This is a genomic window from Advenella mandrilli, assembly GCF_016595155.1.
Taxonomy (GTDB): Bacteria; Pseudomonadota; Gammaproteobacteria; order Burkholderiales; family Burkholderiaceae_B; genus Advenella; species Advenella mandrilli.
Window position 1 is genome coordinate 1 of sequence record NZ_JAENGP010000009.1, and the last position, 115,343, is coordinate 115,343.

At 49.8% G+C, this 115,343-nt stretch carries 102 protein-coding genes (1 of these 102 running past the window's edge); 34 read left to right on the forward strand and 68 right to left on the reverse strand.

Features of this window, described 5'->3' with window-relative positions; genetic code table 11:
• Nucleotides 1-73 precede the first annotated feature (73 nt).
• Nucleotides 74-1,282: an RNA-guided endonuclease InsQ/TnpB family protein gene (locus JHL22_RS08510; protein WP_200235983.1), complete on the forward strand. Its 1,209-nt coding sequence runs from the start codon at nucleotides 74-76 to the stop codon at nucleotides 1,280-1,282.
• A 65-nt stretch (nucleotides 1,283-1,347) separates the two neighbouring features.
• On the opposite strand, the gene JHL22_RS08515 is transcribed toward JHL22_RS08510, so the two are convergent.
• Nucleotides 1,348-1,710, reverse strand: a complete 363-nt coding sequence (locus JHL22_RS08515; RefSeq protein ID WP_200235985.1) for a GtrA family protein — start codon at nucleotides 1,708-1,710, stop codon at nucleotides 1,348-1,350.
• 4 nt (nucleotides 1,711-1,714) lie between these two features.
• A complete protein-coding gene (gene fmt / locus JHL22_RS08520; RefSeq protein WP_200235987.1) occupies nucleotides 1,715-2,650 on the reverse strand; it encodes a methionyl-tRNA formyltransferase in 936 nt (311 codons plus the stop codon).
• A gap of 174 nt (nucleotides 2,651-2,824) precedes the next feature.
• Between fmt and JHL22_RS08525 the strand changes: the two genes are divergently transcribed.
• Complete coding sequence (locus tag JHL22_RS08525; RefSeq protein WP_329610656.1) at nucleotides 2,825-3,781, forward strand: cation diffusion facilitator family transporter; 957 nt, start codon at nucleotides 2,825-2,827, stop codon at nucleotides 3,779-3,781.
• A gap of 66 nt (nucleotides 3,782-3,847) precedes the next feature.
• Here JHL22_RS08525 and JHL22_RS08530 read toward each other — a convergent pair whose 3' ends face one another.
• Nucleotides 3,848-4,765 (reverse strand): hydroxymethylglutaryl-CoA lyase, encoded by a 918-nt coding sequence (locus JHL22_RS08530; protein WP_200235989.1) that lies wholly within the window; start codon nucleotides 4,763-4,765, stop codon nucleotides 3,848-3,850.
• Between the two features lie 93 nt (nucleotides 4,766-4,858).
• Nucleotides 4,859-6,013 (reverse strand): DNA-processing protein DprA, encoded by a 1,155-nt coding sequence (dprA, locus tag JHL22_RS08535; RefSeq protein WP_200235992.1) that lies wholly within the window; start codon nucleotides 6,011-6,013, stop codon nucleotides 4,859-4,861.
• Nucleotides 6,014-6,394: 381 nt separating this feature from the next.
• On the opposite strand from dprA, the gene def reads away from it, so the two are divergent.
• Nucleotides 6,395-6,901, forward strand: a complete 507-nt coding sequence (def, locus tag JHL22_RS08540; RefSeq protein ID WP_200235994.1) for a peptide deformylase — start codon at nucleotides 6,395-6,397, stop codon at nucleotides 6,899-6,901.
• A 39-nt stretch (nucleotides 6,902-6,940) separates the two neighbouring features.
• Here the strand turns inward: def and JHL22_RS08545 are convergent, their stop codons facing one another.
• The 12 genes from JHL22_RS08545 to JHL22_RS08600 form a co-directional block, all read right to left on the reverse strand.
• Nucleotides 6,941-8,305, reverse strand: coding sequence for a trimethylamine monooxygenase (locus tag JHL22_RS08545; RefSeq protein WP_200235996.1), 1,365 nt, complete (start codon nucleotides 8,303-8,305; stop codon nucleotides 6,941-6,943).
• Nucleotides 8,306-8,653: 348 nt separating this feature from the next.
• Nucleotides 8,654-10,180, reverse strand: coding sequence for a TolC family protein (locus tag JHL22_RS08550; protein ID WP_200235998.1), 1,527 nt, complete (start codon nucleotides 10,178-10,180; stop codon nucleotides 8,654-8,656).
• A gap of 14 nt (nucleotides 10,181-10,194) precedes the next feature.
• A complete protein-coding gene (locus JHL22_RS08555; RefSeq protein WP_200236000.1) occupies nucleotides 10,195-11,997 on the reverse strand; it encodes an FUSC family protein in 1,803 nt (600 codons plus the stop codon).
• Nucleotides 11,981-13,027, reverse strand: a complete 1,047-nt coding sequence (gene mdtN / locus JHL22_RS08560) for a multidrug transporter subunit MdtN (protein ID WP_200236002.1) — start codon at nucleotides 13,025-13,027, stop codon at nucleotides 11,981-11,983. The genes JHL22_RS08555 and mdtN overlap by 17 nt, the downstream gene beginning before the upstream one ends.
• A 3-nt stretch (nucleotides 13,028-13,030) precedes the next feature.
• Entirely contained in the window at nucleotides 13,031-13,288 is a 258-nt protein-coding gene (locus JHL22_RS08565) for a YtcA family lipoprotein (RefSeq protein ID WP_200236004.1), read from the reverse strand.
• Nucleotides 13,289-13,528: 240 nt separating this feature from the next.
• The gene (locus JHL22_RS08570; protein ID WP_200236006.1) at nucleotides 13,529-14,818 is read right to left on the reverse strand and encodes a phenylacetate--CoA ligase family protein; all 1,290 of its coding nucleotides are present in this window, start codon (nucleotides 14,816-14,818) and stop codon (nucleotides 13,529-13,531) included.
• Nucleotides 14,819-14,826: 8 nt separating this feature from the next.
• Nucleotides 14,827-15,651, reverse strand: coding sequence for an ABC transporter ATP-binding protein (locus tag JHL22_RS08575; protein WP_200236008.1), 825 nt, complete (start codon nucleotides 15,649-15,651; stop codon nucleotides 14,827-14,829).
• Between the two features lie 106 nt (nucleotides 15,652-15,757).
• Nucleotides 15,758-17,086 carry an ABC transporter substrate-binding protein gene (locus tag JHL22_RS08580; protein ID WP_200236010.1) on the reverse strand — a complete coding sequence of 443 codons (1,329 nt, stop codon included), beginning with the start codon at nucleotides 17,084-17,086 and terminating at the stop codon, nucleotides 15,758-15,760.
• A 72-nt stretch (nucleotides 17,087-17,158) separates the two neighbouring features.
• The gene (locus JHL22_RS08585; RefSeq protein WP_200236012.1) at nucleotides 17,159-18,223 is read right to left on the reverse strand and encodes a branched-chain amino acid ABC transporter permease; all 1,065 of its coding nucleotides are present in this window, start codon (nucleotides 18,221-18,223) and stop codon (nucleotides 17,159-17,161) included.
• A gap of 25 nt (nucleotides 18,224-18,248) precedes the next feature.
• Nucleotides 18,249-19,178, reverse strand: a complete 930-nt coding sequence (locus tag JHL22_RS08590) for a branched-chain amino acid ABC transporter permease (protein WP_200236015.1) — start codon at nucleotides 19,176-19,178, stop codon at nucleotides 18,249-18,251.
• 7 nt (nucleotides 19,179-19,185) lie between these two features.
• The gene (locus JHL22_RS08595; RefSeq protein WP_200236016.1) at nucleotides 19,186-19,980 is read right to left on the reverse strand and encodes an ABC transporter ATP-binding protein; all 795 of its coding nucleotides are present in this window, start codon (nucleotides 19,978-19,980) and stop codon (nucleotides 19,186-19,188) included.
• Between the two features lie 2 nt (nucleotides 19,981-19,982).
• Nucleotides 19,983-21,956 (reverse strand): AMP-dependent synthetase/ligase, encoded by a 1,974-nt coding sequence (locus JHL22_RS08600; protein WP_200236017.1) that lies wholly within the window; start codon nucleotides 21,954-21,956, stop codon nucleotides 19,983-19,985.
• 198 nt (nucleotides 21,957-22,154) lie between these two features.
• Here JHL22_RS08600 and JHL22_RS08605 point away from each other — a divergent pair, with 198 nt between their 5' ends.
• Nucleotides 22,155-22,823, forward strand: a complete 669-nt coding sequence (locus tag JHL22_RS08605) for a Crp/Fnr family transcriptional regulator (RefSeq protein WP_200236018.1) — start codon at nucleotides 22,155-22,157, stop codon at nucleotides 22,821-22,823.
• Between the two features lie 6 nt (nucleotides 22,824-22,829).
• Here JHL22_RS08605 and JHL22_RS08610 read toward each other — a convergent pair whose 3' ends face one another.
• On the reverse strand, nucleotides 22,830-23,516 hold the full coding sequence (locus JHL22_RS08610; RefSeq protein ID WP_200236020.1) for a YggS family pyridoxal phosphate-dependent enzyme: 687 nt from the start codon (nucleotides 23,514-23,516) through the stop codon (nucleotides 22,830-22,832).
• A 131-nt stretch (nucleotides 23,517-23,647) separates the two neighbouring features.
• On the opposite strand from JHL22_RS08610, the gene JHL22_RS08615 reads away from it, so the two are divergent.
• Complete coding sequence (locus JHL22_RS08615; protein ID WP_200236022.1) at nucleotides 23,648-24,133, forward strand: acyl-CoA thioesterase; 486 nt, start codon at nucleotides 23,648-23,650, stop codon at nucleotides 24,131-24,133.
• Between the two features lie 52 nt (nucleotides 24,134-24,185).
• On the opposite strand, the gene JHL22_RS08620 is transcribed toward JHL22_RS08615, so the two are convergent.
• Nucleotides 24,186-25,184 (reverse strand): tripartite tricarboxylate transporter substrate-binding protein, encoded by a 999-nt coding sequence (locus JHL22_RS08620; RefSeq protein WP_234041211.1) that lies wholly within the window; start codon nucleotides 25,182-25,184, stop codon nucleotides 24,186-24,188.
• Nucleotides 25,185-25,545: 361 nt separating this feature from the next.
• Between JHL22_RS08620 and JHL22_RS08625 the strand changes: the two genes are divergently transcribed.
• The 5 genes from JHL22_RS08625 to JHL22_RS08645 all read left to right on the forward strand — a co-directional run bounded on the left by JHL22_RS08625 (nucleotide 25,546) and on the right by JHL22_RS08645 (nucleotide 31,047).
• Entirely contained in the window at nucleotides 25,546-26,421 is an 876-nt protein-coding gene (locus JHL22_RS08625) for an acyl-CoA thioesterase (protein ID WP_200236026.1), read from the forward strand.
• Nucleotides 26,422-26,616: 195 nt separating this feature from the next.
• On the forward strand, nucleotides 26,617-27,945 hold the full coding sequence (locus JHL22_RS08630) for a hemolysin family protein (RefSeq protein ID WP_200236028.1): 1,329 nt from the start codon (nucleotides 26,617-26,619) through the stop codon (nucleotides 27,943-27,945).
• A 295-nt stretch (nucleotides 27,946-28,240) separates the two neighbouring features.
• Nucleotides 28,241-29,371 (forward strand): glycosyltransferase family 4 protein, encoded by a 1,131-nt coding sequence (locus JHL22_RS08635; protein ID WP_200236030.1) that lies wholly within the window; start codon nucleotides 28,241-28,243, stop codon nucleotides 29,369-29,371.
• A complete protein-coding gene (locus tag JHL22_RS08640) occupies nucleotides 29,368-30,105 on the forward strand; it encodes a polysaccharide deacetylase family protein (protein ID WP_234041213.1) in 738 nt (245 codons plus the stop codon). Before JHL22_RS08635 ends, JHL22_RS08640 begins: the two co-directional genes overlap by 4 nt.
• A gap of 180 nt (nucleotides 30,106-30,285) precedes the next feature.
• Nucleotides 30,286-31,047 (forward strand): glycosyltransferase family 25 protein, encoded by a 762-nt coding sequence (locus tag JHL22_RS08645; protein ID WP_200236032.1) that lies wholly within the window; start codon nucleotides 30,286-30,288, stop codon nucleotides 31,045-31,047.
• A 95-nt stretch (nucleotides 31,048-31,142) separates the two neighbouring features.
• Here the strand turns inward: JHL22_RS08645 and rfbC are convergent, their stop codons facing one another.
• Nucleotides 31,143-31,688: a dTDP-4-dehydrorhamnose 3,5-epimerase gene (rfbC, locus tag JHL22_RS08650; RefSeq protein WP_200236034.1), complete on the reverse strand. Its 546-nt coding sequence runs from the start codon at nucleotides 31,686-31,688 to the stop codon at nucleotides 31,143-31,145.
• Nucleotides 31,689-32,069: 381 nt separating this feature from the next.
• Here rfbC and JHL22_RS08655 point away from each other — a divergent pair, with 381 nt between their 5' ends.
• A complete protein-coding gene (locus tag JHL22_RS08655) occupies nucleotides 32,070-33,350 on the forward strand; it encodes an exopolysaccharide biosynthesis polyprenyl glycosylphosphotransferase (RefSeq protein WP_200236036.1) in 1,281 nt (426 codons plus the stop codon).
• Here the strand turns inward: JHL22_RS08655 and rfbA are convergent, their stop codons facing one another.
• Nucleotides 33,351-34,220, reverse strand: a complete 870-nt coding sequence (rfbA, locus tag JHL22_RS08660) for a glucose-1-phosphate thymidylyltransferase RfbA (RefSeq protein ID WP_200236038.1) — start codon at nucleotides 34,218-34,220, stop codon at nucleotides 33,351-33,353.
• 4 nt (nucleotides 34,221-34,224) lie between these two features.
• On the reverse strand, nucleotides 34,225-35,310 hold the full coding sequence (gene rfbB / locus JHL22_RS08665; RefSeq protein WP_200236040.1) for a dTDP-glucose 4,6-dehydratase: 1,086 nt from the start codon (nucleotides 35,308-35,310) through the stop codon (nucleotides 34,225-34,227).
• A 324-nt stretch (nucleotides 35,311-35,634) separates the two neighbouring features.
• On the opposite strand from rfbB, the gene JHL22_RS08670 reads away from it, so the two are divergent.
• The 7 genes from JHL22_RS08670 to JHL22_RS08700 all read left to right on the forward strand — a co-directional run bounded on the left by JHL22_RS08670 (nucleotide 35,635) and on the right by JHL22_RS08700 (nucleotide 42,895).
• Nucleotides 35,635-37,263: a hypothetical protein gene (locus JHL22_RS08670; RefSeq protein WP_200236042.1), complete on the forward strand. Its 1,629-nt coding sequence runs from the start codon at nucleotides 35,635-35,637 to the stop codon at nucleotides 37,261-37,263.
• A gap of 58 nt (nucleotides 37,264-37,321) precedes the next feature.
• Nucleotides 37,322-38,458: a dTDP-4-amino-4,6-dideoxygalactose transaminase gene (gene rffA / locus JHL22_RS08675; RefSeq protein ID WP_407926769.1), complete on the forward strand. Its 1,137-nt coding sequence runs from the start codon at nucleotides 37,322-37,324 to the stop codon at nucleotides 38,456-38,458.
• Between the two features lie 171 nt (nucleotides 38,459-38,629).
• Nucleotides 38,630-39,922, forward strand: coding sequence for an ATP-grasp domain-containing protein (locus tag JHL22_RS08680; RefSeq protein ID WP_200236047.1), 1,293 nt, complete (start codon nucleotides 38,630-38,632; stop codon nucleotides 39,920-39,922).
• Between the two features lies 1 nt (nucleotide 39,923).
• Complete coding sequence (locus tag JHL22_RS08685; protein ID WP_200236049.1) at nucleotides 39,924-40,883, forward strand: glycosyltransferase family 2 protein; 960 nt, start codon at nucleotides 39,924-39,926, stop codon at nucleotides 40,881-40,883.
• The gene (locus tag JHL22_RS08690; RefSeq protein WP_200236051.1) at nucleotides 40,876-41,529 is read left to right on the forward strand and encodes a class I SAM-dependent methyltransferase; all 654 of its coding nucleotides are present in this window, start codon (nucleotides 40,876-40,878) and stop codon (nucleotides 41,527-41,529) included. Before JHL22_RS08685 ends, JHL22_RS08690 begins: the two co-directional genes overlap by 8 nt.
• Nucleotides 41,526-42,473, forward strand: coding sequence for a polysaccharide deacetylase family protein (locus JHL22_RS08695; protein WP_200236053.1), 948 nt, complete (start codon nucleotides 41,526-41,528; stop codon nucleotides 42,471-42,473). The genes JHL22_RS08690 and JHL22_RS08695 overlap by 4 nt, the downstream gene beginning before the upstream one ends.
• Before the next feature lie 44 nt (nucleotides 42,474-42,517).
• Entirely contained in the window at nucleotides 42,518-42,895 is a 378-nt protein-coding gene (locus JHL22_RS08700; protein WP_200236055.1) for an EamA family transporter, read from the forward strand.
• A 31-nt stretch (nucleotides 42,896-42,926) separates the two neighbouring features.
• Here JHL22_RS08700 and JHL22_RS08705 read toward each other — a convergent pair whose 3' ends face one another.
• From JHL22_RS08705 to waaC, 23 genes are all read right to left on the reverse strand, one after another.
• A complete protein-coding gene (locus JHL22_RS08705) occupies nucleotides 42,927-44,954 on the reverse strand; it encodes a hypothetical protein (protein WP_200236057.1) in 2,028 nt (675 codons plus the stop codon).
• Between the two features lie 63 nt (nucleotides 44,955-45,017).
• On the reverse strand, nucleotides 45,018-46,151 hold the full coding sequence (locus JHL22_RS08710; RefSeq protein ID WP_200236059.1) for a glycosyltransferase family 4 protein: 1,134 nt from the start codon (nucleotides 46,149-46,151) through the stop codon (nucleotides 45,018-45,020).
• A gap of 9 nt (nucleotides 46,152-46,160) precedes the next feature.
• On the reverse strand, nucleotides 46,161-49,145 hold the full coding sequence (locus tag JHL22_RS08715; RefSeq protein ID WP_200236060.1) for a glycosyltransferase: 2,985 nt from the start codon (nucleotides 49,143-49,145) through the stop codon (nucleotides 46,161-46,163).
• Nucleotides 49,145-50,272 (reverse strand): FkbM family methyltransferase, encoded by a 1,128-nt coding sequence (locus JHL22_RS08720; RefSeq protein WP_234041214.1) that lies wholly within the window; start codon nucleotides 50,270-50,272, stop codon nucleotides 49,145-49,147. Before JHL22_RS08720 ends, JHL22_RS08715 begins: the two co-directional genes overlap by 1 nt.
• A gap of 53 nt (nucleotides 50,273-50,325) precedes the next feature.
• Nucleotides 50,326-51,546 (reverse strand): ABC transporter ATP-binding protein, encoded by a 1,221-nt coding sequence (locus tag JHL22_RS08725; RefSeq protein ID WP_200236064.1) that lies wholly within the window; start codon nucleotides 51,544-51,546, stop codon nucleotides 50,326-50,328.
• Entirely contained in the window at nucleotides 51,546-52,331 is a 786-nt protein-coding gene (locus JHL22_RS08730) for an ABC transporter permease (RefSeq protein WP_200236067.1), read from the reverse strand. Before JHL22_RS08730 ends, JHL22_RS08725 begins: the two co-directional genes overlap by 1 nt.
• Before the next feature lie 49 nt (nucleotides 52,332-52,380).
• Nucleotides 52,381-53,511 (reverse strand): glycosyltransferase family 4 protein, encoded by a 1,131-nt coding sequence (locus tag JHL22_RS08735; RefSeq protein WP_200236069.1) that lies wholly within the window; start codon nucleotides 53,509-53,511, stop codon nucleotides 52,381-52,383.
• Between the two features lie 10 nt (nucleotides 53,512-53,521).
• On the reverse strand, nucleotides 53,522-54,442 hold the full coding sequence (locus JHL22_RS08740; protein ID WP_200236071.1) for an NAD-dependent epimerase/dehydratase family protein: 921 nt from the start codon (nucleotides 54,440-54,442) through the stop codon (nucleotides 53,522-53,524).
• A gap of 7 nt (nucleotides 54,443-54,449) precedes the next feature.
• Nucleotides 54,450-55,484 (reverse strand): GDP-mannose 4,6-dehydratase, encoded by a 1,035-nt coding sequence (gene gmd / locus JHL22_RS08745; RefSeq protein ID WP_200236073.1) that lies wholly within the window; start codon nucleotides 55,482-55,484, stop codon nucleotides 54,450-54,452.
• Nucleotides 55,485-55,540: 56 nt separating this feature from the next.
• Nucleotides 55,541-56,968, reverse strand: a complete 1,428-nt coding sequence (locus JHL22_RS08750) for a mannose-1-phosphate guanylyltransferase/mannose-6-phosphate isomerase (RefSeq protein ID WP_200236075.1) — start codon at nucleotides 56,966-56,968, stop codon at nucleotides 55,541-55,543.
• 425 nt (nucleotides 56,969-57,393) lie between these two features.
• The gene (gene lipA / locus JHL22_RS08755; RefSeq protein WP_200236077.1) at nucleotides 57,394-58,374 is read right to left on the reverse strand and encodes a lipoyl synthase; all 981 of its coding nucleotides are present in this window, start codon (nucleotides 58,372-58,374) and stop codon (nucleotides 57,394-57,396) included.
• Nucleotides 58,375-58,507: 133 nt separating this feature from the next.
• Nucleotides 58,508-59,791, reverse strand: coding sequence for an O-antigen ligase family protein (locus tag JHL22_RS08760; protein ID WP_200236079.1), 1,284 nt, complete (start codon nucleotides 59,789-59,791; stop codon nucleotides 58,508-58,510).
• 124 nt (nucleotides 59,792-59,915) lie between these two features.
• On the reverse strand, nucleotides 59,916-61,532 hold the full coding sequence (locus tag JHL22_RS08765) for a Fic family protein (protein WP_200236081.1): 1,617 nt from the start codon (nucleotides 61,530-61,532) through the stop codon (nucleotides 59,916-59,918).
• Nucleotides 61,533-61,734: 202 nt separating this feature from the next.
• Nucleotides 61,735-62,358 (reverse strand): lipoyl(octanoyl) transferase LipB, encoded by a 624-nt coding sequence (lipB, locus tag JHL22_RS08770; RefSeq protein ID WP_200236083.1) that lies wholly within the window; start codon nucleotides 62,356-62,358, stop codon nucleotides 61,735-61,737.
• 4 nt (nucleotides 62,359-62,362) lie between these two features.
• Complete coding sequence (locus tag JHL22_RS08775; RefSeq protein ID WP_200236341.1) at nucleotides 62,363-62,638, reverse strand: DUF493 family protein; 276 nt, start codon at nucleotides 62,636-62,638, stop codon at nucleotides 62,363-62,365.
• Nucleotides 62,638-63,507: a D-amino acid aminotransferase gene (locus JHL22_RS08780; RefSeq protein ID WP_200236344.1), complete on the reverse strand. Its 870-nt coding sequence runs from the start codon at nucleotides 63,505-63,507 to the stop codon at nucleotides 62,638-62,640. The genes JHL22_RS08775 and JHL22_RS08780 overlap by 1 nt, the downstream gene beginning before the upstream one ends.
• A gap of 214 nt (nucleotides 63,508-63,721) precedes the next feature.
• Nucleotides 63,722-65,011, reverse strand: a complete 1,290-nt coding sequence (locus JHL22_RS08785; RefSeq protein ID WP_200236085.1) for a D-alanyl-D-alanine carboxypeptidase family protein — start codon at nucleotides 65,009-65,011, stop codon at nucleotides 63,722-63,724.
• 110 nt (nucleotides 65,012-65,121) lie between these two features.
• Nucleotides 65,122-65,772, reverse strand: coding sequence for an alpha/beta hydrolase (locus tag JHL22_RS08790; RefSeq protein ID WP_200236088.1), 651 nt, complete (start codon nucleotides 65,770-65,772; stop codon nucleotides 65,122-65,124).
• 5 nt (nucleotides 65,773-65,777) lie between these two features.
• Nucleotides 65,778-65,942 (reverse strand): hypothetical protein, encoded by a 165-nt coding sequence (locus tag JHL22_RS08795; protein ID WP_200236090.1) that lies wholly within the window; start codon nucleotides 65,940-65,942, stop codon nucleotides 65,778-65,780.
• 2 nt (nucleotides 65,943-65,944) lie between these two features.
• Entirely contained in the window at nucleotides 65,945-66,751 is an 807-nt protein-coding gene (locus JHL22_RS08800; RefSeq protein WP_200236093.1) for a type III pantothenate kinase, read from the reverse strand.
• 9 nt (nucleotides 66,752-66,760) lie between these two features.
• Entirely contained in the window at nucleotides 66,761-67,624 is an 864-nt protein-coding gene (locus JHL22_RS08805; RefSeq protein ID WP_200236095.1) for a biotin--[acetyl-CoA-carboxylase] ligase, read from the reverse strand.
• A 29-nt stretch (nucleotides 67,625-67,653) separates the two neighbouring features.
• The gene (locus JHL22_RS08810) at nucleotides 67,654-69,018 is read right to left on the reverse strand and encodes a 3-deoxy-D-manno-octulosonic acid transferase (protein WP_200236097.1); all 1,365 of its coding nucleotides are present in this window, start codon (nucleotides 69,016-69,018) and stop codon (nucleotides 67,654-67,656) included.
• Between the two features lie 2 nt (nucleotides 69,019-69,020).
• The gene (gene waaC / locus JHL22_RS08815; protein WP_200236099.1) at nucleotides 69,021-69,974 is read right to left on the reverse strand and encodes a lipopolysaccharide heptosyltransferase I; all 954 of its coding nucleotides are present in this window, start codon (nucleotides 69,972-69,974) and stop codon (nucleotides 69,021-69,023) included.
• A gap of 244 nt (nucleotides 69,975-70,218) precedes the next feature.
• Between waaC and JHL22_RS08820 the strand changes: the two genes are divergently transcribed.
• Together JHL22_RS08820 and JHL22_RS08825 are read left to right on the forward strand one after the other, a co-directional pair.
• The gene (locus JHL22_RS08820; protein ID WP_200236101.1) at nucleotides 70,219-71,538 is read left to right on the forward strand and encodes an aspartate aminotransferase family protein; all 1,320 of its coding nucleotides are present in this window, start codon (nucleotides 70,219-70,221) and stop codon (nucleotides 71,536-71,538) included.
• A 118-nt stretch (nucleotides 71,539-71,656) separates the two neighbouring features.
• Nucleotides 71,657-72,181 carry a carboxymuconolactone decarboxylase family protein gene (locus tag JHL22_RS08825; RefSeq protein ID WP_200236103.1) on the forward strand — a complete coding sequence of 175 codons (525 nt, stop codon included), beginning with the start codon at nucleotides 71,657-71,659 and terminating at the stop codon, nucleotides 72,179-72,181.
• Nucleotides 72,182-72,522: 341 nt separating this feature from the next.
• On the opposite strand, the gene JHL22_RS08830 is transcribed toward JHL22_RS08825, so the two are convergent.
• Nucleotides 72,523-73,506 carry an endonuclease/exonuclease/phosphatase family protein gene (locus JHL22_RS08830; RefSeq protein WP_200236105.1) on the reverse strand — a complete coding sequence of 328 codons (984 nt, stop codon included), beginning with the start codon at nucleotides 73,504-73,506 and terminating at the stop codon, nucleotides 72,523-72,525.
• A gap of 15 nt (nucleotides 73,507-73,521) precedes the next feature.
• Entirely contained in the window at nucleotides 73,522-74,166 is a 645-nt protein-coding gene (locus tag JHL22_RS08835; RefSeq protein WP_200236107.1) for a site-2 protease family protein, read from the reverse strand.
• Nucleotides 74,167-74,461: 295 nt separating this feature from the next.
• Here JHL22_RS08835 and ypfJ point away from each other — a divergent pair, with 295 nt between their 5' ends.
• From ypfJ to maiA, 3 genes are all read left to right on the forward strand, one after another.
• Nucleotides 74,462-75,373 (forward strand): KPN_02809 family neutral zinc metallopeptidase, encoded by a 912-nt coding sequence (ypfJ, locus tag JHL22_RS08840; RefSeq protein WP_200236109.1) that lies wholly within the window; start codon nucleotides 74,462-74,464, stop codon nucleotides 75,371-75,373.
• A gap of 195 nt (nucleotides 75,374-75,568) precedes the next feature.
• Nucleotides 75,569-76,942: an MFS transporter gene (locus JHL22_RS08845; protein ID WP_200236111.1), complete on the forward strand. Its 1,374-nt coding sequence runs from the start codon at nucleotides 75,569-75,571 to the stop codon at nucleotides 76,940-76,942.
• A gap of 112 nt (nucleotides 76,943-77,054) precedes the next feature.
• Nucleotides 77,055-77,714, forward strand: a complete 660-nt coding sequence (gene maiA, locus JHL22_RS08850) for a maleylacetoacetate isomerase (protein WP_200236114.1) — start codon at nucleotides 77,055-77,057, stop codon at nucleotides 77,712-77,714.
• Nucleotides 77,715-77,934: 220 nt separating this feature from the next.
• On the opposite strand, the gene JHL22_RS08855 is transcribed toward maiA, so the two are convergent.
• From JHL22_RS08855 to JHL22_RS08875, 5 genes are all read right to left on the reverse strand, one after another.
• Entirely contained in the window at nucleotides 77,935-78,843 is a 909-nt protein-coding gene (locus JHL22_RS08855) for a LysR family transcriptional regulator (protein ID WP_200236117.1), read from the reverse strand.
• Between the two features lie 75 nt (nucleotides 78,844-78,918).
• Entirely contained in the window at nucleotides 78,919-79,377 is a 459-nt protein-coding gene (hpaR, locus tag JHL22_RS08860) for a homoprotocatechuate degradation operon regulator HpaR (RefSeq protein ID WP_200236119.1), read from the reverse strand.
• Nucleotides 79,374-80,549: a patatin-like phospholipase family protein gene (locus tag JHL22_RS08865; protein WP_200236121.1), complete on the reverse strand. Its 1,176-nt coding sequence runs from the start codon at nucleotides 80,547-80,549 to the stop codon at nucleotides 79,374-79,376. The genes hpaR and JHL22_RS08865 overlap by 4 nt, the downstream gene beginning before the upstream one ends.
• 40 nt (nucleotides 80,550-80,589) lie before the next feature.
• Nucleotides 80,590-81,390, reverse strand: coding sequence for a 3-hydroxybutyrate dehydrogenase (locus JHL22_RS08870; protein WP_200236123.1), 801 nt, complete (start codon nucleotides 81,388-81,390; stop codon nucleotides 80,590-80,592).
• 271 nt (nucleotides 81,391-81,661) lie between these two features.
• Nucleotides 81,662-82,549: a LysR family transcriptional regulator gene (locus tag JHL22_RS08875; RefSeq protein ID WP_200236125.1), complete on the reverse strand. Its 888-nt coding sequence runs from the start codon at nucleotides 82,547-82,549 to the stop codon at nucleotides 81,662-81,664.
• A 401-nt stretch (nucleotides 82,550-82,950) separates the two neighbouring features.
• On the opposite strand from JHL22_RS08875, the gene JHL22_RS08880 reads away from it, so the two are divergent.
• From JHL22_RS08880 to acs, 3 genes are all read left to right on the forward strand, one after another.
• The gene (locus tag JHL22_RS08880; RefSeq protein WP_329610657.1) at nucleotides 82,951-83,271 is read left to right on the forward strand and encodes a DUF485 domain-containing protein; all 321 of its coding nucleotides are present in this window, start codon (nucleotides 82,951-82,953) and stop codon (nucleotides 83,269-83,271) included.
• The gene (locus tag JHL22_RS08885; protein ID WP_200236128.1) at nucleotides 83,264-84,937 is read left to right on the forward strand and encodes a cation acetate symporter; all 1,674 of its coding nucleotides are present in this window, start codon (nucleotides 83,264-83,266) and stop codon (nucleotides 84,935-84,937) included. The genes JHL22_RS08880 and JHL22_RS08885 overlap by 8 nt, the downstream gene beginning before the upstream one ends.
• A 76-nt stretch (nucleotides 84,938-85,013) precedes the next feature.
• Complete coding sequence (gene acs / locus JHL22_RS08890; protein ID WP_200236130.1) at nucleotides 85,014-86,975, forward strand: acetate--CoA ligase; 1,962 nt, start codon at nucleotides 85,014-85,016, stop codon at nucleotides 86,973-86,975.
• Between the two features lie 129 nt (nucleotides 86,976-87,104).
• On the opposite strand, the gene aspS is transcribed toward acs, so the two are convergent.
• The 3 genes from aspS to JHL22_RS08905 all read right to left on the reverse strand — a co-directional run bounded on the left by aspS (nucleotide 87,105) and on the right by JHL22_RS08905 (nucleotide 90,655).
• Nucleotides 87,105-88,895 carry an aspartate--tRNA ligase gene (gene aspS / locus JHL22_RS08895; protein ID WP_200236132.1) on the reverse strand — a complete coding sequence of 597 codons (1,791 nt, stop codon included), beginning with the start codon at nucleotides 88,893-88,895 and terminating at the stop codon, nucleotides 87,105-87,107.
• A gap of 72 nt (nucleotides 88,896-88,967) precedes the next feature.
• A complete protein-coding gene (locus JHL22_RS08900; RefSeq protein ID WP_200236134.1) occupies nucleotides 88,968-89,249 on the reverse strand; it encodes an FmdB family zinc ribbon protein in 282 nt (93 codons plus the stop codon).
• Nucleotides 89,250-89,338: 89 nt separating this feature from the next.
• On the reverse strand, nucleotides 89,339-90,655 hold the full coding sequence (locus JHL22_RS08905; protein ID WP_200236136.1) for a putative Na+/H+ antiporter: 1,317 nt from the start codon (nucleotides 90,653-90,655) through the stop codon (nucleotides 89,339-89,341).
• A gap of 22 nt (nucleotides 90,656-90,677) precedes the next feature.
• On the opposite strand from JHL22_RS08905, the gene JHL22_RS08910 reads away from it, so the two are divergent.
• From JHL22_RS08910 to putA, 3 genes are all read left to right on the forward strand, one after another.
• Nucleotides 90,678-90,872 (forward strand): hypothetical protein, encoded by a 195-nt coding sequence (locus tag JHL22_RS08910; protein WP_200236138.1) that lies wholly within the window; start codon nucleotides 90,678-90,680, stop codon nucleotides 90,870-90,872.
• Nucleotides 90,873-90,933: 61 nt separating this feature from the next.
• Entirely contained in the window at nucleotides 90,934-91,860 is a 927-nt protein-coding gene (gene ubiA / locus JHL22_RS08915) for a 4-hydroxybenzoate octaprenyltransferase (protein ID WP_200236140.1), read from the forward strand.
• A 115-nt stretch (nucleotides 91,861-91,975) separates the two neighbouring features.
• Complete coding sequence (gene putA, locus JHL22_RS08920; RefSeq protein WP_200236142.1) at nucleotides 91,976-95,800, forward strand: trifunctional transcriptional regulator/proline dehydrogenase/L-glutamate gamma-semialdehyde dehydrogenase; 3,825 nt, start codon at nucleotides 91,976-91,978, stop codon at nucleotides 95,798-95,800.
• A gap of 150 nt (nucleotides 95,801-95,950) precedes the next feature.
• On the opposite strand, the gene JHL22_RS08925 is transcribed toward putA, so the two are convergent.
• Genes JHL22_RS08925 through JHL22_RS08935 form a run of 3 tightly spaced genes read right to left on the reverse strand, consistent with a single transcriptional unit; the run spans nucleotide 95,951 to nucleotide 98,867 of the window.
• Complete coding sequence (locus JHL22_RS08925; RefSeq protein WP_200236144.1) at nucleotides 95,951-96,988, reverse strand: DctP family TRAP transporter solute-binding subunit; 1,038 nt, start codon at nucleotides 96,986-96,988, stop codon at nucleotides 95,951-95,953.
• 38 nt (nucleotides 96,989-97,026) lie between these two features.
• Nucleotides 97,027-98,325: a TRAP transporter large permease gene (locus JHL22_RS08930; RefSeq protein ID WP_200236349.1), complete on the reverse strand. Its 1,299-nt coding sequence runs from the start codon at nucleotides 98,323-98,325 to the stop codon at nucleotides 97,027-97,029.
• A complete protein-coding gene (locus tag JHL22_RS08935; protein ID WP_200236146.1) occupies nucleotides 98,322-98,867 on the reverse strand; it encodes a TRAP transporter small permease in 546 nt (181 codons plus the stop codon). The genes JHL22_RS08930 and JHL22_RS08935 overlap by 4 nt, the downstream gene beginning before the upstream one ends.
• 351 nt (nucleotides 98,868-99,218) lie before the next feature.
• Here JHL22_RS08935 and putP point away from each other — a divergent pair, with 351 nt between their 5' ends.
• Nucleotides 99,219-100,715 carry a sodium/proline symporter PutP gene (gene putP, locus JHL22_RS08940; protein WP_200236148.1) on the forward strand — a complete coding sequence of 499 codons (1,497 nt, stop codon included), beginning with the start codon at nucleotides 99,219-99,221 and terminating at the stop codon, nucleotides 100,713-100,715.
• Between the two features lie 68 nt (nucleotides 100,716-100,783).
• On the opposite strand, the gene JHL22_RS08945 is transcribed toward putP, so the two are convergent.
• Genes JHL22_RS08945 through JHL22_RS08970 form a run of 6 tightly spaced genes read right to left on the reverse strand, consistent with a single transcriptional unit; the run spans nucleotide 100,784 to nucleotide 105,990 of the window.
• Nucleotides 100,784-101,371: a uracil-DNA glycosylase family protein gene (locus JHL22_RS08945; protein WP_200236150.1), complete on the reverse strand. Its 588-nt coding sequence runs from the start codon at nucleotides 101,369-101,371 to the stop codon at nucleotides 100,784-100,786.
• Nucleotides 101,372-101,414: 43 nt separating this feature from the next.
• A complete protein-coding gene (locus JHL22_RS08950; RefSeq protein WP_200236152.1) occupies nucleotides 101,415-102,131 on the reverse strand; it encodes an ABC transporter ATP-binding protein in 717 nt (238 codons plus the stop codon).
• The gene (locus JHL22_RS08955; RefSeq protein WP_200236154.1) at nucleotides 102,128-102,877 is read right to left on the reverse strand and encodes an ABC transporter ATP-binding protein; all 750 of its coding nucleotides are present in this window, start codon (nucleotides 102,875-102,877) and stop codon (nucleotides 102,128-102,130) included. The genes JHL22_RS08950 and JHL22_RS08955 overlap by 4 nt, the downstream gene beginning before the upstream one ends.
• A complete protein-coding gene (locus JHL22_RS08960; RefSeq protein ID WP_234041215.1) occupies nucleotides 102,874-103,869 on the reverse strand; it encodes a branched-chain amino acid ABC transporter permease in 996 nt (331 codons plus the stop codon). The genes JHL22_RS08955 and JHL22_RS08960 overlap by 4 nt, the downstream gene beginning before the upstream one ends.
• 3 nt (nucleotides 103,870-103,872) lie before the next feature.
• Nucleotides 103,873-104,793, reverse strand: a complete 921-nt coding sequence (locus tag JHL22_RS08965; RefSeq protein ID WP_200236155.1) for a branched-chain amino acid ABC transporter permease — start codon at nucleotides 104,791-104,793, stop codon at nucleotides 103,873-103,875.
• A 30-nt stretch (nucleotides 104,794-104,823) separates the two neighbouring features.
• The gene (locus tag JHL22_RS08970) at nucleotides 104,824-105,990 is read right to left on the reverse strand and encodes an ABC transporter substrate-binding protein (RefSeq protein ID WP_200236157.1); all 1,167 of its coding nucleotides are present in this window, start codon (nucleotides 105,988-105,990) and stop codon (nucleotides 104,824-104,826) included.
• 234 nt (nucleotides 105,991-106,224) lie between these two features.
• On the opposite strand from JHL22_RS08970, the gene JHL22_RS08975 reads away from it, so the two are divergent.
• Nucleotides 106,225-106,899, forward strand: a complete 675-nt coding sequence (locus JHL22_RS08975) for a prepilin peptidase (RefSeq protein ID WP_200236159.1) — start codon at nucleotides 106,225-106,227, stop codon at nucleotides 106,897-106,899.
• A 68-nt stretch (nucleotides 106,900-106,967) separates the two neighbouring features.
• On the opposite strand, the gene cysW is transcribed toward JHL22_RS08975, so the two are convergent.
• From cysW to JHL22_RS09000, 5 genes are all read right to left on the reverse strand, one after another.
• Nucleotides 106,968-107,819 (reverse strand): sulfate ABC transporter permease subunit CysW, encoded by an 852-nt coding sequence (gene cysW / locus JHL22_RS08980; protein WP_200236161.1) that lies wholly within the window; start codon nucleotides 107,817-107,819, stop codon nucleotides 106,968-106,970.
• Nucleotides 107,820-107,828: 9 nt separating this feature from the next.
• A complete protein-coding gene (gene cysT, locus JHL22_RS08985; protein WP_200236163.1) occupies nucleotides 107,829-108,674 on the reverse strand; it encodes a sulfate ABC transporter permease subunit CysT in 846 nt (281 codons plus the stop codon).
• Between the two features lie 13 nt (nucleotides 108,675-108,687).
• Entirely contained in the window at nucleotides 108,688-109,698 is a 1,011-nt protein-coding gene (cysP, locus tag JHL22_RS08990; RefSeq protein ID WP_200236166.1) for a thiosulfate ABC transporter substrate-binding protein CysP, read from the reverse strand.
• A 358-nt stretch (nucleotides 109,699-110,056) separates the two neighbouring features.
• Nucleotides 110,057-111,166: an S-(hydroxymethyl)glutathione dehydrogenase/class III alcohol dehydrogenase gene (locus JHL22_RS08995; protein ID WP_200236168.1), complete on the reverse strand. Its 1,110-nt coding sequence runs from the start codon at nucleotides 111,164-111,166 to the stop codon at nucleotides 110,057-110,059.
• Between the two features lie 89 nt (nucleotides 111,167-111,255).
• The gene (locus tag JHL22_RS09000) at nucleotides 111,256-112,050 is read right to left on the reverse strand and encodes a metallophosphoesterase (RefSeq protein WP_200236170.1); all 795 of its coding nucleotides are present in this window, start codon (nucleotides 112,048-112,050) and stop codon (nucleotides 111,256-111,258) included.
• Nucleotides 112,051-112,322: 272 nt separating this feature from the next.
• Between JHL22_RS09000 and JHL22_RS09005 the strand changes: the two genes are divergently transcribed.
• The 3 genes from JHL22_RS09005 to gadC form a co-directional block, all read left to right on the forward strand.
• Nucleotides 112,323-112,922: an FmdE family protein gene (locus tag JHL22_RS09005; RefSeq protein ID WP_200236172.1), complete on the forward strand. Its 600-nt coding sequence runs from the start codon at nucleotides 112,323-112,325 to the stop codon at nucleotides 112,920-112,922.
• Between the two features lie 273 nt (nucleotides 112,923-113,195).
• Nucleotides 113,196-114,593, forward strand: a complete 1,398-nt coding sequence (gene gad / locus JHL22_RS09010; RefSeq protein WP_200236174.1) for a glutamate decarboxylase — start codon at nucleotides 113,196-113,198, stop codon at nucleotides 114,591-114,593.
• Nucleotides 114,594-114,612: 19 nt separating this feature from the next.
• Nucleotides 114,613-115,343, forward strand: the start of a protein-coding gene (gene gadC / locus JHL22_RS09015) for a glutamate/gamma-aminobutyrate antiporter (RefSeq protein WP_200236176.1). 811 nt of this gene lie beyond the right edge of the window; the window shows 731 of its 1,542 coding nt (coding positions 1-731); the start codon lies at nucleotides 114,613-114,615; its stop codon lies beyond the right edge, outside the window.

Genomic DNA, 115,343 nt, shown 5'->3' on the forward strand with positions numbered 1-115,343 from the left:
TGGGGATGGATAGCACAGGGTCCGAAGGACACCATTTTCCTGCACTCTTTTCTGTTTCAATTATACTAAACCCATGCAACGTCTCCAAGCCTACCGATTTGAACTCATGCCCAATGGGCAGCAACAGCGCGCCATGCGCAGCTTTGCCGGTTCCTGTCGGTATGTGTATAACCAGGCATTGCACTTGCAGCAGGAAAGGTATAAAGCGGGTGAAAAGAAACTGGGTTATGCCGAGCTGTGCAAGGTACTGACTGCCTGGAAAAAACAAGCGGAAACCCATTGGTTGAATAACACCCCCAGCCAGGCTTTGCAACAGGCCTTGAAGGATCTGGAACGGGCCTACAAAAACTTCTTTGAAAAACGGGCTGATTTTCCCCGCTTCAAGAAAAAAGGCCGTGCTGACAGCTTCCGCTACCCGCAAGGCATTCAGCTGGAGCAAGGCAATAGCCGGGTATTTTTGCCCAAGTTGGGCTGGATACGTTATCGCAACAGCCAGAACGTTCAGGGCAAGGTCAAAAATGTCACCGTCAGCCAGTCAGCAGGTAAATGGTTTGTCAGCATCCAGACCGAGCGGGAAGTAGACCAGCCCCTGCCTAAAGCGACTACTACCATTGGCATTGATATGGGCATTGCCCGTTTTGCCACGTTAAGCGATGGCAGTTATATTGCACCGCTCAACCGTTTCAAGCAGTACCAGGTACGGCTTGCCCGCTATCAACGGGCCATGAGCCGTAAAGTGAAATTCAGCAGTAACTGGAAAAAGGCCAGGGCCAAAATTCAGAAGCTACATACCGGTATTGCTAATGCCCGCAAGGACTTTCTGCATAAGGCTTCAAGCCAGATCAGCCAAAACCACGCCATGATCGTGATTGAAGATTTGCAGATACGGAATATGTCCCGTTCAGCGTCCGGCACCCGCGAGCAGCCCGGTAACAACGTGAAAGCCAAATCGGGTTTGAACAAATCCATTCTGGATCAGGGCTGGGGAGAATTCAGACGACAGCTTGAATACAAGACGGCATGGAATGGTGGCTGGCTGATTGCCGTACCACCGCATCATACCAGCCAGACTTGCCCTTGTTGCGGTCATGTCTCCAAAGATAATCGCCAGACACAAGCCCAATTTCATTGCGTTGAGTGCGGATTTGAAAATCATGCCGATATAGTCGGTGCGATTAATGTTTTAAGGGCGGGACACGCCCGGTTCGCCTGTGAAGTGAGTGATGCAGTCAGGTCGCCAGCAGCAGGAACCCACCGAGGTGAGTTGGCCTCTGTGGGCTGAACACGGTAGGAATCCCCTTCCTTGGCCCCTTGGGGCCGAGCGTTAGCGAGAGGGAGGGGAGGATGTCAAGGCCTGAAAACAATGTATCTTGAGTACATGAACCCAAGCACCAGGCTGACACCTGAAAAAAACACCAGCGTGATAATGGGCAAGGCTCCCAGAGCATCAGCGCCCCATCCAACCAGAATGGAAAGCGCCCCCATGAATGACACAAACAATAAATAACGCCGTAAACTGGCATTGGACTTGAACGTAAACTTGGCATTAACAAAAAAACTGAAGGTTACGGCAATGCAAAAGGCCACAAAATTACTTACTGCCTGATTAGCGCCCAACACCGCATACACCAGGAAAAAGACACCCCAGTGAATTAGCGTATTCAACACACCAATCAAAAAATATTTTGAAAACAAAATACCGGTTTTCATGCGTTCAGGGTTTCCAGCCCGTTACAAACACCGCAACCGGCTGTCGCTTGCCCCCTGCCTTTTGCAACTCAAGCAAACGCAGCACACCCTGCCCGGTGGCAATATCCACCCCGTCGGCCGTGGCACGCAATACCGTGCCGGGTTCTGCGCTGGTAGCCTCATGTAACGCTACTGCCTGCCATACCTTAACCGGATCTTTCAGGCCTGGCAGCAGCAAGGTTGCCCCAGGCACCGGGTTAAAAGCCCGAATGCGGCGGGCAATGGTTTGGGCATCCTGGTTAATATTAATAGGCGCTTCGGACTTTTCCAGCTTGGCGGCATACGTCACCCCTGCTTCAGGCTGGGCCACGGGCTTCAGCTCACCCGTACCCAACTTGCCTAATACAGCGGTAATACATTCGGCGCCCATGGTGGCCAGCTGCTCATGCAACACGGCAGCGGTCTGATCAGTAATATCAACGCGTTTTTCAAGCAACACGTCACCGGTATCCAGCCCGGCATCCATTTGCATAATCGCCACCCCGGTTTGCGCATCGCCGGCTTCTATGGCGCGCTGAATAGGGGCTGCACCCCGCCAGCGCGGCAACAGGCTGGCATGAATATTAAGACAACCATATTTGGGCAAATCCAGTACCCATTGAGGCAAAATAAGCCCATAGGCCGCCACCACCATGACATCAGGGGCCAGCGCCTGCAACACCTGTTGCGTCTGCCTGGCTTCATCGGGGTATTTACCGTCAAGCCGCAGGCTTTGCGGCTGCAATACCTGCGCTCCTTGCGCCACGGCCTCTTGCTTAACCGGGCTGGGCGTTAATTTCAGCCCCCTGCCCGAAGGACGATCGGGTTGGGTCAGCACCAACGGGACATCGTGCCCCGCCTTAATAATCGCCTCATAGGCCAGGCGGGCAAACTCGGGGGTACCGGCAAATACAACTCGCATAATTTTTTATCTTCCTGCAAACAATCCTGAATGATAACGATTTTAACTCACGACATACGGTTAATCCGTTCCATCAACGCTTATACCCGACGGATTCGGGTAAAGTAAATAAATCAGCGCAACGGTCATTACCGTTGATACGCTCCGTCAATTTCAGCCATTGCATCAATTATTATGAGTCCATTACCCCATTCCGACCCCAAATACCGCGATTCGGCCGGCCACCACCACCCCACGGCAAAAAAGCCGGGCGCTACCATGGCCCAAAACAATGAACGTGTCAGGGTAGCCCGCGTTAGTACCTGGGTCAGTGTTACGGTTAACTTCAGCCTGTCGGTCTTGCAAATTATTATTGGCATTATCGCCCAGTCCCAGGCCTTAATTGCCGATGCGGTTCACACCCTGTCCGACCTGGTGTCTGATTTTGCCGTGCTGTTTGCCAATAAACACGCCAATAAAGGGCCCGATAAAAACCACCAATACGGGCACCAGCGTTTTGAAACCCTGGCTTCGCTGGGCATAGGGATTTTATTGTTGCTGGTGGGCGTTGAAATGATCTGGGCGGCAGGCAAAAGCGTGCAAAGCGGACAGTCTATTGCCCTGGTACACTATTCAGCCCTTATCATCGCCCTCGCCACCCTGGTAGGTAAAGAACTGCTTTTCAGGTATTTGCTTAAACAGGCCGAAAAAGTACGCTCTTCCATGCTGGTGGCCAATGCCTGGCATTCGCGCTCTGATGCCGCCTCATCCTTAATTGTGGCCATCGGCATTCTGGCCAACATGGCCGGTTTTACCTGGGCCGACCCGGTTGCCGCCCTTATTGTGGGTTTAATGATTTCCCGCATGGGCCTTAAATTCATCTGGTCTACCCTGAATGACCTGACAGACCGTTCGGTTGACGCCGAAACCTACCAGCGCATTCATGACAAGCTGGCGGGCACCCCTGGCCTGCTGGGGATTCATGACCTTAAAACCCGCAAAATGGGCGATATGATTTTAGTGGAAGTACACCTTGAACTGCCCGCCAACATGACCATTGCAGAGGGCCATGAGATTTCTGAAGAGGCCTGTCGACGGGCCATGGTGGATGAAGATATTTTAGATATTACCACCCACTTTGACCCGCATTAAATAGCCGGACAGACTTGCCGCCTGCCCGGCCTATGCCCCATCTTTTACAACAGGACACGCAGAGTATCAGGCACAAACAGCGGCACGTTTATTAACCAGGGCCTTGCCGGCACGACTGGCATTGGGGCGTTGCAGGTAATCGGAAATCCACTGGCCGGTTGTAATAACGTCATCCAGGTTAATACCGGTTTCAATGCCCATGCCCTGCAACATATACAGGACATCTTCGGTTGCCACGTTGCCCGTTGCCCCCTTGGCATAAGGGCAACCACCCAACCCGGCTACCGATGAATGGAAAATTGAAATGCCGGCCTGCAAAGAAGCATAAATATTAGCCAGCGCCTGCCCGTAGGTATCATGAAAATGCCCCGAAACCAACCGGGGATCAACCTTTTCGGTAACCGCCGACATCACCCGGTAAACCTGGGCGGCAGTGGCGACGCCAATCGTATCGGCCACATCAATTTCATCACAGCCCAGGGCAATCATGCGTTGGGCCACATGCACCACCGACTCAAGCGGCACCTCGCCCTGATAGGGGCAACCCAGCGCACAGCTGATACTGCCGCGCAGGCGGATACCGGCCTCTTTGGCCGCCCGGGCCACCGGCTCGAAACGGTCGATGGATTCATCAATGGAACAGTTAATGTTTTTTTGTGAAAAAGCCTCGCTGGCCGCACCAAAAATAACCACTTCATCGGCTTTGGCCGCCACGGCACCTTCAAAGCCACGCATATTGGGCGTCAGCACCGAATAAATCGTGCCTTCACGGCGCTTGATAGCTTCCATCACCTGGGTGCCATCGGCCATTTGCGGCACCCACTTGGGCGACACGAACGAAGTAGCCTCTATATTAAGAAAACCGGCATCGCTAAGCTGGTTAACCAACGCCACCTTGATGTCGGTAGGAACGAATTCTTTCTCATTTTGCAAACCATCGCGTGGGCCTACTTCTACAATTTTTACTTTACCGGGCAATGCCATGACTGTCTTCCTTCCTTTTGATTGCTAATTTTAAAAATAATAATCCAGGCCAATAAACGGCTATTTCCAACTTTTCATTATAGTCTGAACTGCCTAGCGCACACGCTGATATCGTCCATCCTTCAAACGCACAATACAGGACGCCAGCTCCAAGGCCAGCAACAGGCTACTTGCCTGGGACACATCAATATGCAAATCGTTAACCAGGGCATCCAGACTTAAGGGCTCAAACCCCATTCGCTCCAGTAAACGACGCTGTTCGGGATCGGGAACAAAGTCATTACCAGGCCCAGGCACCGCACCCGCTTTCATCGCGCCTCCCGTGCCAGCCTTTACCTTACTTCCTGGGGCACCCACCAGCTCTTCCTGTATATCCATAGCCGTTTCCACCAGTTTTGCGCCCTGGCGGATTAAGGCATGACAGCCCCGTGACAAGGGGGAATGAATCGACCCCGGAATCGCAAACACCTCGCGTCCCATTTCGCCGGCCAGGCGGGCGGTAATAAGCGACCCGCTTTGTTTGGCCGCTTCCACCACCAGCACCCCTTTGGACAAACCCGCCACAATCCGGTTGCGACGCGGAAACTGGTGCACCACGGCGGGGGTATCCAGCGGCAGCTCTGAAATAAGGGCCCCCTGGTCACGAATGCGCAGGGCCAGGTTCTTATTGGCTGCCGGATACAGCCGGTTGATGCCCGTGCCCATGACCGCAATCGTGCTACCGGTACCCGCAGGCGCCTGTAACGCGCCTTCATGAGCGGCGGTGTCTATGCCGTGGGCCAGCCCGCTAACCACGCACCAGCCCTGAGCCGCCAGATATTTGGCAAAGGCACGGGCATTGTCACTGCCTCCCAGGGTAGCATTACGCGCCCCCACCATGGCAATGGCAGGCAAGGCCAGCACGTCGGGATGACCATCCACATATAACAGGATGGGCGGATCGTGGGTGTCAAACAGCGCTTTGGGGTACAAAGGATCGGCCAGCGTTAAAATGTAATGGCCGGGCCGGGCCAGCCACTCGAAGGTTTTGTTCATTAACGCCTGAATTCCCGGTTCGGGTGCTCCCGCCAGTTGCAACGCCAATTTTTGTGGCAGGTATTTCATGAGCTGGCTAACCGAGGCGGCAAACACCTGATCTGGCAAACCAAAAACCGCCAGTAGCTGCCGGGCCGTTACCGGGCCCACGCCCGGCTCAAGGGTTAGCCTGAGCCAAGCCTGCAATTCTTCTTCAGAATTCATAAATGACATTTAAAAAACAAGGATGAAATAAGCATTATCTTACCGTGCCACTACACCGGGAAAGTCTGTCCCCAACAAGGGCTTGAAATATAACAGTGTGCCACTATTTAGTAATGAGCAGCAAAGAAAACGGACAATTTGGTCTGCCTGGCAATCACAAGGACATTTCCGGGCCATGACCGGGCATAAAGAAATCACCCGCTTAAGGCAGGGCTGATATTAGCAGCCCGCAAAATTTGCCTATAATATCGTTATTATCAGCGTGCCCGGATTCCCGTCCGCCACGTTTACCTGAACCAAATACCTTTTGACGCCTCTAAGCCCTTATACCGGCAAATACTTTTACCAACCGGCAAAGCGCGTCTTTTACTTGAACCAACATTTTATTTTATGGCATTACTACCTATTCTTCATTACCCCGATCCACGTTTGCACAAAGTGGCAAAGCCTGTTGAACAGGTGGACGACCGAATTCGCCAACTCGTCAAAGACATGGCCGAAACCATGTATGACGCACCCGGCGTAGGCCTGGCGGCCACCCAGGTTGATGTTCATGAGCGTATTGTGGTCATTGATATTTCAGAAGAAGGCAACGAACTTCGCGTACTGATCAACCCTGAAATTACCTGGAAAAGCGATGACACCCAGGTTTATGAAGAAGGCTGCCTGTCGGTGCCGGGCATTTACGACAAGGTGGAACGCGCGGCCGAAGTCAAGGTAAAGGCGTTAAATGAAAAAGGCGAAGAATACACATTTGATGCCGATGGCCTGCTGGCCGTTTGTGTGCAACACGAACTGGACCATTTAATGGGCAAAGTTTTTGTTGAACATCTTTCAAGCCTGAAACAAAATCGCATCAAGACCAAAATCAGGAAGCAGGCCAAAGAAAACGCCTGAAAAAAATAAGGTTGGCCATGGCCAACCTTATTTTATCAATCAGATAACTTTTTCAAACTTCAAAGACATAAAGCCCTCAAGGGAATCATCCTTGATGTCCAGCCAAGGCCTGGGCAGCTGTGCCCCCATGGTGCCAGTAATGGTTGAACGATAAATTTTATTGCGAAAACCCATGATATCGGCTTTTTTGTCTTCCTGCCATTGCTTGAACAGCTCGGCTTGCTGGTGCACAGGAAACTCCGGATAATCTGTGGCGCTAACCAGCTCATCGATATAACTGGCCTGGAAATCAATACATTGGCTATCTGTACTTGACTGTTCATAACGTTGCAGCCATGCGTCCATATTTTTACGACGGCTTGCCTCATCGGGCAATTGAATTTTCCCCAGGATCACATCACGTGCATACCACGCCTGGGCATCAAACATATTAAAAGTAAACCATTGATCTTGCATGCCCAGGTAGATCAGTTTGGGATTGCTTTGGAAAAAGATACCTTTATAAAGATTATCGGGATACAGGCAATTGTGCGTATCCAGACGCAATTCATCGGGCAGGAATGGAAAATGGAACAGATAACCCGTACACATAATAATGGCATCAAAAGCCTGTGTGCTGCCATCGGTAAAGTGAACCACATTACCATCGATATGATCAAGGCCGGGTTTTTCGCTCACATTTTCGGGCCAGTTGTAACCAAACGAACCACCGCGATGGCTAATCGTTACGGTTTTTGCGCCATATTTATAGCATTGAGAACCAATATCTTCGGCGGAATAACTGCCGCCCACCAGCAACACATCCTGCCCTTCAAATTCCAGCGCATCGCGGAAATCGTGCGCATGCAAGACACGCCCCGGATATTGCTCCATGCCCGGGTAGTAAGGCATATTGGGCGTCGAAAAGTGACCGGTGGCAACAACCACGTAATCAAACTCTTCGGTTTCCTGCTCTCCGGTTTTATGGTTCATGACGGTAACCGTGAACAGCTGGGTTTCTTCACTGAAAGTAACCCAGCGAACCGGGCACTCGAAACGGATATAATTAAAAATGGCCCGCTTGTCCAGACGCCCCATAATATAATCTTTAAGGACTTCACGTGGCGGGTATGAAGGAAGCGGCTGATTGAAGTGTTGATCAAAACTGTAGTCGGCAAACTCCAGGCACTCTTTCGGTCCGTTAGACCATAAATAACGGTACATACTGCCATGTACCGGTTCACCGTTTCTATCCAGGCCGGTGCGCCATGTGTAATTCCACATGCCACCAATATCGTTTTGTTTTTCGTAACAGACAATTTCAGGGAGATCCTTGACACCGGTTTTACGTAAAGCCTCGAAAGCACGCAATTGTGCCAAACCACTGGGACCTGCACCTAAAATAGCAATTTTTGTTTTAGCCAAAATAAAACTCCATGTAATAATAAGCGACGACAACACGCTATACGAGCTAGCGCATTTGTTTTTTTAATTATTATTATCGTCTTAAGAAAAGGCTGTTTTTTAAACGTGATTACAAATATTTAGGCTTTAAATATTTAACATTTAAATAAAACACCCTAGAGACAGCTGCCTGTTAGGCAAGCTAATGATGAGTACCAAAAAGGCACCATAACCGGCACCAAAGCAGCACCACACAGGTGCCAAAGAGGTACGATTATACCAGACTGCTTCCTGTTTGACCAATCCGCCACCCCGGCAGCAGGACGATCACGCTAACGCTGTCACCAAACCAACGCATGGCAACGCCCCCTATTCAATCCAGCTTTCGCGTGATGAAGTCATGTCACCCATCACAAATGCCAGGTTGGCAGCCGCTGCCTGGGATGCGGTTCTGGCATCCATGCGGGCCTGTTGGGCATCAAGAAAACCGGTATCGGCCATGGTAACCGCCGTCACGGTGCCCAAACCATGACGGTAGGCTTCCAGCGCGCCATCATACGTTGTCTTTGCGGTCCTGACCAGCTCGGAAGCCGCCTGATAGCTGGCCAACGCGGTACGCAACATATCAGACGCGGTAATCATTTCACGCATCGCCGCCTGCTGGGATTTCTGGAACACATCAGCCGCACTGGCCGCCTGGATACGGGCGTCTTGCAGGCGTGCCGAACGAAGGCCGCCATCAAATAGCGGTATTGTTACCCCCAGTATCACACTGGTTGAGCCGGTTTGCTGGCTCAGGCTCGGCAAACCACGTACATCAAAATTGGTACGATTGTGGGCGGCCACCGCACCCAGATAAACTTTGGGCAAGAACTCGGCCTTGGCGGCGGTAATGCCCTGTGCACTGGCTTTCATGGCCGCATAGCTGGCCAGTACATCAGGGCGCCGGGAAATCGCCATCCGGATGGCTTCATCGGTGAGTGTTGAATTGGTACCCGGCAAAGCATGTTTGGGCGGCGGGCTGACTTTAATATCCATGGTGGCGGGCAAACCCACAGCAGCCAGCAAGGCCTGATAGGCAATTTGCTGATTGCCTTGTGCCGTGACCTGCCGCAGCTTTGCCTGAGCCACTTGTTGATTGGCCTGGGCCGTCTCTAGCACCGTGGCAAGACCGGCTTTACGGCGCCCTTCCACCGCCTTGGCTATCTGGTGGGCGTTTTTCAGGGCCTGGGCGGCAACCACAGTTTGGGAATGTGCCCCGCCATATTGGTAATAAGCATGCGTCACATCATGAATGATTTTTTGGTGGGCACCATTAAACAGCACATTGGCTGCAAAAGAAGCCTGCCGCGCACCTTCGGCAATCGCCTTTCGTTGCCCGAAATCAAAAATCAGCCATTCCAGTGCCAATGCCGGCACCACACCATGCAATTCGGTATTGATGCTGCGGTTGCCAGGAAGCAGCGGAAGCGGTGTATGGGTTTTTTGCCAGCCACTAATCACGTTGGCAGACAATCGTGGCAAAAATGTTGTCTCGACCACACCAACCGCCAGGGCGGCTTGCCGGGCCCGGTTCCACGCCAGGCGGGTGTCGGGATTTTCCTGCTGGGCAATATCAATCAGTTCGGGAAGGCCATAAACCCGCCCTGGGTTAATAGCCGGTGCGGCAGGCAAAACCGATGCCTCGGGCACGGCAGGCACGCTAAAGCCCGGAGGCATGTCAAGCTTGCCAGACGTGTTGTCGGATGAGGCTGTATCTTGCGGGGCAGGTTTCCACGGTGTGTCTGGCGCAGCCGGTGCCAGGTTTAAGGCATCGCTGGCACAACCCGACAAAGCCGCCAATATGGCCAAAACAAGCAACCGGGAGAAAGAAAGCGGACGGGATCGGGTAGGCATGTAACGCTGTTTTATCATCCTTGGCTCTGGCTTAGTAATTGCTTCATTTGATTAATCTCATTAAGGGCGCGGGCAGACGTTGAAGAAGTGCCTGCTGGCTTGAAAGCAATAACGGGGCACAGCGCGTCGGCGCGCGCTATCAACGTTTTCAGACGCAAAATGGTTTCATCATCCTGCCGTAAGTTTCGCGGTTCAAACATTGACAGGCCAAGCGCTTCACGGGCCTGATGCAAAGTGGCAACCACTTTGGAGACCTGATCCATAGTGGCTGGCCGGGTGGAGTCTGCACCCAGAATTTGGGTAAGCCCATCAAGGGCATCGCTTAGCTTGTCATTCACCGTCGTGGCAATGGCAAGGGGCCAAACCCGGGTAAAAACCAGGTACATCACCAGATTGCCCAGCAAAATACCCACCACACGATCAGACGCGGCAGACATCTCAATGTCAGGGCCAAAACCCTGCAGTACGGTTAGCAAAAATGCCAAGCCAATCTGGATGCCTGCATAGGCAATCCGTTCGCTACCTGAAGACACCCATCCGGCCACCAAGATGCCGGCAAAAACCAGCGCCATTAACGAGCCAATACTGGTCATGTGAGGAATCAGAAACAGAATGGAAGCGACCCCCATGGCAGCACCGATCAAGCAGCCAATAATCCGCAGCGTTAGTTTGTGCACGGTTTCGGCAGTGGTCCCCAGCGCCGCCACATAACAGGTAATCATGGCCGTATGAATACCCTGCCAGTCGATCGCTTCATAGACCAGATAGCTAATAATGGCAGCCGCTGTGGTTTTCAGGGCGAATCGCACATAATTCGGATTGGTCAGTGCGTCTTTGAAGAAAAAGGACACTTTAGGGGCTTGCACTACCGGCAGGGCGCAACGGCCCAGCAGCGTATCCAGCGCCTGCCTGGCTGCTTCGGCAGGGCCCGTTCCATACGTATTGGTATATTCAGAAGGCGTACCGGGCGGGCACCCTTCTGCCACTGCCTGGGCTGCCAGACGACATTGCGCAGCCAGTTCGGCGCGCTGCTGTTCGGGTATACTGCCGGCCAGCGTTACAACGGCAAGCATCAAGCGATACGATTCATCAATCGCCACATTCAAATAGCGGGTTTGAGCGGTAGAGACCAAATGCAACAGCTTGATATTCCCTGCTCGTTTTTTCAGGGCTTCATTGCCTTCGTTCAGCAGCGCATGCAAATCATCAGCAGCCGTTGCCTGTTCAAGCACCCGCCCCACCATTTCAAGCCTTTGCCCCAGTTCTGATTTCAGCAAGCGTACCGCCGAGCGACCCAGAAACAGGTTGAAGAGCACAATAATGCCCATGGGTGTCACGGTCATCAACCAGGCATAAAGCAACGCACGCGTGGCGGCCTCGCCGAAAGGAACATCGCCCAGCAAGGTCATGGCAAAAGCCACTACCAAAGCAAGCACACTGCCAATTTCTCCCAATTGGCTGGCTGCACCAAGATACAGGAAGATAAAAGAACCAACGGCAATAACCACGATGCGCCACATGGGGTCATCAATCGTCCAGCGGACCAGATAAAGCAGCATTACCACCACCAGTGCCACCAACACCGTCAAACCAATCGCCATTAAGGTATTTTCGGCGCTATCGGGTTTCATCAAGAACAGGATTAAATAACACCCGATGGCCGCCAACGGGATGCCGTAAGTCATGAACACAAAGGCTGCCAGCGCGCATTGGGCGGCAACCCGCCAGGCCATGGCCAGACGCCCATCAAATGGACGCAGGTCATGCTTAGCGGTATTCAGAACGACCGGCCAGAAGCGTTTAGCAGTCGTCGTCATGCTTTTTTACTACCACCACGGCCGATGCGCCAACGCGCAACAGGTTTTCGGGGGCATTTTCAAGGCGTACCCGAACCGGGAAACGCTGCGCCACCCGCACCCAGTTAAGGGATTTTTGCACGATAGGCAGGGTACGGGGCAAATCAATCATATCCATAGAACTCACGCCCCAGCCGATGCTGTCAAGCTTGCCTTTAATAGTGACCGAGGGGTCGGCCAGCGCATAAACCAGCGCGCAGGCATTAGGCTTGAGTTCCATCAACTCGGTTTCGCGGAAAAAAGCGGTGGCATACCATTGTTCGGTATTAATCAAGGTAAACAGGGATTGATCGGGCGCGACGTACTCACCCGCTGACACCAACAGCCCCACCACAAGCCCATCGTGAGGCGCATATACTTGCGTATCGGCCAGCGCGCGCCGGGCAATGGCCAGGGCACTTTGACTCACCTGGACCAGGGCATCGGCCGCATCCAGGTTGCCAACCAGGCTTTCTGCCGCCTGGGCCTGGGCTTGTGCCTGCCTAAGACTAACCTGGGCATCGCGATGCAAGGTTCGTGCGTCATCAACCTGCTGAGTGGTCACATAACCCTTCTTGTTCAAGGGAATGAGTCTTTCCAGTGTTTTCTCGGTAAGGCTCAGGTTTGAAAGTGCCCGTTCAACCTGTTCGTTGGCAATAGCCAGGTTGGAACGCTCGGCTTCAATCGCGCGACGTTGGGTATCGCGGGCCGCCATGGCCACCTTAAGCTCGGCTTCGGCCTGTTCTACACGTAAACGGTAAACCGTTGGGTCCAGGGTAAATAAAAGATCACCACGCTTGACCTTGCCGTTTTCAGCCACATAAAACTTCTCGACACGACCCGCCACAGGCGTACTAATGTTAACCACATCGGCCTGCAACATGGCATCTTCCGACAATGGGCTGTTTTTTAATTGATAAAAGAGGACCAACGCAACGGCAGCCAGAATGATGATAACCGCAACCAATCTGGCCACAGTTTTATACTTGTTGGGAGAAGTGGGGTGACTCATGGATCAGGTAGAGAAAAATGCCAGCGAGGTAGCGATGGCAATGATGAGGGCCACACAAATGTAGACCAGAAGGCGAAGCGGCAAGGCGTCGTCGAGCTGCAGTCGAATAAAAACCACGCGAACCACCACAGCCCCAATAATGCCAATAAAGGCACAAAGCAGCCACGAAGGAAAATACGACCCGAACGCATAAACGGATGGTGCGTTGGCACAGCCAGCAAGCATTACGGTAACCAGCCAAAGCATAACAATACGTGGCATGGTTACAGACCTTCTGGTGGCGAACTTGAGAAACGGAAATTTTTTTGTTTTAGAGGCATCAGGCGAGATAATCGTCAATGTAACACTTTATCGCGTAATACTCCCATACCGAACAACAACTGTCAATCCAGTTATCTGTATTAACGTAATGATCACACCTGAATGATCGCCACCCCGGCCCGTTTTTAATTGCAAAACCGGCACCCTGTGCTTAAGGTGCCGGTTTGGGCACATTACCCATTACTCGTAAGACCGGACATCATCAATCACCTTGCCATCATTAGGCAATTGGCCGGGCTGCTCAAACACGATTTCCGCCCGCAGCTTGGTGACATCGCGCACGGTATCCACCAATGATTTCTTCAAGTCTTCAGACACGGCACCGGGCGCCACTTCAACCCAAAGGCTCATCTGGTCATGCCCCACTGCCCCGCTAATTACCAGCCGCGCCCGCTGAACCTGCGAAAAACGGTTGGCCACCTGCGCCACCTGTTTAGGGTGCACGAACATGCCCCGCACCTTGGTGGTCTGGTCAGCCCTGCCCATCCAGCCCTTGATACGCTTATTGGTACGGCCACATGCCGAAGGGCCGGCAATAATCGCCGACAGGTCACCGGTACCAAAACGCACCAGCGGATAATCGGGGTTAAGCGTAGTCACCACCACTTCACCCACCTCGCCCTCGGGTACTGGCTCATTGGTACCCGGACGCACGATTTCCAGAATAATATCTTCGGCCACCACCAGGCCCTCACGCGCAGGCGTCTCGTAGGCAATCAGGCCCAGGTCGGCAGTACCATAAGCCTGGTACCCTTCAATGCCGTGCTCGGCAAACCATTTCTGCAAGGACGGTGGAAACGCCTCGCCAGAAAACAGGGCGCGTTTCAAGGACGGCAGAACCACTCCCATGGCATCGGCCTTTTCCAGGATCATGCGCAGGAAACTGGGCGTTCCGGTATAGCCATCGGGCGCCAGGTCGCGGATGTTTTGCACCTGCATCTCGGTCTGCCCGATACCCCCGGGGAAAACCGTACATCCCAGGGCATGGGCACCGGTTTCAAACATAGAGCCCGCTGGCGTAAAGTGATAGGAAAAACAGTTATAAACCAGCATGCCCTTACGAAAACCAGCCGCAAACAGGGCTCGCCCAAAACGCCAGTAATCGCCACGGGCACTTTCGGGTTCAAAAATAGGTCCGGGCGAAGCAAACACCCGCAGGGCCTGCCCCCAGCCAATGGTAGAAAAACCACCAAAAACACGATTTATTTCATCACCCGGCTGTTTGGCAACACCCAACAGACTGTTGCGTCTAGCCAATTGCTGCTCTAGCAGCTCTGTCTTGCGAATCACCGGCAAACCGGCCAGGGCAACCCGGTTATGCACCCCGCTCACTTCAATGCCCTGCAACTGTTCGGCAATCGCGGGGGCCCGTTCCATTGCCGTTTTCAGGGCTTGGGGCAAGGCGGTAAACAGGGCCTGTTCACGTGCATCGGCATCGCGATGCTCCAATACATCAAAAAACTCACTCATCATAGCTCCTAGGCCAACCAGCGTTTGCGACGACGATAAAACTTGGTATCCCTAAAATTTTTGCGATCACCACTTTCAATGCCCAGATAAAACTCTTTGACATCTTCATTGTTGGCCAGCTCATCGGCCTTACCATCCATCATCACCCGGCCACTTTCCAGGATATAACCATAATCGGCATAACGCAGGGCAATATTGGTGTTTTGCTCGGCCAGCAGGAAGCTAACGCCTTCGCGGGTATTCAGGTCACGCACGATCTCAAAAATCTCCTCAACAATTTGCGGCGCCAGCCCCATCGAGGGCTCATCAAGCAGAATCATTTTGGGATCTGCCATTAAGGCGCGGCCAATGGCAGCCATTTGCTGCTCGCCCCCCGAGGTATAACCGGCCTGGCTGGTGCGGCGTTGTTTCAGACGCGGAAAATACTGGTACACCATATCCAGCGAAGCGGCAATTTCCCCCTTGCTCGCGGTTCGGGTGTAAGCACCGGTCAACAGGTTTTCTTCGATGCTAAGGTGCCCGAAACAATGCCGTCCCTCCATAACCTGAATAACCCCGCGCTTGACCAGGTCGGCAGGCGTCAGGCTATCAATCCGCTCTCCTTTGTAATGGATATTTCCCTTGGTCACATCACCACGCTCGCTTTTGAGCAAATTGGAAATGGCACGCAAGGTGGTGGTTTTACCGGCGCCGTTAGCACCTAGCAAGGCAACAATCTTGCCCTCGGGAACCACCAGCGATACCCCTCGCAACACCAGAATAACGTGGTTATAAATAACCTCGATACCATTCACATCTAATAAGGCCTTTGGTGCCTCTTGTTTCGTTTCCATACAAATTTCCTGAAGTCAGGTGGGAAGCTGCACTCACAAACGCCGGCTACCGTATATGCACAATACGGCAACCGGGCATACAACTTCCCGAAGCACTACGATTTACTTACGACTCGGCAGCACAATCACGCGGTGTGATTTTTTTCTCGCTGGCATATTTTTCGGCTTCGGATTTTACAAGTGGATCAACATACTGCTTGTCAGACTGATACCAGTCGGACACCACATTGAACTTGTTACCATCCCACTGCACGATACGGGCCCAGTCATCCCCCATATGATCCTGGCAGGTAGTTTTTACCGGACGCAACATTTCGTCAAAACCAATTTCCTTCAGGCGGTCTTCGGTCAGATCCAGGTTCTCGAAGCCCCAACGCACCTGCTCGGGCGTCATATGCTGGCCCTTGCCAAATTTTTCCTGGGCAGCGCGAATGGCCTCTACCTGCAACATGGAAATCACCATGCCACGGTTATAGGCCAGTGAACCCTTGGTATCTTTACCAGACTCCAGCCCCTTGTCATACAGATGGGTTTTCAGGTCATCGTAAATTTTGCCTTTGCTTTCACCGGTGTTATGGATGGTGATGGCGTTATAGCCCTTGGCAACCTGCCCCAGGTCTTTCACGTCACCTTCTGAACCGGCCCACCAAATGGCATAGATCTTGTCACGTGCATAACCGGTAGACTGAGCTTCTCGAATAGAGGTTGGGGTCATGATGCCGGCACTCCAGAGCAGCACGTAATCAGGTCGTTTCTGGCGGATTTGCAACCAGGTTGACTTTTGCTCTACCCCGGGAGCCGTTACCGGATACAGTTGCAGTTCAAAGCCATTGGCTTCGGCACGGGCCTTCAGCAATGGAATAGGCTCTTTGCCATAAGGGGAATCGTGATAAACCAGGGCAATTTTTTTGCCTTTGAGCTTATCTTCACCGCCCAGTTTCTTGGCAATATCCTGAATCATCACATCGGCTGCGGTCCAGTAAGTACCCAACAGCGGGAAGTTCCACTTGAATACACTGCCATTGGCCGATTGCGACAGACCATAACCCACGGTTTCAATCGCCACCTTATCAATAGGCGCCTTGTCGGACACCGCAAACGTAATCCCGGTGGATTGCGGGTCAAACCCGGAAGCGCCACCCTTGGCGTTTTTCAGGCGCTCATAACACTCGACACCACGGTCGGTGGCATAAGCGGTTTCGCACTCTTCAAAAGCCAGCTTGACACCATTAATACCCCCGTCACGTTCATTAACCAGTTTCAGGTAATCAATTTTGCCATCAGCCCATGGAATACCAAGGGGAGCAAATGAGCCCGTACGATAGGTAAACAAAGGAACAAACTGCTCATCTGCCGCCTGCACCTGCAAGGGAATAGTCGCCAATACGCCACTAACTGCCAGGGCTGCCGTGATGGATTTAAAGCTTAATTTCATATCGGTCTCCTCCGAAGAAATTGATACATGCTATTTTTTATGAATGACAATTTAAGTTAACCTTAAACTGTTTTAGTGTGGGAAAGGCCATATCCGCAACTTCTCTTTGGCAATACTCCACAACCTTGCCAGGCCATGCGGTTCTGCAATCAGGAAAAAAACAATTAATGCGCCAAATACCATATGCTCAATGTGCGCAGCGGTATCTACCGCAATGGGAATACCCATCATGGCGGGAATCCGGTTAAGTAAAATGGGCAGCAGCACAATAAAAGCCGCCCCATAAAAACTGCCAACAATAGAACCCAAGCCACCAATAATGACCATAAACAAAAGCTGAAAAGAACGGTTCAGGTCAAACGCCAGCGGCTCCCATGAGCCCAGATGCATATAACCCCACAACACACCCGATACTCCAATAATGAACGAGCTGACGGCAAAGGCACTCAGCTTGGCATACATGGGGCGAATACCAATGACCGAAGCGGCCACGTCCATATCGCGGATCGCCATCCATTCACGGCCAATCGCACTGCGCACCAGGTTTTTGGCCAACAGGGCAATCACTACCACCAACAAAAGGATGAACAGATATTTTTGTACCGGTGTTTGCACGTCAAGGCCAAAAAATGTCAGTGGTGGCACCGACACACTGCCTGAAGAGGAATAGTTCGTAAAGAACGGAATCCGCAGGAAAGTCCAGTCTACAAAGAACTGGGCCGCCAGGGTGGCAACCGCCAGATACAGGCCCCGGATACGCAGGCTGGGAATACCGAAAACGATACCCACCAACATGGAAAAGAAGCCGCCCAGCAGAATTTGCACCAGCAGCGGCATCTCGGGAAAACGCACCCCGAAATTCCAAGCGGCATAGGCACCCACCGCCATGAAGGCACCGCTTCCCAGTGAAATCTGGCCACAATAGCCCACCAGAATATTCAGGCCGATCGCTGCCAGCGACAGGATCAGAAAAGGAATGACAACGCCACTTAACAAATACTCACTGGCCAGGGCCGGCACCGCCAGAAAGGCAAATGCCAGCAACAAAACCATTAAGACCCGGTCCTGCCGAATGGGAAAGATCTGCTGATCGGCCCGGTAACTTGTCTTGAACTGCCCATTTTCACGATATAACATGATGTACTTCCTTTACGCTTGCCCGCTATACGCGGTCGATAATCTTTTCGCCAAACAAACCTTGCGGACGGAACAGCAGGAATGTGAGCGCCAATACATAGGCAAACCAGATTTCAATGCCGCCCCCCAGATAAGGGCCCAGATAGGCTTCTGACACTTTTTCACCCACGCCAATAATAAGACCACCAATAATGGCACCGGGAATTGATGTCAGGCCACCCAGAATAACCACCGGCAAAGCCCGCAACGCTGCTGTTGACAGCGTAAACTGCACCCCGAACTTGGAGCCCCAGATAATGCCCGCGACCAAGGCCACGATACCGGCCACCACCCATACAATGACCCAGATACGGTTAAGGGGAATACCAATGGATTGTGCCGCCTGGTGATCATCGGCCACCGCCCGCAAAGCCCGTCCGGTAGACGTATACTGGAAAAAGAGGGCCAGTGCCGCCACCAGGGCCGCCGCAATCGCCGCCGCCGTCAGGTCTTCCAGGTTGATTAAAATGCCGCCCTCGAACAAACTATCCAGAATAAAAGCCGGGTCTTTGGGCATGCCGACATCAATGGTGTACACCGAGCTGCCGAACAAGGTCTGGCCAAATCCATCCAGAAAATAACTAATGCCCAGGGTAGCCATTAGCAGGGTAGTGGCCTCTTGATTAACCAAGTGACGTAATACCAGCCGCTCTACCAGCCAGGCAATAACCACCATTAACCCCGCACTGATGACAAAGGCCAGAATATTGGCCAGCCACATGCTTTCAAAACCCAGCCACTGAGGCAGCCAGCTTGAGAACCGTGCCATTGACAGGGCCGCCACCAGCACCATGGCACCCTGGGCAAAGTTAAATACCCCCGATGCCTTGAAAATAAGTACAAAACCCAGCCCAACCAGCGCATACAACATGCCGCTCATTAAGCCACCAAATAAAGTTTCCAAGAAATATCCCATATTGCCCTCAATGCTCTACGCCCAGATAGGCACGAATCACTTCTTCATTTGCACGAACCTCGGACGGTGTGCCATCACCAATTTTCTTGCCATAGTCCAGCACCACGACACGATCCGAAATATCCATCACAACCCCCATATCGTGCTCGATCAACACAATCGTGGTGCCGTATTCATCGTTCACATCCAGAATGAAACGGCTCATATCCTGTTTTTCCTCGATATTCATGCCTGCCATGGGTTCATCCAGCAGCAGCAGACGCGGCTCCATGGCCAGTGCCCGCCCCAGGTCGACCCTTTTTTGCAGGCCATAAGGCAAGCGCCCCACCGGCGTTTTTCTAAAAGCCTGAATTTCCAGGAAGTCGATAATGTTTTCCACAAACTCGCGATGCCTGATTTCCTCTTGTTCAGCACCAAAAACCCGAAATGCCTGTGACAGGATGCCGCTTTTCATGCGCAGGTTGCGGCCCGTCATGATGTTGTCCAGCACACTCATCCCCTTGAACAGGGCCAGGTTCTGGAAAGTTCGCGCAATACCCATTTCGGCAGCCCGGCGCGGCGTCATCCGGTTGAAATGATTGCCACTGAACTGTATGCCCCCCTCTTGCGGCACATAGACCCCGTTAATCACGTTTAGCATTGAACTTTTACCGGCACCGTTAGGGCCGATAATGGCGCGAATTTCATGCTCTTTAACATTAAACGAAATATTGGTTAGCGCCTTGACGCCCCCAAATGACAGGGAAATACCCTGCATATCCAATATCACGTCACCAATCTGCTTTTCTCTTTCGTTCATCATTCTCAGGCAGCCTTCTTCAACTTGACATCAACCACTTTGCCTTCGGCAATTTTCAGATCGGCAGAAATCCTTCCCGTCCGGCCATCCTCAAACTTGACTTCGGTCTCGATAAACTGATTTTTCTTACCCTCAAACAGGGCATCGATCAGGACCTTGTATTTCTCGGCAATAAAAGCCCGCCGCACTTTACGAGTACGTGTCAGCTCGCCATCATCAGGATCAAGCTCTTTATGCAAAATCAGAAAGCGGTGAATTTGCAATCCGGCCAGCATTTCATCACTAGCCACATCAATATTGACCTGGTTAATACAATCGGCAATCAGGTCATAAACCTCGGATTTTGCGGCCAGATCGGTATAACCGGCATAAGCCAGGCCACGTCGTTCGGCCCAGTTGGCCACCGCCTCAAGGTCTATATTCACAAAGGCACACACAAAATCCATGTTTGCCCCAAACGCCACCACCTCTTTGATATAAGGAAAAAACTTCAGTTTGTTTTCAACATATTTAGGGGCAAACATGCGGCCATCTCTTAACTTGCCCACATCCTTGGCCCGGTCAATAATCTTAAGCTGCCCGTTGGCATCAATCACCCCGGCGTCGCCCGTGTGATACCAGCCATCTTCGGTAAAAGACTCTTGGGTGGACTCGGGGTTTTTGTAATACTCTTTAAACAGGCCCGGGCTTTTGATTTGCACCTCGCCATTGTCGGCAATCCGCAGTTCTACCCCCTCTACGGGCGGCCCCACGGTATCGGCCTTAACATTGCCATCACTTTGCACACACACAAACACCGAGGTTTCGGTAGAACCGTACAATTGCTTTAAGTTAATACCAATAGAACGATAAAAAGAAAACAGGTCGGGGCCAATCGCCTCACCGGCCGTATACGCCACCCGCACCCGGCTCATGCCCAGCGCATTGCGCAATGGGCCATAAACCATGACGTCACCCAGCGCATACTTGAAGCGGTCCCACAGGCCTACCGGCTCTTTATCAAGGATACGGGTACCCACCCGTTTGGCCAATGCCATACATGACTTGTACATGGCCTTTTTAAGGCGACTCGCGTCTTCCATCCGGATCATGACCTGGGTTAGCAAGTCTTCAAGCACCCGGGGGGGAGAAAAATAATAGCTTGGCCCAATATCGTGCATATCGATAGACACGGTAGCAGGTGACTCGGGGTGATTCACGGTAAAACCGGTTACCAGCAACTGGGTGTACGAAAACATATTCTGGCCAATCCAGGCGGGTGGCAAGTAAGCCAGCACTTCTTCTTTATCGGTCAGGTTTTCAAGCTTCTGAATAACCCGGGCACGGTCGATAAGGGCATGATGGGTTAGCACCACCCCTTTAGGCTTGCCAGTGGTACCCGAGGTATAAAACATGGCGGCCGTATCATCGGGCGACAGGCTTTGCACCGTATTTATATAAAAGTCGGGACTGGCGTTTTCAAATTCCTGCCCCTTTTCCAGCAGATTTTCCCATGACAGCAGCAATTCGTCGGTGTAGTGGCGTAAGCCACGCGGATCATCGTAAACTACATGAGCCAGATCAGGCGCCTGCGGCTGGATCTCGATCATTTTGTCCACCTGTTCCTGGTTTTCAACCACCACCACCCGCACACCGGCGTCTTGCAGCACATAAACCATTTCCTGCGCCACGGCATCCTGGTACATGGGCACCGGAATCGCCCCCAGCGACTGGGCCGCCATCATGGCCATGTACAGGCGGGGACGGTTTTCACCCACCACCGCCACATGATCACCTTTTTTTACCCCCAATGCAGCCAGGCCGCAAGCCGTTTGCCGGACTTCGCTGGCCACCTGGGCCCAGCTTAAGGTTTGCCAAATTCCCAGATCTTTTTCACGCAATGCCGGCTTGTCAGCGCGAACTTTCGCGTGATGCAACAGCAAGGCAGGAAATGTGTCCAGACCCGCTTCTGAACCAGCACCATACACAGCGTTCGCCATGTTGTCTCCTTGAATATTATGTCTCTAGTACGACTTGTTCCGTTTTATTCCGTTTATTGCCAATATCTTTAAACTGAAAACAAATCGGATGAATCAATCTTGTTTAATTATTTTTTTAATGTATTGCAAAGTTAGCCTGTTGAATGTAATCTAACTGTCTCTATAGTGACATTTTAATCGCTTCTAGGGTAAGTCCTTATGACAGAATTTGCTCCTCATTTTTCAAGCTGGTTTCCGCTTCTGGCTCCCGAGCATCAAAAGCGGGTTAAGCAGGATATTAACGTTCATCACTATCCACCTGGCGCCATGATTGTGCGCAAAGGTGAGCTTTCCGGTCACTGGATTGGGGTGGTTGAAGGGTTAGTCCGCATCTCGGTGGGCAATGCCGATGGCAAGGTGGCGGCACTTATTGGCATTCCGTCAGGGGGCTGGGTAGGTGAAGGCAGCCTGCTTAAAAAAGAACAGCGCAAATATGACATTATTGCGCTGCGCCATTCCACCATTGCCAAAATGCCCGCCCATACCTTTGAATGGCTGCTGGACAATAGCATTCCCTTTAACCGCTATTTGCTGCACTTGCTTAACGAGCGGGTGGGGCACTTTGTGGGCAAGGCCGAACACGACCGCCTGTTAAATGCTGATGCCCGTGTTGCGCGCTGCCTGGCAGAACTGTGTAACTCGCGCCTGTATCCGGGCATTAGCAACCGAATGGAAATTACCCAGGAAGAACTGGGTTACCTGGCCCGGGTTTCGCGCCAGCGGGCCAACCAGGCCCTGAAAAAGCTGGAGGCAGACGGCCTGTTAAGCGTGCAATACGGGGCCATCTGCGTAAAAGACCTGAAAGGCCTGCAACACTACGGCAACTAGCCCGGGTCAGGCATAGTCGCGGTGGCCAAAAATGGCCGAGCCTATCCTGACTTCGGTAGAGCCTTCCTGGATGGCCCATTCAAAATCAGCGCTCATGCCCATGGAAAGCGTAGGCAGGGCCAGGCCCGTCTGGTCCTGGCATTGCTGCCTTAACTGACGCAGCGCCGCAAAACAGGCCCGCACTGTTGCTTCAGAATCGCTGTTTTCCGCAATCGTCATGAGCCCCACAGGACGAAGCGTTTGCATGGCTTTCAATTCCTGCAAAAAGGCGGGTACCACGTCGACCGGCATGCCGGTTTTGGTTTGTTCCGGGCTGGTTTTTACCTGCACCAGCACATCAAGCGTCCGGTTTTCTAGTTGCAGACGTTTATCAAGTGCCAGCGCCAGGTCCAGCCTATCCATTGACTGGACTTCAGACGCATAACGGGCAACCTCTTTAGCCTTGTTGGTTTGTAAATAACCAATAATGACCCAGTCAATGGGGTATTCTGAAAACACCTCGGCCTTTTGCTTCATTTCCTGCACTTTATTTTCACCAAAACGGCGCAGGCCGGCATTAATGGCTTCTTGCAGTACATTGGGCCCAAAGGTTTTGCTAACCGGCAATATCCGTACACTGTCGGGTTCACGACCGGCCTTTATACAAGCCTGTTCCACCCTGTTTTTAACTTCTTTGTAGCGTTGCGCCAGCATGAGCCCTTCTCCTGTTCATAAAACCAAGACCTATTTTAACCTAGCCCCCCTCTGGCCAATGTTTTAAGGACGGCAAGCTGCTTATATTCGGTATAATTCGATTTTCAAATACCTTCCCCTGCCCTATCACCATGAGCCACAACAAACCGCACCAACTTTCCATGACCATTCTTATGACACCCGACATGGCCAATTTTGCCGGCAATGTCCACGGTGGCACCATTTTAAAATATCTTGACCAGGTGGCCTTTGCCTGTGCCAGTCGTTATGCGGGCTCGTATGTGGTGACGCTGTCGGTAGACCAGGTGGTGTTCCGCCAGCCCATTCATGTGGGCGAACTGGTTAACTTTTACGCATCGGTTAACTACACGGGCAAAACGTCCATGGAAATTGGCATTAAAGTAGTTACGGAAAATATTCGCGAACAGTTCGTGCGCCACACCAACAGCTGCTATTTCACCATGATTGCCGTTGATGACAATGGCAAACCCACCGCCGTTCCCCAGCTTATGCCTTCAACAGAAGAAGAAAAACACCGTTTTATTGCCGCGCAGCAACGCCGTGAGCTGCGCCAGGAAATGGAAAAGCGTCACGCCGAAATCAGGGAAAACAACTAGGCTGGCCAGTTTTTAATCATTTTTATAGAAAACACAATGCCCGCTTTTGGCGCTAACGCGGTGTAAGTTTGCCCAGCATAATACGCTTACGCCAAAGCTCGGCATCGTGCCGGATGAATTTTTCAATATTCAGGCAAACCATATCCAGGGGCTTAAGTCCTGTTCTTTGCATGACATCTTTTATGTTGGCATCGGCCAATGCCTGGTTTAGCCAGGTACGCATTTGCGTAACCACTTCATCGGGCACCCGCTTGGGTGCCGCCACGCCAACCCACCCCTCAAGAAGGAACTCGGGGTGCAGTGTTGAAGTTAACGCTACCGTGCTCATATCAAGCACCGGGTTATCGCCGGTGGTGGCCAGCACACGAATTTTATTTTCTTTTAACAGGTCGGCCACAAAAATGCCGTCTATAAAGGCAAACTGTACGCCATTAATAGCCAGCTCATGCAATAGCAGCCCCCGGTTGTTATAGGGCATCATGTGTAGATTAAGACCGGCATAATGATTAAACAAACCGGCAGCCACCTGTGAAGTACTGTTGTAATAACCAATACGGTAATCTAGCGGGTTAAGGCGAACGGCATTCAGCAATTGCGAAAAAGTCTGGAATGGACTATTGGCCGGCACAACCAGCGCGGCAGGAGAAGTACCAATCATGCCTATATTGACAAGATCCTGTTCGGGTGAATAGGAAACGGTTTTTTGCAACATACTGTTAACGCTTTGGGTTGAATGCGTTGACAGCAAAAAGACACTGCCGTCATCGGCAGAATGGGTGACATAATCGGCACCAATCATGCCGCCTTCTCCGCCCATTTGCATAAATTGCACGTGACTACCCGTTTTCTCGTGAAGAAAATCAGCAAAAACTACTGCAAACTCGTTAAGGGTTTTGGAAAACTGGGTACCTGCCACGACTGAAACCACTGGCAACCTTTCGCCCAAATCCTGAATGTGATCTGCCCGGGCATAGCCCGCCAATAACAGAACACCTACCCCACACATAAGCAGCCAATGCATTACGCGCATAAACCGTTTATACATTATCATGTTACAAAAACCTGTGCCTATTAATAAGAACCTATTAATAACTAAGCAGCCAATACAAAAACCCGCATCTTGCTGACAAGGTACAGACAGACGTCGCTTAAAACGCGTCGCTGTTACTTTATTTATTAATTTTTAATCTGAATTAATTTTACTACATTTTACCAAAACTTACAGTATTCGTTACAACCCTCCCCTTTTATGATCAGCCTGCCCACATGAGCACCCTGCTTTTGCCCAGCCACACGTCTCTTAAGAAACCAGACATAATACATTGACAGGCGGTTTTCAATTCTTAACCGTCAACAGCTCTCCCTTTTAACTGGTAAACTGCCAGCATTTAACATTACGTTTCCTGCCCGCCATGAATCAAGCACTTACTTCCCTGACAGAACAACTCAAGCTGAACGCGCTTGATGATGACACTTTCCTTGGTCAAAGCATTGACCTTTTCGGCTCGGGACGCATATTTGGCGGCCAGGTACTGGGGCAATCCATCATGGCCGCTTCCAGAACCATTGCCAATCCCGACCGGGAGGCGCATTCCATGCATGCCTATTTCCTGTTGCCCGGCGACACCCATGAGCCTGTCCGCTACGAAGTGGAGCGCATACGCGATGGCGGCAGTTTTTCGGCACGCCGGGTGGTTGCCATCCAGCATGAGCGCCCTATTTTCTTCATGTCCGCCAGCTTTCAGGCTAACGAAGCTGGGTTTGAGCACCAGGCCACCATGCCAAGTGTTCCCTCGCCCACCGGCCTGCAAAGCGAAATGGAACTGTTCAGGGCCATTGCCAGTGAACTACCCCCAACACTGGCCAATCGCACCCGGCAAATACCGCCTATTGACATTCGTCCGGTTAACCCCATCAACCCGCTAAATCCGGGTGCCCATTTACCCTGTTCAAACTTCTGGTTCAAGGCCAACGGCACCCTGCCCGATGACCCGCTATTGCATAAATCCATGCTGGCCTACACCTCGGATTTTCATTTGCTATTTACCGCTTTGCTGCCACACGGGCAATCTCCCTTTAGCCCAGCCATGCAAATGGCCAGTATCGACCATGCCATGTGGTTTCATCGCCCGGTAAACATGAACGACTGGCTGCTGTATGCCATCGAGTCGCCCAGCGCCAGCAATGCCAGGGGCTTTTGCCGCGCCAACATTTTTAACCGTCGAGGCCTGCTGGTGGCCTCAAGTGCCCAGGAAGGGCTGATCAGGAAAAAACCGGCCACACTTTAAGCCATCTTTCATTGCCCCAAAAAGGCTGCCGCCAAAAAAAGCCCCCTTTCCTGAAGGCAGCCTGGTTGGCCATAACGAGCGTTGCAACAGCAAATAAATAGTTAAAACATTCCATCACCCACGAAACACGCCATGAAACCTGTAAAATAAATTTTTTAATTACAGGAGTTTAAAGCGGTACGCCGCCCACCCGTCATGGATATCCTTATCATATTAGGACTCATTCTAATCAATGGTCTTTTCGCAATGTCTGAAATTGCCATTGTTTCTTCCAAACGCATTCGCCTGCAAAACAAGGCCAATGCCGGCAGCAAAAGCGCAATAGCCGCCCTAAAACTGTCTGACAGCCCCAGCCGTTTTCTATCTACAGTACAAATTGGCATCACTCTTATCGGGATTTTCAACGGTGCCTTCGGTGAGGCCTCTATCGTCACCAGACTGGCCCCTGTGTTTCTTGAAATGCCCATGTTCAGCAACTATGCTTACGAGCTGGCCCTGGCCGTTGTGGTTATTGGCATTACCTATGCCTCATTAATTCTGGGTGAACTGGTCCCCAAGCGCATTGCCATGCAATACCCTGAAGCAGTTGCCATGTTTATTTCGGTACCCATGACCTGGTTGTCGCGCATCGTGTCACCCTTTGTGGCCGTTTTGTCATTTTCCACCGACTTCATCATGAAAATCCTGCGTCTGGACCAAAGCAAAAACAGTTCATTAACCGAAGAAGACATTAGCGGCATGCTAAAAGAAGGCGCTACCGCTGGCCTGTTTGAAAAAACCGAACATGACATTGTGGCCCGCGCCCTGCAGCTGGACGACAAACACATTAACACCATCATGACACCGCGCTCGGACATTCACTACATTGACCTGAATGCACCGCTGGAAGAAACCCTGCTGCGCATTGCCGACAGCCCCTATTCGCGCTTTCCCGTCAGCAATGGGGGACTAGACAATATTATTGGTATTGTGGATGCCGGCAGCCTGTTTGAACAGCAAATCAAGCTGCATAAAATTAACATCCGGGCCATTACCAAAGCCGCCCTGTATGTACCCGAAACCATTAGCGCCATGGACTTGCTGGAAGCCCTGCAAAAAAACCGTTCTGAAATTGCGGTGGTTATTAACGAGTACGGCGAAGTGGAAGGCGTGGTTACCCTGCGCGACATCCTGAAAGTACTGGTTGGCCACGACATTCCCATTAATGAAAACCAGGTTTCGGATGCGGTGCAGCGCAAAGATGGCTCATGGCTGCTGGACGGTGGCGTTTCACTGGACCGTTTCCGTGAAATTTTTGCTTCGGATGTGAAGTTTCCCGAAGAAGACAGCGAAGACTACCACACCATTGCCGGCTTCATCATGCACCAGTTAGGGCATATCCCTACTGAAGCCGAAAGCGTGGAATGGGAAAACTACAAACTTGAGGTGATGGACATGGACAAGCACCGGATTGACCGGGTACTGGTTTCTGAAATTGTGATAGAAAACAATGAAAGCGATAATGCCGCTTTGGATGGGGAGTAACTCCCCCGGAGGGGTGCGCCAACCTGGTACAGATAACCACCCCGGCGCTATGCGCCACCCCTCCACAGAGGGGAATTTTCCTTCTTATTGGAAACGCCTGCGTATGCATACCCCTCTGCAGCCTGCATATGAATTCCTTCTGCAGCCTGCATATGAATTCCTTCTGCAGCCTGCATATGAATTCCCCTCTGCGGAGGGGTGGCAGGCGAAGCCTGACGGGGTGGTGTCAACTCGTTCCCACGCTCAGCGACAACTCAAAACTCGTTCACACGCTCTGCGTGGGAACGCATAAACAATGAAAATCCTGTTTACCAATTTCCATAAACGCAACGGCGGCGGACATGCCACCTATATCATTAACCTGCTGGGCCAGCTGGCGCCAGAACATGAGTGCTTCGTGGCCACTCCCGGCACCAGCCGCTTGTACCGCTTTGCCCAGGCGGTTCCCAATGTACGGGTCATAGACCAGAGTTTCAACTCGCGCATTGGCAAACTCTTGCCCGAAATAAAGCGGCTAAGAAAGCGGATCAAACAAGAAAACTTTGACATTATTCACGTTAATGCCTCGGCCGACCACCGCCACGTCATGCTGGCCTGCCTGGGGCTGAAACACCGCCCTACCATCATCTTTACCAAACACAATGACCACCCCGTTAACAGTTTTGGGCACAAACTAAGGGCCAGACTGGCCACAGACCGCATCATTGCGGTTAGCCGCTTTGTAGCGGACATGTTCAAAAACTCGCCCTATGCGTCTATCCCGCTGGACATGATCCACCATGGCATAGACACCCAGTATTTTGCGCCTGCCAGTGCCCAGCACAAACAGCAATGCCGCCAGGCCTTGCTGGGTGAAGAAGCCGCTACTAACGGGCTGATTTTGCTGGGCAGCACCGGTGGCACCGATTATGAAAAAGGCTGGCTGGAAATGGTGCAGGCCGTATCGCAACTGCCCGCACACCTTAAAAACCGCTGCCGCATTATCATGGCTGGTGATCCGCCCAACGAAGAAAAAATGAACCGGGTCAAAGCCCTGGGCATGGAACAGCAACTGGTTTTCCCGGGCCTGGTTGACGATGTGCGAGATATTCTCGCGGCCTGTGACCTGGGCTTTGTCTTATCACACAAAGAGGCGCTGTCTTTTGCCTGCCGCGAAAGCATGGCCCTGGGCCTGCCCACTATTGCCAGCAACGCCGGGGGCCTGCCAGAAAACATCCAGCATGGCAAAGACGGTTGGATTGTACCGGCCAAAGACCCGCAAGCCCTGCAAACACTGCTGCAGGAAATTCTGGACAAGCCTGCCCTGCTTCATGAAGTTTCATCGGCCAGCCGCCAAACGGCTGAACAGCACTTTAACCTGGACACCTTTGCCCGCAAAACCCTGAACACTTACCGGCAGGCTTTGGTCCTGCCCATACAGCCATGATACCCATTCTGATGTACCACCAGATTGCCGACATGCCACCCAAAGGTACCCCCTATCGTGGCCTGTGCGTGCCGGCAAAAAAATTTGCGCAACAAATGCAATGGCTTAAACGGCTGGGTTACCGTGGCCTAAGCATGCAAGACCTGCTGCCCTACCTGGAAGGCAAAAAAAGCGGCAAAGTGTTTGGCATTACCTTTGATGACGGCTACACCAACGTGTACGACAACGCCCTGCCCGTTCTGAAAGCGCTGGGTTTTACCGCCACCACCTACTTTGTGGCCGGACACCCGGGCGGGCACAACCACTGGGATATAGAAAAAGGCATTCCCCGTTCCGGGCTGATGAACGAACAACAAATAAAAAACTGGGCCAAGGCCGGGCAGGAAATTGGCTCACATACCCTGGACCATGTTCATTTAACCCAGCTGCCGGAAGATGAGGCACGACGGCAAATTGAAGCCTCAAAACACGGATTAGAGGCCGTTTTTGGCGTACCGGTTACCGCCTTTTGCTACCCGTATGGAGATGAGTCTGCCGCGATAAGAGAAATGACCCGCCAGGCGGGCTACACCAATGCCACTTTAACGGTAAAAGGACTGGCACTGAAAGAAGACGATTTGTTTGGTTTGCCACGGGTAACCGTATCAGGCAATATTGGCCTGATCGCTTTTTTGATAAAATGCCTGACACAAAAAGAGCATAAGCGGCGGGTGAAGAAAGAAAGACAACATTGAGCCTGACTGAATAATGGACACCTAGTTAAGCACACTAGACGTGCATAAGTATTTTAATACCCGCATATCTTGCCACATATCCTGAATACAGGGTACTGCTGACTTTCAGCCAAACTCAGGTTACAATAATGTAACACCATCTTTCCAGCCAAAACGGCTTTCCGTCATCAATAAACGCTTATGTCTACTCCATTTATCCCCTGCTACGTTGTCAATCTGGCCACAGACCAAACCAGGCGCCAAATTATGGAAGCTTCATTGCAAGAAAAAGGGATTACACCCATTTTTTTTGACGCAGTAGATGGCCGTATCATGCCGGAAGACCAATTAAAACAACAGGTGAACTGGCCTCGTCTAAAACATGAGTATGGCACCCTAACCAAGGGCGAAATAGGATGCGCCTTAAGCCACTTGGGTATTTACCGCGATATTGTCCAGAAGGGCTACCGCTATGCCTTGATCCTGGAAGATGATGTCTGTTTAGCCGACGACCTACAAAGTTTACTGGACCCTGATTCACCAGAATACCTAGGGCAAATCCTGTCTACTAATAAGCCCGAAATGATTCAGTTAACCAAGGTGCATCGAGGCTTTCGTTTTAACAAAAAATCGTTTGGCAAACGGAACCGGGTTGCCGTGCGTCCCTATAGCGATGTGTGGCGAACCAGCGGATACGCCATCAATCTGGCAGCTGCCCGTAACTTAGCCAAAAACCTGCATCCTTTATGGACGGTAGGCGATCACTGGTCACGCTTCCAGGAAAAAGGGCTTGTTACCTTATGGGCTTTAACGCCAGTCGCCGTGTGGGAATCTGAACAAGCCCAGGCGTCCAATCTGGGCACAGATGGTAAACCGCGTCACAAAAACAAAAAAACTTTGGAACAACGATTACGTCGCATTGGGCACGATATTGTGCGCCCCCTGATTACCTATAAGCTTTAACACTAAGCGCTACAACATATTTATTTTCGGTGCCAGCAGCTTAGGCTGGCTTGGTACTGCCTAACAGAAGTCACTCATCTTACATCTATTTTCAATCATTCAAATACTTCCGCTTCCCTGAAACCCACACCCTTTTCATCTTTCACCGACAAAACAGGTGCCCCCTTCAACGGCCATGAAATAGCCAGATCCAGATCATTCCAGGTAATGCAGCGTTCATGTTCAGGGGCATAATAAGTACTGGTTTTATACTCCACCTCGGCCTCCTCGGACAGCACCAAAAACCCGTGCGCAAAGCCTTCGGGTACCCAAACCTGGCGTTTATTTTCAGCGCTTAACTCTTCGGCCACCCATTGCCCAAACGTGGGCGAAGCGCGACGTAAATCCACCACCACATCAAAAATACGGCCAAGCACCACCCGCACCAGCTTGGCCTGCGGTTGTTGAATTTGATAATGCAGGCCGCGCAACACATTGGCCTGGGAACGGGAATGGTTGTCTTGCACAAAACTTACCCGCCTACCCACCGCCTGCTCAAACTTCCTGGCATTAAAGCTTTCCATAAAAAAACCGCGTTCATCGGCAAATACATCGGGTTCAATCAGCAAGACATCGGGAAGGCGGGTTTTAATAACGTTCATGGTTCAACTGTCTTGAAGCAGACGCAATTAATGATCGCTCTTGGCTGATGCCGGCACAAATGAGCTTATCGATGTTCACGACGGGATCGCCAGATTGACCAAGCTCATCCAGGATGAAACTACGGCTAAAGAACCCGGAGCCGCCAGTTACGAAAATTGTCATAAAAAACTTTAAAATTGCCCAAAATCATACAAAAAACTTACAAATTATTATGTTTATGCAAGATTGTCATCTTTTCAGATGCCATTTACGGTTATATTACTAGTATTTTTATAATCAGCATAAGTCATATTATTTCAATAATTGAATATTTATATGCATGGCATTGTAATCTTACACTATGCACTAAAAATTAAAAATTTCGGTACAATCTTAACAATATGCGCTTAACATCCCAGTCACGTTTTCATAAGCTGTATGAAAAAATCCTGCTTTCCCGCTTTGTCTCAATGCTACTGGGCTTTATATTATGCGTATTATTGCCTTTTTACATCCATTACGGCTTCAAGAACTACTATATTGATCAAGGCCAGTTTAATGCCTTAATCATTAGTTCAATTGCCTTCATCCTTACCCACATCTGGTGCAACTATCTAACCAACTCTTATCCGGGTGGAAAGTCTGCAGCCTTGCTGGCGCCACAAATTCTTACCGTTTATGGTTTTTGCATTCTGGCAACTTTCCTGTTTTATTTTCCCGTTTCACGGCTGATTCTTGTAACCAGCGGTTTAACCACCCTGTTCTGGTTGCACATAGAATACATACTTACTTTTAGAATGCGCAAACCTAAACTGGCCGTCGCTAATCAAGCTAAAACGCAAGAATTGATCGCGCTAAATAAAAAAGGTCATGACATTCGTGTACTGGAAACACCCAACCTGAATAATGTCCGCTATGATGCCGTGGTTGCAGACTTTAAAAGCATCACGCCAGAGTGGGAACGCTTTCTGACTAAATGTGCCCTCAACCGTATTCCGGTTCTTAACTCGGAGCAAGTTTTTGAGTCTCTGACTGGTCGAGTCAGGATTAGGCATATGACAGAAAACAACATTGGGTCATTACTGCCCTCCCCTTTGTTTGAGTTTATTAAGACTAGTTTTGACTGGGTTGTCGTACTCCTGACACTTCCCCTCACCCTGCCACTGGTCCTGATTACTGCCTTGCTGGTAAAACTAGAATCTCCCGGACCTGCCATTTTCTGTCAAAACCGGGTTGGTAGAGGCAACAAGCCATTCCGGATGTATAAAATCAGAAGCATGCGCCATGATACTCAGACAGAATCCACCGAAGTGTTTGCCGAGGAGGATGATCCCAGAACGACCAGAGTTGGCAAAATCATAAGAAAATTGCGCATCGATGAACTGCCACAGTTTTTGAATATTCTGAAAGGCGAGATGAGTCTGATTGGCCCCCGACCTGAACAACCCAGTTTTGTAGAAGAATATGACAAAAAAATACCCTTTTACAGTTACCGTCATGTTGTAAAACCCGGCATTACTGGCTGGGCACAGGTACGATATGGATATACCTCAGATACTGAAGAGGCCCAGATCAAGATTGAACATGATTTCTTTTATATTAAACATTGTTCAATCTCACTGGATTTTTACATTACGTTATTAACTATAAAGACTATGCTGACTGGGTTTGGTGCCAGATAACTAAGCTTGATTCAGCAAACCCAATAAATATTGCCCATAACCTGTTTTTGCTAACGGTTTTATTTTTTCCATTAACTCTTCCTTAGACAACCATCCATTCCGGTAACCAATTTCTTCCAGACAAGCTATTTTTAAACCTTGCCTGTTCTCGATGGTTTGTACAAAATGCCCTGCCTCCATCAGGCTACCATGCGTTCCGGTATCAAGCCATGCAAAACCGCGTCCAAGCAATTCAACGTTTAACGTTCCCTGCTCCAAATATGTTTGGTTTATAGTGGTAATTTCCAATTCACCACGAGCTGATGGTTTAACATTTTTAGCGATATCAACAACATGATTATCATAAAAATACAAACCCGTCACTGCCCAATTTGATTTAGGTTGAAGCGGCTTTTCTTCAATAGTTAAAGCTTTAAAATTCTCATCAAATTCGACAACACCAAAGCGCTCCGGATCCTGAACATGATAGCCAAATACCGTAGCGCCTTCTTTACGCTCTACCGCTTGTTCAAGTTTATTACCAAAACCCTCACCAAAGAAAATATTGTCACCCAGCACCAGACAAACACTATCTTTCCCGATAAATTCTTCACCAATAATAAATGCCTGCGCTAAACCATCGGGACTGGGTTGTATGGCATAACTTAGATTAATACCATAATCAGAACCATTACCTAACAGACGCTTATACCCAAACATATCCTCTGGCGTACTTATGATTAAAATATCCCTGATGCCAGCCAGCATGAGCACTGACAAAGGGTAATACACCATAGGCTTATCATAAACAGGTAACAACTGCTTTGATACTCCTTTTGTTATAGGATATAACCTTGTTCCTGAACCACCTGCTAAAACAATTCCTTTCACCTTATTATTCTCCCAAGCCTAAACGTTGTTGATGATAGGTTCCCGCTTTAACACGTTGCCACCAATCCTCATTATCCAGATACCATTGAACCGTTTTACGTAAACCGGTTTCAAACGTTTCTTCAGGTTGCCAACCCAATTCTTTTTGAATTTTACTTGCGTCTATGGCATAACGTGCGTCATGACCGGGACGATCCTGCACATAAGTAATTAAATCCGTGTACGCTGCAATATGTTGTGTATGTGGATTATTGGCCACTGGCTTCAACTGTTCCAGTAAAGAACAAACCGCTTTCACTACATCGATGTTTTTCTTTTCATTATGACCACCAATATTATAAGTTTTGCCTACCGCTGCCTGAATCAATACGGTATAAAGAGCCTGTGCATGATCCTCAACATACAACCAATCCCGTATTTGCTCTCCTTTTCCATAAATGGGCAACGATTTGCCACTCAGGGCATTTAGAATGACCAGTGGAATCAGTTTTTCAGGAAAATGATAGGGACCATAATTATTTGAGCAATTGGTAATTAAAACAGGTAAACCAAAAGTCCGCCCCCACGCCCTTACCAGATGATCACTGGATGCCTTGGAGGCGGAATAAGGGCTACTGGGTGAATAGGGTGTATCTTCGACAAAAAGGTCTGTCGTACCATGCAAGTCGCCATACACCTCATCGGTAGAAATATGATGAAAGCGGAAGTTACTCTTAATCCCATCCGTCACACTAGACAAATATGAGCGAGTTGCCTCAAGTAAGGTGTAAGTTCCCATTATATTAGTCTGGATAAAAACACCCGGTCCGTCAATTGAACGGTCAACATGACTTTCAGCGGCCAAATGCATAATATGCGTTGGCTGATATTGTTTAAAAATGGCATTAATCTTTTCGGCATCACAAATATCAACCTGCTCAAAATGGTAGCGCGGATTGTTTTGTACCGCAGCAACCGAATCCAAATTACCAGCATAAGTCAGTTTATCAATATTAATGACGGTGTCGTTTGTGTTATTGATAATATGCCGTACAACCGCCGACCCAATGAATCCGGCACCACCAGTAACTAAGATTTTTCGATTTATCATAATACTCATAACTTACAGAACAGTGATTTGGATCAAGATGCGATGCTATCCCTGAATAAGCAACTTTGCTTTTTTATAAAATTCAAATCAGTTTTAAGGATAATCATTTAAAAAATTTCAACATGTGTCTTCTTGTATCTTATACCAAATGCAAGTAAGATGGGTATTGAATTATTCTGAATAAAAAAACACAAACCAAAAAACGTTTTGGTCTCTTCAGCTGCAAACTGATGAGCGCCATACTGTTTCATGTAATTGCTATGCTCAACCTGACAAAGAAATCTTTTATTTCACTAATTTTTTAAAAGGAATGGTCGTCTTCTCGTGGTCAATGCAAGCAGATTTCCTCTGTATCAAAAAAATCCTTGGTTTTTATGGGATTTCCTGATTTCCTTACTATTTGTATCTGCTCTTTGTTTTTTCTTTGAGCCATACTGGAATACCAACGATGATGTCGCCATGTCAATGGTGGCACACGGCTATGGGTTTGCCGCAGTCAGTTCACCAACTATAGTTTTTTCCAATGTTCTCTGGGGCCATCTGGTTCGCTCCATCCCTCAGATAAATGGGGTCTTAGGATATTCTATCGTCACTCTTGGCACACTGGTCGGAATAAGTACAGCTATATTATTCGTATTACGCCAACTTGGAATTGGCTTACTGCTATCTCTATTCATCCTATTATTTATACTTGTACGCCCTGTACTTTTACCTCAATTTACCATTAATGCCGGCCTGCTTGCCGTAGCAGCCATTGCATGTTGGTCCCTTTATGAGCAGCAGGAAAAAAAATATGCCTTGTTAGCAGGATGTATGCTTGCTTTCTGCAGCTATCTTGTCCGTAACCATGAGTTCTTACTGATCATCCTCATTGCCTCACCATTCCTGCCCTGGTCAAAATTACTTAAAGACCGGGCAGCACAAGCGGCTGCAATCGTTCTTATAATCGCCATCAGTATTGCCACCTTTATTGACTATCAAGCCTACCAAGGCAGTGAATGGCAGGCATTCACTGCCTTAGACCCTGCCCGTGCACCATTCACCGACTTTCGGGCCGACATTCAACTCAATCAGCATCCGGAAATCCTGTCGCGACATGGTTACAGCACGAATGATATTAATTTAATTACAGAATGGTTCTTTGTTGATCCTGCTATTGCAAACCCGACGGCATTAAATGCAATGCTAACTGAACTGGGTCCTCTCGCTGCCCAACCCAACTCGCTCATCAATGGTTGGGAGGGCATTCAGGCGCTTGCGCACCCTGTTTTGCTACCTAGTGTTGTGGCTGCCATATTGTTGCTTTTCATATTGCCAAGTCGAAAACTCTTCATAACTTGGGTACTGTGCCTTATGACCTTATTTACCTTAGGTCTGCTTGGTCGGCCGGGTGTACTGCGCGTTTATATTCCTGTGTTGGCTTTAATGTTAATTGCCCCATTCCTTGAACACTCTGCCCAGCACACACACAAGCGTTTATCCTGGCACCTGGCACAGGCAGTGATCATTGTCGCTGCAATCGTCAACACCCTACAGATTTTCTCTGATTCCAGGGCAACACAACAGTACTCAGAAGCAATCCGCAAGAATCTGTCTGGTTTCCCGAATGATACCGTTGTAGCATGGGGCTTGGTATTTCCTTATGAAAATGTTTATCCGGTTCTAAAACAATCAGAGTCTGCCATGAAATACCAGCATTACAGTCTGGGAACAGATATCCTTGCGCCATTTTCACGGGCATTTCTTGAGGAAAAGAACGGTACGGGTATGATTGCGCGACTGATTTCCAAGGATGGTGTTCCTATTATTGCTGACGCCCCCCTGTTTAACCTGCTCGCGATTTACTGCAAAGAACATTTTGACGGGGATTTGGAAGAACTTGCCAGTCAGCAATATGGCCACATTAATCTTAGTTGGCGCCGATGCAATACCCAAAAAACTCAATCAGAGTAAAGCCGGCTCAATGCAATGTCATGAACAATAATTAACGCAGATCACAAAAGGAAAAATGATGAGTCAGAAAGTTCCATTCAATTGGCCCCATATGACGGGTAAAGAACTTCATTACATCGCGGAGGCACACCTGAATGGCAGTCTTGCCGGTGATGGCCCCTTCACAAAACGCTGTCACGCCTGGTTAGAGCAAAAAAGCGGTACCGCCAAGGCATTGCTCACACACTCCTGCACGGCTGCTTTAGAAATGTCCGCCCTATTGCTGGATATTAAACCTGGTGATGAAATCATCATGCCATCATATACTTTTGTGTCAACAGCCAATGCCTTCGTGCTTCGCGGTGGTGTTCCGGTCTTCGTTGATATTCGAAACGACACCTTGAACATTGATGAAACCCTCATTGAGGCAGCGATCACCCCGCGTACACGAGCCATCGTCGCAGTACATTATGCCGGTGTTTCCTGCGAAATGGACACCATTATGGAAGTTGCCAAACGCCACCACCTTCGGGTAGTTGAAGATGCTGCCCAAGGCTTAATGTCGTACTACAAAGGACGGGCGCTAGGCAGTATTGGTGACCTGGGAACATACAGCTTTCATGAGACAAAAAATGTCATTTCCGGAGAGGGCGGTGCATTATTGGTCAATGATCCTGACTTGAAGCTGCGTGCAGAAATCATCCGTGAGAAAGGGACGGACCGCAGCCGTTTCTTTCGTGGAGAAATCGATAAATATACCTGGCAAGATATAGGTTCTTCATTTTTACCAGGAGAGTTGATCGCCGCTTTCTTATGGGCCCAGTTTGAAGAAGCCGAACGTATCACAACGCAACGGCTGGCAAGCTGGCAGCACTATCACGGTCAACTTGAAACGCTTGAGGCCAAGGGAGTACTGCGTCGGCCAATCGTACCAGAGTCCTGTCAACACAACGCACATATGTACTACGTACTGCTAGCACCGGAAATTAACAGGCAAGAAATTTTAGCCAAGTTGAAGCAACAAGGAATTTTGTCTGTATTCCACTACATCCCCTTGCACTCTTCACCTGCTGGCTTAAAGTACTGTAAGACTCATGGCGATCTCGAGGTAACGGTTCGTCAATCCGAACAATTGATTCGATTACCGCTTTGGGTAGGTCTTACTACCATGCTGCAAGACAAGATTGTTGAAGTTTTATGTGATGCCGTGAACTGATATTATCGCCATGAGCGTCAAAGTGCCCATATTCCCAAGACCGGTCTTGTCAATAAAAACCTGGAGCAAAGACAAGCTCAAAAATACGCTACAATCAGTAAAAAAAGTTACCTGTCAAAAATAAAATAATTCAATATCAAACACCCATGCAACTTTAGAGGGGAGCATTTCATGGAGAGGCACCGGTCAAAAATCACGGCTGACTCAGTGGTATCTGTATCAAGCGCGGTAGACAAATCTGGCTCATCACAAAACACCATATTATTTCTCGGTGCCAGTTCCCAACAACTGGCACCGATCAATTATGCACGGCAAGCCGGGTTTAAAATCATTACATGTGATAATCGACCTCACAATCCAGGCCACAAACTGGCAGATTGTTCTTACGATATAAGTACAACTGCTTTGCAAGACATTTGCGATAAGGCCGAAGAGCAGGAAGTTGATGCCGTTATTGCCTATGGTACCGATGTCGGTGCTCCCACCGCGGCCTGGGTCAGCGAACGTCTGGGCCTGAATGGCAACCCATACAATGCCGTCATCACCTTGACCGATAAAGGCAAATTCCGCCAATTTCAGAAAGAGAAAAAGCACTTCACTCCCAAGTTCTTGATTTTAAATCAGGAGCGCTTGAAAAATGAAGCCGACTTACCTGCAAAGATTCTTGAAGAACTGGATCTTCCCCTTATTATCAAGCCGGTTGATGCCAGTGGTAGCAGGGGTATTAACCGTGTCCATGAAAAGGAACAATTGCAAAATGCCCTGGCACTTGCCACTGAAAACTCAAGAAGTGGCGACATCATTATTGAAGAGATGATTCCCTATATAGGTTATCAAATCTGTGGTGAAGGTTTTTTGCATAATGGAAAAATTATCTTTCATGCATTTGCCGATGAACACTTTACACCTGGTATATCACCCCCCGTTGGTGAAACCTTCCCCAGTTCAGCAAGTGAAGCACAGGAGCAAAAAGCGGTTGGCGTCCTCCAGGACATTTTCAGTACATTAGGCATGCGCAAGGGGCCATTTAATTTCGATTTGTTTTACCTGCCCAATGGTGAAGTATTTGTTATTGAAATCGGTCCCCGTAACGGTGGCAACCGGATGCCGGAAGCCATTGCCAATGCTTACGGGGTCGATATGATCGCAGCAACCGTCGAGTCTGCTCTGGGTAACGATGTACAACTTGAAAGGCAATGGCTTCGTTATAGCGCAACCTATTCTGTCCATAGTAAAAAACCAGGCATATTTGAACGTGTTGAATACGATCCAAAAATCCAGCCACATATCGTCAATGAACAAATGTTTGTCAAACCCGGTGAAAAGGTACAAAGGTTTTCACAGGGCAGTGACATGCTCGGCTGTCTGATTCTGACATTCGACAGCCAGGATCAAATGATCTCAATGATGCAAGACATGGATCAGCTTATCCAGGTCTTGGTTAATGATGAGGATATCCACTGATATGACAGTACCTGAAATATCCATTGTTGCAACCATGTATAAATCACAGGACTACGTAGTTGAATTTTGTGAGCGTGTGAATGCAGCCATGAGCCTCTTGGGCAAATCCTTTGAAATCATTCTGGTCAATGATGGTTCCCCGGACCGTTCTGCAGAAATCGCCAGGGAATGCTGTGACAGATTCGGAAATGTTATTCTCGTCGACTTGTCGAGAAACTTCGGCCATCACCAGGCAATGATGGCGGGATTACGTCACGCAACAGGCAATTACATTTTCCTGATCGACTCCGATCTCGAAGAAGAACCGGAATGGATCCTACAGTTCTGGCCAAAACTGTTCGAAGATAACTGTGATGTCATTTACGGTGTACAAGCCTCACGTCGAGGCAATCTAATGTCCAAAATAAGCGGGCGACTTTATTACCAAGCCACCCGACTTCTCACGGGTCTGCCAATGCCTTTTGACCTGGTTACCGCACGTCTGATGACACGTAATTATGTCGATGCACTGCTTCAATTTAAGGAGCGTGAAATAGACATTGCTGCGCTTTGGGTATTGACGGGCTTCAAGCAGCAAGCCTTTCCCGTCACCAAGCACGACAACAGTCCGACCACATACACGCTAAGTAAAAAAATCGCCCTGCTAATAGACTCCATTACTTCCTATAGCAATCGCCCATTGCTTGGCATTTTTTATTTTGGCGCCATCATGGCCATGGTTTCCAGTGCCTTCGCGTTTTACCTTATCCTTAACCGTATTTTCTTTAATTCATCACTTGAAGGCTGGACTTCGGTCATGGTGTCTATCTGGCTGATTGGCGGCTTGATTATTTCTTTCATAGGAATAATCGGAATCTACCTGGCCAAGGTTTTCTCGGAAACCAAACAACGCCCACTCATGATCGTCAAAGAAATATATCCAGGTAAGCACTTGAGCAACCAAGGGAAGAACTATGATTAACGAGTACCTGAAACAGAACCGGTCTGTTATTCAACGTGCCCAAACCTTCAATAATGACCAGCTTGAACGTCACGCCATCTCCCCGCAGGGTGTTGGCTGGAACGGTGAAGAATCACAATCTATCCGCTATGAACAACTGCTTCGTATTTTACCGTCTGCGCCCGATACAGGCATTACGATCAACGATGTAGGCTGTGGTTATGGCTTCCTGTGGCACATGTTATCCGACAACAACAATATTGTTAAATATCGTGGCTATGATATTTCAGACAATGCGTTGGTCACATCTGCCCGAGCACAAATGAGCGCAGCCGATGACCGGGTTGAATTCCACCATTTATCGGATATTGAAATTGCCGATTACTCGGTCGCCAGCGGAATTTTCGGCATGCGGTTTGACTTCGAACCAACCGAGTGGCATGCATATATCCTTGATACACTTGATGTCCTGGATCAATACAGTCGTCATGGATTCGCATTCAATATGCTAACTTCCTACTCGGATCCAGACAAACTGAAGAATGATTTATACTATGCGGATCCCTGCCTCTACTTCGATATCTGCAAGCGCAAATACGCCAGAAATGTTGCATTACTGCATGATTATGGACTTTATGATTTCACCATTTTGGTAAGAAAAACGTGAGCATATCCACCCGGCTCAACTCTTCCCCTGAAGATCTGCCTGTTTACTTAACTATTGATGTTGGTCCCACTGATGCGGTAATGGGTCATGGTCATGCTGCAGCCCCTTCATGGGAAGTCACCTTCCAGGGTCTTGAATCCCTGTTCAAAACCATTCCCTTCCTTGAACAACAGATACAACGTGCTTTGCCAGTCACCTGGTTTGTCAGGGCTGATCGATTTATTCATCATCAGTTCGGTGATCGCCTCGCTATTATCAATCGTTTCCTGGATAACATGGGCAAACTGATCCATGATGATGGGCATGAATTGGGCTGGATGCCACAATTACCTTCCGGTCAGGCCAATGGGATCATGTATGAAGACCTGCTCAACACTTGCCAGGCTGTTAGAAGCATTGTGCCAACTCTGAACAGTGTCCGCATGGGGGATTGCTACCATGATAATACCAGCATGCAAGTGCTCAATCAGCTGGGCATTCGCTTTGATAGCTCTGCCCTGCCTGGCCGGGTGAAACATGATGCTGGCTGGTGCATGGATTGGCAAAAAACGCCACAATTTGCCTACCATCCTTGTCATGATGACTACCGTCTTGCCGGGCACCCCGCAATGGACATACTGGAAGTGCCACTGTCAGTCGCCCCCATTTTGGCTCCTTACGATTCAGTAGCCTTATTGCGTTACCTGAACCCCTGTTATGGTACTGATATCTGGTCTCAGGGATTCAATGAACTCATTGCAACAGCACCTTATATGGTGCTTATTTTGCATCCTGATGAACTGGTATCACGCAACACTCCGGGCCATCCACTTGTATCGTACTCACAAGAAACCCTCATCAACAATATCCTTAACATGATTGATAGAGCGTCCCTCCTGGGGCGAAAAATCTCTTTTCAAACCATCGGCCATTTTAACCCGGCAAACCAATTCACCATTTATTGAACTTCCTCCCCCACAAGCTTAACAAAATCCAAAGGATCAACCATATGCCATTTCGTTTCACTGACCACCTCTACATTTTTGCGACCATCGCCTTCACCGTCTATGGGCAGCTAATCCTTAAATGGCGAATGGTACAACTGGGTGAGATGCCTGTCGCATCTGCTGCGAAACTCAAGTTTCTCATCATGGCCGTATTTGACCCGGCTATCTTTTCAGGCTTTTTCGCCGCGTTCCTGGCTTCTCTGGCATGGATGGCGGCAATGACGAAATTTGAACTCAGTTATGCTTATCCTTTCATGAGCCTGAATTTCGTCATCGTTTTACTGCTCAGTGCATGGTTACTGCATGAACCAATCACCATGAATAAAACCATTGGAATGGTGCTAATTGTTGCAGGCACCATCATAGCAAGCCGAACATAACGCGATGGAAACACGTTAAGCCGGCAAGCTTTTATTGGGCATTGGCCGATGGCAGGCGTTCCAGAGTTATTCCTTTTAACACAAGACGCTCATTACCTAATGCCCATACCCGGAACTCCATTGTCTGTGGCTTATCAAGGGTGAAATAGAGGGGCTGAGGATGTTCACTGGATGTAAGCGTTGTCTCTGCATACATCTTACCTTCGTTGCCAACCACATCAAGCCTGACAACTCCGGCCGGATTATGGGCAGCCAAAATATCAAAACTCACCTTGTAATGCCCTGGATCAACCGTAATATAAGGCCCATAGTGTAAAGCGCCTGACTCTCCCTGCCCGGCCACGAGAACATGCGCCTCCTTCTCAAAATGCCCGATCTGCTTTGAAGCATGTTCGTTCATTTTGAATGTAAAAGGGGCCTCAAAGCTGGCATCCCACCCTGGCAAATGATTGGCCAGATTATCCTTGAAGACATAAATTTCGAAATCCTTAATTGCATAATGTCGGATGGGTTCCACATTATATTCCTCAAGGGCATCCCATTTAATATGCTTCGCCTCTTCATTGGTCAGCAATAAAAAGGTTTCTCCATGCCACGCTGAGGGCCGGTACCACCGGTTAGAAGACAAATGCCGCACGGGAACGGGAATCCCGTTTTTTATGGATATCTGGCGTACCAATGATTTCTCATCACTCAAAACGCTCACAACACCTGCATTCCAGTATGTGGCATAACCATACTCAAGCTTATTGGCAACAAGAAAATCCACAAGGTCTTGTAGCTGCGTATGGTATTGGCCTGGCTGCCCCCATGCCATCTCTACCCGCTCCTTCGGCGACGAGTGATAAACCAAATAACCATTCACAAGATAGAAAACAGTCATAAAGGCCATGCCGATTGCCGGAAGTGGTGATCTGACCCGGTCTATGGAACTCATTAATAACGTTATAAAGCCCAAAAACAGGGAAGGCACCAGATACCTTGCACTCTGAACCGGGTCACTCATATCTGCAAGGGTCGTCGTAATATATATAAAGAAAACCCCGGCAAACGCAATGACAGAAAAAACACCCAAGAATTTCATGCCATCGTCAGCATAACGAAAAGCCTTATAAACTGCCCATGGAACCAATAAAGTGATGATAACGGCAACCGCTAACCGTAAGGCTTCATAAACACCTGTGGGACTAACCATGGGTTTGCCTGGCGTTGGAAAACCACCAAAAATAGATAAAACACCCAGAGGCACCAGGCTGAGATTTTTCAGCATCAGCTTATAGGGAAGCCAAAGCGCATTTCCCACTGTCAGTATGTTTATGACGCCTGATAAAGTATAGAAATGCAACGAAGCACCAATGCCAATACCCATAAAGAATATGGCAAGCGCCTGCCAAAGCTTATGGCGACCAACAGCACTCCCCATCCAAAGCAACCAACAGACTGCCGCTAAAAAAGGAAGTCCGTAACTTATTGTGGCCCTCTGTGGATTTTCCCAATACACCAGCGTCACAAGAAGAAAGAAAACCACTCCCCATACAACCGCAAATTTTCCGTTGGATTTAAAAAATTTCCAAGCAAACACAATCAGATAGCAACAAACCGTCACATCAAAGCCATAACTGACCTGCCCATATAGATTTTCTGCCATAAAACTGGAGACACCCGCTGCAGCAACCGCCACAATAAAAATACGGCGTACGAGACTTAAATTTGTTATACCTGAAATAAACCAGATAGCACTTAATAGCAGTATGGAAAAAATCAAGCCGGAAATGGCATGGACGGTAAAACCGGCCGGCATGAACCCGAGCAGTGGAATAATGAATGTATGTCCAAAAAAAACAAAAAGATCATTATTTATATAATTCCAATCATTTGGAAAATAATCTTTGGTATCAAAAATCTCTCTTGCCAGTAAAACCTTAACCGCACTATCTGAATGAAACTCAGGTTGATATTCAATAAACAGATACCAAACAAGCAAACCGATATTGGTCACAAGAAATGCTACTGCCACGCCAAGTGCCAAATGATTCAATATTTTCTTATTCTTAATCACAACCCTTCCTCAAAATAAGCGCATCAACCAGACAGTTACAGAAAACGAAAGTTTATCAAGTACTTATAACTTCTGATAAACCGCAATGGTTTCCTGCGCACACCGCTCCCATGAAAAACCGGCTGATTGCTGCAATCCTTGTGTCACAGCCTGCGTTCTCCAGATGTTATCTTCCAATCCCTTGAGAAGATTCATGGCTAACGTTTCAACATCCATGGGTGCACACATTAACGCGGCAGAACCCACCACCTCTGGCAAAGAGGAACTGTCAGAACAGACAACAGGCACACCTGAACTCATTGCTTCCAGCACAGGCAATCCAAACCCTTCATATAGGGAAGGAAAAGCAAATAACCTTGCCCCCGCATATAAACCCGGTAAATCTTCTGCTGGCAAAAAGCCCAAATATCGGGCCCACCCTTGTCTTTCAGCGTCTTTAATCCGTGCATGAATGGCCTCACTTTGCCATCCTTTATAGCCTGTGAGAATCAAAGGCCATTGGCGCCTAACGCTGACAGGCAAACGCGCATAGGCATCCAATAATGTCACGATATTTTTACGTGGTTCTATCGTTCCTACAAAAAGACTATATCCCTGGTACTCAAGCTGATAGCGCTTTAACAAAGGTTGCAGATCAACCTCAGGATAAGGCTGAAACTCGGGTGCACTAGCCAATGGAACCGCATGTATCTTATCCATTGCCAGACCTGAAAACTCCGCCAACTCACAGCGCGTAAACTCTGAATCAGTGATTAAGCGATCCGCCCTGTTAAGTGTCGTACGAAGTTCTTTCTGCAAATAACGTACTTTTACCGGATCGTGACACTCAGACCAGGTAAACGGTGAAAGATCATGAAAAGTGGCCACTTTCCTTCCGGGAAACACAGGCAGAAAAAAGTTGGGGCTGTGATAGATATAATCGCCATGCTTGCGCAAGGCTTTGGAACGAAGCCAGGGCATCAATAAACGATATGCCTCCATGGCCAGATAGCTCTTTTGAACTATCCGTTTAAGCCCATGTACAGGATTATCTTTCAAGTCGGATTGCGGCAGTTCCTGCAAAAAACGAGTTGCTGAAAACAATTTCAGCTCATCAATACAGGAGGATGTGCGCAACGCTTTAGCCAGCTCATAAGTGTAACGACCAATCCCGGTTAATGGAAAACGTATAGGCTCGACATTAAGTATAACTTTCATGCTTAACCGTCAGAAAACGCGACCACCAAGAATTTCTTCAAGGAACAAAGTGGCATTCCCCCCAAAATTCTGAAGCCGTTGAACACCACTGGCATCATCAACCAGACATTGAATCATCACTCCCCGCACACGCAGTGTCTGGTAGAAGTCACTGTGCATTGTCTGTACAGATTGTGGTACGTCCAAAACAAAAAATATATCACCCACGGCAAACTCAATGGGCTCGTCCTGCAAACAATGCTCGGGACAACCCATCAGGCCCGCCGAAAAATGTCGTGCATACCGATACTCATTTTCACCTAAGGCATAAACGGGCTCGATCCGGTAGTTATCAGGAGGATTTATCAGCCACTCCCTGATCGTGTTTCGTATCACTGTGTGTTCACTATTCCCAATCAATCCACTCACATCAAGCAACAATTGTTTTTTTTGGGGCCGTAAAGGAAAACAATCCGCAAGATGGCTTGAAAGAGCGATTAATTCCGTATCTGGTTGAGCGGTTGCTGATTTTTTTGCAATAGCAGGCAAGAGACCTGGCAAACCATTTTGTGCTGACTTATAAAAGTTTTCAATGGCATCCTGGTATTGTCCCGCGCAATATCGGGGGTCATGATCCTCAAGGATGACTTCCCTTGCCCGTTTCCCCAGGGACTGCCGCTTATCGCCATCTTGCCAAAGTGTTTCCAATGCGGTGATAAGCTCTTCATCGGAAAATTCGTCTGACAACATCCAGACAGCCTGCTCGTTCAAATCCGCCATACTGCCATTAGCATTGACGATCGTCGCCAGACTGTGGCACATACAGTCAAGAACCGTCCCTGAGGTTTCCCCTCGTGACAAGGTGCGTAATTGAACTCCCATATCAGCGGCAGCAAGATAATTTCGGAAAAGATCCAGATCTGCCCATCCCGTGATACGAATGTTTTTTTCAGCACGATGGTTCCGAATGATCTCGAGCAACTCTACCCCATAAGTGCCAGGATGATTCTCACCGACAAAGACAAGATGACAATTTTTGTCTGCACCCAACCGTGAATTCAACCATGCTTCCAACAGGCGGTGATTTAATTTTGTGGGGCCAAGCATACCGAAGGAACACACAACGAAGTCATCCACTCCCAAACCCAATGCCTGACGAGCCAATACCCTGTCTTTATTGACATGAGGATCACGCATATGAGGAATCACTGCCCAGTTCTCACCGTTATCACCATACCACCGCTTGGCCAAACGCAACGAGTTCTGGGAATGGGCAATCACACCCAAACTGTTCTGCACCACACTCAGGCTGCACGGATACTTCCAGATAACATCCACTTCATCCTTGCTATGATATCTGTCATGAAATGCGGCATAACCATGCGCATGGTATAACTCTTTTGTCCAGAAAGCGGGTTCAATGGCATGCGCTTCCATGTAATGGGATATGCCCGACAAATAAAAATCATGAAGAACGACAACCCCCGGGTGAGTACCGAGCAATTCAAACATATGCTGATGAAAAGCCGAATTGCCAAACTGATACAACACCCGATCATAACTGCTGGCGTTGTCTCTAAAGTATTGAACCGTACGTATTGGACAATTGGCATTGATCCATTCATCCGTAACATTATCCTGTACAACCACAACCTCAATATCATAGTGCCTGGCCAACTCTGGCAACAGTTCAGCACTGTAATCGGCAATACCTGATCGCTCGGGAGGTAAGGGTGAAATGTAGGCCAGTTTAAGGCGGCGGTCTGGAACGCTATTCGTTGAATGGCTTTTCTGATGGGCAACAAGACGCTCCATCTGCACAATTGCACGGCGAGCACTCTCTGCCCATGAAAATTTCATTGCCTGATGCTTGCCATGCTTCACAAGTCGAGCGCGAAAATCCTCATCGTTCAGGGCCCGCTCCATCAGCCGGGCAAAATCATCATCTGAATGGGGGTCAAATAAAGCTTCTGGCAAGCCAATGACCTCTGGCAAGCTGGACGTATTGGCCCCAATGACCGGCGCACCACAACGCATGGCTTCCAAAGCCGGTAAGCCGAACCCCTCATGCCATGAAGGAAAGACAAAAAGATGACAAAGATTATAAAGCCTGACGAGGTCTTCTTCGGATACAAAACCGGTAAGGATCAGCTCATCTTCTTCAAGACCACATTTGCGGGCCAAAGCCTCAAGATTGCGTCTGTTTTCAGCCTGAATGCTGCAGACAATGGCCAATTGGTGCGATGCACGCAAATTTTGGGGTAATTTGGCATAAGAACGAATTAAACCTTCAATATTCTTGCGATGATCAATACCCCCGGTGTACATCACAAAAGGATGATACAAACCATATTTTTTCCGCAATTCACTTTCCGCTTCGGCAGAAACAGGCACCTTACGGAAATGCCCATCAGCATCTGTTGAAATATTGGCAGACCAATCCTTTGACAAGTCCAAATGGGAAATGCCCTCTTGGCGTGAGGATTCTGAAATGGCCAACCAGAGGTCAGCCTGACGCAAAAATTCAATTTTCTCGGAATAGTAGGCTTTTACGACAGGATTTTCAAGATAGATCTCATGATGGATGAGCGGAATCAGGTCATACAAAATCACAGCCGTCGGAAAATCACGTGTGAATTGAGCGATGCTGGTTACAGCATTATCCGTCAGCCCTTCAAACAGACTGGACACAAGCACCACATCAGGCTTCAGACTGGCCAGGAAAGCTTCCCTAAGAAGTTCACCGGCGTGTCGTCGCCAGTCATTGTCCGTTTCAGCCTTGGCTGTAGGCGTGACGGTATTCCAGATCTGAATATTTTCCGGTGGCAACAGCTTATCAAAAGCCGTGCGTATTGGCTCTATGGAGTCAGAGAAATAGCCATTTACGGCAAGAATAACTTCGTGATCCCCCCGATTACGTACAATCTCTTGCACCAATGCCATTGTGTAACGCCCGATCCCACGATGACGCGATCCCGTGGATTGAGCCCCTTGCATATCTATCACAATGCGCATTAATCGTTCCCCTTATTATTCTGTTCCATGGCAATTTTAAGGTCACGATAAATATGACGTGCCCGTGGTGTAAGTTGTATTAATTTTGTGGGTACATATTGAGCCGGAACCAGCATCATACCGATGGTGCCTGCCGTTAAACGGGATATTCGAGCCTTGAGTCCCGGACAACGATTCAGGATGTAAAGTGCCATTCGTTTGAGCCGGGGTCGCCTGAGAATATAATGCGCCGTTTTGCCCACAAAAATCTTGATCCTGTTCCGGATACTTTTTGATTTAAAGCGTTTTATCTGCTCACCCGTATAACGTAATGGTGCTGTTATTTTCCAGGAAGTACTCCCAAGTAAAGTCTGGACATAAGCCTCTTTCTCTGCGATCCTGTTTTCCAACTCTTTTGCCCTTGCCTCTGCCTTAATGACAGCTGCCTCTGCCTTAATCGCCCTCGATTCAATCTGCTTGCGCATTCCCAACACATTTTTGCATAAAAAATTGGAAGCGGTTCCACTCAAAACAGCCTGATCAAAAACATTAGGAGGCGCGCCAAAAGCCTCAAGCAGGTTTTCATGTGATTCATGCACATAAAAACGATTCAGCCCATCAAAATACGCAAATATATAGCCTTTCTTCAGTACTATGTCCTCCCAGTCCTGGAAATTAACCTCTGCTAAAGAAGGTCTTGTACTTTCAATAACTAAAATCCATGGGCGTGCCGGTGCATCTGCCCAGCTTTCAAGGACTTCCTTTTCCAGTCCTTCGACATCAATCTTAAGCCAATGAATTTCATGCTCATCATACTGCTCAAGAAGCGCACTTAAAGGTATGACGTCTACCCTCGTCTCTGTAAAAGAAAAGCCATCTTTTCTATGTTGCTCGGCAACCTCACGTTTTACCGTTGATAAACCCGTACCTTCAATTTCATAAAATATGATCGATCCGGACTGCATGCCGATAGCAACTTGTTCTACATGCTCATCAGGCCTTGAAGAACGTAATTTATCGGAATATTGCGGTGTTGGTTCAACATGAACCCCTCTCCAGCCATGCTCATAAAAAGCAAGACTGACAGAATCAACAACAGGGTCATTGGCGCCAATATCAATGTAAAACCCGTTTTCAATATGACGCAATGCCCGCCAAAGCATAACATCTTCAAAATTCTGTGCGTAAGACAAGATTCCCATTACACCACCACCTCAATTTCAGGCTCTATCCATGCAGAACCGGCAAAAAGTATTCGGGACGTATTTACCACATCAAATATCAGTGCCAAATCCCGCCACTCATAGTTCTGCTCCAGATGAGTTACGCCCCCCGTCAAGGCAAGCTGAACGGAATAAGTACCAGGTCCCAGATTCGCCGGGAATTTGATATTAAAAACACATTGTTTACCCGCTTCAAGATTTTCCAGGATTTGTTGGGTATGATGCGTGTTTGTTCCATACATGACCTGACCCAACCGGTCTTTAATACCATAACCCAACACCAACCTGGAAACCGGCTTATGAACTGTCGTCGTCACTTGCAAAACAACGTTCTGGCCTACTTCAATCGCTTCAACAGCCTGTCCCGCCTCGTTTAGCAACAGAACTTCCGTAACGGTAACCTCCCCGGTACCTGAGACGGTCTGAATTTTTCCATTTTTCTGGATTTTTTGCTCAACTTTAGTACCTTCTTTATCGGCAAGCAATGCATTGTAATAATCCATCACTGCCTCTGGCTTCCCTTCCATTGCCATTCGTCCCGCGTTTAAGAGTATCGCTTTATCACAAATACTCTGAATGGCCGCTTTATCATGACTGACAATCAGCAAGGTTGTGCCCTGCCCATTAAATTCACGAATCCGATCAAAACTCTTGTGCTGAAAGTAGGCATCCCCCACCGACAAGGCCTCATCAATAATCAAGATATCAGGTCGCTTCGCGGTAGCAACACTGAATGCCAGACGCATTTGCATGCCACTGCTGTAAACCCGAACCGGCATGTCAATATAATCACCAATCTCGGCAAAAGCCTCTATGGCCGGCATCAAACTGGAAATTTCCTCTACGGAATACCCGATTAATTGCCCGGCCATATATACATTTTGCCGTCCGGTAAAATCTGGATGAAACCCAATGCCAAGTTCCAGCAAAGCTGCCACACGCCCGGCAATATTAATACTGCCCGTAGTAGGTTGAGTGGTGCCGGTAATCATCTTTAGCAATGTACTTTTACCTGCACCGTTAATACCGATTATCCCAACCGCTTCACCCGCCCCAACATTAAAACTAATGTCTCGCAGCACCCATTTCAGGTCATGATATTTACGTTTTCCCGGCAGCACCCATTCTGCCAATCTGGACCAGCGCGTTTTATATTGTTTATAAGCCTTGCCAAGATTATTTACTGTGATTGTTCCCATTACAGTTCGTCCACCATGTCACCGGCGTGTTTACGGAATAAGTTCAATCCCATAAAACACAAAATCAACGCCTCAACTCCCACTAACCACAACGAACCCCAGTCAGGCCATTGAGCATGAACCAGGATTGTTTGAAAAGCTTGCACAATTGGCGTCATCGGGTTGAGTTGCAAATAATTCTGCGCCCACTGTGGCAAGATATTAGCGACATACACAATAGGTGTAAGCCAAAACCAGAACTGCAAAACAATTCCAAAGAACTGACCCACATCACGAAAGAAAACATTCAAGACACCAACCGTCATACCCAAGCCAATGGCAAATAGCACCAGCAGCATCAAAACAGGAAATACACCCAAAAAATAAATTCCCGGAAATTGTCCTGTAATCAGAAGAAAAGCCGTAAAAAGGGTGAACACGATAGTGAAGTTAAGCACAGCGTTCACAATCACAATAACCGGCAGGCATAACCTCGGAAAACTCAACTTTTTCAATAAACCCGCATTATCCAAAAATACATTTTGTGAACGGCTGACTATTTCAGAAAATAGTCCCCAGGTTAGGACACCTGCACATAAATAAATACTGTATGCATAAGGAAAATCCACGCCGGGCAAGCGGGCACGCATAATCTGGGAAAAGATGACGGTATAGACAATAATCATTGCCAGCGGATTCAATACCATCCATGCCGCACCTAAAAGTGAATTCCTGTATTTGGACTGGAATTCCCGTTTCACGCTCCCCTTGATGAAACCCCTGTAGTTCCATACGGCGTGTATCATTTGTGTAAAGACCACAATTAATTCCTTAGGTTATTCTCTATTTTGAATCTCAGAACGCGGCAAACCCTGCATCAAGACATTTTTTATATAGTTCAGCATAACGTTGCATCATGCGCTCTGCCGTATAATAGCGCTCATAACGCTGTTGCGCATGATGCCCATATTGCCTTGCCAACTCTGGTGCATTCCACAACTGCTCCATGGCACTTGCAAATGCATCAGGGTCTTGTGGCGGTACAACTATGCCAGTTTCTTTATCCTGATTGATATATGTAGTACCCGTACCAATTTCACAGGTAATCATGGGCTTGCCATACATAGAGGCCTCAACCAGTACGATGCCGTAAGCTTCGGTACGGGTAAAAGATGGAAAAACAAAGCAGTAACTCAAGTATAGCAAGGCATATTTGTCATTTTCAGAAACTGGCCCAACAAACATCACATTTGACAGCCCTTTCTTTTGCACTGCCTCTTTCAAGCGGGTTTCTTCTGAACCGGCGCCAGCGATAACGATCGGATAAGGAACCTTGGCAGCCGCTTCTATTAAGGTATCTAGCCCTTTGTAATAACGCAAGGCACCAATAAACAGGAAAAATGGTCCCGCAAGGAGATTGGTCCAGTGTTTTATTCTTTCCCGAATTTCCTCAGTAAGTGGTACCGGTGCAATCCCGATGGGAATAGTGGATAATTTACCGGGAAATTTCTTTAGCACTGCGCTGCTTTGTGCATAATTGGGAGAGGTTGCGACAATGGCTTGCACACTTTTCAAAAACTGCCGCTGAACGGGTTTATAGAGTTGCAACAGAAACTTCTGTTTAATAATGTCGGAATGATATGTCACTACAGACGGTTTTCCATGGCCCGCAGAAAAGTGCAGTAAATCCATGACTGGCCAGGGAAAATGATAGTGAATAAGATCAAAATCCCTGGCGATTTTACGGAAGTGCCTAAAGGCGGACATAGAGAACGTGGTTGATGCCAGTTCAAAATCCTGCTTGACCCGATGGACGCAATGACCATCGTAAATATCATCGCTGGACGCAGACACATTTTTACTTAATGTAAATACTTCGGCATGTATCCCATACTGTGCACTATGTGTAGCCAGTTGATAAATAACTTCCTCGATACCACCGTAAGTATCGGGATAATATGTTTTAAAAACATGAAGAACTTTCAATACAGGCTCACTATTCTTGTGATAATGCTGCATCACCCGCCAGCATCCAGGTCAGGGTGTGTTTTATATCTATTGGTTGCCAATCTGGAATTAAAGAATGTAATAGGCTGGAATTTCCGGTTAGCGTTTTGACTTCATTTTCCCGCACAAAGGCAGGATTAACTTTTACCGTTAAAGTGTGGCCTGTAATTGCCTCACAAATCCTAATAATATCGCCCAGCGAGATTGCTTTCCCTGTGCTGACATTTATTATTTTACCAATAGCAGACGGTACCTCAAGCAATTGCCTATATGCCCTTGCTACTGCCCGGACATCGCCAAAATCACGCCAGACTTCAGTATTTCCCAATTCAAGCTCAGCTTTGCGTTCACGAAAATGCGAAACAATTTTGGGAATCACAAAGTGTTGTTCCTGCCCTACTCCCGTATAGTTAAATGGGCGAGTGATGATAACTGGCAACTTGTTACGGTAAATTCTGGCCATGAATTCCATGGCCAGCTTGCTAACTGCATAATCATTAACCGGATCAGGAGTAGTCTGTTCAGACAGGCTACCTGAAGACGAATTCCCGTAAACATTTGCGCTACTGGCCAGCAACACGGATTTTAAATTTTGCCCCGGGGCACTAAGCGCCTGGAGCAAATACCGCGTTCCTAGCAAATTTACATCATAAAAAGCCTTGACATCACCATGCCCAACAAAGGCAACGGCGGCCAAGTGTATGACATGATCAGGCTTAATATCATTAATTGTCTTGCTTAACTGGTCATAATCAAGCAAATCAACCTGATAATAATTTTCTCGGCTAACGGGTCTGGAACCCAGTTCGATGACCTGATATCCCGCTGACTTCAGTTCACGAACAACGTATTGCCCGGTAAACCCTGAAGCTCCTGTTACTAAAACCTTATTCGGTTGAGATGATTTCATAATGTTATCAGAATGAAAAACCCTGCTCGTTACGGCGCATATCTTCTTTAACCATCATTTCACACAATGACTCAAGTGACGTTTTTGGCTCCCATCCCAATACCGTTTTAGCCTTGGAAGGATCGCCAATTAACAAATCCACCTCTGCCGGACGATAGAATTTCGGATTTACTTTCATCACTACTTTGCCATCTGCAACATTAACGGCTGTTTCGTTTTCGTCTTTACCAGAGAATTCAAGTTCAATACCCACTGCCTTGAACGCCAGACGAACAAAATCACGAACGGTTTCGGTTCGGTTTGTGGCTAATACAAATGTATCTGGCTGAGGGGCTTGCAAAATACGCCACATGCCTTCAGCATATTCCTTGGCATAACCCCAATCACGCTTGGCATCCAGATTGCCCAGCTCCAGGACATCCAGCTTGCCCAGCTTGATTTTTGCAACGCTATCGGTAATTTTACGGGTCACGAATTCACGTCCACGCAAGGGACTTTCATGATTGAAAAGAATGCCGCTACTACCAAAAATATCGTAACTTTCGCGGTAGTTAACCGTCATCCAATGAGCAAACAGCTTGGATACACCATAAGGGCTACGCGGATAGAATGGGGTATCTTCATTCTGAGGAATTGTCTGTACTTTCCCAAACATTTCAGACGTACTTGCCTGATAATACCGGATTTTAGTATTGATCAAACGAATGGCTTCGAGTAGATTCAATGCCCCCAATCCTGATATTTGAGCAGTGGTTGTGGGTTGATCAAAACTGACGCCTACAAAGCTTTGTGCTGCAAGATTATAGATTTCGTCTGGCTCACACTTTTGAACCAAAGAAATACTGGCACCCAAATCTGTAAGATCGTACTCAACAAGATGAAGATTTGGATGATTCTGAATTCCGAGCTCTTCTATACGCCAGAAATTAACAGAACTGGTTCTACGATAAGTACCATATACGGTGTAACCTTTTTCAAGCAGAATTTGACTTAAATAGGCACCATCCTGACCTGTAATACCCGTAATAATAGCTTTTTTCATTGTATTAATATTCCTTATAAATTTGATTTCACAACTACCAAGTATTTGTAAAAGAGTTATTGTTCAACGCGACCATATACATCCTGGAATCGGACAATATCGTCTTCTCCGAGATACTCTCCGCTTTGAACCTCAATTAAAACCAGGTTTATCACGCCGGGGTTTTCTAGACGGTGCCTGTGCCCAGCAGGAATATAAGTGGACTCATTCGTATTAACCAAGAGCTCCTGCTCACCATTTACTACCTTTGCCATACCACTAACAACAACCCAATGTTCGCTGCGATGATGGTGCATTTGCAGGCTCAGACGTCCACCCGGCTTAACCTCGAGTCGCTTGATTTTGAATCGCTCACTATCTTCCAAAACAGTATAACTTCCCCATGGACGGAAGACGGTACGGTGCCATTTATAAAGTTCATTGCCGTTCTGCTTTAAGGTTGTATATATTTTTTTTACATCTTGGCTATAGTTCTTATTGGCGACTAGTAGAGCATCGGGCGTATCCACAATAACCAGGTCTTCTAGGCCAATAGCACCCACAAAACGCTCTTCACTTTTGATATAGCAGTTTTTTACATTTTCCAGCAAAGCTTCGGCTTCAACCCGATTGCCATTTTCATCAGACTCTCCAACCGCACTTAAGGCCGCCCAAGAACCAATATCGCTCCAACCTATATCACAAGGCACAACAGATACTACGTTTGATTTTTCCATCACTGCATAGTCAATGGAAATATCCGGTACAAGACGGAATGTATCCGCATCAAGGCTAAGCTGCTTTTGCTTTTCTCCTGAGAGTTCTTTGGAGGCGGACAAACACATTTTTACTGACGTCACAACATCCGGACAATAAGTTTCAAGCTCTTGCAAGATAGTGTCAACACGGAAACAGAACATTCCGGAGTTCCAATAAAAACGTCCGGAATCCATATATTCCTGAGCCGTTTTAATCTCTGGTTTTTCAACGAAACGGACTACATCCGACCCATTGGCCTCTATATAACCATAGCCAGTTTCGGGATGAGTTGGCTTGATCCCAAAAGTCACTAAACGCCCACTTTCTGCTAACTTAACCGCTTTGTCTACTGCGGTATGAAACGCTTCTTTATTAGAAATAAGATGATCTGCTGCCAAAACCAGCAATATGGCATCATCCCCAAATTCCTTTCTAACGTACATGGCAGCACTTACGATAGCTGCAGCGGTATTGCGTCCAAAGGGTTCCAGAATATAGTTACTACGAATATTCTTCAGCTTTAACTCTGCTAATTCATCTTCTGTCTGAAAAAATAACTCTCGGTTTGTAACGGTAATAATGTCGTTGACACCATTTATTGAAAACCCACGAAGAAATGATTTTTGCAACAAACTTTGATTATCAGCCAAACGGATAAATGGTTTGGGATGCCCTTCCCGGGAAACAGGCCAAAGACGGGAGCCAGCACCACCACACAAAATCGTAGGTATTAATTTAGAGGTCATTACACTATTTCCATACTTTCAAGAGACCGAAACGAGAAACTTTACCACACTGTAACTGACACATTCCAGTTACATGGTTTTTAGATGTTTCCAACACACATCCCAAGATATTCAAATTTTATATACTGGGCAAATATAAGCTAAATTGATGACAATAAATATCATTAATGCTACACAATTAAATTGATTAACTTAATTTAACAATGAACTCTACGTCAAATTTCAGACACAAATGTCTGCATGACACGTATTATTTTCATACCCTTATCCTATTTATTTAAATATCTTGAAGGTGCAAAAATTCAAGCTTGCCACACTGTCAATACTTATCCTTTGCAAATAGGCATATTGGTTGGAAAAAGTACTCAAAAAAAATGCCCTACTTTTTAGCAGAGCATTTTATCTTTTTAAGTCAACTTAACTTCCTAAACCCCAGCCGCATGCGCCTGCTGATCCGCATGATAAGAAGACCTTACCATTGCCCCCACCGCTGCATGGGTAAAGCCCATTTTATAGGCTTCTTCTTCAAACATTTTGAAGGTGTCGGGGTGCACATAACGGGTTACGGGCAAGTGGTGCTCGGAAGGCTGCAAATACTGGCCAATGGTCAGCATTTCAATATCATGCTCACGCATGTCACGCATTACCTGCAGAATTTCTTCATCAGTTTCACCCAGGCCAACCATTAAGCCAGACTTGGTGGGTACATTCGGGTGGCTGGCCTTGAAGTCTTTTAGCAATTTTAACGAGTGCATGTAATCGGCCCCCGGGCGAGACTGCTTGTACAGGCGTGGCACTGTTTCCAGGTTATGGTTCATGACATCGGGTACACCTTGGGCAAAAATGTCCAAAGCTTTTTCCAGCCGACCACGAAAATCGGGTACCAGTACTTCAATCGTGGTTATGGGCGACCGTTCGCGCACTTCGTTAATGCATTCCACAAAGTGGCCGGCACCGCCATCCAGCAAGTCATCACGGTCTACCGATGTAATCACCACATATTTCAGTCGCATTTGCGCAATAGATTTAGCAAGGTTGGCAGGTTCATTCACATCTAGTGGGTCTGGGCGGCCATGGCCCACATCACAGAACGGGCAGCGACGGGTACATTTGTCACCCATAATCATGAAGGTGGCCGTACCCTTGCCAAAGCATTCACCAATATTCGGGCACGACGCTTCTTCACAAACCGTAAACATATCGTTTTCACGCAGAATCCGTTTGATTTCATTGAATTGCGAATTGGGTGCGGCGGCTTTGACACGAATCCAGTCCGGTTTTTTCAGACGCTCGGCAGGAATGATCTTGATGGGAATACGCGACGTTTTTTCAAATGATTTCTGTTTCTTAGTGGCGTCGTAATTGGCGTTTTTTAAAGCGGGTGTTACGGCTGAATCGGTACTCATGATATGTCTTACCTTGCTATTTATCTGGCGCGTGCCCGATTTTACCGGGCAGAATTGCCCATTTTAACGCTATTCAATCGGCAATACTTGAAAACCCTTGAATCCTTACGCGTTTGATTTATTAGGCTGAATTTTATTTACCTGACAATTGATTGCCTTTATGGGTGGCAGAAAGCAGCAAGAATACCGCTACCATGAAGGTATAAAAAGAAAGCGTTCGCATGCCACGGAACATGAGCTCGGTCATGCTGTATACCGCAAACCCCAGGCAAACGGCAGCCCCCATGGCCGCAAAACTGCGAATGGCCACTTGCTTGGATTGGATCAGGCGCTTTACAAATAGCCAGGCAGGGGCAAAATATAAAAACAGCAAGCCTAATACGCCCAATGGGCCAAAGCTGCTTAACGCCTGCAAGTAATCGTTATGCGGTTCCCCAAAATCATTGGCGGTGGTTTGCGAGGCCAGGCCTTTTGGCACGCTATGGTTTTGCAATTCTTTACTGAATTGCGCATTGCTGCCCGTGCCGGTTAAGGGGTTGCGCTTCCAGATATCAATGGCTGTGTTCCACAATTGCAAACGAATACAGATAGACTCGTCGGCAATAGGATTAACATGAATACATTGCAAAAATTCATTTTTAGCCAATTCCACCCGGTTTTGTACCATTGGAATGGAAAACAACAAGGCAAAGATGACGGCAATACTGGCCAAGTAGCCAATCACAATTTTTATGCGGGATTTGTCTTTCCAGGCTAACAAAATGCCCAGCAGCAAATACACCGGCAAAACCAGCAGGCCGGTTCGGGTTTGCGTTAACATGAAGCCAGCCATGCCAAGCAAGCCTACGATGATTTTGGCGGTTTTTTCCAAACGGGGTTTGCCGGTTAAGGGCACCCCAATGGAATATAAGGTAATGCTGCTTAACAACAGGGTAATCACCCCATAGCCCACTGCGTTGTAGACATCAGACGTATCTGGCCTGACAAAATCTGGCCAGGACAGATAAGCAACATAAGCAAACGCATACAGCACCGCTGCATAAACACCCCACAGGCAGTGTTTCAGTTTATCTACCGGAATGTATTTCATGCCCAGCATCAGCAGGGGCAACCCTACCGAAAACCGCGCGGCTTTTTCTATTTCAGAGCCCGAAAGATGCTGGTGCGCTATTTTGGATACCAGCACAGCCAGCAGGTTGACCGCGCACAAGATGAACAGGGTTTTGTATTGGTTTGAACAGGCAGCAGGGTCGTTTTGAATGTTTTTACGGTTGCTACCCCATATCACCAAAGATAAAGCGCACAGTACATAAAACACGGTACTGGGCATGTTCTGGTTACTAACCACCACCAAAAACATCAATGCGCTTATCAGCACAACGGTACTGTCCAGATAGGTTTGATATTTAGTTTTCATGGGGTGGGATTGGTCCTGTGTGGGATTGCAATTAAATTTGACTGCAATTGTAGTATGTTTTTATAGAATGGTTGCATTCCCACGCGGGAACCAATGCATGTTGACGCGAAAGGGCCGGGAACAGTTACTCTCCACCAGCCGGCCGCGATGGGTGATGCCGGTTAACAACATGCTGGTCAACCGGCAAATCCTCTTGAAAGGCTTGTGCGACCGCTTCAACAATCGCGTCCCATATACCTGGTGCCTGCAATATTGGCATTTGTTTGGCCAATACGTTGCTTAATGCACCCTGGTTTTGCTCAATGGAACGCAGCACGCGGTCTGCCTGCTGGTCGGGCATTTCAATTATTTCTTTAAGTGCCTGGCGTGCCCGTGCATGATTGCGTAAATAACGGGATTGCTCACGCATCTGTTCGGTTAACGTCCGCCTGATAATATTGGACAAATACATCACATGCGGTCCAAGATCAAGGTAACGCCATACATGACGGGCTTTTTCTACACCGCTGAATTCAAAATTGGATGTTACACCATCCGGGTAAGTGATGTCGGTGGCGCTAAACGAAACATCATCACTTAGCGTTCGCATCAAGGGTTTGGAAACCTCATCCAGTATCATGTCATAAGCCTGACGTTCTGCGGCATTGTCTGTAATAACCGCTGACACAGGCAAAATAACAGGGTCTGGCACAGCCCCGTCACGACGCAGCAGGTCATTAACCAGAAAGCGGTGTATGCGGCCATTGCCATCCGCCAATGGGTGAATATATACAAAACCAAAAGCGGTTACCGCACAACGCATGACCGGTGACTGCCCTTGGGTACGCTCCAGAAAAACGCGCAGGCCTTCCAGCATGGGCGGCACCTCTGCCGCTGGTGGTGCCACATAGTGAACCACATCCTGGTAATGGAAGGTTTCCCCCACAAATACCGGAGACTGACGCACACCAAAATGCGTAACCGTGGTGCGATCGCCCAGGATTTCACCCTGTAATTGTGCAAGTGCCTCGTTGCTTAAAGGTAAATCACCCTGCCCGGTCCGGCGCGCCATGACATCGGCAAACCGTTCAATGCGATTGGTGCGGTCCGCCTCCCTTTCTATGGCAAAACTGGCTTTGCTTTCCCGCAGTGTCATCCAGATGGCGGCACGTCTTAACAGGTCTTCACCAAATTCAGCAGCCAGGTTCTGGAATAAATGCGGCACATCCAGCTTCATGGCCAGCATAACAGCATCGGTTTTGACAATCATCGGACAGAAGTAGCGCGTTCCCGGCAAGTTATCATTAACACGCCAACGCGATGATTTTATGACTTGGTCTTTTGAAGAGGCCACCAGTTTACTGCTGTCGATGGCATCAACATAGTTGCCACCCAAGCGTTCTGGTAGCTGTAACGTAGCATTGCTGATCCATTCATATAAAAAAGCCGCCCGGCGCGCATATTGCCCTGTGGGTTCGGCATTGACCCAGGCCTGGATAAAATCACCCCCTGTTTTGGCAAAAAAACGGGATAAAAATTCCAGATGGGGAATTTCGTGACGCAAATGAAATTGCAAATGGGCTGCAGGCTCTGAAGCGGGCCGCATGGTTTCCGGATAGGTTTCCAGCCGGTCGCCATCTATAATTTGCGTAACCCGTCGGCCACCGATCTGACTTTGTACTGGCAAACGCCCTACCGGAGTGATTTGATACGTTTTGGCCAACCATGCCGCGCCAATGGGGTCAGCAAGAAGCGTGTTCATTAATAACTCCTATTGGGTTCAGCGATTGTGCACAAAATCGATTATATTGTTTTGAAAATGCATTTTTTCGATTACACATGCATAAAATCAATTATAAAACAGGGTTTTTGCTCAAAATTGATTATGCAAGTGTGCTCGGTCAGCTCTAGTTCACATGCTCTGCGTGGGAACGCAGACCCTTCCCTTAGCATCGCCAACTTACTTACGCAAATGCTTCCAGCAAGTACCCGCTTACTGTATCGGCCATTTCCTGCCAGCTGACCTTCGCGCCAACGGTTTTCATGTCAATGGTTTTTAATTGGGCATAGCCGCAGGGGTTGATGCCTTCAAACGGGCTTAAATCCATATCAACATTAATGGCCAGACCATGGTAGGTGCAGCCACGACTAACTTTCACGCCCAGGGCGGCAATTTTGGCCAGTTCGTTATTGTCCATGGGCACATACACGCCCGGCGCGCCCTCTTTTCGGCAGGCCTGGCTAATGCCATAGTCGTTAAGGGTCTGGATGATGGCGTCTTCCAGCGCGGTAACGTATTCTTTTACGAACATGTTGGCGCGGTGCAGGTTGATCAAGGGGTAAATCACCACCTGACCCGGGCCATGGTAGGTGACCTGTCCGCCCCGGTTGCAGCGAATCACCGGAATATTCCCGGCGTTCAGGATGTGTTCGGGCTTGCCGGCCTGCCCTAGGGTGTAAACAGGCGGATGCTCCACCTGCCAGATCTGGTTATCAGCGTCGGGCGGGCGGTTTTCGGTAAAGGTTTTCATGGCCTGCCAGGTACTTTCGTAGTCAGCCAGGCCTTCTAGCCGTTTAAGCTGCGTCATGTGTTTACAGCACCACCTTAACCAGCTCATGCCCGTGCAGGGTGCGGTAGATGTTGTCCAGCTGCTCACGGGAGGTGGCGCGCACGGTAAAGGTTAAGCCAATGTAGTTGCCGCCTTTGCTGGGACGCATTTCCACGGTGCTGGCATCAAAGTCGGGGTCGTATTGCAATACCAGTTCCAACAGCATTTGGGCCAGTTCGGGGTGATTAACGCCCATCACCTTAATGGGAAAGTCGCAAGGGTATTCAATTAAGGATTCTTCGGGGGGTATTTCTTTCATCATAAGTTTTCTATTTCCAAGTCGTAAGCGGCACGCAGCTTTTGGTAGATGGGGCCGGCAACGCCCTGGCCCACCGGCTGGCCATTGTATTCAAGAATAGGCAGCACTTCTTTGGTGGCCGAGGTAAACAGCAGCTCATCGGCCTGGGCGACCTGTTCTTCGCTAATGTTTTGTGCCCTAAACGGGATGCCACACTGGGCGGCCAGTTTTTCCATTAAGCCGTAGCGAATGCCTTCTAAAATAAGGTTGTTTTTAAGTGGCGCCAGCAGCGTACCATCTTTAACCACCCAGATGTTGGCCGAAGAGGCCTCGGTTAAGAAGCCGTCACGAAACTGGATGACGTCGTCTACGCCTTTGGCATGGGCATATTCTTTAGCCAGAATGTTGCCCAGCAGGGAAACGCTTTTAATGTCGCAGTGGTACCAGCGTTCGTCTGGCATGCTTACCACCCGGAAACCCTTGGTCCGCAGTTCTTCGGAAGGACGCTCAAACGGCGAGCTCATTAAGAAGATGGTGGGTGCAACCGGCGGGTTTGGGTAAGCATGATCACGTTTGGCCACGCCACGGGTAACCTGCAGGTACACAAAGGTGTTGTCGGTTTCCGCTTTGTTAACCATGTCGGTCATGAGCTGGATCCAGTCTTGGGTGGTTTTGCCGGTTTCCAGTTTAATCGCTTTAAGGCTGCGCTCTAACCGGGCCACATGTTCGTTCAGGCGGAATGGTTTGCGGTTATAGGCTGGCACCACTTCATAAATGCCGTCACCAAAAATAAACCCCCTGTCTAAAACCGAAATTTTTGCCTGGCTGAGTGGCAGGTATTCGCCATTCAGATAAACCAGGCTGTCACTGCTAATGCCTTGTATCACCATCAACCTCTATGCCGAGTAAATAAGGCCGGACTGAAGTTATTCAAGGCGGCCCGAAAATAAAAATGTGTTAGATGCCCGTTATCGGTTTCAACGCGGGAAAACCACCCCGGCGCTATGCGCCACCCCTCCGCAGGAGGGGAATTATCCGACTTGTTCCCTTGGGGGCCTGCTTTTTGGGGTCAGTTCACTCCTGCGTGGGAACTCGCATTTAATTTTAAAACATGCCTAGCAGTTTGTCCCACATGCGGCCAACAAAGCCGGCTTGGGCAACCGCTTCAGTCACCACCAGGGGTTCTTGTTTAAGAATTTTGCCATCAAGTACAAACTGTACATTGCCCACGGTTTGGCCTTTGGCCAGCGGGGCCACCAGTTTGCCGTTGTATTGGGTAACAACCTGGACGGCATTTTCCTGGCCACGGGGTACCGTAACGGTTACCGGATTAAGCGAGCCCAGGTTAACCTGTTTGGTTTCGCCTTCCCACACGCGTGGCTGCACCAGGGGTTTACCGGCTTCGGCAACGGTTTTGTCGCTAAAATTCTGGAAGCCCCAGTCAAGCAGGGTTTGGCTAACCTGCTCTCGGGCACGCACCGAATCGGCGCCCACCACAATCGTGATAATGCGGCGCCCATCGCGCTCGGCTGTGGAAATAAGACAATAACCGGCATCATCGGTATGGCCGGTTTTAAGGCCATCTACGCCAATATTGCGATACAGCAGGCCGTTACGGTTGGGTTGTTTGATTTTATTGAAGGTAAATTCAGGCTGGCTGAAATAATGATAATAGCTGGGATAGTCTTTAATAATATGCTGGGCCAATACCGACAGGTCACGCACGGTGGTGTAGGTGTCGGGCGACGGCAGGCCGGTAGGGTCGGCAAAATGGGTATCATTCATGCCAAAAGTTTTGGCTTCCTGGTTCATTTGCCCCACAAAAACGCCTTCGCTGCCGGCAACCACTTCGGCCAGCTGAATGGTGGCATCGTTGCCTGATTGCACAATCATGCCTTGCAACAAATCACCCACCGATACCTGTTTATTCACTTCAATAAACATGCGCGAACCACCGGTTTTCCAGGCTTTTTCAGAAACCGTTACCATTTGGTCCAGGCTGATGCGTTTGTCGTCAAGGGCAGCAAACACCAGGCTGGCCGTCATGAGCTTGGTGAGCGAAGCCGGAGCAAGTTTCATGTCGGGTTCGACATTGCCAATAATCTGGTTACTGGTGGCATCAAAAACCATCCAGGCCTTAACCGGTGGGCTAGGCGGCGCAACGCTGGCAAACTCGCTAACCACTGGGGTTTGTTCATTGGTAAGCGAGATGCTTGAACGGATTTCGGGCGTTTGTGCGGCCACCGCTGCGGGGTTATTAAGAACCGAGGTGACAACCGAGCCGTTTACTGTTGTTTCTGCCTGGGCAGGTGTTTTGTTTTTATCATAATAATAGTAGCCACCCCCAGCGAGTGCCACAACGATAAGACCAAGAAATAAACGACTGGAAGACATAAAAAAACAGTACCCGGTTAAAAGTGATTAAGTAAGGTAATGACATGGAAAACCATGCATTTGCCAATTATTATAAGCCCTGCTGCCGGTAAACCCACGCCAGCACAGGCTTATTTCAGGATTTGGTCCAACCTGATTTGTATCAATTTTTTCAATTGAAGCAGGAACCCATGAAAAAAATGGGTCGCTTCAGGCATAACAGTGACCGGAATCTGGAAGGGCCTGATCCAGTCAAAGACTTCCTGCAAAGGTACAACCTCATCTTTTTCACCATGTACGACCAGCAAGTCGGCCGGTAGTTCAATATCGCGATATTGAAACCGCCATACCGCAGGCCCCAGCAGCATCATGGCATCGGGCAGCTTATGCTGGGCTTGTTTTTGTTCAGCATAAAGTTGCGCCGCCACGGCCGTACCAAATGAAAATCCGGCCAGCACCCATTTCTTATGGCCTACGTCGGGATAAAACTGTTCTATTTGCTGTATAAGCATTTGCATGTCACGGGTTTCACCCTGGGCCCTGTCAAATTCGCCTTCAGACAAACCAACGCCCCTGAAGTTGGGACGCACCGCAACCAGGCCATTTTGGGCGCAGGTACGGGCCACGGTGGTCACAATTTTATTGTCACGCGTGCCTTCATGCAAAGGGTGCGGGTGCAATACCAGGGCCCAGCCCCTAATGGGGGTATCGGGCCAGTCGATGGCGCAATCTATATTGCCGGCCATGCCATTCAAGATAATTTTTTCTGTTTTAATTGCCATTACTATTACTGGCCCAACGGCCCTGTTTTAAGTGCATGTGATTTGAATTCTACCGGTGGTTTAACGACCACCCCCGGGCTTATTTCACTGGGTGGCGTGCCCAGCCAGCCCTGCCCCTGTGCATACACCAAACCATTGGCCAGCAAAATAACAAAAAACAAGGTTCGCATTATTAGTGATTCCATTCGTCCCGTGCATAAATACGCAAGCCGTCCAGCACGGGTGATTCAATTTCTTGTAAAGTGATTGTATCAAATCCTTTTACCCGGGCAATGTCGTTAAGCAGGCGAAGCAATTCTGGCAATACGCCATGTCGGGCACCGCCTGTGACAAATATTTTGGGTTGCTGTCCGGTTTTATCCAGCACGGCTTTCCATTGCCGCACAATTGCCCCCGCCTGGGCGGCAAGAATGCCACTTAAAATGGCCTGTTGGGTATTCTGTGGAAAGGCCGGTGGCACTTCTTTTTTACGCAAGTCGATGGCGGGCAGGTTAGCGGTGCCTTTATGCAGGCTGGCCCGCATTAGCATGACGCCCGGAAAGATCAGCCCCCCCATGAACATATTGTCGGCATCTAAGGCATCGACGGTCGTGGCGGTACCAAAGCTCACCAGCATGGCGGGCAGTTCGGGGTTTTGACGATGTTCGGAAAGCCCCAATAACCCCATCCAGCGGTCGGCCCCCAATTGTTCGGGAATTTTATAGCTGTTTTTCAGGTGCAGGGTTTTTGCCTGCGCGGCCAGCCATTGAAGCGTACAGGAAGCAGGCAGGGCCTGCTGGATTTTATGTGCAATGTCTTCACCGGCCACGTTAACACCAATGGCCCTTAGCGGGACTTCGGGCAAGGCATTGCACCACTCGTACAGTTTTTCCAGATGGTCGTGCTCCAGCACCAGAAGGTCTTCGGTTTGCCGGAACTGGTTAATAAGATAAGTGATTTTTACTCGGGTATTGCCCGAATCGATCAGTAACATGAGCATAGCGTGCTCCTAGGTTTGGGTACGGGCACGAATGCTGATATCACCGTTGGTGACAAGATGCCGGCCCTGCCCGTTTTCAACCACCAGGCATGCCTGGTCATTTAACCCCCGGGCGGTGCCTGTTAGTACAATTCTATCACCAGATAGCACATTTACCTCACAGGTTTTAAGCGCATCCAGGCTTTCATGACGTTGCCGGAACGGCGCGAAGCCTTCCTGTTCGTAAAGGGAAAAAGCCTCGGACCAGGCCCGGGCAATACGAGCAACCAGCAGGCCAATATGTTCAGCCTGCTCATCTTGCCGATTCAGGCTAATTAAGACGGATGTCCAGTCGGCCACTTTACGGTCCAGATCTTTGCTAAGGGCTTGTGCCTGGGAAAGGTTCATCCCCATGCCCACCACCACGACATGATGGCGCTCGCTAACCCGGCCATTACCTGGCCTGACCGATTCAACCAGCAGGCCCGAGAGCTTGCCATCATCAAACTGGATGTCATTGGGCCATTTCATGCTTAACCGGTCCTGGCCGGCAGGCCCCACCATTTTACGCAACTGTTCACAAGCCACAATACCCGCTACCGGTGCCAGCATGGGCAGTTGTGCCGGCGGCAGGAAAACATCGTACGCACAAGAAAACATTAAGGTGCCAGCTTTGCTGTTTACCCATTTGCGCCCGCCACGCCCTTTGCCCTGTTGCTGGTGATGCGCACCAATCAGGGCGGGCCGCCCCCACTGGCTTTGCGGGTTGCGGGCTTCTTGCATGAGAAAAGTATTGGTTGAATCAATTTGCTCAACCCAGGCAATGGAAGGAAAGTCAGGCAAAGCGGAAAACAGGGTTTTCTGCAGCGTGCCTGCACTGGGCAATAGGGTCATTATGGGTAACTCTGGTAATACTAACGAAACTAACGAAGATAGGGTTTCAGGGCACTCATGATCCGGTCGGTAGCGCCTTCATGCAATGATAACCATTGCTTGGCCGCCTTACTCATGCCAAGCCGCTGTTCTTCATTATTCAAAATTTTAAGTGCCAGTTTGATGGCTTCTTCCTCGTTCTGGGTACGCCGGGCGGCCCCTTCTGACAAGGCATCTTCCACCGATTGCTGGAAATTTTCAGTATGCGGACCAACAATGACCGGCACACCCACGGCACAGGCTTCTATGTGGTTTTGACCGCCATACTCGCCAAAACTGCCGGCGATTATCGCCAAATCTGACATGGCGTAGTAAAAGAACATGTCTCCAACACTATCACACAACAGGATATCAATGGTCTTCAGGTCGCTATTGACAGGATTTTGCGAGCGGCACTGGTAGTTAAGGCCGCTTTGCTGAATAAGTGTTTCTACTTCCCTAAAGCGCTGTGGATGACGGGGAATAATCATGAACAGGGGCAAAGGCGCCATGTTCTCCTGGTTTTGCACCTGCCGCTCACGATTTTTAACCAACGCCTTAATGGCTTTAAGAAAATATTCTTCTTCACCATCGCGGGTGCTGGCAATCGCCACCACCTGACGGTTAATAACCTGTCTCACCACCTTGCCGGTATGCACCTGGTTATAAGAAATATTAAGATCAAATTTCAGGTTGCCCACCACCTGCATGCGTTTAACGCCCAAGGCATCAAGCCGGGCAGAATCGGCACGGCTTTGGGTAAGCACCAGGTTTAGTCCGCCCAGGGCATTGCGCATGACGCTGCCCAGCCAATGAGCCTGTTTGTAGGCCGATTCAGAAAACCGGGCACTGGCCACAATCAGCGGCATTTTCTGGCGATTGGCCTCGGCCACCATATTGGGCCATATTTCACGCTCTATCAAAATGCCACAACGTGGCTTCCAATGATCTATAAAGCCGCTAACCGCCTCGGGAAAGTCGTAGGGTACCCAGGCCTGGCATAACATGCCCTGGCCTATCGCTTCGGCAAACATGCGGGCCCCTTGTGCCCTACCGGTAGCCGTCATGTGGGTTAACAAAACGGGATAGCCCTGGTCTAGCAGGGCCTGGATTAACGGATGTGCGGCCCGGGTTTCACCCAGGCTGACGGCATGCACCCAAACCGGCCGCCTGAACGTGAAAATGGTTTCGGCATAGCCTTCGTCATCGCCCGGGGCAATGTTGCTGCCCGCAGGCGCCGGATGGGGATAACGGCCAAACCGCTCATCGCTGCGAATATCCCATCTCCCCCCCGCCTTGCGGGCACGACGCTCTAGTAGCCACAGGGCAATGGGAGTAATAAGACGCAGCGTGCTGGTATAAAAGAATCGGTTCATGGTTAGCTTGCCAGTGCCTGTTTCAGTTTTGACAACACCATTTCTCGGGTGGGTGGAATACCCCGATCACCCAGGCTGGCCGTAAAGGCCGCACCTACCAAGGGCGTGCGCACCGGGGTAGAGGCGCTGTAAATGCCAATCGTGGGTCGGCCCAGCGCCGCAGACAAATGCGTCAGACCGCTATCAAGACCAATCATGATGCGGGCAGGTGCAATAACCCGGGCAACATCGGTTAAGGACATACGGGGCAAAATTTCCGCATCAGGAAAATCGCTCACCAACGCTTTGGCGCGTTCAGCTTCTTTTTCGTTGCCTGCCAGCAATTTTAAGCCCAGCCCGGCGGCATTCAGCTCACGAAACACAGCATGCCAGTCGGCTTCGGGCCACAGTTTATCTTCACGGCTGGCCGACGGCATGATAACCGCGTAATCCTGTATGGCAACGCCATGGGTAAATGTTTGCAGGCCAAAATCGGGCTCGCCTTCGTACTGGTAGTTAAACGTGGCCGCTGCCAGCATGCGTTGGCGGGTAACCGCTGGTTGCCAGAAAGCCACCGTATGGCGAACATCATAAAACAGGGAAGCCAGGGGCTCACGGGCGGATTTCCAGTCTAACCCGTGCTTGACCCCTTTGGCCTGACGGACGATCCAGGCGGACTTCATTAAGGCCTGCATGTCTAGCACGATGTCGTATTGGGTGCTGTGAAGTTTACGTTTAAGCGCGGCCCTTTCCTGTCTTGTTGGCGCCGACCACCAGGTTTTGCGCCAGCGCCGGTGCGCCACTTTAATGACGTCGTGCACGCTGGGATGCCAGGAAGGGATTTCGGCAAAGGCCTCTTCGGCCACCCAATCTATTTGGGCGTTGGGCACATGTTTGGCAATATCGGAAATGGCCGGCAGCATGTGCACCAGATCGCCCAGCGAAGAAGAGCGAACAATAAGAATTTTTGTTGTCATATTATTTTTTTGTCAAAGTAAACAGAACACCTTTGCTGGATTTTGCCATATTTTTGCCATATGTATGATTCTTGCATTTTACTTTAATATTGAGAGTTTTGAAATTTTCACTTCCGGTATAGAATAGTCGGACGTATTCATTGCTGTATCAAACTGGCAAATTCAAGCCACACGGCCCGTGTTTGCTCCCTTTGGCTTGCCCTGTCCCGCTATTATTGCAGGGATTTACCCGGAGTTTGGAAATATGACTCATGTTTTCCATCGTAACCCCAAAATATCCATGAAAACAGCCGTCAGCGGCAAAGGAATCCGTCTTTTTGATTCTGACGGAAAAAGCTATATAGATGCATGCGGCGGGGCGGCGGTTTCCTGCCTTGGTCACGGCCATCCGGCAGTGATTGAAGCCATCAAGCAGCAGCTTGACACGATTGCTTATGCGCACACGTCATTTTTCACCACCCAGGTGGCCGAAGACCTGGCCGATTTTCTGCAACAGAAAGCACCTGGCAGCCTGAACCATGTGTATTTTGTATCGGGTGGCTCCGAGGCGATAGAGACAGCCCTGAAACTGGCACGCCAGTATTTTGTGGAAATTGACCAAACCGAACGCAGGCATTTTATTGCCCGACGCCAAAGCTATCATGGCAATACGCTGGGTGCCCTGGCGATTGGTGGCAATGTCTGGCGGCGCCAGCCTTTCCTGCCTCTGCTTATAGAGTCGCATCACGTGTCTCCGTGCTATGCCTACCGCGACCAGCGCGAGAACGAGTCCGAAGAACAATACGCGTCCCGCCTGGCCCTGGAGCTGGAAGATAAAATCCTTGAGTTGGGACCTTCTACCGTGGCCGCTTTTGTGGCCGAAACCGTGGTGGGTGCCACCGCGGGTGCGGTACCGCCGGTAAAAACCTACCTGGAAAAAATTCGCGCGGTTTGCGACAAATACGGTGTTTTGCTTATTCTTGATGAAATTATGTCGGGTATGGGCCGCACCGGCCACTTGTTTGCCTGCGAAGAAGATGGCGTGGCACCCGATATTCTTACTATTGCCAAAGGCCTGGGGGCTGGTTACCAGCCCATTGGCGCCACCTTGTGCACCGATAAAATTTACGATGTGATTGTGAATGGCAGCGGTTATTTCCAGCACGGCCATACCTATATTGGGCACGCTACGGCCTGCGCAGCGGCACTGGCCGTGCAAAAAACCATTCAGGAACAAAACCTGCTGGCCAATGTACTGCAACGGGGTGAGCAATTACGCAGCGAATTGCGCCAGGCGTTTGCCAATAACCCGCATATTGGTGATATTCGCGGGCGCGGGCTTTTTGTAGGCCTAGAGCTGGTGCAAGACCGGGAAAGCAAAAAACCCCTTGACCCTGCCCATAAAATTCATGCAAAAATCAAGGCTCAGGCCAAGGAAAACGGTTTGCTGGTCTACCCATCGGGCGGCACCATAGACGGGCGCCTGGGCGACCACATTTTGCTGGCTCCCCCCTTTACTTGCACCCAGGAAGATATTAGCGATATTGTGAGCCGGCTAAGCGATACGGTGTCGCAGGTTTTATAGGCCCGAAAATGCCTGTTAAAACACTTATTTATTTTTTATGATTAACTGCATTACTTCCCCGTTTTCAGGCGGGGAAATTTACTTAACAAATTAACATGACAACAGGAGATATTATTTAATGGCGCGTTTACCTTATGCCGATTTAACCACCCCGCAAACCAAGCCCCTGGTTGACCAGATTGTGGCCGAGCGCGGCAGCGTGATTCATTTGTACCAAATGCTGCTACACAGCCCCGCCATTGCACAGGGCTGGCTAGACTACTTAACCGCCGTACGCCAGAAAAGCAGCCTGCCCGGTGATATCCGGGAGTTAATTATTATGCGGGTGGCGGTATTGAATGGCGCCCCCTATGAGGCCGACCAGCACGCCCCCATTGCCCTGCAAGAAGGCGTCACCCAGGCCCAGCTGGATGCCCTGGATAATTGGGAAAGCAGTGATTTGTTTGACAACAAAACCCGCGCCGTGTTGGCCTACACCGATTCCATGACCCGGCAGATTCAGGTTCCCAAGGAAGTTTTTGAAGCGGTGCGTAAGCATTATGACAACCCGCAACTGGTGGAATTAACCGCCACCATTGGTGCCTACAATATGGTGTCACGCTTTCTTGAAGCGCTGGATATCCATCAGGACGATCAGCGGTAACGGGTGGTTATGGCCCCAGCCTGTCAGAGGCTTCGTTTTGGAGTTGTGGCCTGTTATGTGACCTCTGTCAGGCTTCGCTTGGGGCTTTGACTTGTGACACAACCACCCCGTCAGGCTTCGCCTGCCACCCCTCCGCAGAGGGGAATTTTCCTTCTTCGTGGAAACGTTTGTGCTACACATTCCCCTCCGGTGGAGGGGTGGCGCAAAGCGCCGGGGTGGTCCTAACCCAACCAACCCACCCAGCGAAGCCTCAAATAATTCCCCTCTGCGGAGGGGTGGCGCGTAGCGACGGGGTGGTTACATAACAGGCACATTCTCAAGCGAAGCCCCGAACAGAATAGTTACGCACACAGCGTCGCTGAAGCATCAGCATCTGCTACACCAGCCTCTAAAACCTCAGCCTTGGCAACGTCCTGAGGCTTAACCAACGCCAGTTCCACACAAATAGGCGCATGGTCGGATATTTTATTCCAGGGCTTGCCTTTTAACACCTGGGCCGAGCGGATTTCAAAACCGCGCTGGTACATTCTGTCCAGCCTTAACCACGGGAAAGCTGCCGGGAACGTGCGCGGTGGTGGCAATTCGTTAGGGTCTTGCAAATGCTTAAGCACTTTAGGCAGGGTTTTCAGGGAAATTTCGGGCATTTTAATGCGCTGGTAACGCAGCATTTTTTCAGTTTCCATCAGTTTCCTGAAACTGAACGTGTCCCAAAGGCGCTTAAAGGAAACCTTCATTCGGGGCAGTTCATCATCCAGCCGCACCGGTGTATTGGCAAACACTTCATGCACACCCAGTTCTTTGGCAAAATAAGGGGCTAGCTTTTCATTCCAGTCGTTGAAGTCACCGGCAATAATCAAGGGCTCGTCTTCGGGGACCAAGCGCTTGATACGTTCGATAATGGCCGTTACCTGACGGATCCGGCTAACGTTGAACAGCCCCAGGTGCACCACAAAACAATGCACTCGCTGGTTTCCAACACTTACCTGGGCATGCAAAACACCACGCTGCTCCAGTTTGTGGTCGGAAATATCTTCATTTTCATGGTCAATAATTTCATACTTGGACAACAGGGCGTTGCCATGATCGGTTTTTTTCCTGACGGCATTGCACCCGTAGGCCACTTCCATGTGCAAATGCCCGGCCAATAAAGCGGGCTGGGCATGCTGATGGTGTTCTTTTTCGTTGCGCCCCTGAATTTCTTGCAGGAAAACCAGATCAGCCTTCAGGGCCAACAGACCAGCGCGAAGATCAAACAGTGAACTGCGACGCCCCAACGCCGTTTTCCCTTTGTGAATGTTATAACTGACAATTTTAAGTACTGTCATGTTTTTGCTTGTTCCTTAAAGAATGAACAGGGTAACCAGCCACTGAACCACCATTTGGATAATTGGAAAAATAATAGGGGTGATGATTCCGGTTACTATTAATCCTATGAGTATAAACATGCCATAAGGTTCAATTTTATTGTATTCCCAGGCCAGCTTTGACGGTAATAAACCCGACAGCACGCGCCCGCCATCCAGTGGCAGCAAAGGAAACAGGTTAAACACCATTAAAATAACGTTTACCTGTATGCCGGCAATGGCCATGAGCCACCAGAAACCACCAAAACCGCCAAATTCAAGCGCCACCCTGGCCATGATGGCCCAGAAAATAGCCATGCCCAGATTGGCACCGGGCCCGGCAGCAGCCACCCAGATCATGTCCTTTTTAGGGTTGCGCAAATTGTTGAAGTTAACCGGTACCGGCTTGGCCCAGCCAAAAATAAACCCGGTATTAAGCAGGGCCATGGCCAAAGGCACAATAATGGTGCCTACAGGATCAATATGTTTAACCGGGTTCAGGCTGATTCTTCCCAGCATAAATGCGGTGTGGTCACCAAATTTTTGAGCGACATAACCGTGGGCTGCCTCGTGCAGGGTGATTGCAAAAAGCAGGGGCAGCGCATACACACTAATTGATTGAACTATTTGACCAAAATCCACAAAAACAACTCCAGAAAATCTGTAAGGCCCCCAATGGGCAGGCAAAACACGCCATCACAGTGATTGCGCCAATTAATTTCATGATTAATGCAATGTCCTGTTTGGATTCCCATTTTAACAGCAAGTTGTTGGCAGGCTTGTTAAGTGAAAAAAAAGACGTCGTTGCAAGAACGCAAAACTTGCAGTTGTTTACACCCAAATTAAGGGACTTGCCCTGATTATGTTTAAAATGGGGCCAAAACATTTGTACAGCGGCACGCTGCGATACGGCAACCATGGTTTCAAGGAAAATAAAATGCGTTTGGATGGATCTGACGAAAGCAAAAACATAGAAGACCGTCGGGGCAACCGCACGGGAATGGGCGGTGGCATGTTTGGCCGCAGAGGTGGCGGTGGTGGTGGTGGTGGTGGCGGAAAAAAATTTGGTCTTGGCACCATCGTGCTTATCCTGGTTGCCATGTATTTTGGGGTTGACCCTAACATGCTGCTGCAAATGACCGGTTCCGACACGCCTTCGCAATATGAAGAAACCACCTATTCAACAAGTTCAACCCAGGGCTTAAGCGATGCCGAAAGCAAATTTGTGGCCAAGGTGCTTAAAACCACCGAAGATGCCTGGGGCAGGATATTCCAACAACAGGGATGGGGGGCTTACCCCGAGCCCAAGCTGGTTTTGTACAGCGGGTCTACGCGTAGCGCCTGTGGCCTGGGTCAGGCTGCGATGGGACCTTTTTATTGCCCGGCCGATGAAAAGGTTTATCTGGATTTAAGCTTTTTCAGGGAAATGGGGCAGCGCCTGGGTGCGCATGGCGACTTTGCCCAGGGTTATGTGATTGCCCACGAAATTGGCCATCATGTGCAAAACCGCCTGGGCATCCTGGAACAGGTAGACCAGATTCGTAACCGTGGCAACCAGCGCCAGGCCAATGCCATGTCAGTTCTGTCCGAGTTACAGGCCGATTGCCTGGCCGGCATTTGGGCCAATGAGTTACGCCGTCAGGGAGACATTATTGAACCTGGCGATATTGATGAGGCCATCAATGCGGCAGCCGCCGTGGGTGATGACCGCCTGCAAAAACAGCAGCAGGGTTATGTGGTGCCCGATTCGTTTACCCATGGCACCTCACAACAGCGCATGACCTGGTTTAAACGGGGTCTGGAAAGCGGCAATATCGCGCAATGCGATACCTTTGCCAGCGCCCGGTAAGCGTTTAAAACCTGGCAAATATCACCGCCTTGTTATAATCTAAAAGTTATAGCAAGGCTGTAAATATCATTTTATTTTCAATATCACATCAGGTTACATTGGCAACATACGTGAAAATGCATTGTTTTCACCAGACTGCCGGGAACCCTCTCACTCATTGTAAATGACCCGGCATTTCTTTCCGGAGACTTTCCAATGTCCAATATATCCCAATCATTAAGCGTCCAAAAAGCGCTTGATGATGCCCCTATTTCCCGTTACCAGTGGAAAACCATCCTGCTGTGCTTTTTAATTGTCGCCACCGATGGTCTTGATACAGCGGCTATCGGCTTTATTGCACCAGCCATTGTGGCCGATTGGGGTTTAAGCAAGCCCCAGCTAACCCCCCTGTTCATTTCCGGTCTTATTGGCCTAACCCTTGGTGCCATTGTTTTTGGCCCATTGGCAGACCGCCTGGGACGCAAGAAAATTCTGATATTTAGCGTTTTCTTTTTTGGCCTGATGAGCCTGCTGTCGGCCTTTTCTCCCGATATGGAAACCCTGGCTTTCCTGCGGTTTTTAACCGGCATCGGCCTGGGTGGTGCCATGCCTACCGCCATTACCATGACATCCGAGTTCCTGCCTACCCGTCGTCGCTCGGCCCTGGTTACTCTTATGTTTTGTGGGTTTACGCTGGGTTCGGCCCTGGGTGGGGTACTAACCGCACAATTGCTGCACCTGGTTAACTGGCACGGTATTTTGGTGCTGGGTGGTGTACTGCCGCTAACACTGGTGATTGCGCTTTACTTCTTTCTGGATGAATCGCCCCGTTATCGCGTTAGTAAAAACGAATCACCCGCCAGCATTGCCGCTTTCATGGGCAAAATTACCGGCAAAGCCTACCCCAATACGGTCTTCCATTTAGACGAGATCAAAACTGGCAAAAGTGCAGTTACCGCCCTGTTCCAGCCGGGCCTGATCATGGTAACGGCGGTATTATGGCTGGCTTTCTTCATGAGCTTCCTTATTATTTACCTGTTTTCCAGCTGGGTACCCACTTTGCTTGGCAGTATTGGCGTCGAACTGTCCAAAGCTTCCTGGATTACCGCTGCCTTCCAGATTGGCGGTACGCTGGGCGCCATTTACCTGGGCAGCTTGATGGACAAACGCAACCCCTATAAAGTGTTAATTACCAGTTATATATTGGGTGCTGGTTTCATTGCGCTTATTGGTTTTTCAACCAGTAATATTCCGCTGTTGGTGCTGGGCATTTTTGGTGCCGGTGTGGGTATTAGTGGCGCACAGGTTGGGTTCAACTCTTTGTCTGCCATTTTGTATCCCACCGAGTGCCGGGCAACCGGTGTTAGCTGGGCCAATGCGGCCGGACGTTGCGGTGCCATCTTTGGCGCGTTTGCCGGCGGCACCATGATTTCATGGGGTTATGAATTTACCACCATTTTCAAGTCACTGGCATTTCCCGCTTTAATTACCGCTTCGTGCATCTTGGTGCTGTATATGTTCTCGCTGGCTAAACAAAAGCGTGTCAGCCATGATGCCTCTATTAACGCAACACCCGCCAATGTATCGTAAAACCATTCTTTTTTATTCGTAATATTCAATTATAAAACGCGAAGATACCCCTCTGTTACAGGGGTATCTTCTGCATCAGCCAAACGGCATTAACCATCAAAAAAGATAAACAATGACTAAACTTTACAGCTTTTTCAATAGTTCCGCTTCTTATCGTGTCCGTATCGCCTTGGCCCTGAAAGGTGTCCCGTATGAAACCGAAGGCATTAATATTCGTGTTGGTGAACAGAACGAACCTGATTTTTGCAAACTGAACCCAATGGGCCTGGTTCCGGCTCTGGCCGATATTCCTGAAGGGTCTATTGGCCAGTCATTGGCGATTATTGATTATCTGGACCGGAAATACCCTGCCGTTGCCCCGCTTATTCCTGAGCCAGCGGCACAGCGAGCCCTGGTGCTGGAAATTGCCTATGGCATTGCTTGCGATATCCACCCCGTTAACAATATGCGTATCCTGAAGTACTTAAGCAAAGACCTTCAGCTTAGTGAAGAGCAAAAACAGGCCTGGTACGCGCACTGGATTGCAACGGGCCTGCAAAGCATAGAGGCCTTGCTTGAAAAAGCCGGCTCTGGCAACTTCTGCGTTGGCGATACACCTAGCCTGGCCGATTGCTGCCTGGTTCCACAACTGGCCAATGCCATTCGCATGAAATGCGATATGAGCGCCTATCCACGTTGCATGAAAGTGTATGAGCATTGCACGTCAATGCCTGCCTTCAAGGCAGCAGCACCAGAAAACCAACCCGATTACATCGCGCCAGCTACTGCTTGATGCGGCTTGATTAAAAATCCCGTTCCCTCGCTGGCGTGAACTGATCCCAATAAGTTGAATAGGTGTCCAACTTTTTGGGATCAGTTCATGAGCGTGGGAACCGGGATGAAGAAAGCACCACCCCGTCAGGCTTCGCCTGCCACCCCTCCACAGAGGGGAATTTTACTGCTTACACCCTGCGTGGGCACAGTTGGCGTAAGGAAAAGCAGGCTTCTTCTTATTACTGGGATGCTTCTACCAAGTGCCCCAAAAAGGCCTCTAGCGTATCTGATGGCGGTTCGTTCTGGCGCCAGAAAATACCTACACTGCCCTTTTGCTCAATTTTAGGCAAATCCAGAATAACCAGCTGCTGTTCAGTGGCAAAGCTTTCAGCCAGACGCTGCGACAAAATACCCACCATATCGCTAGCCTGCACCATGCGCACGGTGGCACTCATCGAGCCCGATTCAACATGATTGGCCGGCATCATCATGCCCAAGTCAACCAGCGCATGGTCAATACTGCTTCTGATGGGGGTGCCAGTAGGCCAGACAATCCAGTAATAATCGCTTAACTGTACCCAATCAATATTTTTCTGGGCTGCCAGGGGATGCCCCGGCCTGGCCACAAAACAGATGGGTTCGGTATAAAGCACTTTATAATTCAGGGGCAATTGCAGGGCATTGCCGCCCACCCGGCCAATAACAGCATCGATATGCCCCGAAACCAGTTGTTCCAGTAACGGCGTCATGACGTTTTCCAGGATGCGCACATGAACATTGGGATAGTCTTTAAGCAGGGCCAGCACCGCCTTTGAAACCACATCGGTGGCCACCGGCGAACTGCCAATCATGAGCGACCCCTGAATGCCTTGCTTGAAGAGCTCGACATCTTTGGTAGAGCGTTCCAGTTCATTAAGTAAACGGCGTGCATGCTTGACCACCAGCAAACCACCTGCTGTGGGCCGGATCCCTTTACTGTGCCGTTCAAACAGAGGCATGCCGATTTCCTCTTCCAGGCCCGACAGCCATTTTGACAGGGCTGGCTGGGTCATATTCATGAGTTCAGACACCCGAGTCAGGTTTTTCTGTTCGGCCAGCGCCACCAGAATTTTCAGGTGGTGCAGTTTGAGTTTAGCGCTCCAGCTCATGTTAAAAACCGATCGTCATATTAAAAAATGGCAAAAGCAAAAATACGGTTTTAAAACAGTATTTTTGCTTACGTATCATAAAGCGTCTTTTTTCCTGACAAGCGGTTCCTGTGGAATTTTTTCCTGCAGGCTGTCAAGATCTTTATAAATCCTGTCCATCAGCTCCTTGCCAATGCTTTCTTCCAGCGCATTATGCTGGTTTTCAATAAGTGGCTTGATCCGGGCCAGCAAAGCCTGCCCTTTTTCGGTCAGGTAAACTTCCTGCCGCCGCTGGTCCTGGCGCGAGCGACTACGGCTGATCAGGCCCGACTGCTCCATGCCCGTAAGCATTCGGGTCAGGCTGGGGCCCAGTAACATGCAAACACTGGAAAGCTGGTTAGGCTCAAGAGGCTCCTGTTCACCCAAGGCACGCAGTACCCGCCATTGCTGGTCGGTCAGGCCTTCTGCATGCAAAAGGGGCCGAAAATGCACCATTAGTGCTTCACGCACCGTTAGCAGCAAATAGGGCAGGCTGCGATAAGGCGATGAGCTCATGTAGACTGTGCCCCCTTGGGAACATACACTTCATCCCGGTGAACGTCATGTGACACAAAACCGATTTCATCGTCTGGCATGGCCAGGAATTCGGGCTTGACCAGGGTCTCACGGATATCAATCAGGCCCGATTGCCAATGATCTTTCATGCTGGCAAGACCAAACTGATAGTCTTTGTTATGGCTTTCGTAGGGGCGGTCACGATAAATCAACTGGATCACATTGTAATTGGGCCGGTCAGCCAGTTCTTTAAGCCGGTCCAGTGAACCATTTTTAGCCAGTTTTTCATGGGGCACCAGTTCAAGCAACTTACCAATGGCATGGCGCATTTCCTGAACCTGTTTCCAGTAATCGGTCAGCATACGGGTCCGGCTGGAATACTGGATTTCTTTTTGCCGGTCATTAACCTCTCCCATGTTTTTCGGAACATGTCCACGGGCACTCCACAGGTCAACCTGGAACACCAAGGTGTCCCGGCTTGGTTTTGCACCCAGCACGTAGGTTAAGGGCGTATTAGAAACGATACCCCCGTCCCAGTAGTAATCGCCATCAATTTCTACTGGGGCAAAGGCCGGAGGCAGTGCCCCCGAAGCCATGAAATGCTCGGCCCGCAGTGTGTGGCATTCATTGTCAAAATAAACAAAGTTGCCGGTACGGACATTCACCGCGCCCACCGACACATGAATATCGCATTTATTGCTGTTGATGCGGTCAAAATCACAGAATTTTTCAAGGGTATGCTTAAGGGCTGAAGCGTCGTAATAACTGGCCTGTTCAGGCGTACCATGCCCCATCATGGCCGGTGGCGGGATACGAGGTTTATAAAAGCCGTTCTGGCCATCAAGAATGGCACTTAACCCATACATATTGCCAAGACCGATCTTGTACCAGTCATGCATATTGAACAAACCCTGCTCAAAAAACGGCAACATGGACAGGCCCAGATTGGGCTGGCAGATGGTTTCCCAGAACTGATGCAGTTTTTCAACGCGATCCTCGGGCGGATTTCCGGCAATAATAGCGGTATTCAGGGCACCAATAGAGATGCCGGAAATATGATTGGGCTTGATACCCGCTTCATTCAGGCCCTGGTAGACCCCGGCCTGATAAGCACCCAGCGCCCCGCCACCCTGCAAGACCAGGGCGATGCGCTCATAATTTGGCAATTTCAATGATTTCTCCGGACTGGAATATTAATAAAAACAACACAACTTAGTGCATGTACCAGCCATGGCTGACGGTAATTGATTGGCCGGTTAATGCCTTGTTGGGGAATGCGGCCAGGAACAGGGCCGTTTGGGCAATATCGTCGGCAGTGGTGAACTCTCCGTCTACGGTACCGCCCAGCATGACATTTTTAATCACTTCTTCTTCGGAAATACCCAGTTCTTTGGCCTGTTCGGGAATTTGTTTTTCAACAATAGGGGTACGCACAAATCCAGGGCAAATAACATGCGAACGAACATTATGTTCGGCGCCTTCCTTGGCCAGCACACGTGCCAGGCCCAGCAAACCATGCTTGGCAGTTACGTAGGGAGCCTTCAGTTTGGAAGCCAGGTGTGAATGGACTGAACCCATGTAAATAACCACACCACCACGGCCTGCAGGATACATGTGGTTAAGTGCGGCCTTGGTGGTCAGGAAAGCACCGTCAAGATGAATCGCCAGCATCTGCTTCCATTTGGCGTAATCAAATTTATCAATGGATTCAATAGTTTGTATGCCTGCATTAGAAACCAGAATATCAATCGAACCGAACTCGGCCACAACGGCTTCTACGCCCTGGTTAACCTGCTCTTCGCTGGTCACGTCCATCACAACCCCAATGGCTTTGCCACCGGCATTAATAATTTCTTCAGCTACTTTATTGGCCCCATCAATATTCAGGTCGGCAATGCCGACCGCCGCACCGGCCTTGGCATAGGTCAGGGCAATTTCACGCCCCAAACCACTGGCCGCACCCGTTACCAACGCCACTTTCCCTTTCAATGAGGTTTGTACTTCTGTTGTCATGTTTAACTCCATTCCTGTTTGGTTTTATTATTAAGATAATCTTAATAGTATTAACTATCTTAATAGCATTTAGTGTACCTTTTTTGAATCCCTGATAAATTCGGGACATCTTTACAAAAATTCATGCTTAAAAAGCATAGCATAGGCTCATGCGTTTATGCCTGAAACAAGTTGGCAGGCCGTCTGTACCTCAAGACAGGATGCTGATATGGCAGATCAGGAAAAGTGATGTGGTTTATTTAGGATGACTTTTATTAATACCGTTTAAGGTTTACGGCGACACGCCCCAGGTATCACACACTGCCTGGCGGATAAGCTGGCTGTTTTTATCGGTTTCGTATTCGGCCGGATAAATATAACTAAGTCGTGCACGCATTTCATACCCCGGTACCAAGGCAATTTTTTTACCCGCCTTGATGGCCCGATACGCTTCACGCGAGGGAATCAGCGTGACAGCCAGGTTGCTGGCCACCAGCTCTATGCATAAATCAATATCATCACAAACCAGCACGGTTTGCGGCGACAGTTTTTGCTGGTGCCAGAAGCGGTTGCTAATTTTATCGCCGGCCGAAAAAGCCGGGCGTTCTATCCAGGTGGCGGAATTGAAAAATTCTTTAGGGCTTTCTATGGCTTGGGCCAGCCGCTGCACGGCCACCACCAGCACATAATGAATCTCATCAAGCTCTATGGCGTAAACCGTGCGGTAAGGGTTGTCACCCAGAAAAAAACCGGCATCAAGCTCTTTCTTGCGCACTTTGTTCAGGACTTCTCCGCTAAGGCTGTTTTCAATATGCAGGTATAAAGAGCTGTCCAGTTCAAGAGTACGGTTAACCAGGCGGCTTAACATCTGCCGGTCTACCGATTGGATAATGCCCAGTTTTGCCTGTTCCACATAGGTAGCTGAAAGGCTAAGGGCAAAAACATCAAGCTCGCGCATTTGCTGCAAAATAGATTCGGCCTTGGGCAAAAAGGCCTCGCCAGCCGGTGTGAGTTTCATGCCCTGGGTATTACGGTCAAACAAATTAACATCAAGGTTGCGCTCTATGGCCTTGATTTGTGCGGTCACGGCCGGTTGTGACAAATGCAGGGATTCAGCCGCCTGCGTTAAATGCCCGTAATGGGCCACTGCCACAAAACTTTTCAGTTGAGTCAGATCCATTTATCCTCCTGGATACTCCATTTAAATTTAAACTTTTTTAATAATTGTTTTTTAGGTTTTTTTAATTATTTCATGACGCTTTTTGATGGCGTTTTTTTTACCGCGTTTTTATTGTACGCCTGTGATATAAAAAATTTTCCGAAGAAAAGTATTTATCTTTTGATTTAGATCAAGGGTTTTATCATGGCCGTTTTTTACACTTTGCCTAACTTGCCCAAAACAACATCACAAGCCATTGATTTTATTGATTCTTTTAATCAATCATAATTTGAGCAAATACTATCAATCAAAAAATAAAATTAGAAATAGCGGTCTTGTCTCCTTTACATTACGCCAAGTCCAATAACAACAAAGCAGTCCCTTCTTTTTTAAAAACAGTTTTACTTTACCGGAGACATAAAGTGGATAAACTGACGCAAAGGGTATTGGATAACCCTGAGTTCCAAAAAATGGCACACCAGAAAAGTGTGCTCGGATGGAGTTTTTCCATCCTCATATTCAGCATCTATGTGGTTTATATCTTGTATATCGGGCTTAGCCCCGAATCCTTCGGGGTACCCGTAGGCACCGGCAGCATTACCACCTGGGGCATTTATATTGGCCTGTTCGTGATTTTGTTTGCGATTGCCATTACCGGCATTTATGTACATAAAGCCAATGGCGTATTCGAAGAAACCACCCAACGGGTGATTCGTGTGGTGCAGGAGCAAAACCATGAATAAATATTTACTGGCCCTGCTGGCTGGCCTGTTCAGCACCTCGGCCTGGGCCGACGCCCTGACCGGTGAAGTTGAAAAACAACCCCTGAACATTCCGGCCATTATCATGTTCTTCCTGTTCGTGGCCGCTACCCTGTACATTACCTACTGGGCCGCTCGTAAAAACACCACTACCAGCGATTTTTATACCGCCGGAGGGGGTATTTCCGGCTTTAAAAACGGTCTGGCGATTGCCGGCGATTATATGTCCGCCGCTTCATTCCTGGGCATTTCAGCCATGGTTTACACCACCGGCTACGATGGTCTTATTTATTCCACTGGCTTTCTGGTGGGATGGCCCATTGTGCTGTTCCTGATTGCCGAGCGTTTGCGCAATCTGGGCAAATTCACCTTTGCCGATGTGGCCGCCTACCGCCTCAAACAAACCCCCGTGCGTCTGTTTGCCGCTTCGGGTACCTTGCTGGTGGTAATGATTTACCTGATTGCACAGGTGGTTGGTGCAGGCAAGCTTATCCAGCTGCTGTTTGGCATGAACTATATCTGGGCCGTGCTTATTGTGGGTGTGTTAATGGTGCTGTACGTCCTGTTTGGCGGCATGCTGGCCACCACCTGGGTGCAAATCATCAAAGCCGTCCTGCTGCTGTCGGGGGCCACTTTCATGGCGTTCATGGTCTTGAAAATTGCCGATTTCAGTCCTGAAATCATGTTTAAGAAAGCCACCGAAGTTCATGAAAAAGGGACCTCTATCATGAGCCCGGGCGGGTTGGTGAAAAACCCGATTGATGCCCTTTCACTGGGTGTGGCCTTAATGTTTGGTACCGCAGGCCTGCCCCATATCCTGATGCGTTTTTTCACGGTAAAAGATGCCAAGCAGGCACGTAAATCCGTATTTGTGGCTACCGGCTTTATTGGTTACTTCTACATCCTGACCTTTATTATTGGTTTTGGCGCCATCATGCTACTAACCAAAGACCCACAGTTTTTTGAAACCACGATCAAAGATGGGGTTGAAATTACCCAAATTATTGGCGGCACCAATATGGCGGCCGTGCATTTGTCCAATGCCGTGGGTGGCAACATTTTCCTGGGCTTTATCTCTGCCGTTGCCTTTGCCACTATTCTGGCCGTGGTTGCCGGCCTAACCTTGTCCGGGGCCTCTGCCGTTAGCCATGATCTGTACGCATCAGTCATTATGAAAGGCAAAGCCCGTCCTCATGATGAAATGCGCATTTCCCGCTTAACCACATTGGTACTGGGTGTGCTGGCCATTATCCTGGGTATTGCTTTCGAGAACCAGAACGTGGCCTTCATGGTGGGCCTGGCCTTTGCGCTGGCTGCTTCCGCCAACTTCCCCATCCTGTTCCTGTCCATGTTCTGGAAGAACCTGACTACACGCGGTGCCGTGGTGGGTGGCTTCAGCGGTCTGATTGCCGCCACCGTCCTGATTGTACTGGGACCTACGGTATGGGTTAGCGTGCTGCATAACGACGCGCCTATTTTCCCGTACGGTAACCCTGCCCTGTTTACCATTCCCCTGACCTTTATCGTGGCCTGGCTGGTTTCTGTTACCGACACTTCTGAACGGGCCAAACTGGACAAGGCTGGATTCCAGGCACAATATGTGCGCTCAATGACCGGAATTGGTGCATCAGGAGCCGCACAACATTAAAATAAAATAATAGCCGGATAGTTGGCTATCATCTATCCGGCAACGATTAAATTTTAACTATATAAAGGGACAAATCATGTCAGCAATAGAATCAGTATTGAAAGAAAGCCGGGTTTTTCAACCCAATGAGGATTTTGTAAATAACGCCAATATCAGCAGCGATGCCTACAACGCGCTGTGCAACAAGGCAAACGAAGATTACGAGGGCTTTTGGGCAGATGCGGCCAGAGAGAACCTGACATGGAAGAAGCCCTTCACCCAGGTGCTTGATGAAAGCAACGCCCCCTTCTATAAATGGTTTGCCGATGGTGAACTGAATGCCTCCTATAACTGCATTGACCGCCATCTTATTGACAAAGCCGACAAAACCGCCATTATTTATGAAAAAGATGATGGCCAGAGCGAACACATTACTTACCAGCAGTTGCATGACCGTGTTTGCCAGTTTGCCAATGCCCTGAAAAGCCTGGGCGTAACCAAAGGCGATCGCGTGGTTATTTACATGCCCATGACCGCTGAAGCCGTTGTCGCCATGCAGGCTTGCGCCCGTATTGGTGCGATCCATTCGGTGGTTTTTGGCGGTTTCTCTTCAGGTGCCGTGCGTGATCGCGTTAAAGATGCCGAAGCCAAAATTATTATTACCGCTAACGAAAGCGTGCGGGGTGGCAAATTTACCCCGCTCAAGTCCACGGTTGACGAAGCACTGTCGCATCGCGACTGCACCAGCATTGAAAAAGTGATTGTCCTTAAACGCACCGACAGTGACACCCCATGGGACGATTCACGCGACCTCTGGTGGCACGATATTACCCAGGGCCAGTCCAGCCAGTGCGAACCCGAATGGATGAATGCCGAAGATCCTTTATTCATTCTTTATACTTCCGGCAGTACCGGCAAACCCAAAGGGGTTCAGCACAGTACCGGCGGTTATCTGCTGGGTGGCGTTTTATCCATGCGCTGGGTGTTTGATTACAAGTCCAATGATGTCTTCTGGTGCACCGCCGACGTGGGCTGGATTACCGGCCATACCTTTATTTGCTATGCCCCGTTGGCCGTTGGCGCTACCCAGATCGTATTCGAAGGTGTACCCACCTACCCCGATGCATCCCGCTTCTGGCAGATGATTGAAAAACACAAGGTTACTACCTTCTATACCGCCCCCACCGCTATCCGTTCTCTCATCAAACTGGGCCCCGATTTGCCTGGCAAGTTTGACCTGTCTTCCCTGCGCCTGCTGGGTTCGGTGGGCGAACCCATCAACCCCGAAGCCTGGATGTGGTATTACGAAACCGTTGGCCAAAGCCGCTGCCCCATTGTGGACACCTGGTGGCAAACCGAAACCGGTGCGCACATGATTGCCCCCATTCCTGGTGCTTTCTCTATCAAGCCCGGTTCATGCACCCTGCCATTACCCGGCATTATGACTGATATTGTTGACGAATCAGGTGCCTCGGTAGAGCAAGGCAAAGGCGGTTCCCTGGTGATTAAACGACCATTCCCGTCGCTGCTGCGTACCATCTGGCGTGATGACGAACGTTTTACCGCCACTTATTTCCCCGATGAGTTTGGCGGCAAAACCTATCTGGCGGGTGACTCCGCCCACCGCGATGCACAGGGTTATATCTGGATCATGGGTCGTATTGACGATGTGCTGAATGTATCCGGACACCGTTTGGGCACGATGGAAATTGAATCGGCCCTGGTGGCCAACCCCCTGGTGGCGGAAGCCGCCGTGGTTGGCAAGCCGCACGATCTCAAAGGCGAAGCCGTAGTGGCTTTTGTGGTGTTAAAAGGTGATCGCCCCGAAGGTGAAGAGGCCAAAAAAATGGCTGCCGAGCTGAAGAGCTGGGTCGCCCATGAAATTGGCAAAATTGCCCAGCCTGATGACATTCGCTTTGGTGAAAACCTGCCCAAAACCCGTTCAGGCAAAATCATGCGCCGCCTGCTAAGAACCCTGGCCAAGGGTGAAACAGTTACCCAGGATATTTCTACCCTGGAGAACCCACAGGTCATGGAGCAGTTAAGCGAAAGCATTTAAACATTCCCCTCCCGCGGAGGGGTGTCGCAAAGCGACGGGGTGGTTCCACGCAAACTGTTACTTGTTCCCATGCAGGAGCGTCGGAACAAGTAAAAAGGGGGCATTGCCCCCTTTTTACTAAACTGAAGTTTATTTAACCTCAATATTCCGCAAACGGATATGCAACTCACGCAATTGCTTCTCGTCTACCTCAGAAGGTGCCTGGGTTAGCAGGCATTGTGCACGCTGTGTTTTCGGGAAAGCAATCACGTCACGGATAGAGTCGGCACCGGCCATTAACGTAACCAGGCGGTCAAGACCGAATGCCAGGCCACCGTGCGGCGGCGCACCGTACTGCAGGGCATCAAGCAGGAAGCCGAATTTCTCACGGGCTTCTTCTTCGTTGATATTTAAGGCACGGAATACCTTGCTCTGGACTTCTTCACGGTGAATACGAACCGATCCACCCCCAATTTCCCAACCGTTCAGCACCAGATCATAGGCCTTGGCATACGCTTTGGACGGATCGGTTTCAAGATAGTTTTCGTGACCATCTTTAGGGCTGGTAAAGGGATGGTGTGCAGCGGTGTAACGCCCTTCTTCCTCGTCGTATTCAAACATCGGGAAGTCAACAATCCACAAGGGTTTCCAGGTTTTTTCAAACAGGCCGTGCTCTTTGGCAAAATCGCTGTGACCCAGCTTGACGCGCAAGGCACCAATGGCATCGTTAACCACTTTGGCCTTATCGGCACCAAAGAACAGGATATCGCCATCCTGGGCACCGGTGCGTTTGATGATTTCAGCCAGAGCGGCATCGTGAATGTTTTTCACAATGGGTGACTGCAGGCCATCACGGCCCTTGGCCACTTCATTAACCTTGATCCAGGCCAGACCCTTGGCACCGTAAATAGCCACAAATTGGGTGTAGTCGTCTATTTCTTTGCGTGACAGCGCAGCACCCTGAGGCACGCGCAAGGCAACCACCCGGCCACCTGCCTGGTTGGCAGCGCCCGAGAAAACCTTGAAATCAACGTCTTTCATGACGTCGGTTAATTCAGTGAACTCCAGTTTCACACGCATGTCGGGTTTGTCTGAGCCAAAGCGTTTCATCGCTTCGTCCCAGGACATGATCGGGAAGGGATCATCAAGATCTACACTGTGCACCACCTTGAAGATATGACGCAGCATGCCTTCAAAGATCTCGCGAATCTGCTCTTCGTTCAGGAAAGAGGTTTCGCAGTCGATCTGGGTAAATTCAGGCTGGCGATCGGCGCGCAAGTCTTCGTCACGGAAGCATTTGGTGATTTGGTAATAACGGTCGAAACCCGATACCATTAACATTTGCTTGAACAGCTGCGGAGACTGCGGCAGGGCAAAGAACTGGCCATCATGAACACGGGAAGGCACCAGGTAATCACGGGCGCCTTCGGGCGTGCTCTTGGTAAGCATGGGGGTTTCAATATCGATAAAGCCCAGGTTATCCAGGTATTTACGCACTTCGATGGAAACCCGGTAACGCAACATGAGGTTGCGCTGCATTTGCGGACGACGCAAGTCCAGAACACGATGGGTAAGGCGGGTGGTTTCAGACAGGTTGTCATCATCCAGCTGGAAGGGTGGCGTCACCGATGCATTCAGGACTTCAACTTCACGGCACAGGATTTCCACCTCGCCAGATTTCAGGTCTGGGTTAACCGTGCCTTCAGGGCGGTGACGCACCAGCCCGGTAATACGAATACAATATTCGTTGCGAAGATTTTCGGCAATTTCAAATGCGGCTTCATTGTCGGGATCAAACACAATTTGGGCAAGCCCTTCACGATCGCGCAAGTCGATAAAAATAACGCCACCATGATCGCGACGACGATGCACCCAACCAAATAATGTAACGGTTTGATCCAGGTGATCAAGACAAACCTGACCGGTATAGCAGGTACGCATAATTGAAATGCTCCGAAAAATCTGTAAACAATGGCATTACTGATGCAATGCCGATGATATTCTAGTTAAAAATCAAGCTGAAGTCGTGCTGCTTCCGGAAGAGGGAGCGGTACTGTCCCCTGGGGAGGAAGAGGTACCGGAACTGGCTGCTGCCCCGCCCGAAGACGGGTTTGAACCACGGAAATCAGTCACATACCACCCCGTACCCTTTAATTGAAAGCCCGCAGCGGTAACCTGTTTGGTGTAGGTTTCCTGCTTGCACTCGGGGCAAACGGTAAGGGGATCATCAGACATTTTTTGCAGCACATCCTGCTCATGACCGCAAGCGCTGCATTTATATGCATAAATTGGCACAGCTTAACTCACAAAAAAAGTAAACATGGCTAGGCTAAATACACCTTACCCAATGTAAAATCCAATAAAACCGTTTATTTTAACGTGTTTTACAAACCTGTACTTCCAAGAATCTGTACTGGCAATAAAAACATGATGGCCGCCATGAGCGTTGGCAACAATGCCGACACCAGCAACCATTTTGGCGAAATCGAACCATGGGGAAAACAGCCCCGCAAAATAGAAAATCCGGCCGGGTTGGGCGCATTGGCAATTACGGTTAAACCGCCCCCGGTTACCGCCCCCGCCACCAGCATATAACGCCAGATTTCGTTAGTGCCTTCTACCAGGGAACCCAGATAGGTTAGCGCCGCATTATCGGTAACCGCCGTTAACACCATGGCACCCCAGTACAGGACAGTAGGCGACATGCCACCCAGCAGGTCTTGCAGCCACCATTGCTGCAACCCACCCAGAATCACCAGACCGGCCAGGAAGAAACCCACCATTAAGCCTTCACGAATCATGAGACGGTCTTGATGATGCTTATAGGCTTCGCAATAACCAATGAAAAGCATTAACAGGCCCAGAAAAATGGCCGCATGATGGGCAAACAAAACAATACCCACCAGGAATAACAAATGCACCAGAATAACGCTAACCGGCACGCGAGGGCGTACTTTTTCAGTACTTTGGGTTTTGGGAGCATTAATACCACGACCGGTACCCACCAAACGGGACTCGATATCCTTGCGGCAAATCAGGGTAATAATTAACGCATTGGCAATCACGGCCACAGCCGCTTTCCAGCCAAAATGGGTGGCCATGTAAACGCTATCCCAGCCAAATTTTTGCGCCACCATCAGCACCGGCGGCGCGGCATAGGCAGTTAGCACCCCACCAATAGAGATATTGACAAACAGGACCCCCAAGGCCAGGTACTTGAACCGCACATTACCGCTGCGGGTAAAAAAGCCTTCTTTTAGCATAAGAGCGGCCAGGGTCATGGCGGCGGGCTCGGTAATGAAAGAACCAGCCAGGGGCACCAGTGACAAGGTAATGAAAAACGTGGCCACTTCGGTTTGCACCGGTGCCACCCTGGCAATAAAGCGAACCACATCACTAACCAGTTGAAGAATCGGCCGGCTGGCCGCTACCACCATAATGGCAAACACAAACAGGGGCTCGGTAAAGTTGCGGCTTTCCATGTATTCAACCGCGGGGTCCAGGCCCCCAGCCAATGCCATGACCACAATAAGAATGGCAGCCCAAACACCAAATACACCCTCTACTTCAGACAGCAAATGCCACATGCCTGCATGGGGACCGTTCCGGTGCGCCAGTTTGGCAAAATAAGAAACCGAAAAAGTATGAATAATGGCAATTGCAAACAAGACTGTTGCAAGTATCTCTATATAGCTGGGCATATAAAATAAACCTGAAAACAAAATGACCCGTGAAATAAAAGGTGGCAGAAAGCCAGCGGATTGTGTCGGGTCTGTGTTACCAAAAGAAATTATTGTATATGAACAAACGCTGCCCAACCGTCATATCACCGCCGAGCAACACACTTTTGCAATTTATTTTTGGCTATTAATTAGCCGCCTTGACACAAACGGGCGGGTTTTGCCGCAAGCTCCATAAACACGTTAAAATGTGGCCACTCTACTCTGAACCGATACCCTGAAGCCATACGCAAATATCAATGACTGTTAACACCCAACAACCCAATTTAAGCGATATCCACCATAACGACTGGGTCGAACGTTACCTGCCCGCCTCTTGGGGGCCTTATGCCCGCATCTGCCGACTGGACCGTCCCATTGGCACCTGGCTGACCCTGTTGCCCTGCATTGCCGCCCTTATCCAGGCCGCCAACGGCCTGCCCGATGTCTGGCGCCTACTTATTTTCTGCCTGGGTGCCCTGCTCATGCGCAGCGCCGGCTGCACCATTAACGACATTTGCGATCGCGACTTCGACAAACATGTGGCACGCACCCGTTACCGTCCCTTAACCAGTGGCCAGATTACACTTAAACAGGCTTATGTTTTCCTGTTTGCCCAATTGGCTCTGGCAGCCAGCCTGCTGTTTTTCATTAACAGTTACAGCCGCTGGCTGGCCGTATTGCTGGTACCTATTGTATTTATTTACCCGCTGTGCAAAAGGTTTACCTACTGGCCCCAACTTGTACTGGGTATTGCCTTTAACTGGGGCATGCTGATGGCCTGGTCAGACACCCAAAATACCGTTCCCACCGCTGCCATTGCCATGTGGCTGGGTGCCGTGATGTGGCAAATTGGCTATGACACCATTTATGCCTATGCCGACATGCAAGATGATATCAAGCTGGGACTGCGTTCCACCGCCCTGAAATTTGGTGAAAAAGGCCTGATCTGGCTAAGCGGATTTTATGCGGCAACTGCCATCCTGTGGATCTGGGCCGGTCTGGCCATGGGCATGGGCTGGGGTTACGGCATCTTCATGGCGATTATTGTGCTGCATTTTTTCTGGCAACTGTACACCTTCGACATCAACCGCCGGGACAAAAGCTTTGCCCTGTTCCGCGCCAACATCTGGACCGGTATTTTCCTGATTGCCGGTGCCCTGCTGGGTAGCATTACTTCACTATAAATAATGCATTTTCATTGGGTTAACCTTTTTTCATTAATGGTTAACCCTAATACTGTACGGCCATAAAATTCTATAATCTATGAGGTCATGAACAACCCATGACGGCAAAAAAATTATGGCCAACAAAAACACCACCCTGGGAATCAAGGTTGATTCCACCCTGAAAGAACGTTTGCAGCACAATGCCAGCAAACTGAACTGTACCCCGCATTGGCTGCACAAACAGGCCCTGCTGGCTTATCTGGACCAAATCGAACGGGGCCATACCCCTGAAGAACTGTCCCATTTGGTGATCCAGACGGGCGAAAGCGAGATTGAGGTTCCCGACAACGAGACGCTTAACCCGCCGTTTTACGAATTTGGCCAGGACATCCAGCCCCAGTCTGTGTTGCGGGCAGCCATAACCGCGGCCTACCGTCGCCCCGAAACCGAATGTATTCCCATTTTGCTGGAACAGGCCCATATTGCCCAACCCGAACAAACCCGGGAATTGGCCCTGTCACTGGTAAAAGCCCTTAAAAACAAAAGCCCATCGGGCGGCGTTGAAGGCCTGATCCAGGAATTTGCCTTGTCCAGCCAGGAAGGCGTGGCCTTAATGTGCCTGGCCGAAGCCTTGTTACGCATCCCCGACAAAGCCACCCGTGATGCCCTGATCCGTGACAAATTAAGCCATGGTGACTGGAAATCCCATATGGGCGGTTCTTCCTCGGTATTTGTCAATGCCGCTACCTGGGGCTTAATGCTAACCGGCAAGCTGGTCGCCGTTAATAGCGAACAAAACCTGTCATCGGCCCTTACCCGCTTAATCGGCAAAGGTGGCGAACCCTTAATTCGCCAGGGCGTGAACATGGCCATGCGCATGATGGGTGAACAGTTCGTTTCCGGACAAACCATTTCTGCCGCACTGGCCAACAGCCGCAAATTTGAAGCCCGTGGTTTCCGTTACAGCTACGATATGCTGGGCGAAGCCGCCACCACCATGGCCGATGCCCAACGCTACTACGAATCATACGAACAGGCGATTCACGCGATTGGCAAGGCCTCACAGGGCCGGGGCATCTATGAAGGGCCAGGCATTTCCATCAAGCTGTCTGCCCTACATCCGCGTTATTCCCGTGCCCAGCGTGAACGCATCATGAATGAACTGCTGCCACGCCTTGAATCACTGACTAAACTGGCCAAATCCTATGATATTGGCTTAAATATCGATGCCGAGGAAGCCGACCGCCTGGAGCTGTCGCTGGACCTGCTTGAAGCCCTTTGCCACAACCGCGAATTTGACGGCTGGAACGGCATTGGCTTTGTGATTCAGGCCTACCAGAAACGGGCACCGTATGTGATTGATTATGTGATTGACCTGGGTCGGCGCACCCATCACCGCCTAATGATCCGCCTGGTCAAAGGCGCTTACTGGGACAGCGAAATCAAACGCGCCCAAGTGGATGGCCTGGAAGGCTACCCGGTGTATACCCGCAAGTCTTATACCGATGTGGCCTATCTGGCCTGCGCCCGTAAACTGCTGGACGCACCTGCTGCGGTCTACCCGCAATTTGCCACCCATAATGCCCAAACCCTGTCGGCCATTTATCACCTGGCCGGTAAAAACTATTACCCGGGCCAGTACGAATTCCAATGCCTGCATGGCATGGGTGAACCGCTTTATGAAGAAGTGGTTGGCCCCAAAAAGCTGAACCGCCCCTGCCGCGTGTATGCACCTGTTGGCACCCATGAAACCCTGCTGGCCTATCTGGTGCGCCGCCTGCTGGAAAACGGGGCTAACACGTCTTTTGTGAACCAGCTTGCCGATGAAAACATAGACATCAACACACTGGTGGAAAACCCGCTGGAAACGGTTGCCCGCATCACGCCACTGGGTGCCCCCCACGAAAAAATTCCCCTGCCGCTGGATATTTATCACTCCAGCGAGCCGGGCCTCAACAGCAAGCGCCAAAACTCCTCAGGCATAGATTTAAGCAACGAACACCGACTTGGATCTTTGTCTGCCGCCTTGCTGAACAGCGCCTCCCAGGCCTGGCGGGCAGCCCCTACCCTTTTGTCTGAAGAAGACTGGAATGATGAGCGCGCAAGAGTGTCCCTGAACCCTGCCGATCATCGCGATGAAGTGGGCAAGGTGATTGAGGCCAGTCAGGAAGAGGTCCAACAGGCTGTCGAGGCAGCGGTTAATATGGCGCCTATCTGGCAAGCCACCCCCATTCAGGAACGTGCCCATTGCCTGCGTACGGCGGCCCAGCTAATGGAAAACAATATGCAGGTGCTGCTTGGGCTGATCATTCGGGAAGCGGGCAAATCCCTGCCCAATGCGATTGCCGAAGTGCGCGAGGCGGTTGATTTCCTGCGTTATTACGCCGAACAAATTGAACAGCACTTCAAGGAAGACGTGCATCGCCCATTGGGGCCAGTGGTTTGTATCAGCCCCTGGAACTTCCCGCTGGCCATTTTCACCGGCCAGGTTAGTGCTGCCCTGGCCGCCGGCAATACCGTATTGGCCAAGCCTGCCGAACAAACCCCCTTGATTGCCGCCCAGGCCGTGGCCATTTTGCATGCGGCCGGTATCCCGCGTGAAGCCGTACAGCTAATGCCGGGCAACGGTGAAACCGTGGGTGACCAACTGGTTTCACACGAGGCTATCCGGGGCGTGATGTTTACCGGCTCTACCGAAGTAGCCCGTATTCTTGCCAGCAAACTCGCGGGCAGACTTGACCCACACGGTCACGCCATTCCCCTGATTGCCGAAACCGGTGGCCAGAATGCCCTTATTGTCGACTCTTCAGCCCTGTCCGAACAGGTGGTGTTTGATGTCCTGAACTCGGCCTTTGACTCTGCCGGCCAGCGTTGCTCCGCCCTGCGTATTTTATGCCTGCAGGAAGACGCTGCCGATCACATCCTGACCATGCTCAAGGGTGCCATGCAAGAACTCTCGGTTAGCAAACCCGATTTGCTGTCTGCCGATGTGGGCCCCGTGATTGACCAGGAAGCCAAGGAGATTATCGAGCGCCATATTGCAAAAATGCGCCATGCGGGCCACCCGGTTGAGCAAATTTCCATGGATACCAACACCGAATTTGGCACCTTCGTTGCCCCTGCCCTGATTGAGATTAATGATATTGCCGAGCTGGAACGCGAAGTGTTTGGGCCTGTCCTGCATGTGGTCCGCTTCAAGCGGGAAAATCTGGATGCCCTGGTTGAGGCTATTAATCATACCGGTTATGGCCTGACCTTTGGCATTCATTCCCGGATTGATGAAACCATTAGCCACATCTCCAACCGCATTCATGCCGGCAATATTTATGTCAACCGCAATATTGTGGGCGCGGTGGTGGGCGTGCAACCCTTTGGCGGCCAGGGCCTGTCGGGCACCGGCCCCAAAGCCGGTGGCCCGCTGTATTTATTCCGCCTGCTATCACAGGGCAACGACCAATTACCGTCGCCCTTCAATCCAACAGAGCCCGCCAGCCTGACCCTTGCCCTGCCCGGCCCAACCGGAGAAACCAACGTGTATCGTCTGGTTCCCCGCGGAACGGTATTGGCCTTCGCTCAAAGCGAACAGGGTTTTATTACCCAGCTAAGCCAGATTACCGCCACCGGAAACCAGGCCCTGTTTATTGATTCGCCCGCTACCCGCCAATGGCTGGACAAGACAGAGGCAGGCCAGCGTGAACAGATCAGCCTGATTGCCGACAGCCAGGTTGACGAAGCTGGCTTTGATGCCGTTTTGTTTGAAGGAGATAGCGACGATCTGTGCAATCTGAACCAGCGCCTGAGCCAGCGCAAGGGGCCGATTATGATTGCCTATGGATTAAGCCCGGAAGAAATCATCCAGGGCAAGCAATACCCCTGGCTGGGTCTGGTACATGAGCAAAGCATCAGTACCAATACCGCAGCGGCAGGCGGCAATGCCAGCCTGATGACGATTGGGTAATCGGGTAATTTGCTAACTGGCTAATCAGCCTGCAAAAAGACCCTGCTGACATTGGATACTATTCCGTTTCAGCAGGGTCTTTTGCATTACTGCACTTAACACAACGCACCGGCAATTTTTACAGTAAAAAAACACCAGATGCCGGTTTAATTACTTCTTGCGGTTTTCAATATCTTTCAGGGCCTGGTCAACCAGCTCTGTGCCAATGCGTACTTTCCATTTATCAAAAACAGGCTGGGTAACCTTCACGAAGGCATCATGCTGCTCGGGAGTCAGGCTTGTTATCTCTACACCATGGCTGGCAATTTCCTTTAACATTGAATCATCTTCAGGTGTAACTCCTTTACGGGCAATGGCAATTTCCTGTTTAGCGGCATCCAGTGCGGCCTGACGGACAATTTCCCTATCCTGTTCAGTCCAACTGTTCCAGATATTTTTATTCACCACAAACACCAGCGGATCATTCACATAATTCCACAATGTCAGGTATTTCTGACCTACGTTATAAAGCTTGGATCCCTGGTAAATAGACAAGGGGTTTTCTTGTCCGTCTACCGCACCACTGGCCAGAGCAGGCTGTGCATCGGCCCAGCTCATTTGTACCGGATTGGCGCCCAAAGCGGTAAAGGTATCCAGATACAAGGGAGAACCTACCACGCGCAACTTCATGCCTTTCATGTCATTGGGTAATGTAATGGGATGTTTGGAGTTACTGAGTTGGCGATAGCCGTTTTCACCCCAGGCCAGTGGCACCACACCGGCTTTTTCAATAAGCGTGAACAACTGCTTGCCCACCTCACCCTGCACCAGGGCATCCACTGCCGCATAATCGGGCATCAAGAATGGCATGGAGAAAATATTCAACTGACTGACCTGGGGAGACCAGTTAATGGTTGAACCCACCGCCATATCAATCAGCCCCTGCCGGATAGCGGTAAATTCACGGGTCTGGTCACCCTGAACCAGGGAGGTACCGGGATAAATCTTGATATTGATGCGGCCTTCGGTTCTTTCCTTGACCAGGTCAGACCAGATTTGGGCTCCTTGACCCCATGGGAATTGCGTATTCACGACAATTGACAGCTTGTATTCCGGTTTATAATTATTGTCTTGGGCATAGGCTGCAGATGAACAGGCAATGGCCGCCACGGACAATGAAAATGCTTTAAACAGGGCACGTAATTTCATTTTGACTCCTTGAATTAATAATAATTTAAACTTAAAACCTAATAGCCCAGATACCTTGGCAACCACGTAGCCAAACCAGGAAAAGTCACCACCAGTAACAACACCAGCAACATGGCAGCCACCAGCCAAAGCACCCAGCGAATCGTGGACTCCATAGGTACATTGGCGATTCGGCAGGAAACCATCAGGTTCACGGCCAATGGTGGCGTAAATTGCCCTACTGCCACTTTTAAGGTAAGAATAATACCGAACCACACCAGGTCCCAGTTGAAGGCATTGGCAATGGGCAACAGCAATGGCACAAAAATCAGGAAGATGGAAATGCCATCCAGGAACATGCCCAGAATTACCAACAGGACAATCAGCAGGGCCAGCACCCCATACTCACCCAGGCCTGAATGGACAATGGCATTGGCGATGGGATCGATCACGCTTAGGGTGGACAGCGCCCAAGCAAAAATACCCGCCAGCGTTACCACCAGTAAAATAACCGCTGACAACTCGGCCGCTTCGCGAAAAATAAGGGACAGGTCTTTTATCTTGATGGTGCGATACACCACCATACCCACGAACAGGCCATAGAACACCGCCACCACAGCCGCTTCTGTGGGCGTGAACCAGCCAAGCCGCATACCCCCCAGAATAAGCACCGGTGCCGCCAGCCCCCACGAGGCCTGTACCAGACTTTTAAAGAATGGCGGACGGGGAAGATCCTGTTCTGCCGCACCCATTTTGTAATGGCGCGCCAGCCACACCGTAGGAATGATAAGGCAGATACCCGCCAGGATACCGGGCACCATACCCGCGGCAAACAGCGCAGGCACTGATGCCGACGGCACCAGAATGGAATAAATGATAAGGGCTACCGAAGGTGGAATGAGGATATCGGTTGCCGCACCGGCAGCCACCACACTGGCGGAAAAAGGCCGTGGGTAACCCGCCTGGCTCATGGAACGGATCATGACCGCCCCCACCGCTGCCGCACAGGCAGGCCCCGAACCCGAGATCCCACCTAAAAACATGGCCACCATAATACTCACCATGGGTAGCATGCCGGAACCCCGTCCGACAATAGCAACAGCCAGATTAACCAGGCGTGCGGCAACTCCGGAACGATCAAAAATAGAGCCCAGCAAAACAAACATGGGGATAGCCAGCAAAGGATATTTGGACAGGCCGGCATAAAAATTTTGTGGCACAGCCATAAGGCCATACCAATACGTGTCCATATTGGCCATAACAATGGCCACCGTACCTGCTATGCCCAGAGCCACCCCTACCGGCGTGCCAATAAGCATCAGGACAATAAAAAGGGAGAATAAAATGCTGGCAATCATGTCGGCCTGACCTTGATGAGGTCTTGCATAATACCCGCCAGACGCCATGTAATTAACAATGACAGCAACGGCATCCACATGGAATACCACCAATTGGGCACGCCAATGGCCGGAGAGGTATCACCATAGGTGTAGTCATCCAGGGCCATTTTCAGGGACAGCACGGTAAACAGGACAAAAAACAGCAACACCGATGCATTACTGGCAATACTGAACCACCATTTTTTAGCCGCAGAACCATGGTCGGCAAAATATTCAATCCTGATATGCTGATATCGCACAAAGGCCGAGGACGATCCCACCATGGTGAGGATGATTAGAAAAAAAATAGAGATTTCTTCTGTCCAGGCAAAAGACTGGTTGCTAAAGTAACGGACAAGCACATTGGCAAATGTAATGAGCGCCAAAACACCCATAATGAAAACCGACAGGCAGTCTTCCAGCTTCAGGCGTTTATTATTTACAGCGTCTGGGAATTCCTGCTCCGAGGTTTCTGTTTGTGTTTTATCTGTTTGTGTTTTATCTGTTTGGTCTGACGACATACCATATTTCTTCTTTTAATACTTTGTCCTGCCCACACCCACGTACAGGAATAAGACTGCCTGCAGCCAGCCTTAGCCCTTTAGAGGTAAAGGAATAAAGCAAGACATTTTACATGACAGGATACAACTTGTAACTACGTGTTTTCACTATATCCATGCCCATTCTGAGCCACTCAATACAATCAAAGGGTTAACCCTATTCAATAAAAACAAAAAATGTTCTTTAATTTTCATACTATATAATTAATATTCATTGGGTTAACTATTCCCAACAATGGTTAACCCCAATATATTTACAAATCAAAAATCGGTAACCTAGCTAGCACTTTTTAAAAACAAAAAAGGAAAGACATGGGCAATTTAAACCCTATGATTATTACTTTCGCCATTTATCTCGTCGTGGTTATCGCGATCGGGTTCATTGCGTATTTTTCCACACGTAATTTTGACGATTACATTCTGGGTGGCCGTAGTCTGGGCAGTTTTGTAACCGCCTTGTCAGCAGGTGCATCAGACATGTCCGGCTGGCTGTTAATGGGCCTGCCTGGCGCTATTTACCTAAGCGGCTTAACCGAGTCCTGGATTGCCATCGGGCTTACCGTGGGGGCCTACCTGAACTGGCTTTTGATTGCCGGACGGTTGCGTGTTCATACCGAATACAATAACAATGCCCTCACCCTGCCTGATTATTTCCACAACCGGTTCGGATCCGAAAACCGCCTTATCAAAATTGTGGCGGCCACCATCATTCTTTTCTTTTTCACGATTTACTGCGCATCCGGTATTGTTGCCGGTGCCCGCCTGTTTGAAAGCCTGTTCGATATCAATTACAGTACCGCCCTTTGGCTGGGCGCAGGCGCCACTATCGTTTACACCTTTATTGGTGGTTTCCTGGCCGTTAGCTGGACCGACACCATTCAGGCCAGCCTGATGATTTTTGCACTGATCCTTACTCCCATCATGATTCTGATTGGGCTGGGCGACTGGCAACAGGCCATGGCATCCATTCAGGTTGCCGCCACCACGGCAGGCAAGGAATATTCTAGCCTGTTTGCCGGCACCACTTTCCTGGGTATTGTCAGTACCGCTGCATGGGGCCTTGGTTATTTTGGCCAGCCGCATATTCTGGCCCGCTTCATGGCGGCCGAAAGCGTTGGCGCCATGAAAAATGCCCGCCGTATTGGCATGACCTGGATGATCCTGTGTCTGGCCGGTGCCGTGGCCGTTGGCTATTTCGGTATTGCCTACTTCCAGGAACACCCCGAGCTGGCTGGCCCCGTGACCCAAAACCATGAGCGTATTTTCATTGAGCTAGCCAGCATCCTGTTCAATCCCTGGATCGCCGGTATTATCCTGTCCGCCATTCTGGCTGCCGTCATGAGTACCTTGAGCTGCCAATTGCTGGTTTGCTCCAGTGCCATTACCGAAGACTTCTACAAAGGCTTCCTGCGTCCATACGCCTCACAGAAAGAACTGGTCTGGATTGGCCGTTTCATGGTTCTGCTGATTGCCTTAATTGCCATCTGGCTGGCCAGCAACCCCAACAGCCTGGTATTGGGTCTGGTTGCCTACGCCTGGGCCGGTTTTGGTGCCGCCTTTGGTCCTGTGATCATTCTGTCCGTGTTCTGGAAACGCATGACAGGCAGAGGTGCCCTGGCAGGCATGATTGTGGGTGCGATCGTGGTGGTGTTATGGAAAAACTCCGGCATCGACCTGTACGAAATCGTACCCGGTTTTATTGCCTGCTTTGCCACCATTATTCTGGTGTCCCTGTTTGGCGGAGAACCGCCCAAAGCGGTTGTCAATAAATTTGAAGAAGCCGACAAAGCTTATAAAGCGGCGATGTGATTCTACTGACGGGGACTACCCCGTCAGGCTTTGCCTGACACCCCTCCTGGAGAGGGAATTGGCGGCGCTTATTTCAATGCTTGTTGCACACGTTGTTTCAGTTCCGGCAACACTTCTTCTTCAAACCAAGGGTTGCGGCGCTGCCAGATGCGGTTGCGGGGCGAGGGATGTGGCAGGGGTAAATACTGCGGCAGGTATTCTTTGTAGTGCTGCACGGTTTCGGTCAGGGTTTTATAGGCCCTGTCTTTCAGGTAATAGCCCTGGGCATAGCGTCCAATCAAAACCGTTAAGGCCACGTCAGGCATCTTTTCAAGCAATTTAGCGTGCCACAGGGGTGCGCACTCGGGGCGCGGCGGCAGGTCTCCTGATTTGCCCGAACCCGGATAACAAAACCCCATGGGCACAATCGCCACCAGGTCGGGGTTATAAAACAGTTCTTTATTAATACCTAGCCAGTTGCGCAGGTTGTCACCGCTGGGATCATTCCAGGCGATACCGGTTTCATGCACTTTGCGGCCAGGGGCCTGCCCAATCAATAAAATGCGGCTTTTGGCAGAAGCCGCCAGAATTGGCTTTGCGCCAAGCGGAAGATGCGGTTCACATACTTTACAGGCCCGGACTTCTTCCAGCAAATGCACCATTGATGTTGAAACCATACGTGCTCCTTGTGTTTACCGTCTATTAGGCACAGGAAGATAATTAAACACCCAAATAACGCGACCAGAGACTACGATTATCCGCCAAGCTGGCTGATGAGCCCTGCCATACCACACGACCACGCTCCAGAATCACATGGCGGTCGGCCAGCGACAGCAATTTTTCCAAGTATTTATCAACAATAAGTGTAGTTTGGCCCTCTTGCCGCAATTTGGCAAGACAGGCCCAGATTTCATCCCGAATAACAGGGGCCAGCCCCTCGGTAGCTTCATCCAGAATCAGCAGGCGCGGATTGGTGGACAGGGCCCGGCCAATGGCCAGCATTTGCTGCTCGCCCCCAGAAAGCTGGTTGCCCATATGTGAGGCACGTTCTTTCAGGCGGGGGAAAAGGGTATAAATACGATTAATATCCCAACCATCAGCCCGCCCGTTGCGTTTGTCGGCAAAGGCCAGCAAATGCTCGCGGACGGTCAGGTTGGGGAAACACATGCGTCCTTCGGGCACAATCGCCATACCCAGGCGGGCAATCGCGTCTGCCTTCAGGGACTGCACCGGCCGGCCATTAAAATGGATGTCACCCGACTTGCTGCGAATATCACCCATGATAGATTTAATGGTGGTGCTTTTGCCCATGCCGTTACGACCCAGCAAGGTCATGGTTTCACCGGCATGAATATCAAAACCCACTTCAAACAGGACCTGGCTGGCGCCATAGCCGGCATTCAGGTTTTTACAACTCAGCAAGGGGGTTACGCTCATGCCTGCTCTCCGGTACCCAGATAAACCGCCTGCACTTGTGGGTGGCCTTGAATATGGGCGGCGTTACCCGAAGTCAAGACACGGCCATATACCAGGACAGAGATCCGGTCAGCCAACTGAAAAACCGCATCCATGTCGTGTTCAATCAGCAAAATGGCACATTCCTGTCGCAGGCGGCGAATCAATGCAATCATTTGCAAAGAGTCTTCGGGGCCCATCCCGGCCATAGGTTCATCAAGCAGCAACAGTTTAGGCCGTGAGGCCAGGGCCAGCGCCACATCCAGCTTGCGTTGCACACCATGCGGCAAGGTGCCGGCCATTACGCTCAGGCAATTACCCAGCCCGGTTTTTTCAGCCAGTGCCAGCGCCCGCTGATGCAGCTGGGTTTCATGGTCTCGCAAGCCAAAAAAGCGGAAACTGGACCCTTCATGCGCCTGGGCCGCCAGCATTAAATTGGCAAATACGGTTTGATCGGGAAATATGCTGGTGACCTGAAAACAGCGGGACAAACCATAGCGCACCCGCTGGTTCATTGATTGGCCAGCCAGCTCAACCCCATCCAGGGTTATCGTGCCCTCATCGGGCGCAAACAATCCAGACACCAGGTTTACCAGGGTGGATTTACCGGCCCCGTTCGGGCCGATTAAGGCATGGATTTCACCTGCTTCTACGCCAAGATCAACCTTATCGGTCGCCAACAAGCCACCAAACCGTTTAACCAGGCCTTGCACTTGCAGCAAACTCATTTAATCACCCTTTGGCGACTGCCACCCGCCAACCCTGCCGGGAGCAGAAATACGGACAGCAACAGGATCAGGCCCATAGGCCAGTGCCAGTAATCGGTATAAAGTTTAAGCACTTCGGCCAGGGTCAGCCACACCGCAACCCCCAATACCGGGCCCCAGCGATGCCCCATGCCGCCCAGAATTACCATGACCAGCAAGCCGGCCGATTCACCAAACGACATCATGGACGGACTGACAAAATTATTATTAACGGCCAGCATGGCACCGGCCAGCCCGGCAAACGCACCCGCCACCACGAAGGCCAGCAAACGAATGGCATACACCGGATAGCCCATGGAACCCATGCGCACTTCATTATCACGAATGCCCTGCAAGGCAAGGCCAAACCGTGAACGGGCCACCCGGCTGCCCATGGCAAACACCAGGCCGGCAATCAGCAATACGACCCAGTACAGGGCATGGGGAATGTTATTTAACCAGCCGCCCAGCGAAAGCGGGGTGTAAATGCCGTAACCGTCTTCACCGCCATAGCGGTTGAACGATACCGCCAGGTAATACAGCATTTGCGCAAATGCCAATGTAATCATGATGAAATACATGCCACGGGTACGGATGCTGATGCTGCCAATGAGCAGGGCAAACAGGCCCGACACCCCCATGGCCAGCGCCCAGGCCAACCACACGGAATCTTGCCCGCTATCAAGCAGGGCCACCAGTGTATAGGCGCCAATGCCCAGAAAACCGGCATGTCCCAGCGCCACCATGCCCCCATAGCCAATTAAAAAATTCAGGCTGCTAACAGCAATGCTGTAAATCATGAGCCTTTGCACAAAGCCCACATAATATTCCAGCCCCAGCAAGGGTGCCACCAGCGGAAATACCGCCAGCAGGAACAACACCAGCCAGGGCATCCACAAAGACAGCCTGCTTTCCCGCCGGTATTTGAACTGAAATGGCACCACGGGCAACGTGACTTGATGGTTATTTTGCATTACTCAGCCCCTTGCCGGAAAAAGACCGGACGGCTTAAGCGCCAGTACGGTGGCCATCAAAATATACATGGCAATACTGGCCAGCCCCGAACCCAGGTCTGCCGCCAGATCGGGGGGCAACATGAGATGCAACAACGGCGGCAGAAATGCCCGCCCGGCAGTGTCGATAAGACCCACCAGTAAGGCCGCCACAAAAGCGCCCCTGACAGAACCAATACCACCAATCACAATCACCACCAACGCCGGAATCAGGATGGCATCACCCATGCCAATTTGCACCGAGGTGATGGGCCCCATTAAGGCTCCGGCCAACGCGGCCAGGCCGGCACCCAGAATGAACACAAATGAAAACACGCGGTCTACGCGCACCCCCATGAGTTCGGCCATGCGCCGGTTGGAAGCCCCCGCCCGTACAATCATGCCAAGGCGGGTATGGTTAACCAACAAATACAAGCCCAGTACCACCAGCAGCCCCACCGCAATCAGCATCAGCCGGTAAGACGGGTAAGGCAGGACACCAAACAGCGTTACCGGCCCCGACAGCCAGGCCGGTGTGGGTGCCATAATGGGCGAAGGTCCCCAGATGGCTCTTACCGCATCATCGGCAATCATGATCAGGCCGATCGTGGCCAGCACCTGGGAAAGATGGTCCCGCCGGTAAAGCTGCCGCATCACCAGAACTTCCACCAGCAAAGCCAGTATTTTTGTCCCGGCCACCGCGACCACAATAGCCAGCATGAAACTGTCGCTGGCCTCGTGTACCCGGGCCGCCAGATAGGCACCCACCATGTACAGCGAACCATGCGCCAGATTAAGCGTATCCATGATGCCAAACACCAGGGTCAGGCCAGCGGCCAGCAAAAACAGCATCAGGCCGTAGCCAACCCCGTTAAGCAATTGCTCAAATACAAAAATCACATCCATCAATACTTCCGTTTGTAAACTGAACGCCGATTACATCTTGCATTCAGCCACATAGGCATCCTGATGGTTTGGCAAAATGGTTTTCACCAGAATATTGGTTAATTCACCATTGGCATTCTTGCCAATCTTGCGAACATAATAATTCTGGATAGGATAATTGTTGGCCCCATATTTGAAGTCGCCACGTACGGAATTGAAATTGGCATTTTTAAGGGCCGCCACCAGGGCATCACGATCCTGGACATTGCCGTTGACATCACGTACCGCCGCATCCATGGCCATGACCACATCATAAGACTGGGCGGCATACACGGTGGGATAGCGCTTGTATTTGTCACGGAACGCCTGCACAAATGCCTTATTGGCCGGGTTATCCAGATCATGCGCCCAGTGCGCCGTGTTTTGCATGTTTTCCACGGCATCACCCACCGCGGCAATCACGTCCTGGTCGGCAGAAAAGCCAGGGGCCACCAACGGAATGTCTTTCAGGCCCGCCCCCACAAACTGCTTGACGAAGTTGATACCCATGGCGCCCGGCAGGAACAGGTACACAGCATCCGGTTTTTCAGAACGGATACGGGCAATTTCGGCGGCGTAATCAATTTGGCCAACTCGGGTATAAATTTCTTCTTTTATGTCACCTTTATAGGTGCGCTTGAAACCACCCAGGTGGTCTTTGCCAGCCGGATAATTGGGCGCAATGATGACGGCATTTTTATAGCCGGCCTCGTTGGCCAGCACACCGGCCGCTTCATCGTAGGTGTCGTTTTGGTAAACACCAAAAAAATACGGGCTGCATTGCTTGCCGGCAAACTGGCTGGGGCCAGGGTTGCTGGAAAGAAAGGGTACTTTAGCCGCAAACAGGGCCGGGCCAACCGCCAGCGCGGCATTGGAAGCCACCGGACCAGTAAAAAAATCAATCTTGTCTTTCTGGATGAAACGGTTGGCCAGCTGGTTGGCCTGCTGGGGGTTACCGGCAAAATCGGTTTGCAGGAACTGGGCCTCTACCCCACCCAGCTTGCCGCCCAGTTGCTCAACCGCCAGTTCAAGACCATCGCGGGTTTCAACCCCAATGGCCGCGAAAGGGCCCGAAATATCCAGCGCCACCCCAACCTTGATGGGCTCGGCGGCCTGTGATAATGACCAGGTACCCAATGACAATGCCAGGCAAAGTGTGGTTTTTTTCAGTTGAAACATGCGGTCTCCTTTTTTATGTTTTCAAAATTCTTACTATCCTGCCAAACCGTCTATTCACAGGCCAATTCACCAGGGCAACCAGAATATTACCCCATAAAACACCGTGTTTTTGTGCCAGATTCACCAGACAGGGCAAATCTGCCCGGGCTGTTCCCTGCATACAACGACAAATCCGTTAAAATCACCCCTTTATACTCAATGCCTTGTGGCAAAACACCAATACGGAAATAACCCATGTGGACCAACCTGATCAATGACCCGCTGCTTGCCATGTTAGTAACCACCCTGCTTGCACTGGCGGCCTGTTTCTGGCTAAGCCGGGCCGCCTATGTTTTGCCCCGCACGATTGATCCGGATATTCCCCTGCAGGTACCCGCCTGGCACTTCCGGATTCGCAATCTGTTCATGGTACTTGGCCCACTGATGGCCGCACTTTTCTGCTGGTTTTTTGGCAGCAGCTTTGCCGCCCTGGCCAGTATTGGCTTCATCCTGGTTTTGCTCAGTCTGGCCTGGATTGATGCCGAAACCAGTCTGCTACCCGACCGACTGACCCTTCCCCTGCTATGGGCCGGTTTGCTGGTCAATATCAATGACACTTTCGTGCCGCTTGAGCATGCTGTCCTGGGTGCTGCGGGCGGTTATCTGTTCCTGTGGCTGCTTTACCAGGTATTTTTACGCATTACCCAAACCGAAGGGATGGGATTTGGCGACTTCAAGCTGGTGGCCGCGCTGGGGGCCTGGCTTGGCTGGATGTTCCTGCCCATGATGCTGGTTTTTGCCACCGCACTCTCATTAGTCGTGGTACTGGTACAGCGCCTGCGTGGCAAACACAAGGCCGGCAACCTGATCCGCTTTGGGCCTTATCTGGCCCTTGCCGGCATCATCGGGATGCTGGAACGGTGGGTTTAAGCACTTCTTGTGGGGCCGGCTAACTAATGCAGCGCGGCCGCGCCTGTTAGCGGTTTAAAAAACCGGTTTTATCCCCGACCGGGAACCGGCTGAATATGACGCGCTTCTTTACGCTTTTGCAGCCACTCCATCAGGATTTTAAGGAACAAGGTCATCAGGGCCATCAGGGCCAGCACACTGGCAGCGGTAAAGGCCGCCGCCACTTTGTAATCGTTATTTAACTGGTCTACCAGCAATGGCAGGGTCAGGGTCTGGTTCATGATGGTACCGGACACCACCGCCACCGCGCCGTATTCACCCACCGCACGGGCATTGCTCAAGACGGCCCCGTACAACAGGCCCCATTTAATATTGGGTAAGGTCACCTTGGTAAAGATTTGCCAGCCATTGGCACCCAGCGTTAGGGCGGTCACTTCTTCATCCAGCCCCTGCGCCCTGATAAGCGGAATTAAAATACGGGCCACATAGGGTGAGGTCACAAATACCGTCACCAATACAATGGCAGGCCAGGCAAACACCACCTGGATATCATTGGCCGACAGCCATTGTCCCAAGGCGCTTTCCCGGCCAAACAGGATCAGGTAACAGAAACCGGCCACCACTGGCGAAGTGGCATAAGGAATATTCACCAGAGCCTGCAACAGCCTTTTTCCCTTGAATTCGTAATGGGTAATACACCAGGCCAGCATAATGCCAAACACAATATTAACCGGCACCGCCACCACTGCTGCCAGCACGGTCAGGCTAATCGCATGCAACATATAATCTTCGCTCAGGTTACTCAACATGGCGGCCAGGCCATCACCCAGGGCCATCGTGAAAATCAGCGCCAGGGGCAACACCAGTAACACAATGGCCAGCACAATGCCCAAGCCAATCAGGAACCACTGCCCAAAAGAATCCGGTTTCTGTCCACTCATCGTTATCTTCTATCTGTCTTCGTATTTATCAAGGAAACGGCTTTGCCACCACTGCAATACAAACAGCAATAACAGCGATGCAATAAGGACCACAGAAGCAATTGCGGCTGCCGCAGGGTATTCAAATTCTTGCAAGCGCACAAATAACATCAATGATGTCACTTCGGTTTCAAAAGGAATATTGCCGGCAATCATGATGACGGCACCGAACTCACCCAGGCTGCGGATAAACGCCTGTGAAGCGCCGGCAATCAGGGCCGGACGCACCGCCGGAAACAGCACCCGGGAAAATGTCTGCCATTTGTCTGCCCCCAACATGGAAGCGGCTTCCTCGTATTCGCCCTTGAGGTCTTCCAGCACGGGCTGCACCGAACGCACAATGAAAGGAATACTGGTAAAAATCATGGCCAGTACAATCCCCGGGAAAGCATAGGAAATTTTGATGCCCACGCCGGCAAACCACTGCCCGATCCAGCCACTGGGTGCAAACAGGGCCGACAGGGTTAGCCCGGCAACCGCGGTTGGCAGGGCAAACGGCAAATCCATTAAAGAATCAAGCAGCCGTTTGCCGGGAAATTCATAGCGGGTAATAATCCATGCAAACAAAAACCCGATCAAGCAAACCAGGATGGTTGAATACAAGGCACCCAGAATCGTTACCCGGTAACTGCTTAGCACGCGCGGGTTGGTAATCGCCCCCCAATACTCGGCCCATGTCATCCCGCTAACGTAAATAAGCAGGGTTGACAGGGGAATCAGGATGATCAGGCTGATATATAAAACGGAAAAACCGAAGGTCGGGCCAAAGCCCGGCAACAACGGTGTCCGTTTAAAAAATGAGAATGTGGTTGACATCAAGAATACTTAATTAGCGACGCTTGGATAACAAGTCGTCAAGTATACCGCCAGAAGCAAAATGATTTTGCTGGATTTCATTCCATGACCCCAACACATCGGTTGGATTAATGGTACGCACCGGTGCATACTGGCCTTCTGTTGCCTTGACCACTTCAGGATTATTCACACGCAGGTTGAACGTGGTTAACAGCTCCTGGATATCCTTGCTGTACTGGAACTCCAGGTATTCTTTTGCCAATTCGCGTGAACCACGGCTGTCAGCCACTTTGTCTACAATGGCCACCGGGAATTCGGCCAGCACAGAAACCGGGGGCACCACCACTTCAAAACCCTTGGCTTTATATTCTTTGTCATTGGCAATATTAATGACTTCAGACTCAAAAGACAGTAATGCATCGCCCTGTTCGTTTTGTGCAAAGGCAACCGTTGCGGCCCGGCCACCGGTGGGGAAGTTAACCACATTGCCCAGCAATTTGCCGACAAATTCCTTCACTTTTTCTTCATCGCCATTGAATTTTTCATTGGCGTACAACCAGGCGCCCAGGTAAGAGTAACGGGCATTGCCGGACGTTTTCGGGTTGGGGAAAACCACTTTTACATCCTCACGGACCAGGTCATCCCAGGATTTGATGTTTTTTGGATTGCCCTCACGCACCAGGAAAGCAATCGTGCTGTAGTAAGGTGAGCTATTGTTGGCAAAGGCTTTTTGCCAGTCTTCTTTAACCAGGCCGTTTTTTTCCAGAAAGTTAATGTCGGTCACCTGATTGAAAGTGACGACATCCACTTTTTTACCCTGGACAATATCCTGGGCCTGGCGGGAAGTACCCGCAAATGATTGGTCAATCTTCACGTCCTCGCCCGTTTTGGCTTTCCAGTACTCAACAAACTTGGGGTTAATGGCGCCAAACAGCTCGCGGGCAACATCATAAGAAGCATTCAGGATTGAATTTTCCTGGGCTTGTGCTGCCGTTGCAGAAAAAGCGGACACCGTTGCCACAGCCAGAATTATTTTCTTCAACATAGTGGTTATCTCGTTCAAATAAGTAAATTTTGCAGGTACCTTTATTCTTTTTTACCCACAGTGATTGTTTAGTTAGCAACTGAAAGTTATTAGCGTAAGGTTGAAGCAAGAATAACAAAGAGACATATACATAGGAACGACCAAATAATAATTTCCATATTACCAAAAATAATATAAAACCTTGTTCCAATGAACTACCGCCACCTAACGCCAAGCGTTCAGGAGGTGGTTTCCAGCTTCCCTGTTACGTGCGTGAATTCAAAAATAAAAAAGCGGCGTTGCCTGCCGGTCATCTCTGCCGGGGCAACGCCGCTTTTGCACTAAAACCAGCCTGTTTGCCAGGCAGCCAAATTAAGCCTTAATAATGAATCACGGTACGAATGGATTTACCTTCGTGCATCAAGTCAAACGCCTCATTAATGCGTTCCAGCGGCAAGGTGTGGGTAATGTATGGATCAAGATCCAGTTCACCCGCCATGGCCTGTTCTACCATACCGGGCAGCTGGGTACGTCCTTTTACACCACCAAAGGCACTGCCACGCCACACGCGACCGGTTACCAGCTGGAACGGACGGGTGCAAATTTCCTGACCGGCCCCTGCCACACCAATAATCACGCTTTCGCCCCAGCCCTTATGGCAACATTCCAGGGCTGAACGCATCACGTCGACATTACCAATACATTCAAAACTGAAATCAACCCCGCCATCGGTCATGTCAACAATGACTTCCTGGATGGGACGGTCATGATCTTTGGGATTAACGCAGTCGGTGGCGCCCAGCTCTTTGGCCAGAATGAATTTATTGGGGTTGGTGTCAATGGCAATAATGCGACCGGCCTTGGCCTGCACGGCACCCTGGATGACGGCCAGGCCGATGGCACCCAGGCCAAACACGGCAATCGTGTCACCTTCCTTGACCTTGGCCGTATTATGCACGGCCCCAATACCGGTGGTCACACCACAGCCCAGCAAACAGACTTTTTCAAGCGGTGCCTCGGGGTTAACCTTGGCCAGCGACACTTCGGCAACCACCGTGTACTCGCTGAACGTGCTGGTGCCCATGTAATGGTAAATAGGCTGGCCGTTATAGCTGAAACGGGTGGTGCCGTCGGGCATCAGGCCTTTGCCCTGGGTTTCCCGAACGGAAGAACACAGGTTGGTTTTACCCGATGTGCAGAATTTGCACTTGCCGCATTCTGCCGTATAAAGCGGAATCACATGGTCGCCCGGTTTAACGCTGGTTACCCCCTCGCCCACTTCCACCACGATACCGCCGCCTTCATGACCCAGGACGGCCGGAAAAACACCTTCCGGATCCACCCCTGACAGGGTATAGGCATCGGTATGGCACAAGGCGGTATGGGTGATTTTGACCAGCACCTCGCCTTTACGGGGCGGCTCAACATCAATCTCGACAATTTGCAAAGGTTTGCCTGGTTCAAAGGCAACTGCGGCACGTGATTTCATGGTTTTTCCTATAGTGAAGGTGACATGGCTCCAGTTCTTGAGCAATATATTGGGGACAGTATATCTGAGGCCATTTGAAAAACAAAGAATTAGACCTCTATACAGTAATCGCGCTGGTAATCCGCACTTTGTGCCTTATTCATGACTTTACTGTAGCCCCGCTGGTTTGACAGAAAGCGGGTGGTTCCCACGGTGGTTTCAATACAATCGTGGCTGTGCCCGTAAATCCAGTCATCGGCCAGTTGATGCAGCTGCGGGATATCCGTGGCCCAATAGGCACTCTGGATCAGGGCATCGGCATTCTGGCGATAGCCTGGGGCAAGCAATTCAAACGCTGGCAGGAAATGCGAGATCACCACTTTTTTCCTGACTGTCTGGTTTTCTGACAACAGGGATTCTTGAATAAAGGCGCGGGCTTTTTTATATTCTTCCACCGTATCGGCCGGCTGCATGGCCACCAGGCTGCCATCGGCTGAATAACGGTGTATTTTGCGGTAATCGGGAATTTTATTACGCGCCCAAAGCATAGAGATATCGGCCTGACCGGCCAGTGAAAAATCGCTCCATAGCGTACTTCCCACAAACAGCACATCATCTATTTGCACCCCTTCATTATCCAGCAGGGTGACCCGGTAACGGTCACAAAGCTGGCGGTATTGCTGTTTGGCCTTGGCAAACTCCAGTCCATAGTATTCATGATTGCCCAGTACATACAGAACGGGCAATTCAGGCGCCGCATTCCTGATCGTGCCCAGGAAATGACTGACTGACAACAGGTTGCCAATATCTCCTGCCAGCACCAGGACATCCAGCGCCGGCAAATTGGCAATGGTGCACGCACTGAATTCAGTATGCAAATCGCTGTGAATACCAACTCTTAACATGGGTTTTCCTGTTATTGTGAAGTTTCATTAGGCCTGTGTCATTAGACCTGTATTTACTTATTCACAGGATAGCCCGAACTTCAGTAATATTGAAGGGGTTTAATTTTCACCCAACCCGTCCCACCCTTAAACCGCCATCTGGCACAGGCTTGTTCAACCCTGGAAATAGCCATGCTTTCATACTGGCTTCTGGCTGCTTTCAAGGCCAAACAAGCTATATTTGACTATATTAGTCAAGTAATAAACATCTACCCTGTCAAAGGAGTTGCCTTATGAGTTTCCCATCTTTTTTTAATCAGGTTCCCACCATCAGTTTGCGTGATCCGCTGGCTGAATTTCTGGGAGCGGCCAGCGATGGCGTTATTGAATATACCTATCCGGATATTGTCAAACTGGCCGGACATTCCTGCCCCACCGTTGCCGGTGCCTACCTGATGACCCTCAAGGCCTTGCAAAAACTGTATGGTACCGAGCTGCCCGAACGGGGCGCCATTAAAGTGGCATTCAGTGACAGCCAGCTAAACGGCGTGACCGGTGTCATCGCCAATGTGGTGTCCTTTATTACCGGCGCCACCACCGATAACGGTTTCAAGGGCCTGAAAGGCCAATTTGACCGTCGCAACCTGCTGGATTTTAACGTGCCTCATGAAGGAACCATCAAATTCCAGCGCCTGGACACCAGTGCCCAGGTTACCGTGAGCTTCAATTCAGCGGTCGTACCCGCTTCCCCAGAACTTATGCCTGCGCTATTTAATTGCCTGGCACCATCGGCCACACCAGAACAACGCCAGCAGTTTGCCCTGCAATGGCAAGACAGGGTGAAACGGATTCTCAAGAACGCCGATCATCCGGAGCTCATTGTTTTTCATTGAACAAAGACCATTTACTTTTCTTCAAACATGAAGCGGGCCGAAAATCAACAATTCTTATCTATTCAGGCGGCCCCCTGTTTTGTCTAAGCAAATACCCCTATAGATATATATTAATATATCCATACTATTGAAAGATTAAAATATAAAGTCGGTATTTTAAAACCAAAGTTTTTGTCATGAAATCACAGTATTTCGTCTATATTATTACTAATGGTAAAAATCCACGCTTCAATTTAAGTTTTCTCAACACGTTCGCACTTAGGATAGTAAAACATGACTAAAAATCCATCTACGAGCTTTAATCAAATTGACGATGTGTATTCATCGCTGGAACTTTCAACCGCCCTTCCCAAATCCAAATTTCCAACTCAAGAACGCAATCCGCAAAATGTTTTTGCAGCGGTTCGCGATGAGTTAATGCTGGATGGCAATTCACGGCAGAACCTGGCCACCTTTTGCCAAACTTGGGTCGATGAGGAAATCCGCGATCTCATGGACCTGTCTATCGACAAAAACATGATCGACAAGGATGAATATCCGCAAACCGCTGAAATTGAGTCACGTTGCGTGAAAATGATCGCCGACTTGTGGCACGCTCCCGATGCCGAAAACACGCTGGGTTGCTCTACCACCGGTTCTTCCGAAGCGGCCATGCTGGGCGGCCTGGCCCTAAAATGGAGCTGGCGCAAAAAACGCCTGGCACAAGGAAAGTCAACCGACAAGCCCAACCTTATTTGCGGCCCGGTACAAATTTGCTGGCATAAATTTGCCCGTTATTTTGATGTTGAATTGCGTGAAATTCCGCTTGAGGGCGATCGCCTGATCATGAGCCCCGAAGAAGTGCTCAAGCGCGTTGATGAAAACACCATCGGTGTGGTGCCTACCCTGGGCGTTACTTTTACCTGCCAATACGAACCAGTCAAAGCGGTGCACGATGCGCTTGACAAACTTCAGCAGGAAACCGGCCTGGATATCCCCATGCACGTAGACGGCGCCAGCGGCGGTTTCCTGGCTCCTTTTTGCGCCCCCGATATCGAATGGGACTTCCGCCTGCCCCGCGTCAAATCCATCAATACATCAGGCCACAAATTTGGCCTGGCTCCTCTGGGTGCCGGCTGGGTTGTCTGGCGTGAAGCGTCCGACTTGCCCAAAGAATTGATTTTCAATGTCAATTACCTGGGTGGCGATATGCCCACCTTTGCCTTGAACTTCTCCCGTCCTGGCGGCCAGATCATTGCGCAATACTACAATTTCCTGCGTCTGGGCCGTGAAGGCTATGCCAAAATCCATAATGCCTGCTATGCAACCGCGCAATATATGGCAGAAGAAATTGGCAAAATGGGCCCATTCGAAATTCTCTTCGATGGCGACAGCCAAAAAGGCATTCCTGCCCTGGCCTGGAAACTGAAAGAAGACCAGGCTATCGGTGGTTACACGCTTTATGATTTCGCCGATCGACTGCGTAGCCGTGGCTGGCAGGTTCCCGCTTACTCCATGCCGGCCAACCGCGAAGACCTGGTCATCCAGCGTATTCTTGTCCGTCACGGCGTTAGCAAAGACCTTGGCAGCCTGCTAATCGAAGACATGAAACGGGCGCTCGACTATTTTGAAAAGCACCCTGTTTCCCATCCATTGACTGAAAAGGAAGGCGCTGGTTTTAACCACGGATAATCTAACTGAGACAGCGATCATGAAACCATCTGCTCCCACTACTAGCAAACAACTCTCCTTGCTAGGATTCTTTGCCATTACCGCCTCTATGGTGATGGCCGTTTATGAATATCCCACCTTTGCAACATCCGGCTTCAGTCTGGTATGTTTCCTGCTGCTTGGCGGACTTTTATGGTTTATTCCGGTTGGCCTGTGTGCGGCGGAAATGGCCACCGTCGAAGGCTGGGAAGAAGGTGGTGTATTTACCTGGGTATCCAATACACTGGGCGAAAGATGGGGTTTTGCCGCCATCTCCTTCGGCTATCTGCAAATCGCTGTCGGCTTCATCCCCATGCTGTATTTCGTCCTGGGAGCACTTTCTTATATTTTAAACTGGCCAGCGCTTAATACCGATCCGCTCACCAAAACCATTGCGGCCCTGATCATCCTTTGGGCCCTTGCCTTTTCGCAGTTTGGCGGCACCAAATATACCGCACAAATTGCCAAAATCGGTTTTTTTGCCGGCATCCTGTTACCTGCACTCATCCTTGTCGCGCTTGCGATCAGCTATTTGTCCAGCGGTGCGCCCCTGGCCATTGAAATCAGTTCGGCCACCTTCTTTCCTGATTTCACCCAAATCGGCACACTGGTCGTTTTTGTGGCCTTCATCCTGAGCTATATGGGTGTTGAAGCTTCTGCAACCCACGTGAACGAGATGAAAAACCCCGGCCGTGACTACCCGATGGCCATGTTGCTCCTGATGATTGCCGC

Excerpts from the sequence above, each read along its gene's own strand:
- JHL22_RS08510 (WP_200235983.1), top strand. The coding sequence starts at position 74 with ATGCAACGTCTCCAAGCCTACCGATTTGAACTCATGCCCAATGGGCAG.
- JHL22_RS08515 (WP_200235985.1), bottom strand. The coding sequence starts at position 1,710 with ATGAAAACCGGTATTTTGTTTTCAAAATATTTTTTGATTGGTGTGTTG.
- fmt (WP_200235987.1), bottom strand. The coding sequence starts at position 2,650 with ATGCGAGTTGTATTTGCCGGTACCCCCGAGTTTGCCCGCCTGGCCTAT.
- JHL22_RS08525 (WP_329610656.1), top strand. The coding sequence starts at position 2,825 with ATGAGTCCATTACCCCATTCCGACCCCAAATACCGCGATTCGGCCGGC.
- JHL22_RS08530 (WP_200235989.1), bottom strand. The coding sequence starts at position 4,765 with ATGGCATTGCCCGGTAAAGTAAAAATTGTAGAAGTAGGCCCACGCGAT.
- dprA (WP_200235992.1), bottom strand. The coding sequence starts at position 6,013 with ATGTCATTTATGAATTCTGAAGAAGAATTGCAGGCTTGGCTCAGGCTA.
- def (WP_200235994.1), top strand. The coding sequence starts at position 6,395 with ATGGCATTACTACCTATTCTTCATTACCCCGATCCACGTTTGCACAAA.
- JHL22_RS08550 (WP_200235998.1), bottom strand. The coding sequence starts at position 10,180 with ATGCCTACCCGATCCCGTCCGCTTTCTTTCTCCCGGTTGCTTGTTTTG.
- JHL22_RS08555 (WP_200236000.1), bottom strand. The coding sequence starts at position 11,997 with ATGACGACGACTGCTAAACGCTTCTGGCCGGTCGTTCTGAATACCGCT.
- mdtN (WP_200236002.1), bottom strand. The coding sequence starts at position 13,027 with ATGAGTCACCCCACTTCTCCCAACAAGTATAAAACTGTGGCCAGATTG.
- JHL22_RS08565 (WP_200236004.1), bottom strand. The coding sequence starts at position 13,288 with ATGCCACGTATTGTTATGCTTTGGCTGGTTACCGTAATGCTTGCTGGC.
- JHL22_RS08570 (WP_200236006.1), bottom strand. The coding sequence starts at position 14,818 with ATGAGTGAGTTTTTTGATGTATTGGAGCATCGCGATGCCGATGCACGT.
- JHL22_RS08575 (WP_200236008.1), bottom strand. The coding sequence starts at position 15,651 with ATGGAAACGAAACAAGAGGCACCAAAGGCCTTATTAGATGTGAATGGT.
- JHL22_RS08580 (WP_200236010.1), bottom strand. The coding sequence starts at position 17,086 with ATGAAATTAAGCTTTAAATCCATCACGGCAGCCCTGGCAGTTAGTGGC.
- JHL22_RS08585 (WP_200236012.1), bottom strand. The coding sequence starts at position 18,223 with ATGTTATATCGTGAAAATGGGCAGTTCAAGACAAGTTACCGGGCCGAT.
- JHL22_RS08590 (WP_200236015.1), bottom strand. The coding sequence starts at position 19,178 with ATGGGATATTTCTTGGAAACTTTATTTGGTGGCTTAATGAGCGGCATG.
- JHL22_RS08595 (WP_200236016.1), bottom strand. The coding sequence starts at position 19,980 with ATGATGAACGAAAGAGAAAAGCAGATTGGTGACGTGATATTGGATATG.
- JHL22_RS08600 (WP_200236017.1), bottom strand. The coding sequence starts at position 21,956 with ATGGCGAACGCTGTGTATGGTGCTGGTTCAGAAGCGGGTCTGGACACA.
- JHL22_RS08605 (WP_200236018.1), top strand. The coding sequence starts at position 22,155 with ATGACAGAATTTGCTCCTCATTTTTCAAGCTGGTTTCCGCTTCTGGCT.
- JHL22_RS08610 (WP_200236020.1), bottom strand. The coding sequence starts at position 23,516 with ATGCTGGCGCAACGCTACAAAGAAGTTAAAAACAGGGTGGAACAGGCT.
- JHL22_RS08615 (WP_200236022.1), top strand. The coding sequence starts at position 23,648 with ATGAGCCACAACAAACCGCACCAACTTTCCATGACCATTCTTATGACA.
- JHL22_RS08620 (WP_234041211.1), bottom strand. The coding sequence starts at position 25,184 with ATGATAATGTATAAACGGTTTATGCGCGTAATGCATTGGCTGCTTATG.
- JHL22_RS08625 (WP_200236026.1), top strand. The coding sequence starts at position 25,546 with ATGAATCAAGCACTTACTTCCCTGACAGAACAACTCAAGCTGAACGCG.
- JHL22_RS08630 (WP_200236028.1), top strand. The coding sequence starts at position 26,617 with ATGGATATCCTTATCATATTAGGACTCATTCTAATCAATGGTCTTTTC.
- JHL22_RS08635 (WP_200236030.1), top strand. The coding sequence starts at position 28,241 with ATGAAAATCCTGTTTACCAATTTCCATAAACGCAACGGCGGCGGACAT.
- JHL22_RS08640 (WP_234041213.1), top strand. The coding sequence starts at position 29,368 with ATGATACCCATTCTGATGTACCACCAGATTGCCGACATGCCACCCAAA.
- JHL22_RS08645 (WP_200236032.1), top strand. The coding sequence starts at position 30,286 with ATGTCTACTCCATTTATCCCCTGCTACGTTGTCAATCTGGCCACAGAC.
- rfbC (WP_200236034.1), bottom strand. The coding sequence starts at position 31,688 with ATGAACGTTATTAAAACCCGCCTTCCCGATGTCTTGCTGATTGAACCC.
- JHL22_RS08655 (WP_200236036.1), top strand. The coding sequence starts at position 32,070 with ATGCGCTTAACATCCCAGTCACGTTTTCATAAGCTGTATGAAAAAATC.
- rfbB (WP_200236040.1), bottom strand. The coding sequence starts at position 35,310 with ATGATAAATCGAAAAATCTTAGTTACTGGTGGTGCCGGATTCATTGGG.
- rffA (WP_407926769.1), top strand. The coding sequence starts at position 37,322 with ATGAGTCAGAAAGTTCCATTCAATTGGCCCCATATGACGGGTAAAGAA.
- JHL22_RS08680 (WP_200236047.1), top strand. The coding sequence starts at position 38,630 with ATGGAGAGGCACCGGTCAAAAATCACGGCTGACTCAGTGGTATCTGTA.
- JHL22_RS08685 (WP_200236049.1), top strand. The coding sequence starts at position 39,924 with ATGACAGTACCTGAAATATCCATTGTTGCAACCATGTATAAATCACAG.
- JHL22_RS08690 (WP_200236051.1), top strand. The coding sequence starts at position 40,876 with ATGATTAACGAGTACCTGAAACAGAACCGGTCTGTTATTCAACGTGCC.
- JHL22_RS08700 (WP_200236055.1), top strand. The coding sequence starts at position 42,518 with ATGCCATTTCGTTTCACTGACCACCTCTACATTTTTGCGACCATCGCC.
- JHL22_RS08710 (WP_200236059.1), bottom strand. The coding sequence starts at position 46,151 with ATGAAAGTTATACTTAATGTCGAGCCTATACGTTTTCCATTAACCGGG.
- JHL22_RS08715 (WP_200236060.1), bottom strand. The coding sequence starts at position 49,145 with ATGCGCATTGTGATAGATATGCAAGGGGCTCAATCCACGGGATCGCGT.
- JHL22_RS08725 (WP_200236064.1), bottom strand. The coding sequence starts at position 51,546 with ATGGGAACAATCACAGTAAATAATCTTGGCAAGGCTTATAAACAATAT.
- JHL22_RS08730 (WP_200236067.1), bottom strand. The coding sequence starts at position 52,331 with ATGATACACGCCGTATGGAACTACAGGGGTTTCATCAAGGGGAGCGTG.
- JHL22_RS08740 (WP_200236071.1), bottom strand. The coding sequence starts at position 54,442 with ATGAAATCATCTCAACCGAATAAGGTTTTAGTAACAGGAGCTTCAGGG.
- gmd (WP_200236073.1), bottom strand. The coding sequence starts at position 55,484 with ATGAAAAAAGCTATTATTACGGGTATTACAGGTCAGGATGGTGCCTAT.
- JHL22_RS08750 (WP_200236075.1), bottom strand. The coding sequence starts at position 56,968 with ATGACCTCTAAATTAATACCTACGATTTTGTGTGGTGGTGCTGGCTCC.
- lipA (WP_200236077.1), bottom strand. The coding sequence starts at position 58,374 with ATGAGTACCGATTCAGCCGTAACACCCGCTTTAAAAAACGCCAATTAC.
- JHL22_RS08760 (WP_200236079.1), bottom strand. The coding sequence starts at position 59,791 with ATGAAAACTAAATATCAAACCTATCTGGACAGTACCGTTGTGCTGATA.
- JHL22_RS08765 (WP_200236081.1), bottom strand. The coding sequence starts at position 61,532 with ATGAACACGCTTCTTGCTGACCCCATTGGCGCGGCATGGTTGGCCAAA.
- lipB (WP_200236083.1), bottom strand. The coding sequence starts at position 62,358 with ATGACGCAGCTTAAACGGCTAGAAGGCCTGGCTGACTACGAAAGTACC.
- JHL22_RS08775 (WP_200236341.1), bottom strand. The coding sequence starts at position 62,638 with ATGAAAGAAATACCCCCCGAAGAATCCTTAATTGAATACCCTTGCGAC.
- JHL22_RS08780 (WP_200236344.1), bottom strand. The coding sequence starts at position 63,507 with ATGGTGATACAAGGCATTAGCAGTGACAGCCTGGTTTATCTGAATGGC.
- JHL22_RS08785 (WP_200236085.1), bottom strand. The coding sequence starts at position 65,011 with ATGTCTTCCAGTCGTTTATTTCTTGGTCTTATCGTTGTGGCACTCGCT.
- JHL22_RS08790 (WP_200236088.1), bottom strand. The coding sequence starts at position 65,772 with ATGGCAATTAAAACAGAAAAAATTATCTTGAATGGCATGGCCGGCAAT.
- JHL22_RS08795 (WP_200236090.1), bottom strand. The coding sequence starts at position 65,942 with ATGCGAACCTTGTTTTTTGTTATTTTGCTGGCCAATGGTTTGGTGTAT.
- JHL22_RS08800 (WP_200236093.1), bottom strand. The coding sequence starts at position 66,751 with ATGCTCATGTTACTGATCGATTCGGGCAATACCCGAGTAAAAATCACT.
- JHL22_RS08805 (WP_200236095.1), bottom strand. The coding sequence starts at position 67,624 with ATGACCCTATTGCCCAGTGCAGGCACGCTGCAGAAAACCCTGTTTTCC.
- JHL22_RS08810 (WP_200236097.1), bottom strand. The coding sequence starts at position 69,018 with ATGAACCGATTCTTTTATACCAGCACGCTGCGTCTTATTACTCCCATT.
- waaC (WP_200236099.1), bottom strand. The coding sequence starts at position 69,974 with ATGACAACAAAAATTCTTATTGTTCGCTCTTCTTCGCTGGGCGATCTG.
- JHL22_RS08820 (WP_200236101.1), top strand. The coding sequence starts at position 70,219 with ATGACTCATGTTTTCCATCGTAACCCCAAAATATCCATGAAAACAGCC.
- JHL22_RS08825 (WP_200236103.1), top strand. The coding sequence starts at position 71,657 with ATGGCGCGTTTACCTTATGCCGATTTAACCACCCCGCAAACCAAGCCC.
- JHL22_RS08830 (WP_200236105.1), bottom strand. The coding sequence starts at position 73,506 with ATGACAGTACTTAAAATTGTCAGTTATAACATTCACAAAGGGAAAACG.
- ypfJ (WP_200236109.1), top strand. The coding sequence starts at position 74,462 with ATGCGTTTGGATGGATCTGACGAAAGCAAAAACATAGAAGACCGTCGG.
- JHL22_RS08845 (WP_200236111.1), top strand. The coding sequence starts at position 75,569 with ATGTCCAATATATCCCAATCATTAAGCGTCCAAAAAGCGCTTGATGAT.
- maiA (WP_200236114.1), top strand. The coding sequence starts at position 77,055 with ATGACTAAACTTTACAGCTTTTTCAATAGTTCCGCTTCTTATCGTGTC.
- JHL22_RS08855 (WP_200236117.1), bottom strand. The coding sequence starts at position 78,843 with ATGAGCTGGAGCGCTAAACTCAAACTGCACCACCTGAAAATTCTGGTG.
- hpaR (WP_200236119.1), bottom strand. The coding sequence starts at position 79,377 with ATGAGCTCATCGCCTTATCGCAGCCTGCCCTATTTGCTGCTAACGGTG.
- JHL22_RS08870 (WP_200236123.1), bottom strand. The coding sequence starts at position 81,390 with ATGACAACAGAAGTACAAACCTCATTGAAAGGGAAAGTGGCGTTGGTA.
- JHL22_RS08875 (WP_200236125.1), bottom strand. The coding sequence starts at position 82,549 with ATGGATCTGACTCAACTGAAAAGTTTTGTGGCAGTGGCCCATTACGGG.
- JHL22_RS08885 (WP_200236128.1), top strand. The coding sequence starts at position 83,264 with ATGAATAAATATTTACTGGCCCTGCTGGCTGGCCTGTTCAGCACCTCG.
- acs (WP_200236130.1), top strand. The coding sequence starts at position 85,014 with ATGTCAGCAATAGAATCAGTATTGAAAGAAAGCCGGGTTTTTCAACCC.
- aspS (WP_200236132.1), bottom strand. The coding sequence starts at position 88,895 with ATGCGTACCTGCTATACCGGTCAGGTTTGTCTTGATCACCTGGATCAA.
- JHL22_RS08905 (WP_200236136.1), bottom strand. The coding sequence starts at position 90,655 with ATGCCCAGCTATATAGAGATACTTGCAACAGTCTTGTTTGCAATTGCC.
- JHL22_RS08910 (WP_200236138.1), top strand. The coding sequence starts at position 90,678 with ATGACCCGTGAAATAAAAGGTGGCAGAAAGCCAGCGGATTGTGTCGGG.
- ubiA (WP_200236140.1), top strand. The coding sequence starts at position 90,934 with ATGACTGTTAACACCCAACAACCCAATTTAAGCGATATCCACCATAAC.
- putA (WP_200236142.1), top strand. The coding sequence starts at position 91,976 with ATGGCCAACAAAAACACCACCCTGGGAATCAAGGTTGATTCCACCCTG.
- JHL22_RS08925 (WP_200236144.1), bottom strand. The coding sequence starts at position 96,988 with ATGAAATTACGTGCCCTGTTTAAAGCATTTTCATTGTCCGTGGCGGCC.
- JHL22_RS08930 (WP_200236349.1), bottom strand. The coding sequence starts at position 98,325 with ATGATTGCCAGCATTTTATTCTCCCTTTTTATTGTCCTGATGCTTATT.
- JHL22_RS08935 (WP_200236146.1), bottom strand. The coding sequence starts at position 98,867 with ATGTCGTCAGACCAAACAGATAAAACACAAACAGATAAAACACAAACA.
- putP (WP_200236148.1), top strand. The coding sequence starts at position 99,219 with ATGGGCAATTTAAACCCTATGATTATTACTTTCGCCATTTATCTCGTC.
- JHL22_RS08945 (WP_200236150.1), bottom strand. The coding sequence starts at position 101,371 with ATGGTTTCAACATCAATGGTGCATTTGCTGGAAGAAGTCCGGGCCTGT.
- JHL22_RS08950 (WP_200236152.1), bottom strand. The coding sequence starts at position 102,131 with ATGAGCGTAACCCCCTTGCTGAGTTGTAAAAACCTGAATGCCGGCTAT.
- JHL22_RS08955 (WP_200236154.1), bottom strand. The coding sequence starts at position 102,877 with ATGAGTTTGCTGCAAGTGCAAGGCCTGGTTAAACGGTTTGGTGGCTTG.
- JHL22_RS08960 (WP_234041215.1), bottom strand. The coding sequence starts at position 103,869 with ATGCAAAATAACCATCAAGTCACGTTGCCCGTGGTGCCATTTCAGTTC.
- JHL22_RS08965 (WP_200236155.1), bottom strand. The coding sequence starts at position 104,793 with ATGGATGTGATTTTTGTATTTGAGCAATTGCTTAACGGGGTTGGCTAC.
- JHL22_RS08970 (WP_200236157.1), bottom strand. The coding sequence starts at position 105,990 with ATGTTTCAACTGAAAAAAACCACACTTTGCCTGGCATTGTCATTGGGT.
- JHL22_RS08975 (WP_200236159.1), top strand. The coding sequence starts at position 106,225 with ATGTGGACCAACCTGATCAATGACCCGCTGCTTGCCATGTTAGTAACC.
- cysW (WP_200236161.1), bottom strand. The coding sequence starts at position 107,819 with ATGAGTGGACAGAAACCGGATTCTTTTGGGCAGTGGTTCCTGATTGGC.
- cysT (WP_200236163.1), bottom strand. The coding sequence starts at position 108,674 with ATGTCAACCACATTCTCATTTTTTAAACGGACACCGTTGTTGCCGGGC.
- cysP (WP_200236166.1), bottom strand. The coding sequence starts at position 109,698 with ATGTTGAAGAAAATAATTCTGGCTGTGGCAACGGTGTCCGCTTTTTCT.
- JHL22_RS08995 (WP_200236168.1), bottom strand. The coding sequence starts at position 111,166 with ATGAAATCACGTGCCGCAGTTGCCTTTGAACCAGGCAAACCTTTGCAA.
- JHL22_RS09000 (WP_200236170.1), bottom strand. The coding sequence starts at position 112,050 with ATGTTAAGAGTTGGTATTCACAGCGATTTGCATACTGAATTCAGTGCG.
- JHL22_RS09005 (WP_200236172.1), top strand. The coding sequence starts at position 112,323 with ATGAGTTTCCCATCTTTTTTTAATCAGGTTCCCACCATCAGTTTGCGT.
- gad (WP_200236174.1), top strand. The coding sequence starts at position 113,196 with ATGACTAAAAATCCATCTACGAGCTTTAATCAAATTGACGATGTGTAT.